This window comes from Streptococcus sanguinis (assembly GCF_003943735.1).
Taxonomy (GTDB): domain Bacteria; phylum Bacillota; class Bacilli; order Lactobacillales; family Streptococcaceae; genus Streptococcus; species Streptococcus sanguinis_E.
On record NZ_RJMV01000003.1, the window covers coordinates 1 to 115,343 of the forward strand.

Annotated in this window: 120 protein-coding genes, 5 pseudogenes, 1 riboswitch and 1 other annotated feature (1 of these 127 running past the window's edge); of the genes and pseudogenes, 110 read left to right on the top strand and 15 right to left on the bottom strand. The window is 43.0% G+C overall.

Annotation, left to right across the window (positions count from 1 at the left end):
* On the top strand, positions 1-267 hold a 267-nt coding region (locus D8877_RS12335; protein ID WP_514248612.1), incomplete at its 5' end, for a glycosyltransferase-like membrane protein.
* 346 nt (positions 268-613) lie between these two features.
* Positions 614-1,102 (top strand): EbsA family protein, encoded by a 489-nt coding sequence (locus tag D8877_RS04260; RefSeq protein ID WP_125342312.1) that lies wholly within the window; start codon positions 614-616, stop codon positions 1,100-1,102.
* On the opposite strand, the gene D8877_RS04265 is transcribed toward D8877_RS04260, so the two are convergent.
* Entirely contained in the window at positions 1,084-1,296 is a 213-nt protein-coding gene (locus D8877_RS04265) for a ferredoxin (protein ID WP_312023222.1), read from the bottom strand. The two genes, D8877_RS04260 and D8877_RS04265, sit on opposite strands and share 19 nt — an antisense overlap.
* A gap of 45 nt (positions 1,297-1,341) precedes the next feature.
* Here D8877_RS04265 and D8877_RS04270 point away from each other — a divergent pair, with 45 nt between their 5' ends.
* From D8877_RS04270 to D8877_RS04350, 16 genes and pseudogenes are all read left to right on the top strand, one after another.
* On the top strand, positions 1,342-1,779 hold the full coding sequence (locus tag D8877_RS04270; RefSeq protein ID WP_002895035.1) for an SAG1386/EF1546 family surface-associated protein: 438 nt from the start codon (positions 1,342-1,344) through the stop codon (positions 1,777-1,779).
* Between the two features lie 9 nt (positions 1,780-1,788).
* Positions 1,789-2,466 carry a (d)CMP kinase gene (cmk, locus tag D8877_RS04275; protein WP_002909356.1) on the top strand — a complete coding sequence of 226 codons (678 nt, stop codon included), beginning with the start codon at positions 1,789-1,791 and terminating at the stop codon, positions 2,464-2,466.
* A 26-nt stretch (positions 2,467-2,492) separates the two neighbouring features.
* Positions 2,493-2,623 (top strand) — a sequence feature (ribosomal protein L20 leader region).
* A gap of 16 nt (positions 2,624-2,639) precedes the next feature.
* Positions 2,640-3,170 (top strand): translation initiation factor IF-3, encoded by a 531-nt coding sequence (gene infC, locus D8877_RS04280; RefSeq protein ID WP_002895037.1) that lies wholly within the window; start codon positions 2,640-2,642, stop codon positions 3,168-3,170.
* Positions 3,171-3,203: 33 nt separating this feature from the next.
* Positions 3,204-3,404, top strand: coding sequence for a 50S ribosomal protein L35 (gene rpmI, locus D8877_RS04285; protein ID WP_002895038.1), 201 nt, complete (start codon positions 3,204-3,206; stop codon positions 3,402-3,404).
* 44 nt (positions 3,405-3,448) lie between these two features.
* Positions 3,449-3,808, top strand: a complete 360-nt coding sequence (rplT, locus tag D8877_RS04290) for a 50S ribosomal protein L20 (protein WP_000124830.1) — start codon at positions 3,449-3,451, stop codon at positions 3,806-3,808.
* Positions 3,809-4,024: 216 nt separating this feature from the next.
* Positions 4,025-4,492, top strand: coding sequence for a deoxycytidylate deaminase (locus D8877_RS04295; RefSeq protein ID WP_002895042.1), 468 nt, complete (start codon positions 4,025-4,027; stop codon positions 4,490-4,492).
* 33 nt (positions 4,493-4,525) lie between these two features.
* Positions 4,526-5,140 (top strand): tetratricopeptide repeat protein, encoded by a 615-nt coding sequence (locus D8877_RS04300; RefSeq protein WP_002909357.1) that lies wholly within the window; start codon positions 4,526-4,528, stop codon positions 5,138-5,140.
* A gap of 341 nt (positions 5,141-5,481) precedes the next feature.
* Positions 5,482-6,672: a methionine adenosyltransferase gene (gene metK / locus D8877_RS04310; protein WP_125340897.1), complete on the top strand. Its 1,191-nt coding sequence runs from the start codon at positions 5,482-5,484 to the stop codon at positions 6,670-6,672.
* A 268-nt stretch (positions 6,673-6,940) separates the two neighbouring features.
* The gene (murA, locus tag D8877_RS04315; protein ID WP_125340895.1) at positions 6,941-8,200 is read left to right on the top strand and encodes a UDP-N-acetylglucosamine 1-carboxyvinyltransferase; all 1,260 of its coding nucleotides are present in this window, start codon (positions 6,941-6,943) and stop codon (positions 8,198-8,200) included.
* A gap of 33 nt (positions 8,201-8,233) precedes the next feature.
* Entirely contained in the window at positions 8,234-8,785 is a 552-nt protein-coding gene (locus D8877_RS04320) for a GNAT family N-acetyltransferase (protein ID WP_124765933.1), read from the top strand.
* Positions 8,778-10,055 carry a CBS-HotDog domain-containing transcription factor SpxR gene (gene spxR / locus D8877_RS04325; RefSeq protein WP_185760160.1) on the top strand — a complete coding sequence of 426 codons (1,278 nt, stop codon included), beginning with the start codon at positions 8,778-8,780 and terminating at the stop codon, positions 10,053-10,055. The genes D8877_RS04320 and spxR overlap by 8 nt, the downstream gene beginning before the upstream one ends.
* A gap of 21 nt (positions 10,056-10,076) precedes the next feature.
* The gene (locus tag D8877_RS04330; protein ID WP_125352527.1) at positions 10,077-10,934 is read left to right on the top strand and encodes a methionyl aminopeptidase; all 858 of its coding nucleotides are present in this window, start codon (positions 10,077-10,079) and stop codon (positions 10,932-10,934) included.
* A gap of 32 nt (positions 10,935-10,966) precedes the next feature.
* Positions 10,967-11,893, top strand: a complete 927-nt coding sequence (locus D8877_RS04335) for a YihY/virulence factor BrkB family protein (protein ID WP_185760172.1) — start codon at positions 10,967-10,969, stop codon at positions 11,891-11,893.
* A gap of 32 nt (positions 11,894-11,925) precedes the next feature.
* On the top strand, positions 11,926-12,933 hold the full coding sequence (locus D8877_RS04340) for a hypothetical protein (protein WP_125352531.1): 1,008 nt from the start codon (positions 11,926-11,928) through the stop codon (positions 12,931-12,933).
* A gap of 129 nt (positions 12,934-13,062) precedes the next feature.
* A complete protein-coding gene (locus tag D8877_RS04345; protein ID WP_125352533.1) occupies positions 13,063-13,512 on the top strand; it encodes a MarR family winged helix-turn-helix transcriptional regulator in 450 nt (149 codons plus the stop codon).
* A gap of 17 nt (positions 13,513-13,529) precedes the next feature.
* Positions 13,530-14,237 (top strand): annotated as a pseudogene (locus D8877_RS04350) (B3/B4 domain-containing protein).
* A 70-nt stretch (positions 14,238-14,307) separates the two neighbouring features.
* Here D8877_RS04350 and D8877_RS04355 read toward each other — a convergent pair.
* Positions 14,308-14,748, bottom strand: a complete 441-nt coding sequence (locus D8877_RS04355; RefSeq protein WP_125340880.1) for a GtrA family protein — start codon at positions 14,746-14,748, stop codon at positions 14,308-14,310.
* Positions 14,749-14,776: 28 nt separating this feature from the next.
* A riboswitch (PreQ1 riboswitch) is annotated at positions 14,777-14,913 on the top strand.
* Between D8877_RS04355 and D8877_RS04360 the strand changes: the two genes are divergently transcribed.
* The 4 genes from D8877_RS04360 (at position 14,911) to pulA (ending at position 20,772) form a co-directional block, all read left to right on the top strand.
* The gene (locus D8877_RS04360) at positions 14,911-15,426 is read left to right on the top strand and encodes a QueT transporter family protein (protein ID WP_048774197.1); all 516 of its coding nucleotides are present in this window, start codon (positions 14,911-14,913) and stop codon (positions 15,424-15,426) included. (Overlaps the previous riboswitch by 3 nt.)
* A 105-nt stretch (positions 15,427-15,531) precedes the next feature.
* Positions 15,532-17,490: an NAD-dependent DNA ligase LigA gene (ligA, locus tag D8877_RS04365; protein ID WP_125340878.1), complete on the top strand. Its 1,959-nt coding sequence runs from the start codon at positions 15,532-15,534 to the stop codon at positions 17,488-17,490.
* Between the two features lie 9 nt (positions 17,491-17,499).
* A complete protein-coding gene (locus D8877_RS04370; RefSeq protein ID WP_002895076.1) occupies positions 17,500-18,450 on the top strand; it encodes a diacylglycerol kinase family lipid kinase in 951 nt (316 codons plus the stop codon).
* A 24-nt stretch (positions 18,451-18,474) separates the two neighbouring features.
* Complete coding sequence (pulA, locus tag D8877_RS04375; protein WP_125340876.1) at positions 18,475-20,772, top strand: type I pullulanase; 2,298 nt, start codon at positions 18,475-18,477, stop codon at positions 20,770-20,772.
* A gap of 53 nt (positions 20,773-20,825) precedes the next feature.
* Here the strand turns inward: pulA and D8877_RS04380 are convergent, their stop codons facing one another.
* Positions 20,826-23,021, bottom strand: coding sequence for an LTA synthase family protein (locus tag D8877_RS04380; protein ID WP_125340874.1), 2,196 nt, complete (start codon positions 23,019-23,021; stop codon positions 20,826-20,828).
* Positions 23,022-23,271: 250 nt separating this feature from the next.
* Here D8877_RS04380 and D8877_RS04385 point away from each other — a divergent pair, with 250 nt between their 5' ends.
* The 13 genes from D8877_RS04385 (at position 23,272) to rlmD (ending at position 36,341) form a co-directional block, all read left to right on the top strand.
* Positions 23,272-24,435 carry a class I SAM-dependent rRNA methyltransferase gene (locus D8877_RS04385; protein WP_125352535.1) on the top strand — a complete coding sequence of 388 codons (1,164 nt, stop codon included), beginning with the start codon at positions 23,272-23,274 and terminating at the stop codon, positions 24,433-24,435.
* On the top strand, positions 24,432-25,109 hold the full coding sequence (gene aroD, locus D8877_RS04390; protein ID WP_048771456.1) for a type I 3-dehydroquinate dehydratase: 678 nt from the start codon (positions 24,432-24,434) through the stop codon (positions 25,107-25,109). Before D8877_RS04385 ends, aroD begins: the two co-directional genes overlap by 4 nt.
* Positions 25,099-25,956 (top strand): shikimate dehydrogenase, encoded by an 858-nt coding sequence (locus D8877_RS04395; RefSeq protein WP_125340869.1) that lies wholly within the window; start codon positions 25,099-25,101, stop codon positions 25,954-25,956. The genes aroD and D8877_RS04395 overlap by 11 nt, the downstream gene beginning before the upstream one ends.
* Positions 25,957-25,975: 19 nt before the next feature.
* Positions 25,976-26,584 carry a hypothetical protein gene (locus tag D8877_RS04400; RefSeq protein WP_125340867.1) on the top strand — a complete coding sequence of 203 codons (609 nt, stop codon included), beginning with the start codon at positions 25,976-25,978 and terminating at the stop codon, positions 26,582-26,584.
* Between the two features lie 414 nt (positions 26,585-26,998).
* On the top strand, positions 26,999-28,066 hold the full coding sequence (gene aroB, locus D8877_RS04405; protein WP_125340865.1) for a 3-dehydroquinate synthase: 1,068 nt from the start codon (positions 26,999-27,001) through the stop codon (positions 28,064-28,066).
* Between the two features lie 91 nt (positions 28,067-28,157).
* On the top strand, positions 28,158-29,324 hold the full coding sequence (gene aroC / locus D8877_RS04410) for a chorismate synthase (protein ID WP_125352537.1): 1,167 nt from the start codon (positions 28,158-28,160) through the stop codon (positions 29,322-29,324).
* 16 nt (positions 29,325-29,340) lie between these two features.
* Positions 29,341-30,447 carry a prephenate dehydrogenase gene (locus tag D8877_RS04415; RefSeq protein WP_125352539.1) on the top strand — a complete coding sequence of 369 codons (1,107 nt, stop codon included), beginning with the start codon at positions 29,341-29,343 and terminating at the stop codon, positions 30,445-30,447.
* 18 nt (positions 30,448-30,465) lie between these two features.
* Positions 30,466-30,804, top strand: coding sequence for a YlbF/YmcA family competence regulator (locus D8877_RS04420; protein ID WP_125352541.1), 339 nt, complete (start codon positions 30,466-30,468; stop codon positions 30,802-30,804).
* Between the two features lie 131 nt (positions 30,805-30,935).
* Positions 30,936-32,219: a 3-phosphoshikimate 1-carboxyvinyltransferase gene (gene aroA, locus D8877_RS04430; protein ID WP_125352543.1), complete on the top strand. Its 1,284-nt coding sequence runs from the start codon at positions 30,936-30,938 to the stop codon at positions 32,217-32,219.
* The gene (locus tag D8877_RS04435) at positions 32,212-32,688 is read left to right on the top strand and encodes a shikimate kinase (protein WP_125352545.1); all 477 of its coding nucleotides are present in this window, start codon (positions 32,212-32,214) and stop codon (positions 32,686-32,688) included. The genes aroA and D8877_RS04435 overlap by 8 nt, the downstream gene beginning before the upstream one ends.
* On the top strand, positions 32,685-33,518 hold the full coding sequence (pheA, locus tag D8877_RS04440) for a prephenate dehydratase (protein ID WP_125352547.1): 834 nt from the start codon (positions 32,685-32,687) through the stop codon (positions 33,516-33,518). Before D8877_RS04435 ends, pheA begins: the two co-directional genes overlap by 4 nt.
* An 18-nt stretch (positions 33,519-33,536) precedes the next feature.
* Entirely contained in the window at positions 33,537-34,886 is a 1,350-nt protein-coding gene (locus D8877_RS04445) for an LCP family protein (RefSeq protein ID WP_125352549.1), read from the top strand.
* Between the two features lie 84 nt (positions 34,887-34,970).
* Positions 34,971-36,341, top strand: a complete 1,371-nt coding sequence (gene rlmD / locus D8877_RS04450) for a 23S rRNA (uracil(1939)-C(5))-methyltransferase RlmD (protein WP_125352551.1) — start codon at positions 34,971-34,973, stop codon at positions 36,339-36,341.
* Between the two features lie 344 nt (positions 36,342-36,685).
* Here rlmD and D8877_RS04455 read toward each other — a convergent pair whose 3' ends face one another.
* From D8877_RS04455 to D8877_RS04480, 6 genes are all read right to left on the bottom strand, one after another.
* Positions 36,686-37,864, bottom strand: a complete 1,179-nt coding sequence (locus D8877_RS04455) for an MFS transporter (RefSeq protein ID WP_004186382.1) — start codon at positions 37,862-37,864, stop codon at positions 36,686-36,688.
* Positions 37,848-38,963 (bottom strand): ATP-grasp domain-containing protein, encoded by a 1,116-nt coding sequence (locus D8877_RS04460; RefSeq protein WP_004186384.1) that lies wholly within the window; start codon positions 38,961-38,963, stop codon positions 37,848-37,850. Before D8877_RS04460 ends, D8877_RS04455 begins: the two co-directional genes overlap by 17 nt.
* Entirely contained in the window at positions 38,963-40,165 is a 1,203-nt protein-coding gene (locus tag D8877_RS04465) for an ATP-grasp domain-containing protein (RefSeq protein ID WP_004186385.1), read from the bottom strand. Before D8877_RS04465 ends, D8877_RS04460 begins: the two co-directional genes overlap by 1 nt.
* Complete coding sequence (locus D8877_RS04470) at positions 40,165-41,250, bottom strand: hypothetical protein (RefSeq protein WP_125336920.1); 1,086 nt, start codon at positions 41,248-41,250, stop codon at positions 40,165-40,167. Before D8877_RS04470 ends, D8877_RS04465 begins: the two co-directional genes overlap by 1 nt.
* Positions 41,231-42,115: a GSCFA domain-containing protein gene (locus D8877_RS04475; RefSeq protein WP_125352553.1), complete on the bottom strand. Its 885-nt coding sequence runs from the start codon at positions 42,113-42,115 to the stop codon at positions 41,231-41,233. The genes D8877_RS04470 and D8877_RS04475 overlap by 20 nt, the downstream gene beginning before the upstream one ends.
* A complete protein-coding gene (locus D8877_RS04480) occupies positions 42,102-43,673 on the bottom strand; it encodes a carboxyvinyltransferase (RefSeq protein ID WP_124765557.1) in 1,572 nt (523 codons plus the stop codon). Before D8877_RS04480 ends, D8877_RS04475 begins: the two co-directional genes overlap by 14 nt.
* 338 nt (positions 43,674-44,011) lie before the next feature.
* Between D8877_RS04480 and D8877_RS04485 the strand changes: the two genes are divergently transcribed.
* The 25 genes from D8877_RS04485 (at position 44,012) to D8877_RS04605 (ending at position 67,689) form a co-directional block, all read left to right on the top strand.
* A complete protein-coding gene (locus tag D8877_RS04485) occupies positions 44,012-45,757 on the top strand; it encodes a glycoside hydrolase family 13 protein (RefSeq protein WP_185755715.1) in 1,746 nt (581 codons plus the stop codon).
* A 135-nt stretch (positions 45,758-45,892) separates the two neighbouring features.
* A complete protein-coding gene (locus tag D8877_RS04490) occupies positions 45,893-46,129 on the top strand; it encodes an AbrB/MazE/SpoVT family DNA-binding domain-containing protein (RefSeq protein ID WP_002897305.1) in 237 nt (78 codons plus the stop codon).
* Positions 46,126-46,530, top strand: a complete 405-nt coding sequence (locus tag D8877_RS04495; RefSeq protein WP_002906281.1) for a type II toxin-antitoxin system death-on-curing family toxin — start codon at positions 46,126-46,128, stop codon at positions 46,528-46,530. Before D8877_RS04490 ends, D8877_RS04495 begins: the two co-directional genes overlap by 4 nt.
* Before the next feature lie 28 nt (positions 46,531-46,558).
* The gene (locus D8877_RS04500) at positions 46,559-47,107 is read left to right on the top strand and encodes a ClbS/DfsB family four-helix bundle protein (RefSeq protein ID WP_125347199.1); all 549 of its coding nucleotides are present in this window, start codon (positions 46,559-46,561) and stop codon (positions 47,105-47,107) included.
* 26 nt (positions 47,108-47,133) lie between these two features.
* On the top strand, positions 47,134-47,979 hold the full coding sequence (locus tag D8877_RS04505; RefSeq protein ID WP_125352555.1) for a DUF4300 family protein: 846 nt from the start codon (positions 47,134-47,136) through the stop codon (positions 47,977-47,979).
* Between the two features lie 46 nt (positions 47,980-48,025).
* On the top strand, positions 48,026-48,337 hold the full coding sequence (locus D8877_RS04510) for a hypothetical protein (RefSeq protein WP_125347197.1): 312 nt from the start codon (positions 48,026-48,028) through the stop codon (positions 48,335-48,337).
* A gap of 200 nt (positions 48,338-48,537) precedes the next feature.
* Positions 48,538-51,819: an ATP-dependent nuclease subunit B gene (gene rexB, locus D8877_RS04515; RefSeq protein WP_125352557.1), complete on the top strand. Its 3,282-nt coding sequence runs from the start codon at positions 48,538-48,540 to the stop codon at positions 51,817-51,819.
* Positions 51,816-55,490 (top strand): helicase-exonuclease AddAB subunit AddA, encoded by a 3,675-nt coding sequence (addA, locus tag D8877_RS04520; protein ID WP_125352559.1) that lies wholly within the window; start codon positions 51,816-51,818, stop codon positions 55,488-55,490. The genes rexB and addA overlap by 4 nt, the downstream gene beginning before the upstream one ends.
* A gap of 33 nt (positions 55,491-55,523) precedes the next feature.
* Entirely contained in the window at positions 55,524-55,829 is a 306-nt protein-coding gene (locus D8877_RS04525; RefSeq protein ID WP_125352561.1) for a DUF4298 domain-containing protein, read from the top strand.
* A gap of 465 nt (positions 55,830-56,294) precedes the next feature.
* Complete coding sequence (gene hisC, locus D8877_RS04530; protein WP_125352563.1) at positions 56,295-57,353, top strand: histidinol-phosphate transaminase; 1,059 nt, start codon at positions 56,295-56,297, stop codon at positions 57,351-57,353.
* Between the two features lie 55 nt (positions 57,354-57,408).
* Positions 57,409-58,398, top strand: a complete 990-nt coding sequence (locus D8877_RS04535; protein WP_125352565.1) for an ATP phosphoribosyltransferase regulatory subunit — start codon at positions 57,409-57,411, stop codon at positions 58,396-58,398.
* On the top strand, positions 58,395-59,039 hold the full coding sequence (hisG, locus tag D8877_RS04540; RefSeq protein ID WP_125340838.1) for an ATP phosphoribosyltransferase: 645 nt from the start codon (positions 58,395-58,397) through the stop codon (positions 59,037-59,039). The genes D8877_RS04535 and hisG overlap by 4 nt, the downstream gene beginning before the upstream one ends.
* Positions 59,036-60,328, top strand: coding sequence for a histidinol dehydrogenase (hisD, locus tag D8877_RS04545; RefSeq protein WP_125340835.1), 1,293 nt, complete (start codon positions 59,036-59,038; stop codon positions 60,326-60,328). Before hisG ends, hisD begins: the two co-directional genes overlap by 4 nt.
* Before the next feature lie 11 nt (positions 60,329-60,339).
* Positions 60,340-60,924, top strand: coding sequence for an imidazoleglycerol-phosphate dehydratase HisB (hisB, locus tag D8877_RS04550; RefSeq protein WP_125340833.1), 585 nt, complete (start codon positions 60,340-60,342; stop codon positions 60,922-60,924).
* Positions 60,925-60,958: 34 nt separating this feature from the next.
* Complete coding sequence (hisH, locus tag D8877_RS04555) at positions 60,959-61,615, top strand: imidazole glycerol phosphate synthase subunit HisH (protein WP_125340831.1); 657 nt, start codon at positions 60,959-60,961, stop codon at positions 61,613-61,615.
* The gene (hisA, locus tag D8877_RS04560) at positions 61,560-62,282 is read left to right on the top strand and encodes a 1-(5-phosphoribosyl)-5-[(5-phosphoribosylamino)methylideneamino]imidazole-4-carboxamide isomerase (protein WP_185760173.1); all 723 of its coding nucleotides are present in this window, start codon (positions 61,560-61,562) and stop codon (positions 62,280-62,282) included. Before hisH ends, hisA begins: the two co-directional genes overlap by 56 nt.
* 2 nt (positions 62,283-62,284) lie before the next feature.
* On the top strand, positions 62,285-63,043 hold the full coding sequence (gene hisF, locus D8877_RS04565) for an imidazole glycerol phosphate synthase subunit HisF (protein ID WP_125340826.1): 759 nt from the start codon (positions 62,285-62,287) through the stop codon (positions 63,041-63,043).
* A complete protein-coding gene (gene hisI / locus D8877_RS04570) occupies positions 63,043-63,369 on the top strand; it encodes a phosphoribosyl-AMP cyclohydrolase (RefSeq protein ID WP_125340824.1) in 327 nt (108 codons plus the stop codon). The genes hisF and hisI overlap by 1 nt, the downstream gene beginning before the upstream one ends.
* Positions 63,370-63,393: 24 nt before the next feature.
* Positions 63,394-64,275 (top strand): hypothetical protein, encoded by an 882-nt coding sequence (locus D8877_RS04575; RefSeq protein ID WP_125352566.1) that lies wholly within the window; start codon positions 63,394-63,396, stop codon positions 64,273-64,275.
* 1 nt (position 64,276) lies between these two features.
* Positions 64,277-64,591, top strand: coding sequence for a phosphoribosyl-ATP diphosphatase (gene hisE, locus D8877_RS04580; protein WP_002924252.1), 315 nt, complete (start codon positions 64,277-64,279; stop codon positions 64,589-64,591).
* A gap of 33 nt (positions 64,592-64,624) precedes the next feature.
* Positions 64,625-65,374, top strand: a complete 750-nt coding sequence (locus D8877_RS04585) for a PHP domain-containing protein (RefSeq protein WP_002924255.1) — start codon at positions 64,625-64,627, stop codon at positions 65,372-65,374.
* An 11-nt stretch (positions 65,375-65,385) separates the two neighbouring features.
* Positions 65,386-65,700, top strand: a complete 315-nt coding sequence (locus D8877_RS04590; protein ID WP_002924257.1) for a GNAT family N-acetyltransferase — start codon at positions 65,386-65,388, stop codon at positions 65,698-65,700.
* 16 nt (positions 65,701-65,716) lie between these two features.
* Entirely contained in the window at positions 65,717-66,643 is a 927-nt protein-coding gene (locus D8877_RS04595) for a helix-turn-helix transcriptional regulator (protein ID WP_002924259.1), read from the top strand.
* Entirely contained in the window at positions 66,630-67,094 is a 465-nt protein-coding gene (locus D8877_RS04600; RefSeq protein ID WP_002924260.1) for a nuclear transport factor 2 family protein, read from the top strand. The genes D8877_RS04595 and D8877_RS04600 overlap by 14 nt, the downstream gene beginning before the upstream one ends.
* A 196-nt stretch (positions 67,095-67,290) precedes the next feature.
* A complete protein-coding gene (locus tag D8877_RS04605; RefSeq protein WP_002924261.1) occupies positions 67,291-67,689 on the top strand; it encodes a hypothetical protein in 399 nt (132 codons plus the stop codon).
* Positions 67,690-67,781: 92 nt separating this feature from the next.
* On the opposite strand, the gene D8877_RS04610 is transcribed toward D8877_RS04605, so the two are convergent.
* Positions 67,782-67,952 carry a DUF3042 family protein gene (locus tag D8877_RS04610; RefSeq protein WP_002895160.1) on the bottom strand — a complete coding sequence of 57 codons (171 nt, stop codon included), beginning with the start codon at positions 67,950-67,952 and terminating at the stop codon, positions 67,782-67,784.
* 82 nt (positions 67,953-68,034) lie between these two features.
* Here D8877_RS04610 and miaA point away from each other — a divergent pair, with 82 nt between their 5' ends.
* The 28 genes and pseudogenes from miaA to D8877_RS04755 all read left to right on the top strand — a co-directional run bounded on the left by miaA (position 68,035) and on the right by D8877_RS04755 (position 94,212).
* The gene (miaA, locus tag D8877_RS04615) at positions 68,035-68,919 is read left to right on the top strand and encodes a tRNA (adenosine(37)-N6)-dimethylallyltransferase MiaA (protein ID WP_125347193.1); all 885 of its coding nucleotides are present in this window, start codon (positions 68,035-68,037) and stop codon (positions 68,917-68,919) included.
* Between the two features lie 31 nt (positions 68,920-68,950).
* Positions 68,951-70,189 carry a GTPase HflX gene (gene hflX / locus D8877_RS04620; protein ID WP_125352568.1) on the top strand — a complete coding sequence of 413 codons (1,239 nt, stop codon included), beginning with the start codon at positions 68,951-68,953 and terminating at the stop codon, positions 70,187-70,189.
* Complete coding sequence (locus tag D8877_RS04625; protein WP_185760162.1) at positions 70,182-70,805, top strand: cystathionine beta-lyase; 624 nt, start codon at positions 70,182-70,184, stop codon at positions 70,803-70,805. The genes hflX and D8877_RS04625 overlap by 8 nt, the downstream gene beginning before the upstream one ends.
* A gap of 10 nt (positions 70,806-70,815) precedes the next feature.
* The gene (rnz, locus tag D8877_RS04630) at positions 70,816-71,745 is read left to right on the top strand and encodes a ribonuclease Z (protein ID WP_125352571.1); all 930 of its coding nucleotides are present in this window, start codon (positions 70,816-70,818) and stop codon (positions 71,743-71,745) included.
* On the top strand, positions 71,742-72,497 hold the full coding sequence (locus tag D8877_RS04635; RefSeq protein ID WP_125352573.1) for an SDR family NAD(P)-dependent oxidoreductase: 756 nt from the start codon (positions 71,742-71,744) through the stop codon (positions 72,495-72,497). Before rnz ends, D8877_RS04635 begins: the two co-directional genes overlap by 4 nt.
* A gap of 6 nt (positions 72,498-72,503) precedes the next feature.
* Positions 72,504-73,214 (top strand): class I SAM-dependent methyltransferase, encoded by a 711-nt coding sequence (locus D8877_RS04640; RefSeq protein WP_125352576.1) that lies wholly within the window; start codon positions 72,504-72,506, stop codon positions 73,212-73,214.
* A gap of 108 nt (positions 73,215-73,322) precedes the next feature.
* On the top strand, positions 73,323-74,315 hold the full coding sequence (locus D8877_RS04645; RefSeq protein ID WP_125352578.1) for an acyltransferase family protein: 993 nt from the start codon (positions 73,323-73,325) through the stop codon (positions 74,313-74,315).
* Positions 74,316-74,411: 96 nt separating this feature from the next.
* Positions 74,412-75,002: an HD domain-containing protein gene (locus tag D8877_RS04650; RefSeq protein WP_125352580.1), complete on the top strand. Its 591-nt coding sequence runs from the start codon at positions 74,412-74,414 to the stop codon at positions 75,000-75,002.
* Positions 75,003-75,107: 105 nt separating this feature from the next.
* Entirely contained in the window at positions 75,108-77,327 is a 2,220-nt protein-coding gene (recJ, locus tag D8877_RS04655) for a single-stranded-DNA-specific exonuclease RecJ (protein ID WP_125352582.1), read from the top strand.
* Positions 77,328-77,373: 46 nt separating this feature from the next.
* Complete coding sequence (locus tag D8877_RS04660; protein ID WP_125352584.1) at positions 77,374-77,901, top strand: ASCH domain-containing protein; 528 nt, start codon at positions 77,374-77,376, stop codon at positions 77,899-77,901.
* Between the two features lie 197 nt (positions 77,902-78,098).
* Positions 78,099-78,611 (top strand): adenine phosphoribosyltransferase, encoded by a 513-nt coding sequence (locus D8877_RS04665; RefSeq protein WP_002897341.1) that lies wholly within the window; start codon positions 78,099-78,101, stop codon positions 78,609-78,611.
* 147 nt (positions 78,612-78,758) lie between these two features.
* A complete protein-coding gene (gene metA / locus D8877_RS04670) occupies positions 78,759-79,700 on the top strand; it encodes a homoserine O-acetyltransferase MetA (RefSeq protein ID WP_125352586.1) in 942 nt (313 codons plus the stop codon).
* Between the two features lie 8 nt (positions 79,701-79,708).
* The gene (locus tag D8877_RS04675) at positions 79,709-80,389 is read left to right on the top strand and encodes a DnaD domain-containing protein (protein WP_125352588.1); all 681 of its coding nucleotides are present in this window, start codon (positions 79,709-79,711) and stop codon (positions 80,387-80,389) included.
* Between the two features lie 67 nt (positions 80,390-80,456).
* Positions 80,457-81,245 (top strand): glutathione-dependent disulfide-bond oxidoreductase, encoded by a 789-nt coding sequence (gene yghU, locus D8877_RS04680; protein WP_125352590.1) that lies wholly within the window; start codon positions 80,457-80,459, stop codon positions 81,243-81,245.
* A gap of 141 nt (positions 81,246-81,386) precedes the next feature.
* Positions 81,387-82,076: a tRNA (adenine(22)-N(1))-methyltransferase gene (locus tag D8877_RS04685; protein ID WP_125341369.1), complete on the top strand. Its 690-nt coding sequence runs from the start codon at positions 81,387-81,389 to the stop codon at positions 82,074-82,076.
* Positions 82,063-82,860 carry a Nif3-like dinuclear metal center hexameric protein gene (locus tag D8877_RS04690; protein ID WP_125341370.1) on the top strand — a complete coding sequence of 266 codons (798 nt, stop codon included), beginning with the start codon at positions 82,063-82,065 and terminating at the stop codon, positions 82,858-82,860. The genes D8877_RS04685 and D8877_RS04690 overlap by 14 nt, the downstream gene beginning before the upstream one ends.
* Before the next feature lie 11 nt (positions 82,861-82,871).
* Positions 82,872-83,966, top strand: coding sequence for an NAD(P)/FAD-dependent oxidoreductase (locus D8877_RS04695; RefSeq protein ID WP_125341371.1), 1,095 nt, complete (start codon positions 82,872-82,874; stop codon positions 83,964-83,966).
* A gap of 1 nt (position 83,967) precedes the next feature.
* Positions 83,968-84,499 (top strand): annotated as a pseudogene (locus tag D8877_RS04700) (NUDIX domain-containing protein).
* 22 nt (positions 84,500-84,521) lie between these two features.
* Positions 84,522-85,346, top strand: a pseudogene (tmpA, locus tag D8877_RS04705) (ZIP family manganese transporter TmpA).
* Between the two features lie 134 nt (positions 85,347-85,480).
* Positions 85,481-86,350 (top strand): glucose-1-phosphate thymidylyltransferase RfbA, encoded by an 870-nt coding sequence (rfbA, locus tag D8877_RS04715; protein WP_002897349.1) that lies wholly within the window; start codon positions 85,481-85,483, stop codon positions 86,348-86,350.
* A gap of 4 nt (positions 86,351-86,354) precedes the next feature.
* Positions 86,355-86,948, top strand: a complete 594-nt coding sequence (locus D8877_RS04720) for a dTDP-4-dehydrorhamnose 3,5-epimerase family protein (protein ID WP_125341372.1) — start codon at positions 86,355-86,357, stop codon at positions 86,946-86,948.
* 241 nt (positions 86,949-87,189) lie between these two features.
* A complete protein-coding gene (rfbB, locus tag D8877_RS04725; RefSeq protein WP_002909476.1) occupies positions 87,190-88,236 on the top strand; it encodes a dTDP-glucose 4,6-dehydratase in 1,047 nt (348 codons plus the stop codon).
* Between the two features lie 203 nt (positions 88,237-88,439).
* On the top strand, positions 88,440-89,039 hold the full coding sequence (locus D8877_RS04730; RefSeq protein ID WP_125341373.1) for a hypothetical protein: 600 nt from the start codon (positions 88,440-88,442) through the stop codon (positions 89,037-89,039).
* A 94-nt stretch (positions 89,040-89,133) separates the two neighbouring features.
* A pseudogene (locus tag D8877_RS04735) lies at positions 89,134-89,223 on the top strand (GNAT family N-acetyltransferase); the annotation flags it as partial.
* A gap of 64 nt (positions 89,224-89,287) precedes the next feature.
* Positions 89,288-89,920, top strand: coding sequence for a copper homeostasis protein CutC (locus D8877_RS04740; protein WP_185760163.1), 633 nt, complete (start codon positions 89,288-89,290; stop codon positions 89,918-89,920).
* A gap of 34 nt (positions 89,921-89,954) precedes the next feature.
* Positions 89,955-90,626, top strand: a complete 672-nt coding sequence (locus D8877_RS04745) for an MmcQ/YjbR family DNA-binding protein (protein ID WP_125341375.1) — start codon at positions 89,955-89,957, stop codon at positions 90,624-90,626.
* Positions 90,627-90,713: 87 nt separating this feature from the next.
* On the top strand, positions 90,714-92,456 hold the full coding sequence (locus D8877_RS04750) for an ABC transporter ATP-binding protein (protein ID WP_125341376.1): 1,743 nt from the start codon (positions 90,714-90,716) through the stop codon (positions 92,454-92,456).
* A gap of 1 nt (position 92,457) precedes the next feature.
* Positions 92,458-94,212, top strand: coding sequence for an ABC transporter ATP-binding protein (locus D8877_RS04755; RefSeq protein ID WP_125352592.1), 1,755 nt, complete (start codon positions 92,458-92,460; stop codon positions 94,210-94,212).
* A gap of 34 nt (positions 94,213-94,246) precedes the next feature.
* On the opposite strand, the gene D8877_RS04760 is transcribed toward D8877_RS04755, so the two are convergent.
* The gene (locus D8877_RS04760) at positions 94,247-95,566 is read right to left on the bottom strand and encodes an aminotransferase-like domain-containing protein (RefSeq protein WP_125352594.1); all 1,320 of its coding nucleotides are present in this window, start codon (positions 95,564-95,566) and stop codon (positions 94,247-94,249) included.
* Between the two features lie 39 nt (positions 95,567-95,605).
* On the opposite strand from D8877_RS04760, the gene D8877_RS04765 reads away from it, so the two are divergent.
* Together D8877_RS04765 and D8877_RS04770 are read left to right on the top strand one after the other, a co-directional pair.
* Positions 95,606-96,472 carry a pyridoxamine kinase gene (locus tag D8877_RS04765; protein WP_125341379.1) on the top strand — a complete coding sequence of 289 codons (867 nt, stop codon included), beginning with the start codon at positions 95,606-95,608 and terminating at the stop codon, positions 96,470-96,472.
* Positions 96,453-97,052, top strand: coding sequence for an ECF transporter S component (locus tag D8877_RS04770; protein ID WP_125341380.1), 600 nt, complete (start codon positions 96,453-96,455; stop codon positions 97,050-97,052). Before D8877_RS04765 ends, D8877_RS04770 begins: the two co-directional genes overlap by 20 nt.
* Before the next feature lie 30 nt (positions 97,053-97,082).
* Here the strand turns inward: D8877_RS04770 and trhA are convergent, their stop codons facing one another.
* Together trhA and D8877_RS04780 are read right to left on the bottom strand one after the other, a co-directional pair.
* Complete coding sequence (gene trhA, locus D8877_RS04775; protein ID WP_002900134.1) at positions 97,083-97,730, bottom strand: PAQR family membrane homeostasis protein TrhA; 648 nt, start codon at positions 97,728-97,730, stop codon at positions 97,083-97,085.
* Positions 97,714-98,175, bottom strand: a complete 462-nt coding sequence (locus D8877_RS04780) for a DUF1836 domain-containing protein (protein WP_125341381.1) — start codon at positions 98,173-98,175, stop codon at positions 97,714-97,716. Before D8877_RS04780 ends, trhA begins: the two co-directional genes overlap by 17 nt.
* 129 nt (positions 98,176-98,304) lie before the next feature.
* Between D8877_RS04780 and D8877_RS04785 the strand changes: the two genes are divergently transcribed.
* The 10 genes and pseudogenes from D8877_RS04785 to D8877_RS04835 all read left to right on the top strand — a co-directional run bounded on the left by D8877_RS04785 (position 98,305) and on the right by D8877_RS04835 (position 105,305).
* Positions 98,305-98,889, top strand: a complete 585-nt coding sequence (locus tag D8877_RS04785) for a VanZ family protein (RefSeq protein WP_111675670.1) — start codon at positions 98,305-98,307, stop codon at positions 98,887-98,889.
* Positions 98,890-98,905: 16 nt separating this feature from the next.
* Positions 98,906-99,634: a peroxide stress protein YaaA gene (gene yaaA, locus D8877_RS04790; RefSeq protein WP_111675671.1), complete on the top strand. Its 729-nt coding sequence runs from the start codon at positions 98,906-98,908 to the stop codon at positions 99,632-99,634.
* A gap of 64 nt (positions 99,635-99,698) precedes the next feature.
* Positions 99,699-99,998 (top strand): TIGR04197 family type VII secretion effector, encoded by a 300-nt coding sequence (locus D8877_RS04795; protein ID WP_172454722.1) that lies wholly within the window; start codon positions 99,699-99,701, stop codon positions 99,996-99,998.
* Positions 99,998-100,357, top strand: coding sequence for a hypothetical protein (locus D8877_RS04800; RefSeq protein ID WP_111675672.1), 360 nt, complete (start codon positions 99,998-100,000; stop codon positions 100,355-100,357). The genes D8877_RS04795 and D8877_RS04800 overlap by 1 nt, the downstream gene beginning before the upstream one ends.
* Positions 100,348-101,979, top strand: coding sequence for an ATP-binding protein (locus D8877_RS04805; RefSeq protein WP_111675673.1), 1,632 nt, complete (start codon positions 100,348-100,350; stop codon positions 101,977-101,979). Before D8877_RS04800 ends, D8877_RS04805 begins: the two co-directional genes overlap by 10 nt.
* Before the next feature lies 1 nt (position 101,980).
* A complete protein-coding gene (locus D8877_RS04810) occupies positions 101,981-102,613 on the top strand; it encodes a hypothetical protein (protein WP_111675674.1) in 633 nt (210 codons plus the stop codon).
* A gap of 39 nt (positions 102,614-102,652) precedes the next feature.
* Positions 102,653-103,175: pseudogene (locus D8877_RS04815) on the top strand (hypothetical protein).
* A 714-nt stretch (positions 103,176-103,889) separates the two neighbouring features.
* The gene (locus D8877_RS04825) at positions 103,890-104,432 is read left to right on the top strand and encodes a hypothetical protein (protein ID WP_125352598.1); all 543 of its coding nucleotides are present in this window, start codon (positions 103,890-103,892) and stop codon (positions 104,430-104,432) included.
* Positions 104,429-104,974, top strand: a complete 546-nt coding sequence (locus tag D8877_RS04830) for a hypothetical protein (protein ID WP_111675676.1) — start codon at positions 104,429-104,431, stop codon at positions 104,972-104,974. The genes D8877_RS04825 and D8877_RS04830 overlap by 4 nt, the downstream gene beginning before the upstream one ends.
* Positions 104,975-105,005: 31 nt before the next feature.
* The gene (locus D8877_RS04835; RefSeq protein ID WP_111675677.1) at positions 105,006-105,305 is read left to right on the top strand and encodes a DUF4176 domain-containing protein; all 300 of its coding nucleotides are present in this window, start codon (positions 105,006-105,008) and stop codon (positions 105,303-105,305) included.
* A 98-nt stretch (positions 105,306-105,403) separates the two neighbouring features.
* On the opposite strand, the gene D8877_RS04840 is transcribed toward D8877_RS04835, so the two are convergent.
* Complete coding sequence (locus D8877_RS04840) at positions 105,404-105,952, bottom strand: NADPH-dependent FMN reductase (RefSeq protein WP_002895223.1); 549 nt, start codon at positions 105,950-105,952, stop codon at positions 105,404-105,406.
* 85 nt (positions 105,953-106,037) lie between these two features.
* The gene (locus D8877_RS04845) at positions 106,038-106,484 is read right to left on the bottom strand and encodes a MarR family winged helix-turn-helix transcriptional regulator (RefSeq protein WP_111675678.1); all 447 of its coding nucleotides are present in this window, start codon (positions 106,482-106,484) and stop codon (positions 106,038-106,040) included.
* A 114-nt stretch (positions 106,485-106,598) separates the two neighbouring features.
* On the opposite strand from D8877_RS04845, the gene D8877_RS04850 reads away from it, so the two are divergent.
* The 10 genes from D8877_RS04850 to D8877_RS04895 all read left to right on the top strand — a co-directional run.
* The gene (locus tag D8877_RS04850) at positions 106,599-107,087 is read left to right on the top strand and encodes a cell wall elongation regulator TseB-like domain-containing protein (protein WP_111675679.1); all 489 of its coding nucleotides are present in this window, start codon (positions 106,599-106,601) and stop codon (positions 107,085-107,087) included.
* A complete protein-coding gene (locus D8877_RS04855) occupies positions 107,084-108,265 on the top strand; it encodes a pyridoxal phosphate-dependent aminotransferase (protein ID WP_111675680.1) in 1,182 nt (393 codons plus the stop codon). Before D8877_RS04850 ends, D8877_RS04855 begins: the two co-directional genes overlap by 4 nt.
* A gap of 266 nt (positions 108,266-108,531) precedes the next feature.
* A complete protein-coding gene (locus tag D8877_RS04860) occupies positions 108,532-109,008 on the top strand; it encodes a hypothetical protein (protein WP_125341383.1) in 477 nt (158 codons plus the stop codon).
* A 232-nt stretch (positions 109,009-109,240) separates the two neighbouring features.
* Positions 109,241-109,660, top strand: coding sequence for a hypothetical protein (locus D8877_RS04865; RefSeq protein WP_125341384.1), 420 nt, complete (start codon positions 109,241-109,243; stop codon positions 109,658-109,660).
* Between the two features lie 14 nt (positions 109,661-109,674).
* Complete coding sequence (locus D8877_RS04870; protein ID WP_125341385.1) at positions 109,675-110,268, top strand: hypothetical protein; 594 nt, start codon at positions 109,675-109,677, stop codon at positions 110,266-110,268.
* Between the two features lie 9 nt (positions 110,269-110,277).
* The gene (locus tag D8877_RS04875) at positions 110,278-110,628 is read left to right on the top strand and encodes a hypothetical protein (protein ID WP_125341386.1); all 351 of its coding nucleotides are present in this window, start codon (positions 110,278-110,280) and stop codon (positions 110,626-110,628) included.
* 179 nt (positions 110,629-110,807) lie between these two features.
* Positions 110,808-111,173, top strand: coding sequence for a VOC family protein (locus D8877_RS04880; protein ID WP_002906354.1), 366 nt, complete (start codon positions 110,808-110,810; stop codon positions 111,171-111,173).
* Positions 111,174-111,194: 21 nt separating this feature from the next.
* Positions 111,195-112,541, top strand: a complete 1,347-nt coding sequence (asnS, locus tag D8877_RS04885; RefSeq protein WP_125341387.1) for an asparagine--tRNA ligase — start codon at positions 111,195-111,197, stop codon at positions 112,539-112,541.
* 155 nt (positions 112,542-112,696) lie between these two features.
* Positions 112,697-113,884, top strand: coding sequence for an MFS transporter (locus tag D8877_RS04890; RefSeq protein ID WP_125341388.1), 1,188 nt, complete (start codon positions 112,697-112,699; stop codon positions 113,882-113,884).
* Between the two features lie 96 nt (positions 113,885-113,980).
* Positions 113,981-115,343, top strand: the 5' portion of a protein-coding gene (locus tag D8877_RS04895; protein ID WP_125341389.1) for an ABC transporter ATP-binding protein. Its footprint extends 380 nt past the window's final position; the window shows 1,363 of its 1,743 coding nt (coding positions 1-1,363); it begins with the start codon at positions 113,981-113,983; its stop codon lies beyond the right edge, outside the window.

Here is a 115,343-nt window from a genome sequence, read left to right on the forward strand (position 1 = left end):
TACTATGCTCTTTTTATACAGATACTCTGGGTTATAATGGTAATAGGTTTGATATTTTATTCAAAGTTATTTGTTACGAATAATTACTATCTACTTTGGATGCAAATCTCAATTTTTGGTGCATTAATGTTTCTATTTATCTTTGAAGCTGGAAGGACAAGATACCTAATTCAATTTTTACCGGCTATCATAACCATTTCTGCCACAGGATGGTCTTCTATAATTGATTATTTTAAAACAAAACATCAAAAATCCAATATAAAGTAATTATAACGAATTCTGTTATTTGGCGGTTCTTGATGTGAAAAGTTCAGATAATAAAGTTAAATTATTAAGACAACTTCTACTGAATTTAATAAGGCAGTTTCGTCTGCTAAAAAATTTAAAAAGTTGCAAAATTATCTTCCAACAAACTTTCTGCTTGGAAGCAAAGTAAAACTTGTTTTGGGAAATTAGTATAACAGAAAACTAACATGAAAAATGAGGACTTTGTCAACTATCAGTTATTTTACCTGCTAATAGAAATTATAGAGACTAAAAAAATAGAATGGGCAAGTCTACCTGTTCTATTTTTTCTTAATTTATGCTAAACTAGTAGTATGGGGGTGTGAGCATGATAAAGATTTTCGGTAAGGTTCGCTATCACTGGCAGCCAGATGTAGCTATCCTGATAATATATTGGTCTTTATCGGTCATTCCGATTTTTGTTGGCCTGGCTTTGATGTATGAAAGCTCACGAGTGCCGACTCTTGTTCTGTTTTCTTTCTTCTTGTTCATGGTTTTGCTGGGAATGGGAGTTCATCGTTATTTTACCATTTATGATGATGGAACCTTGCGAATTATCACAGCCAATCCCTTTACTCCGATAAAGGTCAAGATTTCAGATATTGAAAAAGTCGAAGTGACTAAGACGTCTATTACCTTATATTTTAAAGGGCAGAGCCGCAGCCGGAGTTTTTGTATGCGCAAGTGGCCTAAGAAATATTTTGTCAATGCCCTGGCCCTTAATGAGTATTTTAAGGGTGAGGTAGAATTAGTAGATAATTTTACCCATATTGACTATTTTGAAGCTTACTATGGCAGTCAGTCCAAAAAATCGTAGTCTTTCAAAAGAGCTCGGGTTGGGCAGTTTTTGATGGCTTCCACGACATCGGGATCCTCAGCGATTTCCTTTTCTAGGAGCTGGTCGTCCTGGTAAAATTTGACGATGCCATTGTCATGATAGTCAAAGAGATCTGAGTAGGTTTGACAAAGCCCGCAGGCAATGCACCGTTCGGGAATGAGTGTTACTTTCATACCCATATTGTAATAAGATTTTAAGAAAAACTCAAGGAGGAAGTCATGGAAAAAGAACCATGGGAAGAAGATGTATACGATAACGGAGAAGATAAGTTGAAACGAACTAAGAAGTTTAGCGCCTTGAATGCAGACCGCTTGTTGACCATATTAACCATTATTTTCTGTATTTTAGTGGTTGCAGTGGTGTGCTTCCTGACCTATCTGTCTACTGGAGGAAGTAATAGACAGACCCAAATGGAAGGTTTCTACGGCACTTCAGCAGCAAGTTCTAGCAGTGAAGCGTCTTCTACAGCAGAGCAGACAGCGGCAAATACGACAGAATCATCTGAAGGAACTCTGACTGTCCAGCCTGGCGAAGGAGAAGCAGCCATTGCAGCGCGTGCAGGTATTTCTATTGCCAAGCTTGAACAGCTGAACCCTTCTCATATGTCCACTGGTTCTTGGTATGCCAATCCAGGTGATGTTGTGAAGATTGAGTAGGAGCCAGCCATGAAACAGATTCAAATTGCGATTGACGGTCCTGCTTCCAGTGGAAAATCGACTGTCGCCAAGATTATTGCCAAGGACTTTGGCTATACTTATTTAGATACAGGAGCCATGTACCGGGCTGCAACCTATCTGGCCTTGCGGCATCATCTGACAGAAGCAGACGCCACTGAAATTGTAGACTTGCTCAATAATCATTCGGTCAGTTTTGGTCGAGCAGAAGATGGTGAGCAGCTAGTCTTTGTCGGCGACGTTGATGTGACTCACCCTATTCGGGAAAATGAAGTTACCAATAATGTTTCCTGGGTATCTGCCATTCCTCAAGTCCGTGAGAAACTGGTGGCCTTGCAGCAGCAAATTGCAGCTCAGGGAGGGATTGTCATGGATGGCCGTGATATTGGAACGGTTGTCTTGCCTCAGGCTGAGCTCAAGATTTATCTGGTAGCCTCGGTTGATGAAAGAGCTGAGCGCCGATATAAGGAAAATCTATCAAAAGGAATTCCAGCTGATTTGGAGAAACTGAAAGAAGAAATTGCCGAGCGGGATTATAAGGATAGTCACCGTGAGGTTTCGCCATTGAGACCGGCAGACGATGCCATTCATTTTGATACCACGGGTGTTGGCATTTCTGAAGTTGTTGCATTTATCGAAGAAAAAGCGAAAAAAATCATTGACAAATAAAATGAAACTTGGTATGATAGTAGAGTTGAGAAAAGCAGAAGTGAGAGCTTCTCGCCTTGCGACTAACGTTGTCTGGCTCTACAGGATTTAGTTTCAGTGATGAAATACTATCATGTAGTGCGGGTTTGCGTTAGCAGGTCCGCACTTGTTTTTCTCTAAAAATAAAAAAAGAGGTGAAAACCATAGCAAAACAAGACTTATTCATCAATGATGAAATTCGTGTGCGTGAAGTTCGCTTGATCGGTCTTGACGGCGAACAATTAGGTATTAAACCACTGAGCGAAGCGCAGTCTCTTGCGGATGAAGCAAATGTTGATTTGGTCCTGATTCAGCCACAAGCTAAACCACCTGTTGCAAAAATTATGGACTACGGTAAGTTCAAATTTGAGTACCAGAAAAAACAAAAAGAACAACGCAAGAAACAAAGTGTTGTTACTGTGAAGGAAGTCCGTCTCAGTCCAACCATCGACAAGGGAGACTTTGACACTAAACTTCGCAACGCACGCAAGTTCCTTGAAAAAGGAAATAAAATAAAGGTATCTATCCGCTTCAAAGGCCGGATGATTACCCACAAAGAAATCGGGGCTAAAGTTTTAGCAGATTTTGCTGAAGCGACTCAGGATGTTGCTATCATTGAGCAAAAGCCTAAGATGGATGGACGTCAGATGTTCATGCAGATGGCGCCAATTCCTGACAAAAAATAGATTGTCAGAAAGATAGAAAAAGGAGAAAACATTATGCCAAAACAAAAAACACACCGCGCATCAGCTAAACGTTTCAAACGTACAGGTTCTGGTGGCTTGAAACGTTTCCGTGCTTACACTTCTCACCGTTTCCACGGAAAGACTAAGAAACAACGCCGTCATCTTCGCAAAGCAGGAATGGTGCATGCAGGAGACTTCAAGCGTATCAAAGCAATGCTTACAGGTCTGAAATAAGAGCTACTGTAACAATTATCTAGGAAATATTGGAGGAAATATAAATGGCACGTGTTAAAGGTGGCGTTGTATCACGCAAACGCCGTAAACGTATTTTAAAATTAGCTAAAGGTTACTATGGAGCGAAACATATCTTGTTCCGTACTGCAAAAGAGCAAGTAATGAACTCTTACTACTATGCATACCGTGACCGTCGTCAGAAAAAACGTGACTTCCGCAAACTTTGGATCACTCGTATCAATGCGGCAGCTCGTTTGAACGGACTTTCATACTCACAATTGATGCATGGTTTGAAATTGGCTGAGATTGAAGTTAACCGTAAAATGTTGGCTGACTTGGCTGTTAACGATGCAGCAGCTTTCACAGCTCTTGCAGATGCAGCTAAAGCTAAGCTTGGTAAATAATTAAAACATGAACCGAGGATTTCCTCGGTTCTTTTTTTATAACTCTTAATGAAAAGTCTGAAGAGAGAAATAGCTTACCATGCCACTTATAGTATAGATAAAGGCTTGTTACTGATAAGACAGCTTTCATGGTAAAGCTAGTTAAAAATAGGGAATTGCGATATAATAGAAAAAACAGACATTTATGTAAATAAAAATCAGTAGAATGGAGAAATTATGTCAGAGAATCGTTTGGCTTGGGATCAGTATTTTGCGGCTCAGGCTCTCTTAATCGCTAATCGCTCAACCTGCAAGCGGGCCAAGGTTGGTGCTGTCTTGGTTAAGGATAATAAGGTTATTTCAACTGGTTACAATGGTTCGGTTTCAGGGACTGAGCACTGTATTGACCATGAGTGTTTGGTTATTGATGGTCACTGCGTAAGGACCTTGCACGCTGAGGTCAATGCTATCTTGCAGGGAGCCGAGCGGGGAGTTCCTAAAGGATTTACGGCTTATGTGACCCATTTTCCCTGTCTCAACTGTACCAAGCAACTGCTTCAGGTCGGCTGCAAACGGGTAGTCTATATCAACCAATATCGCATAGATGACTATGCTCAGTATCTCTACAAGGAAAAAGAGGTGGAATTAGTTCATCTGCCACTGGATGATGTCAAGAAGGCTATTGCTCAAACGGATTTAGTTTAGAGGAGAAGTTCTGGAGGTAAAAGGAGAAGGCAGATGAATGATAAATTGGCAGCTGCTTGGCAGCATTTCTTTGAAGGGCAGTTAAATAAGGCCGAAGAACTAGAGCAGCAGCTTGAAAAAGATTCCTTTAGCCGCTGGAATTTGCGAGCTTATCTTGCTGTAGAAAGGCAAGATTATCAGAATGCTTTTGCAAATTTGGAGCTTTATCTGATTCAGGCTCAAAATGATAGTGATATTGAAAATGAGCATATCGCTTATCATCAGCTAGGCTATGTTGCTAGAGCTGCGGGAGATTTTTATCAAGCTTTAGAGTGGATAGAAAAAGAAGCTGCTTTCCTAGCGATGTACTTCCCAGATGACCATTATCGTCAATCAGTTAATCTCTATGAGCTAGGTTATCTAAATCTTAAATTAGGCCGATTGACTCAAGCTCAGGAGTTTATGCGAAAGGCGAATATCTATGCTAAGGAGTCAGATGATGTGATCAATCATGCCTGTAGTTACCGAGGCTTGGGCGAAATTGCTCAAGCTTTGGGAAATCTCCAAGAAGCAAGAATCAACTTCGCGGCTGCTATCAGACTTTTTGACCAAGCTGGTGATGCTATCGGTAAGGCGGAAGTTGAAGAGTTGTTAGCAAGCTGCCCTTAGTTTATCATTGCAATAAAGCTATAGTTTTCGTCTATAGCTTTTTCTATTAAAAAAATTCTGAAGTTTTTAGCGAAAAGTGGTATAATGAAGAAGTTATATAGTCCCGATAAGGTGGTAGGAAACTTCTATCAGTACTTTGTAACTCGCAAACAATGACGGCTCCAAAGTCGCTCGTCATTTTATGGTTGTCGCTATATTGCGGTCACCCTATGCGCCTTACTAGCTCAGAAATAAAAAGGTATCGTTTTTATTTCTTTCGCGTCGTAACTCGTAGGTGACAAGATTTTCATCATTTTGGAGTTTGTTTATTTGTTTAATATTTTTTAAGGGGGGACATTTCTATGTCAGAACGTAAACTTTTCACGTCTGAGTCTGTATCGGAGGGGCATCCTGATAAGATTGCAGACCAAATTTCCGATGCTATTTTGGATGCTGTCTTGAGTCAGGATCCAGATGCCCATGTGGCTGCTGAAACAGCCGTTTATACGGGCTCGGTTCATGTTTTTGGTGAGATTTCGACCACAGCTTATGTGGATATCAATCGTGTGGTTCGTGATACCATTGCAGAAATTGGCTACACCAATACAGAGTATGGCTTTTCAGCAGAGACGGTCGGTGTTCATCCATCTTTGGTGGAGCAGTCGCCAGATATCGCTCAGGGTGTCAACGAAGCTCTGGAAGTTCGTGGGAATGCGGATCAAGATCCATTGGACTTGATTGGTGCTGGAGACCAGGGGCTTATGTTTGGCTTTGCGGTGGATGAAACGCCGGAGCTCATGCCGCTGCCTATCTCGCTCAGTCACAAGCTAGTCCGTCGATTGGCGGAATTGCGCAAATCAGGAGAGATTGCCTATCTGCGACCAGATGCTAAGTCTCAGGTGACCGTTGAGTACGATGAAAATGACCAGCCAGTGCGCGTGGATACGGTAGTTATTTCGACCCAGCATGACCCAGAAGCGACTAATGAAGAGATTCATCGTGATGTGATTGAAAAGGTAATTAAAGCAGTTATCCCAGCCCAATATTTGGATGATAAGACGAAATTCTTCATCAATCCAACCGGTCGCTTTGTAATTGGCGGTCCGCAAGGGGACTCTGGCTTGACAGGACGCAAGATTATTGTGGATACTTACGGCGGTTATGCTCGTCACGGTGGCGGTGCTTTCTCTGGTAAGGATGCAACCAAGGTCGACCGCTCAGCTTCATACGCAGCTCGCTACATCGCTAAAAACATCGTGGCGGCTGGACTGGCCAAGAAAGCAGAAGTACAGTTAGCCTATGCCATTGGTGTGGCTCAGCCGGTTTCTGTACGCATCGATACTTTTGGCACTGGTACTGTTGCAGAAAGCAAGTTGCAGGAAGCGGTTCGTCAGATTTTTGATCTGCGTCCAGCCGGTATCATTCAAATGCTGGATCTGAAACGCCCAATCTATCGTCAGACAGCAGCTTATGGCCACATGGGTAGGACAGACATTGACCTGCCTTGGGAAAAGTTGGATAAGGTAGAGGCTTTGAAAGCAGCAGTGCAGTAAGATGATAGTTCTCAATCGTAATGATTGGGAACTTTTCTATTTTTTAAAAGAAAAAGTCATTTCTATACAGGCAACTTTTAAAAGCCAAGCAGTCTAGACTTGCGATTCTCTCATTTTTGCAATACTGTTTTTTCTGAAAAATTATTGAAAAAGCCATTTTCCCTGTTTCATTTTAATTTCAATTGTCTTATTTATCTAAAAGTATAGGAAATTTCCCGAATCTGTGGTATAATAAATGGCAATACCTTGAAAGAGCTTTAATTTAAACATGAAAAAAATTGTAATACATGGTGGTCGCCCCTTAAAAGGAGAGGTGACTATTAATGGTGCTAAAAACAGTGTCGTTGCCTTGATTCCAGCTGTGATTCTGGCGGATGATATTGTAACGTTGGATGGCGTTCCGGATATTTCGGATGTGGATAGTCTGATTGATATTATGATTGCCATGGGGGCTAGTGTTACTCGCTCTGAGGACAGTTTGACGATTGATCCGCGCGGTATCCAAAACGTCCCTATGCCTTATGGAAAGATCAACAGTCTAAGAGCTTCCTATTATTTCTATGGTAGCTTGCTTGGTCGCTATGGTGAAGCGACGGTGGGCCTGCCTGGTGGTTGTGACTTGGGTCCACGTCCTATTGACTTGCACCTCAAGGCTTTTGAAGCCATGGGGGCTAAGATGACCATGGACGGCAACTACATGAACCTATCTACAGGAGGCCAGCCGCTTAAGGGCACTAGTATTTATATGGATACGGTCAGCGTGGGTGCTACCATCAACACGATGTTGGCTGCTGTCAAGGCCAAAGGTCGGACTATTATTGAAAATGCAGCGCGGGAGCCAGAAATCATTGATGTGGCAACTCTCTTGAACAATATGGGAGCGCACATCCGAGGAGCAGGAACTGATATTATCACGATTGAGGGGGTTCTACACCTCCATGGAACTCGTCATCAAGTAATTCCAGACCGTATCGAGGCAGGAACTTATATCGCCCTTGCTGCAGCTATTGGTCAAGGAATTCAGATTAATAATGTCCTTTATGAACATTTGGAGAGTTTTATTGCCAAGCTTGAGGAAATGGGTGTTCGGATGACGGTTTCTGAAGACAGCATTTTTGTCGAAGAGCAGCAAAATCTGCGTGCTATAAACATTAAGACTTCTCCTTATCCAGGCTTTGCAACTGACCTACAACAGCCCATCACTCCGCTCTTGCTGACAGCTAATGGCCACGGAAAGATTACGGATACCATTTATGAGAAGCGGGTTAACCATGTGGCGGAGCTGGCTAAGATGGCAGGAAAAATTTCGACCAGTAGTGATCAGATTGTCTATGAGGGACCAAATCAACTGCAGGGAGCTCAGGTCAAGGCGACCGATTTACGAGCAGGAGCTGCCTTGGTTATTGCTGGTTTGATGGCTCAAGGAAAGACAGAGATTACTAATATCGAGTTTATCCTGCGCGGCTATTCCAATATTATTGAAAAATTAACAAATCTGGGTGCAGATATCCAGTTGATAAAAGAATAAGCGTTTTTCGCTTATTTTTTGTAGAGGTAGCAGATGAATTTATGGACACATTTAGCAGCCTGTTCATTTATCGAGACAGAGCATGCTTTTTTGCGGCCCATTGTATTTGAAGATGCAGGAGCCCTATATAAGATTGCGTCCAATCCGGAAAATACTCAGTTCATTTTTCCGACAGAAGCAAGCCTAGAGGAAAGTGAATACGTCATTGCCAATTTCTTTATGAAAAATCCTCTGGGGATTTGGGCTATTTGTCACAAGGAAACGCAGGAAATGATTGGCTCTGTCAAGTTTGAAAAGATGGACGAAATTAAGAAAGAAGCTGAGTTAGGCTATTTTCTGCGGCAAGACTACTGGGGCCAAGGGCTGATGACAGAAATTGTTCGAGAAATTGCTTTTCTATCTTTTACCCGCTTTGACTTCAAACGTATTAGCATTATCACTCATGCAGAGAATCTAGCTAGTCAAAAGGTAGCTCAAAAATCTGGCTTCAGTCTCTACCGGCAGTTTAAAGGGAGCGATCGGTACACGAGAAAGATGAGAGATTATTTGGAGTACCGTTATGAGAGAGGAGATTTTAATGAGTAAGCATCAGGAAATTTTAACCTATCTTGAAAATCTTCCAATCGGCAAGAGGGTCAGTGTCCGCAGTATTTCAAACTATCTGGGAGTTAGTGATGGGACGGCCTATCGAGCTATTAAGGAAGCGGAGAACCGCGGTATTGTTGAGACTAGGCCTCGGAGTGGTACGGTTCGGGTCAAGTCCAAGAAAGTTGTCTTGGAGCATTTGACCTATAAGGAAATCGTTGATATTACAGGCTCGGAAGTATTGGCTGGAGAAGATGGTCTAGAAAAAGAGTTTAATAAGTTCTCCATCGGAGCCATGACGGAGCAGAATATCCTGCACTATCTGACAGAGGGTGGTCTCCTGATTGTCGGAGACCGGACGAAAATTCAGCTCTTGGCTCTGGAAAATGAGAATGCGGTGTTGGTTACTGGAGGTTTTGAAGTCAGCTCGGATGTTCTGAAGATGGCTAATCTGCTTAATATACCAGTGCTCAGGACCAAGCACGATACCTACACGGTTGCAACCATGATTAATCGTGCCCTGTCCAATATGCAGATCAAGACCGATATTTTAACAGTGGAGCAGGTCTATCGCTCCAGCCACGAGTACGGCTTCTTGCATGATACTGATACTGTTCGTGACTATCTGGACTTGGTCCGCCGCAATCGCGCCAGCCGGTTTCCGGTTATCAACCAACAGCAGATGCTGGTGGGAGTAGTAACCATGCGGGATGCAGGTGATAAGTCCCCTCTGACAACCTTGGACAAGGTCATGACGAAAAATGTCTTTATGACAGGTTTATCTGCCAATATTGCTAATATCAGCCAGCGCATGATTGCAGAAGATTTTGAAATGATACCAGTAGTTCGCAGCAACCAGACCTTGCTGGGCGTGATTACACGGCGGGACATTATGGAAAAAATGAGCCGTTCTCAGATTTCCAGCTTGCCGACTTTCAGTGAGCAAGTAGGACAGAAGATTAGCCGTCAGGATGATTTGTTCTCCTTTACCGTTGAGCCTTTTATGCTGGAGCAAAATGGTGTGTTGGCTAACGGTGTCCTGACAGAAATTTTGACTCGGATTACCCAGCAGCTCATGGTCAACAGCGGCCGCAGCTTGATAATCGACCAGCTGATGATTTATTTCTTTCAGGCGGTTCAGATTGATGACTTGCTACATATCCAGCCGCGTATTATCCGTCAGACTAGGCGGACAGCCATTATTGACTTTGAGATGTATCTGGAAGCGATGCTGGTTGTCAAAGCCACAATTACAGTGAAAATTAATTAAGAAGAGGAATTTAGAGAAAGAATGATTACTTTAAAATCACAGCGTGAAATTGACTTGATGGACAAGAGTGGAGATTTTCTGGCTTCAGTCCACATTGGTTTGAGAGATTTGATTAAGCCAGGCATTGACATGTGGGACATCGAAGAGTATGTCCGCAAGCGTTGTAAAGAAGACAATGCCTTGCCTCTGCAGATTGGTGTGGAAGGCTCTGTCATGGACTATCCTTATGCAACTTGCTGCTCTCTAAATGACGAAGTCGCCCATGCCTTTCCCCGTCATCAGAAGCTGGTAGAAGGTGATGTCATCAGCGTTGATATGGTGGTTGGCTTGACCGATAAGGCAGAGCTGGATGTGTCCAAGCTAGATTTTGACAATGTGGAACAGATGAAGCAACACACAGATAGTTTTCGGGGCGGTGTAGCAGACTCTTGCTGGACCTATGCTGTAGGGAAGATTAGCCCAGAGGCTCAGCAGCTGATGGATGTGACCAAAGAATGTCTCTACCGTGGAATTGCGGCTGCCAAGGTTGGCAATCGTATCGGTGACATTGGCGCAGCAATTCAGGAATATGCTGAAAGTCATGGCTATGGCGTTGTGCGTGATTTGGTGGGGCACGGTGTTGGCCCAACCATGCATGAGGAGCCTATGGTGCCGCATTACGGTCGAGCAGGACGCGGCTTGCGCTTGCGTGAGGGAATGGTTCTGACTATCGAGCCCATGATCAATACAGGTACCTGGGAAATTGATACGGACTTTGAGACCGGCTGGGCACACAAAACACTGGATGGCGGCCTGTCCTGTCAGTATGAGCATCAGTTTGTCATTACAAAAGATGGCCCTGTCATTCTGACCAGCCAGGGAGAAGAAGGGACTTATTAGAAATCAAAGGCTGGGCATTGTCTCAGCTTTTTTTGAAGGAGAAGAGAGTGAAGAAATTATTTGGCAAGGTTCGTAACAATCAGTTTTTAAGAGCATTTTTCCGTTTTTATAAAGAGGCAGATAGCGAGCTGAGCAGCGTTGCAGTTGCTTATTATTGGCTGATTTCCGTTTTTCCCTTGCTCTTAATCGTGGTGAATATTTTGCCCTATTTTCACATTCCGGTGGCGGATTTTCTGACAGCCATCAAGGACATGCTACCTGAGACTTTATATGATGTTGTAGCAAAAGTCATGCGTGAAGTGCTGACCCAGCCTTCGACTGGCCTGCTGAGCTTCTCAGTCTTGTCAGCTCTTTGGACTTTTTCCAAGTCCATGAATTTCCTGCAGATTGCCTTTAATAAAGCCTATGGGGTGGCTAAGAGTCGAGGGCTGATTTCTCATCGCGTCATGAGTCTATTTGTGAGTCTTGGTCTGCAGATTCTCTTTGCCTTGGCCCTCTTTCTGACCATGTTCGGTCATATGTCGATGGATTTCCTCCGTACCTATTGGCAGCTGGATAGCCAGCTCTATCAGCACTTGCAGAATTTTACGGAGCCCCTGATTTACGCCTTACTCTTTGCGGTTTTGGTCATGCTTTATTATTTTCTTCCTAATGTGAAAATCAAGAAAAAACGCTATGTTCTGCCTGGCAGTGCCTTCGTGCTCCTGACCATTCTGGCTTTGCTGAATATCTTTTCCGTCTACATGGATAATTATTTAAATCACCTAGTTGATGTTCGTTTTTTCAGCTCCATCATTATGGTTGTGATGATGTTTTGGTTTATCATAATTGCTAAAATTTTGATTGTTGGTGCAGTACTCAATGCCAGTATCCAGAGCTGCTGTGAGTCAGGGTTTCAAGTTGAAAGCACTGGACGCTTTACTTTCAAGAAGAAAGAGCAGGATGAAGAAGAGGACTGATGTTGTTTTAGAGTGGAGAAGGATAAATAAGTATGAAAAGTAAAAAAATAACTAAATGGAAGAGTATTGTGGTCGCTCTAGTCTTGATTCTAGGAGCTGCAACGTATTTTATATGGAGCAAGGAAGAGGCAAAGAAATTCCAAGAAGAGTATGGGCAGTTTACATATTATGTTCCAGAGTATGAACCACGGTTTAAAATTTTTGAAAATGGCAATGCACTTGCTTACCATTGGTCAGTAATTCATTCTGAAGAACAGGAGCAAATGTCAAAAGTAAAGTCCTATGCTTCTGTGAAATTTGATGTGATAATGTATTTTGAGAACGGATATTTTGCAAATAGTTTTATGAAACTGAAGGATAATCCATCCCGAGAAAATGTCGAAAAATTTAATCGTAACATACCAGAGAAAGGGGAATATTGGAGATTAGCCATTTATAAGCTTAATGGCCAGAAATTAGATAAAAAAGAGCTAGATATCTTTAAATTGGTTCGTTCCTATAATAAAGACTTAATTCCCTCCGAGCTGAATTCGAAGGTGGTCTTACTAGACTATTCAACTCAGAAAAAATACATTCCGATTCTCCTCCACCATCGTATAGAAAAAACTAATCGGGTTTATTATATTGATTTGAAAGAAGATAAAGTTGTTCATGCTGATGAAGTTCATATTCAAAAGATGACAGACAATAATAATTTCGTTTATCAGACGAATCTATCAGATAATCTTGAGAGAAAAGGCATAACTTTGTTTTCGAAAGGGTTGTATTTAGGTGAAACTTACTTAAAGAAAAATTTAGGTAAAACACTACTAGCACAAAAGTATCCTGAAATATACAAAATCATGCAAGGTGAGGATGCTCGTGTTACTTTCTTAAATAGAGAAACCGATGTTGAATTAGTAAAAAACGTAACTGAACTCTTCTTTCCGCTAGGGACTAATGTATTTGAGAATGTGACCATCCCAGCTAAATATTCAGTAGATGGGCAGGAACATGTCATTAATTCAGCGGAAGAATTACAAAAATACTATAAGGAATGAGAAAACTAGAAAAAGATATTTTTGCCAATTTTAAAGAGGATTTTCCTCTTTTTTCTTTTTATTTAATTTTATTGCATTTGCAACAAAATATGATATAATAGTTTTAATTAAAATTTTAAAGGAGGGGATATGTCAGTATTGCGGGAAATTGGGATTATTGCCCGGGCTTTGGATTCCATTGCTAATATTGAGTTCCGCGACATAGAGCTGGCGCGGGGGCAATATCTTTATCTGGTACGAATCGCGGAGAATCCGGGGATTATCCAAGAGGAACTGTCGGAGCTGCTCAAGGTGGATCGCTCAACGGTTGCCCGATCTGTTAAGAAGCTAGAGGCCAAGGGCTTGGTCCAGCAGAAGGCAGCCAAAGACAACAAGAAGAACAAGGAATGGTTTGTGACGGAAAAAGGGGAAAAACTCTATCCTTTTATCCTAGCTGAGAATGCCTATTCTGAAGAGGCATCCCTGCAGGGCTTTTCTCAGGCGGAAGTTCAAGCCTTGGAGAAAATGCTGGTACGAGTGCGTGCAAACATCACAGGTGACTGGGAAGCAGTCAAAAAAGGTCAAAAAAGAAAGTATTAAGATTAAAGAGGTGCATCATGAAAGTAACAGTTGAAAATGAATTTTGGCAAGTATTTCCGAAAGCTCAGATTAGTATTTTAGTGGTCAAGGAGCTAGATAATAGTGTAGATGAAAGTAAGGACCCATATTTCAAATCCCTGCTGGATAAGGGATCAAAGCGAGCTGAGGACTTTATCCCAGACGAGAACTTCACTCAAAATGAAGTCATTTAGGAGTGGCGGCAGGCATTCAGCAAATTCAAGACCAAGAAAGGAGCACGATCCTCTATCGAAGCCCTGCTCAAGCGGGTTAGTCAGGGTCGGGAATTTCATCCAATCAATCCTTTGGTCGATATCTACAACAGTGTCTCGCTGTCTTATGCGGTTCCATGTGGCGGTGAGGATTTGGATAAGATTGTCGGAGGTCTTCATCTAGGAAAAGCCAAAGGTGGCGAAGCCTTTTTCCCGTTGGGAGCTGAGAGTGACGCACCGGCTCTGCCAGAAGAAATCATCTACTATGATGAAGAGGGGGCTGTCTGCCGTTGCCTTAACTGGCGAGAAGCCCAGCGAACTATGCTGACCGAGGAGACCAAGAATGCCATCTTGGTTATCGAGTCCATCAACGAAGAGCAGGCCGTGCGTGCTCAAGCAGCTATGATAGAGCTTCAGACTCTGATTGAGGACTATTTTGGTGTCAAAGGTGAAATCACCCATCTGACGCTTGATAATCCAAGCTTGGAAATCTGAGACTAAAAAAATCTGGATCAGAATTATCTGGTCCAGATTTGATATTTTAAGGTTGAAGTATCATAGTCAATTAGTTTTTCTTGTTTTCAAAGATAAAGACTTTACTGAAAACATAGTTGAGGACAATAATAAGCACTTGAGAGAAAAGGGACTCTATCGAGTTGATAAGGTTGCGTTCATTGTTGACAAATTGCCCGATAATATTAGGGTAAGTATCTACTAATAATTTTGCAAGAACGATGTCTAGCAAAAGAGTGCCAGAACGCGCCAGAGCAAATTTAAAAAGTCGCTTTTGCCAACCTTTGCGCTGCTGTTTAAAGACAATGGTATCATTTGTGATAAAGGCGAAAAGTACTGCTGTGACATTAGCAGTAATGGTCGCAAATAATGTCTGTCCTGTAAGAGCGAAGATAAGGAGACGAGTAGTCATATAAACAAGGGTAGCTGCCACACCAAAGAAAAGATAGGACAGAACCTCATTGTCAAAGAATTTTTTGATTAAAGATTTCATAAAGATAGTCTATCATATTTCTAGGATTTATGCTATACTAGTTGGGTTGCCAAATCTGTGGAGGAATCATCTAATGATGCTCCTCTCATGTGACGCAACCCTTGGCGCTTAGCTTCTTTCGCCAAGCATATTACACGCGGTAAAGCCGCTAAAGGAGAAAACATGAAACAAGAAAAACTGAGAGTTCGTGATTTGGCTCAGATTGCCATTGTCGCTGCTATTTATGTAGCCCTTACGATTACGCCCCCTTTAAATGCTATAAGCTATGGTGCTTACCAGTTCAGAATTTCTGAAATGATGAACTTTATGGCCTTTTATAATCGGAAATATATTATGGGCGTGACCATTGGCTGTATGATTGCCAATCTCTATAGTTTTGGAATCGTTGATGTCTTTGTTGGCGGTGGGTCCACCTTGGTCTTCCTGTCACTGGGTGTCTACCTTTTTGGTCGCTATAAGAATCAATATCTGATTAAAGGCTTGATTCGTTTGGATCATTTCTATTTTGCAGTTTTATTCTCTATTTCGATGGTGACCATTGCTGCAGAGTTACATTTCTTGCAAGGCCTGCCATTCTTCCTGACTTGGTTTACAACGGCCATTGGAGAATTTGCTTCCTTGATTGCTGGAGCTATCATTATTAACCAGATTGCAAAAAATATTGATTTGACAAAATAAGACAGCAGAGAGCGGAATTTCCGCTCTTTTTGTCTCCTTTTCTTTTTTAGGAAGAATTCGGGACAAATAGAGGAAGATTTTGTGTATTTGTGATAAAATAGAAGTATGAAAGAAAGAATGTCAGAATTAGTAGAATTGCTCAACCGATATGCTCATGAATATTATACGGCAGATAGGCCAAGCGTATCGGACAGCGAGTATGACAGACTCTATCGTGAGTTAGCGGAGTTAGAAGAAAAGTACCCAACCGATATCCTGCCTGACAGTCCGACGCATCGGGTGGGCGGGAAGATTTTAGAAGGATTTGAAAAATATCCACACCAGTATCCTCTCTTTAGTTTGCAGGATGCTTTTTCACGTGAAGAATTACTAGCCTTTGACCAGCGGGTTCGCAAGGAATTTCCACAAGTTTCTTATCTTTGTGAACTCAAGATTGATGGGCTCTCTATTTCCCTGACCTATGAAAATGGAATCTTGGTAGCAGGAGCGACTCGGGGGGATGGTTCTGTTGGTGAAAACATTACTGAAAATCTCAAGCGAGTCAAGGATATTCCACTGACTTTGAAAGAACCGCTGGACATTACGGTTCGCGGAGAGTGCTATATGCCCAAGGCATCCTTTGATGCGGTCAATCAGCTGCGACAGGAAAATGGTGAGCCTGAGTTTGCCAATCCACGTAATGCAGCAGCGGGAACCTTGCGCCAGCTGGACACAGCAGTTGTGGCTAAGCGCAATCTAGCGACTTTCCTATACCAAGAAGCCAGTCCTACTCAGGTTGGCAGCCAAGAAGAGGTCTTAAACAAGCTGGCAGATTTGGACTTCTCAGTCAATCCTACTCATATTCTGGCGGACTCTATTGAATCAGTTTGGGAGTTTATCGAAAAGATCGCTGAGGAGCGGGATAGCCTGCCTTATGAAATTGACGGTATTGTCATCAAGGTTAATGACTTGGCGGTGCAAGAGGAGCTTGGCTTTACTGTCAAGGCACCTAAGTGGGCTATCGCCTATAAGTTTCCAGCTGAGGAAAAGGAAGCCCAGCTTCTATCTGTTGACTGGACAGTGGGTCGGACGGGAGTTGTGACTCCGACAGCTAATCTGACGCCAGTGCAGCTAGCGGGAACGACAGTTAGTCGAGCAACCTTGCACAATGTGGACTATATTGCAGAGAAGGATATTCGTCAGAAAGATACCGTTATCGTCTATAAGGCGGGAGATATTATTCCTGCTGTCTTGCGAGTGGTGGAGTCCAAACGAGTCTCAGAGGAGCCTCTGGAAATACCAAGTCACTGTCCGAGCTGTGAGAGTGAGCTGGTACACTTTGAAGACGAAGTCGCTCTGCGCTGCATTAACCCTCTATGTCCGGCCCAGATTAAGGAAGGGCTGATTCATTTTGCCAGCCGGGATGCCATGAACATTACTGGCCTGGGTCCAGCAGTGGTAGAGAAGCTCTTTGCTCAAAATCTAGTCAAAGATGTGGCTGGAATCTATCGGCTGACGGTAGAAAATTTACTAGAATTAGAGAACTTTAAGGAAAAATCAGCAAATAAATTGTATACTGCTATTCAAGCTTCCAAGGAGAACTCGGCTGAACGCCTCTTGTTCGGCTTGGGGATTCGCCATGTGGGAAGCAAGGCCAGTCGGATTTTGCTGGAGAAATTTCATGATATTCCTAAGCTGTCTCAGGCCAGCCAAGAAGAGATTGCGGCTATTGACAGCCTTGGAACTGTGATTGCCCAAAGCCTGCATACCTATTTTGAGCAGGAAGGCTCCCATATTCTTTTGGCGGAATTACAGGAAGCAGGTGTGAATCTAGACTATCTAGGGCAAAAGGCAGCGGCTGATGCAGCCCTATCTGGTATGACGGTTGTCTTGACTGGTAAATTACAAAAATTGACCCGCAATCAAGCTAAAGAAAAATTGCAGAGTCTGGGTGCTAATGTTTCCGGATCTGTTTCTAAAAAAACGGATCTGGTAGTGGCTGGCCAAGATGCCGGCAGCAAGCTGGCCAAGGCTCAGGAGTTAGGAATTGAAATTCGGGATGAAGATTGGCTTGATAGCTTATGAGGCTGAAGTATGAAGGATAAGATTAAACGAGCACGATTGATTTATAACCCGACTTCGGGACAGGAAATTATTAAGAAAAATATTGCGGAAGTTTTGGATGTTTTGGAGGATGTGGGCTATGAAACCAGCGCCTACCAAACCACTCCAGCGCCTCTTTCTGCTCAAAAAGAAGCTGAAAGAGCAGCAAAAGCAGGATTTGATTTGATTATTGCGGCAGGCGGCGACGGTACCATCAATGAGGTAGTTAATGGCGTGGCGAATCTGGATGAACGGCCTAAATTGGCCTTTATTCCAACTGGTACAACCAACGATTATGCGCGTGCTCTGAAGATTCCCATGGGAGATCCAGTAGCGGCAGCCCGCATTATCGAAAAAAATCAGACCATTAAAATGGATATTGGCCGGGCATATGGCAGCAAGTATTTTATTAATATTGCAGCAGCTGGAACCCTGACAGAGCTAACTTACAGCGTTCCTAGCGAGGTCAAATCCCGCCTAGGCTACTTTGCCTATGTTGCAGAAGGAGCAAAAAAACTCCCTCGCTCTAAGTTCCGCAAGGTCCGTATCAAGCACGACCACGGTGTCTTTGAAGGAAAGATTTCGCTCATGTTTGCGGCTCTGACCAATTCTATCGGTGGTTTTGAAAAGCTAGCGCCAGACACTAAATTAGACGATGGGAATTTTACCTTGATTTTGGTCAAGACAGCCAATCTCTTTGATATGCTAAGCCTGATGATGCAGGCTATCAATGGCGGTCAGCACGTTGGCGATATCAATGTAGAATACCTTAAAACAAGCAAGCTGCAGCTGGAAGTTTTAGATAAAAAAGGTCCATTTATGCTGAATTTGGATGGAGAATACGGTGGCGATACGCCTGTTGAACTGGAAGTGCTGCACGGACATTTGGAATTTTTTGCCAATATTGATGAAATCAGTCAGACAGCCCTTTCAATAGAATAATTTTAGATAAAGAGATGAAAGAACATGCTAGACTATAAAGTCTTAGTCCATTATCACAATCCTACTGGAGATTATTTCTCCTATGATATGTGGCAGTGGCAAATAAACCAATGGGGACAGGAAGTAGCCTTTTCCAAACTTGATTATTTTGGTATTCAGGGGGAATTATCATTTCAAACCTGGGAGCCCTTAGATCACGCTCATGTGATTATCAAACGTTCAGACTGGTCTAGCCAGTCCTGTGACTATCATATTGATCTGTTACCTCCCCATCTGGTGACGGAAATTTGGCTGATTGAGGGAGATACGCAGGTTTATTATTCTTTGCAGGCTGCAACGACGAGTCACCAGTATTCACGCCGGCGTCCGCATAACTTTGATGTGGCCCTGAGAACAGACTACTTTGATGAATGTTGGGGCTATCAAGGCTGTTTGGGACACCGTCAGATGGACGGCGCACATATTTTCAAAGTTTGGGCACCGACAGCTAGGAAGGTAGAGTTGGTAGTCTATGAATCGGCTGACAATCGAGCTCCTGTTTATAAAATCTTCCCAATGCAAAAAGGTGACCGATATTCTCACGACCATAAGGAAAACACCATAGGTGTCTGGTCAACTGAAATAGCAGAAGACTTGACCGGTAAAACCTATCACTACCATGTTAGCTTTGAATACCGCAATTTCTATACTCGAGATCTCTATACCATTGCGACCAGTCCAGATGGTAAGCGCTCAGCGATTCTTGGAGCGGATGAGACAGAAGTAGCTGGTTTTGAGGTTCGACAGGGCAAAGAAGCCGTCTGGCGCTTGGACAATCCAAATCAAGCGGTGATTTATGAGATGCACATTCGAGATTTGACCAAGTCGGAGACTTCAGGCGTGGATAGTCAGCTGCGCGGGACCTTCTTGGGAGCCTGTCAAAAAGGCACTACCAATCATCTAGGGCAAAAGACAGGCTTTGACTATATCAGTGATTTAGGCGTTAATGTCGTCCAACTTCAGCCCGTCTCTGATCGTCACAAGGACTATGATGAAAATGGAGAGCTAATCTACAACTGGGGCTATGACCCGCAGAATTATCATGCTCCAGAGACTAGCTTTTCCAGCAATCCTGCTGACCCAGCGCAGGCCATCCGTGATTTGAAAACGATGATTCAGGCCTACCATGATGCGGGAATTTCTGTGACACTGGATGTTGTCTATAATCACATCTACTCGACCTATGATTCTGCTTTTCAGGCTATAGTACCGGATTATTACTATCGGATGAATCCTAACGGCTCTTTCCAAAACGGAACAGGAGTGGGCAGTGAGACAGCTAGTGAGCACGAGATGTTCCGCAAGTTTATGATTGACTCTCTGCTGTACTGGGTAGAGGAGTTTAATGTAGATGGCTTCCGCTTCGACCTAATGGGCATTCATGATGTAAAAACGATGAATGCCATCCGTCAGGCCATGGATGAGGTGGATCCACGAATCCTGCTGTATGGAGAAGGTTGGGATATGGGAACGGGCCTGAGACCAGAAGACAAGGCCAAAAAGGACAATGCTTATCAGTTGCCGCGGATTGGATTTTTCAATGATACAGAGCGGGATGCGGTCAAGGGAGCCGAGGTTTACGGCGGCATCAAGGCTGGTTTTGTCAGTGGTCAGGCGACGGAGGATATCGTCGCTAAGTCTATCCTTGGCAGCAGTGAGCTAGGCAGCTATCGCAGTCCTGATCAAGTCCTTAACTACGTCGAGGCTCACGATAATTTCAACCTGCATGATTTGCTTGCAGAGCTGCATCCCGACGATGATGTTCTGACTCGCACCAAGCGGATTGAGTTGGCAACTGCTATGAACCTGCTCATGCAAGGCATGGCTTTCATGGAGCTGGGACAGGAATTCTCCCGTACTAAGCTCGTAGCTACGGGAGAGGACGGCCAAGTCCTGCATAGCGATCGTGAAAGGGCTATGAACAGCTACAATGCGCCAGATGCAGTCAATCAGGTGAATTGGAATCTATTGCAGGACCATCAGGAGAGTATTGATTTTATCAAGGACATCATTCGTCTCAAGACAAGCTGCAAATCCTTTTCTTATCAGACCTATGAAGATATTTATAAGCATGTCTTTGTTCAATCAGCAGAGCAGGGCAGTGGTTTGATTATCTTTGAGATTAAGGACGACAAGCATTATCAGGTTATTTTTAATGCTAGTGGCCTGCCCTATTATCTGCCTAATGCAGACAAGCTGCGTCTCATAGTGGGCAATAGCCGTCATAAGAAGCCTTTCTATGTTGAAAATCTGACGGTTTCTGTTTTTGAAGTTATTCAATAAGTTATTAGCTGCAAGAAAAGCCTTAAGTCCAATGGACTTAAGGCTTTTGCTATCTATGGATTGGCTGTGGAACTAGAGCTGGAAGAGCTTGAGTCTTCTTGACTGCTGTCTTCGTCGCTGCTGCTAGTTTGGAACTGCTCTGGATGCAGTGCCCGATAGCTTGGCGAGTTAAATAGGTCCACAGTGGAGACATTGCCTCGCTTGGAGTAAAGACTGGTTGATTGGTCGCCTTTTTCCTTTTCAATAGCCAACAAGGCTTTCATTGAATTAAGATAAGAGTAATCTTTAGGGTTGACCTTGCCTAAGTCATTCCCCTTGTAGAAACGAATCAAGTCGCCGGTCTGAATAGCGTCACTCATCTTCAGCTGAGTATTGGCAGCATTGCGAATCTCATCCAGCTCCTTCTTGATGGTTTCGTCAGGATTAGTAATTTCCTCACCGGTCTGGGTGTAGTAGGTCCGTCCATTGAAGCTAGTGTATTTTGGAGTGACAAAGTTATTGCTGGAGCGGAAGGCTGTGATTTGCTGATGCTGAGATGACAGTAGGTCTTGTCCAACTTGAAGGTAGTTCTTAGAGTCAATGCCCAGTAAATGCTCTAATGTTGGCAGCATATCTACTTGACCACCGTATGTATCAATTATCTTTCCTTTGTCCATGCCAGGCACCACTACCATGTATGGCACGCGCTGCATCATGGCATTGTCGTAGTTGGACCAAGTCTCAGAGGTCTTTCCTACAAGAGGGGCCAAGTTAGGATTACGGGTTTGGGAAATTCCAAAATGGTCTCCATAGAGAACGATAATAGAGTTGTCATAGAGGCCAGATTCTTTAAGATAATCAAACAAGGCCTTGACAGAAGAATCTAGATAGTTGGCAGTGGCAAAGTAACCGTTGATGGTTTCATCCTTGGTCTTAGCCAGCGGGAAGCCGATCTCGTCACCAATCAAGCTAGTCGTGTAAGGATAGTGATTGGAAACCGTGATATACTTAGCATAGAAAGGCTGCTGCAGGTGTTCCAGATATTTGATGGAATCTTTCAGCATAATCTTGTCATTCAAACCATACTGGAAGGAGTTGGTGTCGTCCTGCTTGGTAAAGTAAGACGCATCGAAGAAATAGTTATAACCCCATTGCTTGTAAGCTGTATTGCGGTTCCAGAAGCTTCCAGTATTTCCATGGAAAACAGCAGAAGTATAGTCGCCGTTTTTGGAAAGAATAAAAGGTGCTGCTTGCTGGGTATTGGTACCACCGTAATTGACCATGAAGGAGCCTTGATTGAGACCAAAGAGCCCAGTTTCAATCATGGTTTCAGCATCAGAAGTCTTACCAGCCTTGACCTGGTTGAAGACATTAGAGAAAGCCAGAGTCGAATTGGAGTGGTAGAGGGAATTGAGGAAAGGTGTCACCTCGTACTCTTTCCCATCTGCCTGCAGCTTATAGTCAATCAGGAACTGCTGGAAGCTTTCCAGATGGACGTAGATGACATTTCGTCCTTTGGCAATCCCGTAATATTCTGGATTAGGTTCCGCATAGTGGGATTGAATGTATTCTGTTACTGGTTCCAAGTCTTTTTCAGAAGCTTTGGAACGCTCACGATTAGCGGTATATGTCTGGTTGGCACTGTAACCTAGAAAGGCTGGCAAGCCCAGAGCCCGAACGACATAATAGTTGGAAAATCCACGTGACAAGAGCTCAGGCCGGTCAATTTCAGCCAAGAAAAGGTTGGCTGAGAAAAGCATGGCGGACAGGGAGGTCACAGCAAAGCTAGCGCGTTTATTGAAAGGGCGGTCATCCATTCGGATGTATTTCTTAAAGAATAAGAAGGCCAAAATCGGAAAATCAATCAGATAAAGAATATCCCAAGGGCGGAAGAGCTCCAGTGCTGCTTCCCCAAGTCCAGCTGAAACGCTGCTAGAAGCCAGCATAGTATTGACTGTAACAAAGTCACTGAACTCGCGGTAGTAAATGGAGTTAGATACCAGCCAAGCAAAGAGGAGCAGATAGATTCCGAAGGCTAGGCTGTAGAATAATTTGGTTCGTTTTACATAAAGTGCTAGTCCTAGCAGCAAGAGACTGATAGGGAAAGGGTTGATAATAGCTAAAAATACTTGATAGGCACCTTGAATATCGAGGTTGAAATCAATCGTGTAGGCCCACATGGTTTTTATCCAATAGAGGACCAATAAAATCAAGACAAAACCTAGTCTCGTACTCATGAAATTGAGTAAATTCTTGGTTATTTTTTTCACAAAAAGTTACTTCCTTGTCTTATTTCCTAAAAATTTTCTCCTCTAAGTATAACATAATTTCTCCAGTTAAGGAAAATTTGAGCCGCATTTGAGATATTTTAAATCGGCGAAATTGTAATATTTCTATAAAAGCCTTATCCCCTCTATGGAGAGGTTTATAGTCGTTTTGCACTCGTTTGTGAAATCTTTTATTAACTCAAATGTAAAATATGTTTTGAGAATTTTCACAATCTTTGGTATAATATAATTTATGAATAAACTTACTGTTAGTCAAGAGGCAGAAGAAAAACTGAGAAAGGGCATTCTTTTATTAGATAAAAAGGATTTTGGCGCTCTTTCGCTTCAGAATCAATGTGTGGAGCTGCAAAACCGTCAGGGCAAGTTTTTAGGCACAGCGTATCTCTCTCCGCAGAATAAGGGAGTAGGCTGGCTGATTTCCCAGAAGAAGGTAGAGCTGAACTCGGATTTTTTTCAAGGCCTCTTTGAGCAGGCTAAGAGCAGACGTTCTACTTATTTCCATTCGTCTGACACGACAGCCTTCCGACTCTTTAATCAAGAGGGGGATGGCTTCGGTGGCTTCACGGTAGATTTCTACAATGACTTTGCGCTTTTTTCTTGGTACAATGACTTTGTCTTTGCTATCAAGGATCAGATTCTGACAGCCTTCGCTAAGGTTTTCCCAGAGATTCAGGGAGCTTATGAAAAGATTCGTTTCAAGGGTTTGAACTACGAATCGGATCATCTCTATGGAGCGGAAGCACCAGAAACTTTCACAGTCTTGGAGAACAGTGTTCGCTATCAGGTTTTTCTGAATGATGGTCTCATGACCGGTATCTTTCTGGATCAGCATGATGTACGGGCTAGTCTGGTAGATGGTCTGGCTGCTGGTAAAAGTTTACTCAATATGTTTTCCTACACAGCTGCTTTTTCAGTAGCAGCAGCTATGGGCGGTGCCAGTCAGACAGTATCTGTTGATTTGGCCAAGCGCAGCCGTGAGCTGTCAGAGGCTCATTTTCTGGCCAATGGTCTGACACTGGATCAGCATCGCTTTCAGGTGATGGATGTCTTTGATTATTTCAAGTACGCTAAGCGTCACAATCTAAGCTTTGATGTCATTGTGATAGATCCGCCTAGCTTTGCTAGAAATAAAAAGCGGACATTCTCGGTTGCTAAAGATTATCATCGTTTGGTTGCACAAGCTTTGGAAATCCTGAATCCTCAGGGAATCATGATTTTAAGTACCAATGCAGCCAATCTTTCCAAAAGTAAGTTTAAACAAGAAATTGAAAAAGGTCTTGCCGGCAGAAAGCACCGCTATCTTGCGGAGTATGACTTGCCAGCAGACTTTGTCTATAATAAAAAAGACGGGAGCAGTAATTACCTCAAGGTATTTACAATAAAGGTGGACCAATGAAGTTAGTCGTTTCTGTAATGCCCAAGAGTTTAGAAGAAGCTCAAGAAATTGATGTATCACGCTACGAAGATGCGGATATTATTGAATGGCGGGCAGATTTTCTGGCCAAGGATGACATTTTAAATGTTGCGCCAGCTATTTTTGAAAAATTTGCCGGACGTGAATTGATTTTCACCTTGCGGACCCGTCAAGAAGGCGGAGAAATTGAACTGTCCGATGATGAATATGTAGCTCTCATCAAGGAAGTAGCCGGTTTTTACCAGCCTGACTATATTGACTTTGAATACTTCTCTCACAAGGGGAAATTTGAAGAAATGCTGGAGTTTCCTAATCTGGTGCTGAGCTACCACAACTTCGAGGAAACACCGGAAAATATGATGGAAATCCTGTCTGAGCTGACTTCTCTGACCCCTAAGGTGGTCAAGGTTTCTGTCATGGCTCATAATGAGCAGGATGTGCTGGACTTGATGAACTATACTCGCGGTTTCAAGACTTTGAATCCTGAGCAAGATTTTGTCACCATTTCCATGGGAAAAGTCGGCAAGATTTCACGCATTGCGGCTGATTTGACAGGTTCCAGCTGGTCATTTGCTAGTCAGGAGATAGCGTCAGCACCCGGTCAGATTTCTCTGAGCAATATGAAGAAAATCCAGGAGATTTTGAATGAGAATTAATGGCCACACCCGCATGGCTGCTGTGGTTGCCAAGCCAATTAAACACAGTATTTCTCCTCTTATTCACAATATGGCTTTTGAAAAGACTGGTGTCAATGGTGTCTATCTAGCTTGGGAAGTAGAAGCGAAGGATCTGCAGGCCTGTATAGAAAATATCCGCAGATACGATATGTTTGGTGTCAATCTTTCCATGCCCTACAAGCAGGAAGTGATAACTTATTTGGATGAGCTGGATGTCAGCGCCCGCCTTATCGGGGCGGTCAATACGGTTGTGAATAAAAATGGAATTTTAGTTGGTTATAACACAGATGGCAAGGGATTTTTTAAGAGCTTGCCTTCTTTTGCTATTCGGGGCAAAAAAATGACGATTTTGGGAGCAGGTGGAGCTGCGACAGCTATTATTGCTCAAGCAGCTTTGGACCAAGCAGAGGAAATTTTCGTCTTTACTCGGCAAGCCTCCTATGAGAAGACTGTCAGAAAGATAGCAGCTATCAGCCACCAAACCAAGAGTCGTATCCAGGTACTAACCTTGGAAGATGTGGATAGCTTGCAGGATAAAATCAACCAATCAGACCTTCTGGTAAATGGGACTAGTTTAGGAATGGATGGTATCAGCATACCCCTGCCTGAACAGCTTGAGCTGCCTTGCCAGATTTTAGTTGCAGATGTTATCTACCAACCTTTCGAAACGCCCTTCCTCAAATGGGTCAGAAATCAAAATGTCACAGCGGTCAATGGACTTGGTATGCTGCTTTATCAAGGAGCAGAAGCCTTTGAGCTTTGGACCGGCAAGACCATGCCCAGTCAGGAAATTTGGCAGTGTTTAGAAGAATTGTATAACAATTGAATAAAAGGAGAACAAGATATTGAGAAAAAAATTGGTGATATCTATCATTATTTTGCTTATTAGTACTTTAGGAGTATTCATTTTTGTAAAACAAGTAGAACATGCTAGATTTGAAGCGAGGAGAGACAAGCTGATTAAGCATTCTTTCTCTCTTTTTGAAGAACAGACAGCTCTTTATATTAAGGAAAAGTATACTGGTATTAGTAAAATTGAATTTTCTCCTATCTTTTTTGAAGAAGGAGGACCTAATGATTACTTATCTATTCAAGTTGTGCCAGTCATTTATGATCAAGAAGGAAATAAGGCCTATTTGGGACGGGAAGTAGGAAAAACATCTTTCCTCAGTTATGGTCTGCATTTTGGTGTTGAATTTGATTTTGGGATTGATAATGAAGAGATTATTGTTTTAGAGAATTCGAAAGTTGGTGGAGATATTGATGTATCTGACGCTAAGACTCTCCCTGAGAATGCAAAAATGTCTAAAGGATATGGAATTGATGATAATATAAGTGCATTAGTAAAAGATGGTCAGTTGAAAAATGTCAAGAAAAAGGAGGGTGGTAGCTCTCAAGTCGAAATTGTCTATAACCTAGAAATTCGGAAAGAAGATTATCGAAAATGGCGTTAACAGATAAAGAAATTCAAAAATCTATGGGTTAACAGAAAGAAATCATTTAACAACATGAAGACGCGTTTTCTATTATAGACATAAATTAAAATCGACGATATTGTACTATCATCAAGATAAAAAGAAAACTTTTAAGGAATTGCTTTTGTTCTATTTAAAGCAGAAAAATGCTTTTTATATTATAGCAAAACCAATGTCGTTTATTAAAGAACTTCTATTGAACTGTAGAGTGTTTGGGCAATTCTGATGAATCCAAATTAGAATAAGACAACAGACTTCACTTGGGGAGGAACTTACAGATGGCTTCTTTTAACTTTAAAAATGAATGGTAAATAGCTACTGAAATATTTGACGTAATTTGATATACTAGGAAGCAAGTATAATTTTTTTGATTGACTTGGAATGGAGGCGCTTATGAAACTGAATGTGAATCTCCCGCATCATCCCTATGATATTCTCATCGAAAAGGGGTCTTTATCTCAGGCTGGAAGTTGGCTGTGTCAGCTTTGGCAGCCTCAGAAGGTGGTTATCGTCACGGACAATCGAGTGGCTCGACTCTATGCGGAAAAGGCCAAGCTGAGCTTGGAAGCGGCTGGGTTTAAGACTTTTGTCTTTGACTTTTTGGAGGGTGAAGCCAGCAAGAACTTAAAGACAGTCAACAAAGTCTATGAGTTTTTGGTCAAGGTTGGTCTGACTCGCAGTGATGGTATTGTGGCATTGGGAGGTGGCGTTGTTGGTGATTTGGCAGGATTTGTTGCATCGACCTACATGCGGGGCATTCATTTCGTGCAGATTCCGACCAGTCTGACAGCTCAAGTAGACTCCTCTATCGGTGGTAAGACAGGTGTCAATACGCCTTGGGCCAAGAATATGGTCGGGACCTTTACCCAGCCTGACGGAGTTCTGATTGACCCAGAAGTCTTGCATACTTTGGGCCAGCGGGAGCTGATCGAAGGTATGGGTGAGGTAGTAAAATACGGCTTGATTGAGGATAAGGAACTCTGGGATGAGCTTTCGGAAATGGATGGCAGTCCGAAGTCAATTTTGGAGCATGCCGAAAGCATCATTTACCATTCCTGTGATGTCAAGCGTAAGATTGTGGTCGAGGACGAGCTGGATAATGGTGTTCGCCTTTACCTGAACTTCGGCCATACTATTGGGCACGCTATTGAAGCGACAGCGGGCTATGGAAAAGTCATGCACGGTGAAGCCGTGGCGATTGGCATGGTACAGGTTTCCCGCGTCGCTGAAAAGAAAGGCCTCATGCCAGCCGGAATTACAGAAGACATCGTCCGTATGTGTCAGAAATTTGGCTTGCCGGTGGATTACCAGCCATGGAATGAGAATGCTCTTTATCAGGCCTTGACCCATGATAAGAAGGCACGAGGCAACTCTATCAAGCTAGTACTGGTGCCTGAGCTGGGTTCGGCTAGTATTCACCAGATTCCTCTGGAAGAGATGAAAGAATTTCTGAAGAAATAAGTGCCAGATGGAGTTTAAGGCGATTGGACAGTTTGGATAAAAAATAGACAGAATGTCCAGTTCTTTCCATCCCAAAAATAGGAGAAAATGTATGAGATACTTAACAGCAGGAGAATCGCACGGACCACGCCTGACAGCTATTATTGAGGGAGTGCCGGCTGGTCTTCCTCTGACCGCTGACTATATCAATGCTGAGCTCAAGCGCCGTCAGGGTGGGTACGGTCGTGGTGCCCGCATGAAGATTGAGAGCGACCAAGTCGAGATTACGTCTGGGGTTCGTCATGGCTTGACCATGGGCGGCCCGATTACCCTCAATGTCACTAATCTAGATCACCAGAAGTGGCTGGAGATTATGAGTGCGGCGGATGTGGATGAAAAGAAAAAAGGGCTGCGCAAGATTACCAAACCACGCCCTGGCCATGCTGATTTAGTTGGTGGTATGAAATACCGCTTTGACGATTTGCGAAATTCTCTTGAGCGCTCTTCTGCGCGCGAAACGACTATGCGTGTGGCAGTCGGAGCAGTAGCCAAGCGTTTGCTGGAAGAAATTGGTGTAGAGGTGGCTAATCATATCGTAACCTTTGGTGGCATTGGTATTGATGTCCCAAATAATCTGACTGTATCAGAAATCAAGGAAAGAGCTGCCCAGTCGGAGGTTTCCATTGTCAATCCCGAGCGCGAAGAAGAAATCAAGACTTACATTGATCAAATTAAGAAAGACGGGGATACCATCGGTGGTGTCATTGAGATCATCGTTGGCGGTGTTCCAGTTGGTCTGGGCTCCTATGTCCAATGGGACAAGAAGTTGGATGCCAAGATTGCTCAAGGAGTCGTGTCTATCAATGCTTTCAAGGGAGTCGAGTTTGGCGTGGGCTTTGAAGCCGGTCGTCTTAAGGGCAGTCAAGTCATGGATGAAATCCTCTGGTCCGAGGAAGATGGCTTCACTCGCAGGACTAATAATCTAGGCGGCTTTGAGGGCGGTATGACCAATGGTCAGCCAATCGTAGTGCGGGGTGTTATGAAGCCCATTCCANCCCTTTACAAGCCACTAATGAGCGTGGATATTGAGACCCACGAGCCGTATAAGGCGACAGTGGAACGGAGCGATCCTACGGCTCTGCCAGCGGCGGGTGTTGTCATGGAAAGCGTGGTGGCCACAGTTTTAGCCACCGAAGTCTTGGAGAAATTCTCTTCGGACAATCTGGAAGAACTGAAGGATGCGGTAGCTCGCCATCGGGAATTTGTCAAGAACTTTTAGAAGTAAGGAGAAGGGCATGGAGAGAAAAACAGTCTATATCGCAGGTCTGGGACTGATTGGAGCTTCTTTGGCTCTGGGCATCAGGCTAGCTCATCCTGAGATAGAGATTCTTGGCTATAATCGCAGTGAGGAATCACGCAGGGTTGCCTTAGAACGTGGAATGGTAGACCGGGTAACGGATGATTTTGCCGCCTTTGCTCCTTTGGCTGATGTGATTATTCTGGCTGTGCCCATCAAGCAGACCATAGCATTTATCAAGGATCTAGCGGAGCTGAACCTGAAGGAAAATGTTATCATTTCAGATGCTGGATCGACCAAGGCAGAGATTGTGGCAGCTGCAGAAAAGTATCTGCAGAATAAACCCGTCCGCTTTGTCGGTGCTCATCCTATGGCCGGAAGTCATAAGACCGGAGCCAAGGCTGCCCATGTCACTCTCTTTGAAAATGCCTATTATATTTTCACGCCCTCTAATCTGACCAAGCCTGGTACGCTTGAGGAAATGAAAGACTTGCTAAGTGGTCTTCATGCCCGCTTTATCCAGGTGGATGCAGCTGAGCACGACCGAGTGACCAGTCAAATCAGCCATTTTCCACATATACTAGCCTCCAGCCTGATGGAGCAAGCAGCAACTTATAGCCAAGAGCATGAACTGACTCAGTCTTTTGCAGCCGGTGGTTTTCGAGATATGACGCGGATTGCGGAGAGTGAGCCAGGGATGTGGACCTCTATCCTCTTGACCAATCCTCAAGCTATCTTGGAGCGGCTGGAAGATTTTAAAGATCAGTTAGACAAGGTGGCTGCAGCGATTGAGGCCAAGGACGAGACAGCTATCTGGGAATTTTTCGATCGAGGACGGCAGAGCCGTAAGCAGATGGAAATTCATAAACGAGCTGGTGTGGATAGCTTTTATGATCTCTTTATTGAAGTGCCCGATGAAGAAGATGCGATTTTGGGTATTTTGGAACTCCTGCGAGGAATTTCTGTCGTCAACATCCGGATTAACGAGGAAAACCGAGAAGATATCAACGGTATTCTGCAAATCACCTTTAAAAATCACCAAGATTTAGAAAAATCTGCTACAATAGTAAGAGAAAATACGGATTACCTAGTGTCCGAAGACTAATATAGATTGGAGAACTCTATGTCAAATATTTATGATTTAGCCAATGAACTGAGCAGAAATCTGCGTGATTTGCCTGAGTACCAAGCAGTCGCAGAAAGCAAGAAAGCAGTAGATGCTGATAGCGAAGCGAAGGCTATTTTTACAGATTATCTGGCTTTCCAGCAAGAGTTGCAACAGCTGGCTCAGACTGGTCAGGTACCGACTCAGGAGGTGCAGGACAAGATGACTTCCTTTGGCGAGAAGATTCAGGGCAATGCTGTTCTTTCTGAATTTTTCAATAAGCAGCAGCAACTGTCCATCTATCTAGCGGACATTGAGCGTATCATCTTTGATCCAGTGCAGGATTTGCTTAAGTAGGCTATTAAAAAGAAGAATCTGGGATGAATACTCGGATTCTTTTTGCTTTAGCTAGGATTCCAGAAATTTTAAGAATTTCTGGTCTTTTTATGATAAAATAAGAAGCAACAAAGGAAAGTACGAGGTCATCTATGAAATTATCAACTAATATAAGAGGCCTGAAGGGCCGTATCCGCGTACCTGGAGATAAATCTATCAGCCACCGTTCCATTATTTTTGGCAGTTTGGCCAAGGGGGTCACTACTGTTCGCGACATTCTGCGAGGAGAAGATGTGCTGTCAACCATGCAGGTTTTTCGCGACTTAGGCGTGCAGATTGAGGACGATGGAAATCTAGTCAGGATTCATGGCGTAGGATTTGAAGGCCTGCAAGCACCGAAAAATAAGCTGGATATGGGCAATTCTGGAACGTCTATCCGTTTGATTTCTGGTGTTTTGGCCGGTCAGGATTTCAAAGCGGAGATGTTTGGTGACGACAGTCTATCCAAGCGCCCTATGGATCGGGTGACCATTCCTCTGCGGCAGATGGGAGTCGAGATTGCTGGTCGGACTGAGCGTGATTTACCACCGCTCAAGATGAAGGGCAGTAGGGAACTGAAGTCTATTCATTATCAGCTGCCAGTGGCTTCTGCTCAGGTTAAGTCGGCCTTGATTTTTGCTGCTCTGCAGGCTCAGGGAGAGTCGGTTATTATAGAAAAGGAAATCACCCGTAATCATACAGAAGATATGATTGCCCAGTTTGGTGGGCAGATTGAGGTCAAGGGCAAGGAAATTCGCATTCAGGGTGGTCAGGAATTCACTGCTCAGGAAGTGACGGTTCCAGGTGACATTTCCAGTGCGGCTTTCTGGCTGGTGGCTGGATTGATTGTGCCGGACTCTAAGATTGTTTTAGAAAATGTTGGCATCAACGAAACTCGTACAGGTATTCTAGAAGTAATAGAGGCTATGGGCGGACGGATGACGCTGTCAGATGTCGATCCAGTAGCCAAGTCTGCTACCATCACCGTTGAGACGTCTGATCTTAAAGGAACGGAGATTGGCGGCGAGATTATTCCACGCTTGATTGATGAGTTGCCGATTATTGCTCTTCTGGCGACGCAGGCTCAGGGACGGACTGTCATTCGTGATGCAGAGGAGCTCAAGGTCAAGGAAACAGATCGTATCCAGGTAGTAGCAGACGCTCTCAATAGCATGGGCGCAGCTATTACCCCGACGGAAGACGGCATGATTATTGAAGGGAAAACACCTCTTCACGGCGCACAGGTCAACACCTTTGGTGACCATCGCATCGGGATGATGACGGCAATTGCTGCTTTGTTGGCTCAAAGCGGTCAGGTAGAACTTGAGCGGTCTGAAGCTATTAAGACCAGCTATCCAAGCTTCTTCAGCGACTTGGAGGGCTTGATGCATGGCTAAGATATTGCTGGGCTTTATGGGAGCCGGAAAGTCCACAGTGGCCAGAGGCTTAGCCCAAGACTTTGTCGATATGGATGAACTGCTTTGCCAGAGGCTGGGCATGTCTATCAAGGACTATTTTGACCAGCATGGTGAAGCGGCCTTTCGGGCTGCTGAAGCCCAACTCTTAGCTGAGTTGATCGATACGGACTTGGTCGTCTCAACTGGAGGTGGTGTGGTCGTCAGCTCTGAAAATCGCAAATTACTGACTCAGAATGCTGACAATATCTACCTGAAAGCAGATTTTGAAACGCTCTATCAGCGAATTCGGCAGGATGCTGAGCAAGATCGACCTTTGTTCTTAAATCAGAGCAAGTCAGACTTGCAGCAGATTTTTGATCAGCGTCAGACCTGGTATGAGGAAGTGGCGACCCAGATTGTCGATACGAGGCTCAAAAGCCCGCAGGAAATTATTGAGGAAATTCAATGAAAATAGCATTTTTAGGTCCTAGAGGCTCCTTTTCTCACCATGTAGCCCAAGCTGCCTTTCCCAGCCAGAACTTGGTGCCTTATCAGAATATCACCGAGGTCATGAAGGCTTATGAGGCTAGAGAAGTGGATTACTCGGTTGTTCCGGTGGAAAATTCCATTGAGGGCAGTGTCCATGAGACGCTGGACTATCTCTTTCATCAAGCAGATATTCAGGCGGTGGCTGAAATCGTTCAGCCCATCAAGCAGCAGCTTTTGGTGACGGATTTAGAAAAGCCAATTGAGAAGATATTTTCTCATCCGCAGGCTATTGCCCAAGGGAAAAAATACATCCGTCAGCATTATCCGCGGGCTGCTATTGAGGTCACAGCTAGTACAGCCTATGCAGCTCGTTTTGTGGCAGAGCATCCTGAAAAGAATTTTGCGGCTATTGCCCCGCGTACGTCTGCAGCAGAATACGGGCTCAAAGTAGCGGCCAGCGACATTCAGGAAATGGAAGAAAATTATACCCGCTTCTGGATTCTAGGCCATGAGGTGCCAGAGCTTCAACTGACCAAGACAGGAGACAAGCAGACACTGGCTTTGACCTTGCCGGACAATCTGCCAGGTGCCCTCTATAAGGCTTTGTCGACCTTTGCTTGGCGTGGGATTGACCTGACCAAGATTGAGAGCCGGCCTCTAAAAACGGCTTTGGGAGAGTATTTCTTCATTATTGACATTGACAACGAGCAGAAAAAATTGGCGGATTTTGCCTATCAAGAGTTGACAAGTCTTGGAATTACTTATAAAATTTTTGGTAGCTACAGTGTGTTTCTGATTCAGGACAAGTAGCAGTAGATTGGAGAAGAGATGAAGAAACCAGAAAATCTTAGCCATCATGAACAGCTCCGCTTAGATTATCTCTATAAAAATTATTATTATCTAAACGCTAAAGAAAAGAAAGAATTTGACTATCTGCGGCAGAAGTCCAAGGGGATTGGCGGTTCAGCCAGTGCGCCTGACCATGAAGAGCAGCCGCATACAGTTAGTGACGCCTATGAGCAAGAGCCAGTGGAAATGGATTCTTCTGGTCTTTTGCCCAAGTACCCTGAGCGTTCTTCTCGCAGCAGAAAGCAAAAGAAGGCGCCTGAAGCTCTGGCAGGAGCTGGTCTGGGACAAGACAAGCCCAAGAAGCCTCGCAAAAAAATCCGCTTGAAACGGATTCTGCTTTGGGCAGGGATTTTCCTGCTGATGGTCTTGGGGGGCATGATTTTCATGTTTATCAAAGGCTTGACGACAGCTCACACTGGCAATTCTAAACCAGCAGAAACGGAATTCTTTGACGGCAAGGATACTAAGGACGGAGTGAATATCCTCATTCTTGGGACGGACGGCCGAGTTGGTGATGACTCGACTGAGACGCGGACCGACTCTATCATGGTTTTGAATGTTGGTAATAAGGACCACAAGGTGAAATTGGTCAGCTTTATGCGTGATACTCTTATTCACATTGACGGCGTCAGCAATGAGTACACCGATCCGTCGCAGGCAGATTACTATGACCAAAAGCTCAATTCTGCCTATACGATTGGGGAGCAAAATCACAACCGTGGTGCAGATTATGTCCGCCAGATGCTCAAAGATAATTTTGATTTGGACATCAAATATTATGCACTGGTGGATTTCCAGACCTTTGCGACAGCTATTGACACCCTTTTCCCAAATGGCGTCAGCATGAATGCCCAGTTCTCAACCATTGATGGGGAGAAAGTGACAGAAGTTGAAGTGCCGGATGACCTGAATATGAAGGACGGTGTGGTACCTAATCAAACAATCAAGGTCGGTCAGCAGCAGATGGACGGTCGGACCTTGCTCAACTACGCTCGCTTCCGTAAGGATGATGAGGGCGACTTTGGCCGGACCCGCCGCCAGCAGGAAGTCTTGACAGCTGTTTTCCAGCAAGTCAAAGATCCGACCAAGCTCTTTACTGGGTCAGAGGCCCTTGGTAAGGTCTTTGCCTTGACTTCGACCAATGTGCCTTACAGCTTCCTTTTGACCAATGGTCTCTCTATGGCTGGAGATTCCCGCAATGGAGTTGAGCGCCTGACGATTCCAGAAAATGGCGACTGGGTGGACACCTATGACATGTACGGTGGCCAAGGGCTCTTGATTGACTTTGAAGCCTATAAAGAAAGACTGCAGCAAATGGGTCTCAGATAAGATATATGATATAATGAAAGGTAGGACGATGTCCTGCCTTTTCTTTTGGGAAATGGCAGAGCGATAAAGCAGAAAGAGAAAAATATGTTAAAAAAGAATGATGTGATTGAAGTTGAAATCGTGGATCTGAGCCACGAGGGAGCTGGAGTTGCCAAGGCAGAAGGTCTGGTTTTCTTTGTGGAAAATGCCCTGCCGGGTGAACTCATCCGCATGCGTGTGCTCAAGGTCAACAAAAAAATCGGCTTTGGCAAGGTAGAGGAATTTCTCCGTACTTCAAACCAGCGCAATGAAAATCTTGATATGGCTTATCTGCGTACGGGGATTGCCGACTTGGGGCATCTGAACTACCCAGCCCAGCTGGACTTCAAACGCAAGCAGGTCAAGGATAGTCTTTATAAGATTGCTGGTTTGTCTGATGTTGAGGTGCCGCCTACACTTGGTATGGAGCAGCCGCTGGGCTACCGTAATAAGGCTCAAGTGCCTGTCCGCCGTGTCAATGGCCAGCTGGAAACAGGATTTTTCCGGAAAAATTCCCATGACCTCCTGCCGATTGAAGATTTCTATATTCAGGACCCAGTCATTGACCAAGTTATCCTCTTTACACGCGACCTGCTGCGTCGCTTTGACCTCAAACCTTATGATGAGCAGGAAAAGACGGGACTCATTCGCAATCTAGTTGTTCGCCGTGGTCATTATTTAGGGGAAATCATGGTAATTCTGGTCACAACCCGACCTAAAATTTTCCGAGTAGAGCGGCTGATGGAGCACTTGACAGAGGCTTTTCCAGCTATCAAGTCCATCATGCAAAATATTAACGACCAGCCGGGCAATGCGATTTTCGGAAAAGACTGGCGAACGCTTTATGGTCAAGACTATATCACCGACCAGATGCTGGGACATGACTTCCAGATTGCTGCGCCCGCCTTTTACCAGGTCAATACAGAGATGGCAGAAAAGCTCTATCAGACAGCTATTGACTTTTCCGAACTAACCGCTGATGATGTGGTGCTTGATGCATACTCGGGTATCGGGACTATCGGTCTATCAGTTGCCAAGCATGTCAAGCAAGTCTATGGTGTGGAAGTGATCCCAGAAGCGGTCGAAAATAGCCAAAAGAATGCGGCAATCAACGGCATTACCAACGCCAGCTATGTCTGCGCTCCTGCTGAAGAAGCCATCCAAAACTGGCTTAAAGAGGGCATCCAAGCGGATGTCATCGTAGTCGATCCACCACGAAAAGGCCTGACCGAGAGCTTCATCAAAGCCAGCGTTAGCATGGAGCCCAAGAAAATCACTTATATCTCCTGCAATGTCGCCACCATGGCGCGTGATATCAAACTCTATCAAGAATTAGGATATGAGTTGAAGAAAGTACAGCCGGTGGACTTATTTCCTCAAACGCATCATGTTGAGGCGGTATCGCTGCTTGTACGAGCTGAGGCATCAGCGAAGTAGAAGTAGATGCTCCGCCCATGGGATAGGACTCGTAGAATGAGGAGGGAAACCGACGAAATGATACGGTAAGTCCGAACCGCTGAGTGTGTAGCTCTGCTGGTGAAGGAGTGAGAATCTTTTAGCGAAAGGCTTTATGAAGTCACTGATAACAGTGGCTTTTTGGTCTTAGTGGGTAAGTATAAAAGCAACCACTTAAGTTGAGGTGGTTGCTTTTATACTATTTTTTGAAGTAGGTGTAGAAAATTTATTTCCATAGACTGGTGATGGAGATGTAATTACCAAACATAAATAAAGAAAGTTTTAATTGAAGGTAACTCAGCTCTTGTTTTCATTCATTCAACGAATTAAGTATTTGGCTTTTTAATTTGAATGAAAATTATTAGGCAAAGTATATAAATAACAAATTGACCAAGACCAATATATTGGAAAATATTCCAATTCTTCATATCAATCACAGATGCTACAAAACTTCCGAAAGGAACAAATATCCCACTGATAGTAAAAATAATACTAAAAACTCTTCCGAGAAATTCTGAATTAACTGTAATTTGAAGATGGGACATCAAATTAACATTGAAAAGAGTTACACTAGAAGTGAAAATTCCAAATAGAACTAACACTAACAATTGTGAAGAACTAGCAAATCCAATGAGAAATAAAGCTCCTGCACCTGGTAATAGAAGATGGAAAAATTGTTCAGGTTTTAGTGTTTTCTTATATACTCCAGCTATTAAAGCTCCCCCTATACTACCTATAGATTGAGCTATAAGTATGTAGGCGTATATATTTTTATATCCTGAAAAAGAGGATGTGAATGGAAGGTAAAATGAATAAATAGCGTCTAGGAAGTTTAATACAGCACTGGCAACAAGAATAATGAGGAGTGCTTTATCGTTTACCACATATTTGAAACCATCTGCTATTCCCGATAAAAACGAAGTATTATTGGCTTTATTTACTTTTAGGATATGGAAGTAGTGCTCACATATTGCGGAGATAAAGAATGAGATGGAATTAATGAGCATACCATATTTGAAGCCGAATTCCTGAATTACAAATACGGAGAAGATAGGAGCACTTACGGCAACAACTTCTGCAAGTATTTTAGATATTGAATTGTATTTGTGAATTCCTTCGCTAGATAATAAATCTCTAACGATTGCTTTATAGGTTGGACGATTAAAGCTAAATAAAATTGCTAATATGATATTTACAATCACAAATGCCCAGATGTTATCAGGATTATAAAATAGGAATAGCAGAAAAGTTACTGCTCCGGCAATTAGATCTGTCAGGATAAGTATACGTTTTCGATTATTGAAATCAGCAAAATGCCCAGTAAATAAATTAAGAAATAACTGAATAACTGATTCACTGGATAAATAAATCATCATAAAAAATGAAGAGTTTACAGCAAGATTAGCAATAAGTAACTTATTTGCATAATCAAAAATAATATTCCCGAAGTGAGTTGTTTGTCCCCTTATTAATAAAAGGAGAATATTCTTATTTTCTTTGTTCATGTAAGTATCCCTTCAATAGTTCAAAAACATGAGTGAATTCTTGTTGAGATTTTAGAGTAAATGTGATTAGAAATCTTAAGTCATCTAAAGAAGTTGCAGATATAGATTCTTTTTCTGGATATTCTCTATAGTAATCAAATGTAATAGGGAGAGTGGGAGGGAGTTGTTTTTGACCGCTTTGGAATATTGCTAATGTTAAAGCAATAAATTGCGGTTTTTCATTATAATTATTTTTTTCTAAGTTACCATTTATTAACTTCCAATATGTAGCAAGTAAATCAAATTTAAAAGCCTGTTTAACAAGTAGAGGTATATTACCTCCACCAAATCTTTTACCAATCTCACAGAAACTTAGTCGATCTGTATCTGCTTGATAAAAAAATTCAGCATGGAATGGATGAACTTCCTCTGTACCCAAATTATCTAGAACACATTGAGTTTCGTTCTTTAGTCGTTCAATGAACTGCTCATTATTGTAAAATGAATTCGTTCTAATAATATTAAAATAATTTTTTTTAATATCTAAAATATTTCCAATGTATTCATGAGTGAAGAAGTATTCGATTTTTCCATTGACTGCAATCCCATCGCATGTAAACATCGTATCAAATGATTCAACAGTCTCAAGAATATAATCTTTAGTAGAATAATAATCAGGAACTTCAGATACAATATGAATATCTTTGCCCGAAGCTTCGCAGCGTGGTTTAATCATAAATTGGTCTGGCAATTGATCATCATTATCTAGCAGAGCAGGCTGGTTGATTTTCCCTGCTAGAGTTTGCCGCATAATTTTTTTATCTTTATAAGCGTAAGCGATCTTCCAAGCTTGATTATGGTCAGTAAACAAAGATTTTAATATTCCTGTGATGTGCATGAGACCTTCGTCAAGTGTGAAGATGTCGCTGATATCATTTCGACTCTCAAAGAGCTGCAATAGTTCTGGTAAATCAAAGTCTTTGATGGTACTAATATTAGTTGAAGGAAAATTAAGTTCTAAGTAATTATCTTTTAAGCGTTCAGGACATATAACACTTAAATTACTGTCAGCCTTGATTCCTATGGTAGAGGGATTAAAACGGTAGATAAAATATTTCATTATTCATACCTCGTATTTTTAATTAGCCATGTTTCGGCATTTAAAAGAGTGTTTTTTGTAGTGACAAAATCCTTTCCACTAACTGAAATTCCGATTATTGCATCAGCACTATGAAATGCGTCATTTACTGTGTTTCCTACTTTTGTATACTCAATATAATCAAAAATAGAATACTTACGTTTCAACTCATCAGTGAGAGTTGGGAGCTGAGTGATTACACCCTTCCTTTTTGCAGTCAGAAGCCACCCAGTTACAGGAAATTCTGTTGGTAGTGTGGGAAGCTGCTCACCACAGATACCGTAAACTAATAGTTGGAGAGGATTATGTGTCAATTTCAACTCAATGTTTTGTCTGATTCTTGCTCCTCCCATTCGACAAGCAATTTCTAAAAAAGTAATTTCCTTTGAGTTGTAGAATACTTCTAAATGAAATAGAAAAGTCCCGCCGGGGTATAGCTGACTAGCTAATGTAGAAGCATACTCTACTAGTCTAGTGTAATCTAATGAATCATGGTCTAGTGATACAGCTGCAGCAGAGATCCCCTCTTTAATTAATAAAGGATTGTAGATGTATAGAGAAGGTTCACAATATACTACCTTTCCATTGTCAAGAAAGCCATCAATGTGATAAATATTGCTATTGATGTATTCCTGAACTAGCACTTCCTCTCCATTTTTAAGAGCAATGTTGGCAGCTAGTTCGAGTTCAGATTTAGATTTTATATGAAAAGTGTCGACCGATCCAGCTCCACTAAGAGGTTTAAGGATGATGTTTTTGTGAACATTATAAAAATCTTGTAATTCTGCAAAAGTAGAAATTTTTTGAGTTCCTGGAACAGTGTATCCAAGTTCTTTTACTCTTTTCGTCATTAAATTTTTATCACGAAACACCTCAGCTTCAGCTACAGATTGTCCCTCAATGTTGAATTCTTCTCTTAGCTCAGCAGCAGTGGTAATATCAAACTCATCAAGCGCTACAATAGCATCAAATTTTTCTAACTGTAATACTTCTCGAGCTTTTGATTTACAATTATTCTGATAATCAGTCGTAGAGATTATACTTACATTAGCTAGGCGAGATTGTTCAAATGAGCTTAGTTTCGACTCATCAGTGAGAATTGTGAATTGATGAGTCGAAGGAAGCCATTTATAAATTTCCGTATAATTTTCTCGGTACGGGTGTAGAATTAGAATATTTTTCATTATTTATAACTTTCTATTGGGTTTTGATGGATGTTTTTTGAGGCTTCTCTATAGTAGGCAAAATTACTTGGTAACTCAGGAATCTTATAACTATTATCAATTTTAGATTGGTAAAGCTTATAAGGAAGCCCTAGTGTTTCATAGGCATATTTTGCTGATATTTCAACCTTACTCTTTTGAATTTTATTCATTGCTCTGTTAATATTTGATGAATAATCTGAATACATTTTTGTGAGTTCATCTTTCAATTGAGGATATATTTCAAGAAGGGTACTCAAAGGAATATCGTTGCAATCAGACTCAAGAAAAATTTCTCTTGCTAATTTTTTTAGAACGTATCCATGTTTATGGCTACTTGATTTTCCTATTTTATCCATCAATGTAGAAAGAGCATCAAACTGACTTACATAAAAATGTGTTAATTCATGATTCTGTACAATTTCAAATATTTTTTTGTAATACTTGTGATAGTTACTGCTTTCGTAAATAGATTTTACATTCTCTTTAACCATATCTAACCGCAATGGAAAGAAGACGCTATCTAGTTGTGAACTATTTCCTTGGAGATAATTAACTAATACAAAGTTCATCAAAGTTACTAAACCATCATAGTATTTCACACAAATTTTAATATAAAAATGCTCACCGTTCAATGGTATATTACAATGCAGTCTTTGTTTTTCAATCGGTATTATATTATCCGTTATTGTAGAAAACTGTTGTCGAATATCTGGAATATCAGGGATGATGACATAGATATCATTTTTATTGATATACTTACCGAGGAAAGTAGTAATAAATGTATTGATAATTTTTTTAAAATTTGTTTCTTGAAATGAGAAAATACTGATTAAAGGTTGACAAGGAGTGGAAAGGGGATTGATTAAATTTGCTGGATATACTTGCCTAAAGCAAGTTTGCTCTTTATAATAAATCCCCTTAATTTCTTGCTTGAATTTATCCAGTTCATCTTGAATTGGTGAAAAAGTAAACAAATTCTTGTCGCCTCTGATTAGATCCGATTCAGGAAGTACCTGGGCATTAAAAGCAACTAACAATTCATCTTTATAAGTAATCTTTTCCATAGANCTTTCCTCTTGTGTTGACTTTATTGATTGAAAATCTTTCGCTAGGTGTTTTACTCAATAAACTTTTATCAATTTCACGGACAATATGCTTTGAAACGTCCGCAATTAACTCAACAGAAGGGTATCGTTTATCTTGTTGAAAGTTAATTTTATTTTTTTCAATATAGAATTTAAAGAGTTCGTATTCTGGGAAATAGTATTCTGTACCAAGTTCCATAATAGCATTTTTCATTATTCTATAGTTTTCTGTGGTAGCTAGGTGCAGATTAGAAAACTTTTCTGATGCTTTTAGGAGAACATAGGGGATAGAAAATTGAATTGATGAAGACGGATTGATAGAATGAATACATTTAATTATGTCCTGTGCAATAGATACAAGATCTTCTGCTGTTAAATATACGTTTACTATTTCAGTATTATAAAACTGATCTTTTGGAAGTTTATTTAGAACTCGGTTTGACTTTTTCCACATTTCCACAGATCCCAAGGAAACTACAACTAAATCACTGTTCACTATGTTTTTAACAACCTCTTCGTCAATTTGTTTATTTTTTTCAATAACTTCATTGACATTATTAGAAGTATTCCAAAATCTAATTTCATCAGTGAACAATTTTAGTTGACTATCAATAATTACCTTATGTTTTAAACTATGACTCACAATTTCTAAATCTTTTAAGAGGGATGGAGCATTGAATATAGTTTGGTAGGGGGCATATGTTGTAATATTGTAATTCGAAAAATACTCAATTCCGGATGCTAAATTATGAGCGGTACAGGCACCTAGAAAACATATGCTTTTGAATGTAGACTTTAAAAACAGTTCTGATTTTTTCTCTGAATAAAAATTAAGCTTTTCCATGAAGAACTCCTTCGTACCCTAATTCTTTCAATACATCATTAATATTACCAAAGCCCCGAAGGACTTGATCAAAGTTGTATAAAGTTGCTGAACTAATATTGGTTTGATTAATCCCCATAAGAATAGCCATTCCTGCACGAATATCTTTGAGGTCAAATTTATTAGTTTTTTCTAATGGCAGGTTAGTTCGAGGGAGAGTTTTTAAAGCTCCATTATCTAATACTTTAAGGTTGATGCCTAATTTTTTTAGTTCAGATACATGACTAAATCTATTTATAAATACTTCGTCAAATATAATGGACGGAACATTATAAGATGCCAGAAATTCAGAAATAATTGGGCCTAAATCAGTAGTGATAAATGGTGCACCACCTAAACGTAAAAATTCGAAATACTCGTAATCAATTTCAGATTTCTTAGTAAATCTAATCGTGTTGTTGTTTTCTTGAACCGAGAGCCCTAATTTATAGAAAAGATTTAAATAACTTTCTGGAATATCATTTATTGATACATTGTCAAAAATAATATCATTCAGAGAATCCCAGAACAATAAAACATAAGAAACTAACATGCTCATATCTGGTGGAAGAGTCAGTTCAGCACTTGATATTTCAATTGTGTCTACTTTAGAGATGCTAATTTTATTTGGTGTTAGATATTTTACTTTACGATTAGTAGACTTCTTAAGTAAATCAACTAAATAAGAAATAGTTGGATCTGGAGAAATTCCATTAATAGTTATTTCATTTGGGTAAACATAAGCTAGGCTGATGGCATTAAAGAAAGCTCCTACACTCTTACTACCATTTGCATAACAGTTGAAAGAGACATTTTTATTGAGAAAATCATTTTTTTCAGAATAGAATAGCTTACCTATGTTATCGTACTGATAATTTGCTATTATTGATAGTATATCCAAGTGTAAGTCAATAGGACGAAAACAAAAATTATCTCCTCCAGGGAACGTAAATAAAAGCTGGTGAAATTTGTATGTTAGAGACGATATGATTCCAATACTGGCACGACTAATCCTGTTTAGAGTTGTAATGTCATAAGGATTTTTTTGAGGTATCAGTTTAATTGAATCTTTATTAGTAGTGGACTCAACCCACTCATTATTTCCAAACTCATAAAGAATATTAAGGAAATCTAGGGCAGTGGGACAGTTGTTAATTGTAAGTTGTTTTCCGTGAAAGAATAAACTCGTTAACAGAATATGTACTCCAACAACTTTATCCCCTTCTATTTTTATATGCTTAGTAGGTCTAATACGGTTTGTTTTAGAGATTTCCATATTAAAGTGGGTCGGTAGTCTACGCCTAGATGCTTTTGGGGTATCTTGATTACTATTGCCATCTATGCGATTTACATGGACCTCCAAATCTTCGAAGGAAATTTCCAAGATTTTAGCATAGGCTATGAGATCTCTAATATTGATATCGCGAGATCCGTTTTCCCAGTTAGAGATTGCCTGCCTACTTATATTGAGTTGTTTGGCTACAAAGTCTTGAGTTAGTCCCATAGCTAGTCGTTTTTGTTTTAAGAAATTCCCAATCATATAATCCACCTTTCAAGTATATGTCAATGTTTGAATAATATTTTACTAAATATTTTGTTAAATTCAAGAATTTTTATGCAACAATTTGTGTCATATATTTTTCTTATGAAAGATATAAAATAGCCAAAATTGGGTGTTGTAAAATTAGAGGATTTAGATTTAGTTAAGCAATGTAATAGATTGGTCTCTTTTTAATATTCTCTGCTATACCTTTTATTCCCAAACTTGAACAATGGCTTGCAATCCTTTTTTTAAAATAGTATACTAGGGCTAGATTATGGAATCGTTTGCATAGAATTACGATGAATTTAAAAAAAGAAATCTAGGAGTTGAAAAGTATGGAATTAACAGCTATTTATCACAGACCGGAGTCGGAGTATGCCTATCTTTATAAAGAAGGTCAAGTGCATATCAGAATTAGGACTAAGAAAGAGGATATAGAGAAAATCCTTTTGCACTATGGGGATCCCTTTATCTTTCTTGAGGATTCTTATGAAGATACGAAAGAGATGGTCAAGATCATCTCAGATGCTCTATTTGATTATTGGCAAGTAGCAGTGTCGGTTGATTTTGCTCGGCTCCAATATTTCTTTGAGCTGAGAGATAAAGAAGGCCAAAGCGTCTTGTATGGAGATAAAGGTTTCACTGACAATAGTCCAGAAAACCTTGCTTTAGAGGGCAACAGATTTAAACTCCCTTATATTCACGAAATTGATGGTTGCCAGGTTCCTGACTGGGTTTCAAAAACGGTCTGGTATCAGATTTTCCCAGAACGATTTGCCAATGGAAATGCTGAATTTACACCAGAAGGAGCTCTAGATTGGGATCCGTCTATCAGACCTAAAAGCAGTGATTTCTTTGGTGGGGATTTACAAGGGATTATTGATCATCTGGATTATTTGCAAGACTTGGGCATTACAGGGCTTTATCTCTGTCCCATCTTCGAATCGCCAAGCAATCACAAGTACAATACGACAGATTACTTTGAAATTGATCGACACTTTGGGGACAAGGAGATTTTCCGTCAACTGGTGGAGCAAGCTCATCAGCGTGGCATGAAGGTGATGCTGGATGCAGTTTTCAATCATATGGGCGATCAATCTGCTCAATGGCAGGATGTTCTCAAGCATGGTGAAAAGTCAGCTTACAAAGACTGGTTCCACATTCAAGAGTTCCCAGTGACGAATGACAAGCTTGTGAATCCCAAAGAACTCCCTTATCATACCTTTGCCTTTGCCAGCTATATGCCTAAGTTGAATACGGCAAATCCTGAGGTGAAAGACTATCTCTTAAACGTTGCGACCTATTGGATTGAACATTTTGATATTGATGCTTGGCGGCTGGATGTGGCCAATGAAGTTGATCACCAATTCTGGCGAGATTTTCGTAAGGCTGTTTTGGCCAAAAAGCCTGACCTTTATATTCTTGGAGAAGTTTGGCATACATCACAGCCATGGCTAAATGGAGATGAGTTTCACGCAGTCATGAACTATCCTCTATCCGATAGTATCAAGGACTACTTTTTGAGCAGGAGCAAGAAGACCAGTCAATTTATAGCTGAGATTAACTGCCAGTCCATGTACTACAAGCAGCAGATTTCTGAGGTTATGTTTAATCTCTTGGATTCGCACGATACGGAGCGCATTTTGGCGACTGCCAAAGGTGATATCCAGCTTGTCAAATCCGCACTTGCCTTTCTCTTTTTACAAAGGGGAACGCCTTGCATCTATTATGGGACCGAGCTAGAATTGGGCGGAGGTATGGACCCGGATTGTAGACGGGTCATGCCTTGGGACCGGGTTTCTGGTGATAATGTCATGCTTAATTTTATGAAGAACTTGATTCAGCTTCGCAAGGAAACTGCGGATATTATTCAGTATGGGAAATTTACCCTAGAAGAAATCAAGCCGGATGTGCTGGCTTTAGAATGGCAACATGATCATCAAGCAATCCGAGCCGTTTTTAATCAGTCGAATGAGAATTATCTTTTAGACAGAGATTCAGCTGATTTGGTGAGTCAATGCCAAACTGATGACCAGCAAGTTCTCATCTTACCAAAGGGATTTGTAGTTTATTGTGATTAGTCTAACATTTGAGATGTGTTTAGCGAATATCTTAATCCCATGATGTATTCCAAATAAGATAAGAGAAGTCGAAAGATTATTCTATTTTGTAATTACTGTAATTATCTGTTATAATATCCCTAAGGAGGAAGCAAGATGGCAGTAAAAACTAGAAAACAAGGGAATTCTATAACAATAACGATTCCAAGTGAATTTAATATTCCGAGTGGCGTGCATTACGATGCTAAATTGTTACCGAGTGGCGAAATTGTCTTTACTCCAGAAAAGACTGAAAATCAGGTTACTTATATTTCTGACGAATCTTTTGAATTGGATTTAGATAATATTTTTGATGAATACGATGATATTTTTAAAGCTTTGGTGGAAAAATGACAGTCTATTTAACAGAAAAGCAAATTGCAAAGATTAATACTTTAGTTATTCAGCGCTATTCTCCGAAAGAACAAATCAAGACGATTAGTCCATCAGCACTAAATATGATTGTGAACTTACCTGAACAATTTGTTTTTGGGAAACCTCTTTATCCATCAATCTTTGATAAGGCGACAATTTTATTTGTTCAATTGATAAAAAAGCATGTTTTTGCTAGTGCTAATAAACGAACGGCTTTTTATGTTTTAGTAAAATTTTTGCGATTAAACGGTTATCATTTTTCTGTTACACTTGAAGAAGCGGTTGAAATGTGTGTAAGAATAGCGGTTGAATCGCTGTCGGAGCAAAATTTAAAAAGCTACTCAAAATGGGTTTCTGAACATTCGTTTCGTAATGATTAAGCTTTAACTATGCAAGGAGTGCAATCTTATGCCTAGACCGAAAACTAAAGAAGAGTTGATGCTAGCTGCTAAGGAAAACTATGAGAAGTTACAAACTCTCATTTCCAAATTATCTGATCAAGAGTTACATACCCCTTTTGATTTTTCTCGGGATGAAAAGAAGAAAGAGGCCCATTGGAGACGAGATAAAAATGTAAGAGATGTTTTGATTCACCTCTATGAATGGCATCAGCTCTTGTTGGATTGGGTGTATTCCAATCAAAAGGGGCAAGAGCAGCCCTTTCTTCCTGCGCCCTACAACTGGAGGACCTATGGAGAGCTGAATCTGGAATTTTGGAAGAAACATCAGAATACTTCTCTTGAAGAGGCAACTGAGATCTTTCGTCAGTCCCATCAAGATGTTTTGAACTTAGCTAACACATTTACAAATGAAGAATTATTTTCAAAAAATGTCTATAAATGGGTCGGAGGGGCTGTACTAGGTTCCTATTTTGTAAGTGCTACCTCCAGCCATTATGATTGGGCTATGAAGAAATTGAAAGCTCATCAAAAAAATGTAAAGCAAAATAGTCTGTAGAAGACAAGAATTAGAGAGAAATAAGAATGAAAAAATACAGCAAAATAATCATGTCCTGCGCCTGCTTAGCTTTAGCTTTTGGGATGGCAGCATGCGCTAGTTCGCAGAAAAATAAAGAAACAAGTCAAACTACATCGACTTATTCAAATCTAAACAGTAAAAAGAGTGTCGAAGAAGTGAGGAGTTTGTTGGCTGCTGACTTGGATAAAGACAGTGTCGATAACTTTGTCAATCTAGTCAATGACTACAATGGACTTGTCGGCTCTACTGGATTAAGGGGCGATTTCACTAAGTTTACCAAAACTGAATATGACGTAGAAAAAATCAATCCTCTGTGGCAGGCAAAAAAGGGCGATTTTATCGGGACAAATTGTCGGATTAATACTTACACTTTGTTGAAAAATAGCATCGACATCCCTCAAATCGAAAAAGATGACGAACTCTTGTTCATAGATAATGATTCGATTGACAAGGGCAAGCTCTTTGATGCCAAGGATAAGGAAGAATTTAATATCCTGTTTTCAAGAGTCAAGACTGAAGCGACTCAAGATGTAAAAGTCCATGCTAAGAAGATGGAGGAATACTTCAAACAGTTCAAGTTTAGCGAAAAGGCGAGGATGCTTTCTGTCATAGTCCACGACAATCTTGATGGCGACTCTCTCTTTGTAGGGCATGTCGGCGTCTTGGTTCCAGATAAAGATGGCTACTTATTTATCGAAAAGCTGACATTTGAAGAGCCTTATCAGGCAATCAAGTTTGCGACCAAGGAAGATGTCTACAAATACTTGCAGACCAAATATAAAGACTACACAGGGGAAGGTTTGGCCAAGCCCTTTATCATGGACAATGATAAGTGGGTAGAGGGTAAGTAGTGTGCTTCAGTTAGTATTAAGAAAATAGAACTGGGAGATTTAGGGTATGGAATTAAATGATTTTACTGAAAAAGAGCAAGAGCAGATCAATCAAGGGCTTAGCACCGCAGAAATTTCTGATAAGGAAGCTGCCAAAAAGATTCTTGCACTCGTGCCCAAGGAATGGATTAAAAGGATTCCTTTCTTCGTGAGAGGGCATGCGACGACCAAGACGGTTGAGCGAGTTGCCAAGCAATATCCTCAGCTATACGCTGTCGCTAAGCGGCAAGGCGAACTTCCGGACAAGGAAAGAGAAGAATTGCGCGTGATTATGACAAGCATTTTTGAAGAAAAGATGAATAAGCATAAGATTAAATGAGCCCTTACTTTGAAAGAAGTGAGAGCCTTAGGAAGTCACTGAAAGCAGTGGCTTTTTCGTTTTTTGTGGAAATGACGAGGCTAGTTATTAAAGCTCTATTTGGACGTTGAGTTCTAATCGGGCTTTGGGACTATTCTCCATGAGAATTATCGGCAAAAATGGTATAATGTTCCTATATTTTCTAGAGGAAAAGGCAGGCTATGAAATTACTTTATACAGATATTCGCCATTCTTTGACCAAGGTTTTAGTGGCTGAGGCTGAGAGCTTGGTGGCGGCTGGTAAGCGAGTCTTTTATATTGCGCCAAATTCGCTATCTTTTGAGAAGGAGCGGGCGGTTTTGGAGTGCCTGAAAACTCAGGCTTCCTTTGCCATTACGGTGACGCGCTTTGCCCAGATGGCTCGGTATTTTGTCCTCAATGATGTTCGGCAAGGGCAGAGTTTGGACGATATTGGTCTAGGAATGCTGATTTATCGGACCTTGACAGAGCTGGATGATGGAGAGCTTAAGGTCTATGGCCGGATTAAGAAGGATGCCCAGTTTATCCAGCAATTGATGGATCTTTATCATGAACTGCAGACTGCCCAGATGTCCTTTGCGGATCTGGAATTTCTCGAGGAGCCTGAGAAGCGGGAGGATCTGGTCAAGATTTTTACAGCGGTGACTGCTGCTCTGAATAAGGGCGATTTTGATTCGTCTTCTCAGATTGCTGCTTTTGCCCAGCATATTCTGGCTGGTGATACGGATGAGGAGTTGGCAGATTTGGCTCTGGTCATTGATGGCTTTACTCGTTTTTCTGCCGAAGAGGAATACTTAGTCGGTCTTCTGCATCGGAAAGGTGTGGAGATTGTCATTGGGACCTATGCCAGCCAAAAAGCCTATCGAGCAGCCTTTCGTGAGGGCAATCTCTATCAGGCCAGCGTGGATTTTTTGAGAAAGCTGGCCGAGGACTATCAGGTCAAGCCTGACTATATCCCTCATGCGGAAGCAGAAGATGCCTTTGGGCGGATTTCTAAGATTTTGGAGAGTCGTTATGACTTTTCAGAATCAACGGTTAGTCTTAGTGAGTCAGACCGGTCACAGCTTCAGATTTGGGCTACTATGAACCAGAAAGAAGAGCTAGAGTATGTGGCTAAGTCCATCCGGCAGCGGGTTCATGAAGGTGTGCGCTATAAGGATATTCGTCTGCTTTTGGGAGATGTGGAAGCCTACCAGCTTCAGCTCAAGACTATTTTTGACCAATATCAGATTCCCTACTATCTGGGGCGGAGCGAGTCAATGGCCCAGCATCCGCTGGTCCAGTTTGTCGAATCTTTGGAGCGGCTCAAACGCTATAATTTCCAACTGGAAGACCTGCTCAATCTCTTAAAGACGGGGCTCTATGGCGATTTGACTCAAGAAGAGCTGGATCATTTTGAGCAATATCTGCGCTTTGCGGACATTAAGGGGGCAGGCAAGCTAGCCAAGGATTTCACGGCCAATAGCCAAGGGAAATTTGACCTAGACTGTCTCAATCATATTCGTCGCCGAGTCATGACTCCGCTGCAAGACTTTTTCAAATCCCGTAGTCAGACGGCGTCTGGTCTCTTAGCTAAGTTTACGGAGTTCGTCCAAGCAGCCCGTTTGTCTGACAATTTGACGGCTCTACTACAGGGAGAAAGTCAGCAGGAGCAGGAGCGCCATGAGGAAGTCTGGAAGGCTTTCAGTCATGTCTTAGAGCAGTTTGCTCAGGTCTTTGCAGATAGCAAGGTCAAACTGGATGATTTTCTGGCCTTGGTCTTGTCAGGTATGCTTTTGTCTAACTATCGGACGGTACCAGCGACGGTAGATGTGGTCAAGGTCCAGTCTTATGACCTGATAGAGCCTTTAGCAGCTCCTTACGTCTATGCGATTGGACTGACCCAGGAGCGTTTTCCGAAAATCGCACAAAACAAGAGTTTGCTCAGTGATGAAGATCGGGCTCGGCTCAATGACGCAACGGATTCTCAGGCGGAACTCCAGATTGCCAGCTCAGAAAATCTCAAGAAGAATCGCTATACGGCTCTGTCGCTGATGAATTCTGCTACCAAAGAGCTGGTCTTGTCTGCGCCAGCCTTGGTCAATGAAGTAGAGGACAGCATGTCGACCTATCTGCTGGAATTGACTGCAGCACCGATTTCCTTGCCCATCATTGTCAAAAAGCCTCAGGCTTCCAGTGATGATATTGGCAGCTACCGAGCTTTGCTTTCTCAAATCATCGAGCTCCACCAAGAGGAGATTGACCGAGAGTGGACAGCAGAGGAGCAGACTTTTTGGGCGGTGGCTGTGCGGGTTCTCCGCAAGAAATTGGCAGCAGAAGGCATCAGCATTCCGCAAATCAGCAAGGAACTGAAAACGGAGACTCTGCAGTCGGAAACTTTGCAAGCTCTCTACCCTCAGGAGCAGCCCCTCCGACTTTCAGCCTCTGCTCTCAATGAATATTTCCGGCATCAGTATGCTTATTTTCTCAAGTATGTTCTACGCCTGCAGGAAGAGTGGACCATTCATCCAGATGCTCGCAGTCATGGGATTTTCCTCCATCGGATCTTTGAAAAGGTCCTGCAGGATGATTCGTCTGCCGATTTTGACCGGCGTTTAGCGCAGGCCATGGAAGAGACCAGCCGAGAGGCCGAGTTTGAGAGCATCTACAGCGAGTCAGGTCAGACCCGTTTTGAGCGCCAGCTCTTACTAGATACGGCGCGGGCGACCGGTCGTGTGCTGGCTCATCCAAGCGGGATTGAGACTATTGGCGAGGAGACTGGCTTTGGCTCAGCTTCTACGCCTTTCCTGACCTTGGAAAATGGCAGAGCAGTAACCGTGAGCGGTAAAGTGGATCGGATTGACCGTCTGACCAAGACCGAGAGTTTGGGAGTGGTGGACTATAAGTCTGGCGATATTAAGTTCAGCTTTGAAAAGTTCTTTAATGGACTGAATTCTCAGCTGCCGACCTATCTGGCAGCGATTGAGGAGTTAGCAGACTATCAAGAGGATAAGGGAACTTTTGGCGCCATGTATTTGCAGATGACCGATCCGATTGTGGCGCTTAAAGATACCAAGACCTTGGCTGATGCAGTCAATCAGTCTATGAAACCACTGCAGTACAAGGGACTTTTTGTGGCAGATGCTGTCAAGGAGCTTGGTCCGCTCTATGAAAAAAATAAGACCAACTTGCTGAGCCAGGAAGACTTGGACTTGCTGCTGGCCTACAATGCTTATCTCTATAAAAAAGCTGCAGAAGGCATTCTATCAGGTCACTTTGCAGTCAATCCTTATACAGAGAATGGACGAAGCATTGCTCCTTATGTAGAGCAGTTTAAGGCCATTACTGGCTTTGAAGCCAATCTCCATCTGGGACAGGCACGGCAGCTAGAAAAGCTAGATGCAAGCAAATTTGATAGGCGGCCGACTGGTGAGAAGTTGCGCCAGGCCTGGCTAGAAAAGATGAGGGAGGAGATGGAAAAATGAAGAGACTTCCTTTTTTAACTGCAGAAGAGATTGCTCTTAAGCAAGCCCAAGAAGCTGCTTCGGACAAGCCACAGAAAAAGACGGCAGAGCAGATTGAGGCCATCTACTCCTCTGGCCAGAATATTCTGGTCTCCGCTTCGGCCGGCTCGGGTAAGACTTTTGTCATGGTCCAGCGGATTATTGACCAGATTCTTAGAGGTGTTGCGGTCAGCCAGCTCTTTATCTCGACCTTCACTGTCAAGGCGGCAGGCGAGCTAAAAGAGAGGCTGGAGAAGGAACTGGGACAGGCCTTGAAAGAGGCCGAGAGTCATGAACTCAAGCAACATCTAGCCCAGCAATTAGCTGACCTGCCCAATGCCGATATTGGCACTATGGACGCCTTTACCCAGAAAGTGCTGAGTCGCTATGGTTACTTGCTTGGATTGGCGCCGAATTTTCGGATTCTCCAGTCAGCAAGCGAGCAGCTGATTCTGCAAAATGAAGTCTTTAGCCAAGTGTTTGACCATTACTATGAGAGCGAGCGTCAGGCTTTGTTTAGCCGTTTGGTAAAGAACTTTACTGGTAAGCGCAAGGATTTATCAGGCTTCCGGGATCAAGTTTATCGGATTTACAGTTTTCTGCAGTCAACCAGCAGTCCTCAGCGCTGGCTAGAGGAAACCTTCCTCTATGGTTATGAGCACAGCGACTTTGCAGCAGAGAGAGAGCGGATATTCGGTCAAATCAAATCAGCCCTTTGGGAGCTGGAAGCTTTCTTTTCTGCCCATCTAGAGCATGAGGGAAGAGAGTTTGCGGGCGCCAAGTATCAGGAAAATGTCCAAGATGCTCTGACCCTCTTAGCAGGCCTGAATGAACTGTCACCGATAGAGCAAACAGCTCAGATTCTCAAACAGATTGTGGCACTTTCTCAACTGTCCAATGGCCAGGCCTTTACAGCTCGGGTTGGCAAGAATGCAGACGAGCTCAAAAAAGAAATGGCCAAGGACTACAATGAAGCCAGGAAGCCTATGATTGAGCGGCTGCGCAGCTTTGACCAGCAGCTTTATCAACTGGACTTTATCGAGCAGCATCAGGATGAATGCCTACCTCTGGTTGAGCTTCTGCGGGACTTTGTTGCGGACTTTGCGCAAGCTTATTTGGAGCGTAAGAAGGCAGAAAATGCCTTTGAATTTGGTGATATCAGCCATTTTGCTATTGAGATTTTAGAGACATTCCCAGAGGTGCGTCGCTTTTATCAGGAACGTTACCACGAGGTCATGGTGGATGAGTATCAGGATACCAACCACACGCAGGAGCGCATGCTGGACTTGCTTTCCAGAGGGCAAAATCGCTTTATGGTAGGTGATATCAAGCAGTCTATCTACCGCTTCCGTCAAGCGGATCCGCAGATTTTCAGTGATAAGTTTAAGGCTTATCAAGAGGATAGCAGTCAGGGCAAGCTAATCGTCCTTAAGGAAAATTTCCGTAGTCATCTTGAGGTGCTGGAAGCGACCAATGATGTTTTCAAACGCCTGATGGATGAAGAAGTCGGGGAAATTGACTATAATGAAACCCACTATCTGGTGGCTGGAAATCCAGCTAAACGTGAGCCTAATCCAGCTAACCGCGCTTCCTTCTTAATCTATGAAGGCTCCAAGGAGAGTCCGGAAGAGGAGGCTGATGAAGGCTTGCCACAGGTAGTATCAGCTGGGGAAGTGGACCTAGTCATCAAGGAAATCATCCGCCTGCACAATGAAGAAGGAGTGGCTTTTAAAGATATCACGCTGCTGACGGCTTCCAGAACCCGCAATGATTTGATTTTAGCTGCCTTTGAGCAGCACCAGATTCCGCTGGTACCAGATGATGGCGCCGCAAACTATCTGCAGTCAGTAGAGGTATTGGTTATGCTAGATACCCTGCGGACCATCAATAATCCGCTGAATGACTATGCTCTGACCGCCCTTCTCAAGTCTCCTATGTTTGACTTTGGTGAGGACGAGCTGGCTCGGCTGTCCCTACAGGCCAGTCAAGAGCATTCTCAGGAAAATCTTTATGAAAAATTGCTCAATGCCCTTGAAGGTAGAGGTTTGAACCCTGCTTTAGTCACTCAGGAACTGCAGAAAAAGCTGCAGCATTTCCATGAGACCCTGCAAGGCTGGCGGACTTATTCCAAGACGCATTCGCTGTATGATTTGATTTGGAAGATTTATCAGGATCGTTTCTACTATGACATGGTGGGAACTCTGGCCAATGGTGCCCAGAGACAGGCCAATCTCTATGCCCTCTCTTTGCGGGCTAATGAGTATGAAAAGTCTAGCTTTAAAGGCCTGTCTCGCTTTATCGGGATGATAGACCGTATCTTGGAAAACCAGCACGATCTAGCCAGTGTGCCAGTGGCGGCGCCTAAGGATGCTGTTCGTCTCATGACCATTCATAAGAGTAAGGGGCTGGAGTTCAAATATGTCTTCCTGCTCAATATGGACAAGGCCTTCAACCGTCAGGATAGCAGCTCTGCTATTATCCTTAGTCGGACCAAGGGAATCGGCATCAAGTATGTAGCGGATGTATCGGTGTCTGTGGAAGATCCTTATGCGCCGAATCAGCTGCGCATTTCCATGGATACGCTGCCTTATCAGCAGAATCTTGCAGAGCTGCAGTTGGCTAGTCTGTCTGAGCAGATGCGCTTGCTTTATGTTGCCATGACGCGGGCTGAAACCAAGCTCTATCTGGTCGGCAAGGGCAGTCAAGAGGCCTTGGATAAGCGTCAGTGGGGCAAGAGCCAACAAGGGCGTTTGTCTGCCAGTCTGCGCAGCCAGCTCAACAATTTCCAAGACTGGCTCTATGCCATTCAGGCTGTTTTTTCTGATGAGAATCTTGCCTACGAGACCCGTTTTGTCACTGATGAGGAGCTAACTGCTGAAGAGATAGGGCGAATTAATGAGCCTGTGCTCTTTCCAGCGGATGATTTGGCAGATAATCGTCAGTCGGATGATATTCGTCGGGCTCTGGATATTTTAGAAAGCGTGGATCGACTGAATAGCCAGTATCGCTCTGCCATTGAGCTGCCAAGTGTGCGAACTCCAAGCCAGATTAAGAAGTTTTATGAGCCAATCATGGATATGGATGGTCTGGATATCATGGATGAGCGAGCAGCTTTTCGGCCGCAGCCCAGCTTTGAGTTGCCTGATTTTGGCAAGAAAGCCAAAGTGACTGGGGCTCAAGTCGGCAGTGCCGTTCATGAACTCATGCAGCGGATTCCTTTGGATAGTCGTCCCAGCATGGCTGTACTTCGTTCTGCCTTGGCTCAGGTTCAGGCCGATGAAGTGGTCAAAAAGCAGATTCAGCTGCCTAAGATTGCATCGTTTTTCGAGACGGATTTGGGGCGACTCTTGATTGAGAACAGTGACAGAGTTCGTCGAGAAGCACCATTTGCCATGCTCAAGAGGGATGACGCTAGCGGTCAGAACTTTGTTTTGCGGGGGATTTTGGATGGCTATCTGCTTTTTGAGGACCGAATCATTCTCTTTGACTACAAGACGGATAAATACAAAGAGCCATCTGAGTTAATTGCTCGCTATCGTAGCCAGCTAGACTTATATGCTCAAGCTCTCAGCTGCTCTTACGGCATTTCGCAGATTGAAAAATATTTGATTCTGCTGGGCGGGGAGCAGCTGCAGGTGGTTAAGGTTGACTGATTAGCTTATCGTATTCAGAAAGGAAGGAAGCCTGTGGAACAATTAGAACGCATTCAAAAAATGGAAAAGCATCTGAATAAATATTCTCAGGTATTGGCAAGAGCCCAGGAAGCTTTAGCTGAGTTGGAGCGCTGCCAGTCAGATTATATCCAGTTGAGAGACTACTATACTGGTCAGGGATTTTTTGATGATTTAGAGTTCTCGAATGGACCAGATTTCCCTGAAAATATAGCTTGCAGCGTCTTAAGTGAAGATGCCGTCTATGATCTGATGGGGGAGCATTTTGAAACAGCGATTAATCTGTTGGATTTGTCTAGCTCTATGCTGAAAGAACGTTAATTTATTTAGAAAGAAAAAAATAATTAATTTTTTTCAATTTTCCTCTTGCTTTTTAATAAAAATTCATGTAGAATATTCAACAATAAATTGAAAGCGATGAGAGAAAAAGTCTAAAACAAGAAACAGAGAGTGCCTAATGGTGAGACGGCATGCAATCCTTAGACGACACATTCTTGAGTGCGGATGCGAAATCAGTCAGCAGTCTGAGACTAGTGTCCGACGGCTGATTGCCGTTATCAATCTGGAGTCTCGTACTCCTAGAGGGTCCTCAGGCGACTGAGGTCCGAATAAAGGTGGAACCACGTGTCAACGTCCTTGCAAAGTTTTTTGCGAGGGCTTTTTATTATATTTAAACTAGAAGATTCCCCTATTTTCCTTTACTAAAGCGGTAAATTTCGTCTTTCATTTATTAGAAGTCCAAAAGTAAGTGTCAGATAATGGCTAGTGTGAAAGAGAGGTGGCAAGATGGTTAAGCTAAAAGGTCTCAGGCAGATCAATCCCTATGTAGCGGGGCAGCAGCCCAATAAGCCAGACATGATTAAGCTTAATACCAATGAAAATGCTTATGGTCCTAGTCCAAAGGTGGCAGAGGCGCTGAAGGCATTTAATGCGCAGGATCTGCGTAAGTATTCAAGCCTAAATCAGGCAGAACTCTGTCAGGCTTTGGCAGCAAACTTGGGTGTATCACCCGACCAGCTCATTATCGGTAACGGCAGTGACGACATCTTGTCCATGGCTTTCCTGGCCTTCTTTAACAGCGGCGAGTCGGTCTTATTTCCGGATTTGACCTATGGTTTTTACAAGGTCTGGGCGGACCTCTACCACGTGCCTTTTCGAGAAATCCCACTGACAGATGATTTTGAGGTCCATCCCTCCGACTATTTTGGAGACAATGGCGGCATTATCCTAGCCAATCCCAATGCTCCGACGGGGATTTATCTGCCGCTGGATCAGTTGGAGGAAATTCTGGCGTCCAATCAGGATGTGGTAGTGGTGGTGGATGAGGCTTACATTCACTTTGGTGGTCAATCTGCCCTGTCTCTGCTGGAAACCTATCCCAACCTCTTTATCACACGGACCTTTTCCAAGGATGCGGCCTTGGCTGGTCTGCGGGTAGGCTACGGCATCGGCCATCCAGACTTAATAGCTGTCATGAAAGCTGTTAAGGACTCCATCAATCCTTACTCAGTGGATATGTTATCAGAGCGATTAGCTCTTGCGGCAGTCGAAGATTGGGATTATTATTTGGAGACCGGTAGAGCCATTCAAGAGATCCGAGATTGGTTTGCTGGAGAATTGGTTGCGCTGGATTTTCAAGTCCTGCCTAGTCAGACCAACTTTGTCCTAGCCCAGCCTAGTGGAATCTCTGCAGCTGAGCTTTTCCAGCAGCTAGAAGAGCGTCGGATTTATGTGCGGTATTTTCCAAAGGCAGAACGAATCAAAGACTTTCTGCGCATCTCTATCGGACAGCGAGAGGAGATGGAAACAGTCCTGGCAGCTATCAAAGAAATTTGCAGCAGCTGAGAGTTTGACTCAAAGCTAGCCGGTGTAAGAATAGAGCAAGAAAGGAAAGCAGCCTATGAATAAAATCACCCTTCCGATTGGCATGCATGACAAGCTTTTCAAGAGGGCGCGTGTGACCTACGAGATTGAGCGGGACATCAGTGATTTCCTGATGGCTCAGGGTTTCAATCGGATTGACACGCCGACTTTGGAGCACTTCGAGGTCTTCAGTGACCATGTGGAGCCCCATCATTATCATCTTTTCGATAAAAAAGGCGAGCTATTGGTGCTGCGGCCAGATGTGACCAGCCAGATTGGTCGGGTTATTGCTTCGACCAGGGTGCATACGCCGACCAAGTTTTCCTATTCGGGCAAGGTCTTTCACTATCAAGAAGAGCTTCGCGGTCTTGCAAATGAGCTCAGCCAAGCTGGTATTGAGATTATCGGCTATCCAGCTCGCGAGGCGGTGCTTGAGGCTATCAAGACAGCCAAGCAGTCGCTAGATTTGGCACAGGTTAAATCTTATCAGTTCGAGTTTTCCCATGCAGCAATCCTGCAGACAATTCTAGAGAGTCTGGCCTTGGATTCGCAGGAGGAGGCCCAGCTGCTAGATTATATTCGCAAGAAAAATAGGACGGGACTCTTTGAATTTACCCAGACCAGATCGAGTGAATTTGATGATTTTTTGCAGGAGCTACCCTATTTGTTTGGTCCTAGCCAACAGGTTTTAGCTAGGGCTAGAGAGATAGTTGACAACGAGCGTATATTGACGGCTTTAGATGATGTGGAGCAAGTTTTGCAGAGCCTATCAGGCTTGCTGGATCAGACAACTATGGACTTGGGACAGGTGGCGGCCATGCCTTACTATACCGGCCTGACCTTCAAGGTCTTTGGCGACCGAGTACCAGATGCCTTTCTATCTGGTGGGCGCTATGACCAGCTTTTCAAGCGCTTCGGGGCAGCAGAGCTGACAGCTATCGGCTGGTCCCTAGACATTGACAGTGTCTATCAAGCCATTCATGATGACCTACCGGGCGAGGGCGGAAAGGAAGGTGACAACAGATGAGTCAAATTACCATTGCCCTGACCAAGGGGCGGATTGAGGAAGATACGGTCAAGCTCCTGACCCAGGCTGGCTTTGATATGTCCTTCATGGCAGACAAGGGGCGCAGCTTGATTTTTGAAAGTCCAGACGGTCGCTTTCGCTTTCTCTTGGTCAAAGGGCCTGATGTGACGACCTATGTGCGCCATGGAGTTGCTGATCTAGGTATTGTCGGCAAGGACATTCTCTTTGAGCATCCGACCGGCTATTTGGAGCTGCTGGATCTGAACTTTGGCCTTTGTAAATTCTCACTGGCCTCGGTGCCTAGCTACGACCCTCATGATCACAAGCGTAAACGGATTGCGACCAAGTACCCGACGGTGGCGACTGACTATTTTAATCAAAAAGGGGAAGATGTGGAAATCATCTCCATCCAAGGTAGCGTGGAGATTTCACCGGTGCTGGGTCTGGCGGATGCCATTGTTGATATTGTGGAGACGGGGCATACCCTGTCAGCTAACGGCCTGCAGGTTTTTGAGGACATATGTCGGGTGTCGGCCCGGCTCATTGCTAATCAGGCTTCCCTGAAAAATAACCCGGATATCATGCCTTTTGTGGCAAGGATTGAATCCCTAGTAGGAAGAAGAGAGGTGGCTTTTAAATGACAATTATCAAGCGTTTAAGCGGAAGTAACGAAGAAATTTCACGGATTTTATACGAAGAGCAGCTGCAGCTCAGTCAGCAGAACTTAGATGTGGAAGAAGCAGTGGCTGAGATTATTGAAACGGTCAAACAAGACGGTGACCAAGCTTTAAGAGACTATACCATGCTTTTTGACAAGGTTGAGGTGACAGATTTTGAGATTGGGCAGGAGCTAATTGACAAGGCCTTTGAGGAGATTGACCAAGAGGTCTTGGCCGCCCTGAAAAATGCCCAAGCTAATATTGAATCCTACCACCGCCAGCAGTTGGAGACTGGTTTTGAGGATAGTCCCAGTGAGGGTGTTATCCGTGGTCAGTTGATTCGGCCGATTGAGCGGATCGGCACCTATGTACCTGGTGGTACCGCAGCCTATCCGTCCTCCGTCCTCATGAATGTTATTCCAGCCAAGATTGCTGGTGTCAAAGAAATCATCATGATTACACCACCTCAGGAGCATTTTACTCCAGCGATTTTGGTCGCTGCCAAGCTGGCTGGTGTGGATCGGATTTTCCAAATTGGTGGAGCCCAAGGTGTAGCAGCTCTGGCTTATGGTACTGAGACCATTCCCAAGGTAGATAAGATAACTGGACCGGGCAATATCTTTGTGGCTACAGCCAAGAAGATGGTTTATGGCGTCGTGGGAATTGATATGATTGCTGGGCCTTCGGAGATTGGAGTCATTGCAGATCGTTCAGCCAGTCCAGTCTATGTGGCAGCCGACCTCTTGTCGCAAGCTGAGCACGACAAGCTGGCTCGGGCTATTCTGGTAACCGACTCGGAATTGTTGGCGGACCAAGTCGAAGCAGAGCTGGGCAGACAGCTGAAAGAGCTACCGCGGGAGGAAATCGCGCGTGCTTCGATTGAGAACAACGGCCGTATCATCCTTGCGCCTTCCAAGGAAGCTATGTTTGAGCTTATGAATCAGGTGGCACCTGAGCATTTGGAAATTGCCATGGATGATGCTTACAGCTATCTGGATCAGGTTGAAAATGCTGGCTCTGTCTTTCTGGGGCATTATACTAGCGAGCCAATCGGTGACTACTATGCGGGAGCCAACCACGTTTTACCGACAACCAGCACCAGTCGTTTTTCATCAGCTCTGGGTGTCTATGACTTCATCAAGCGCATCCAGTACACCCAGTACATCCGCGCTGCTGTAGGGGCGGCTGACAAGGATATTACCAGTCTGGCCTATGCAGAAGGCCTGCAGGGACATGCTAAGGCCATCGAAGCCCGCAGACAGGAAAAATAGAAGGAGTTGCCATGAGACAAGCTGAAATCAAGCGTAAAACACAGGAGACCGATATTGAACTGGCTGTCAATCTTGACCAACAGGAGCCAGTAGCTATCGAGACCGGTGTCGGATTCTTTGACCACATGCTGACCCTTTTTGCCCGCCACAGTCGGATTTCTCTGACGGTCAAGGTTGAAGGCGACCTTTGGGTGGACAGCCACCATACGGTTGAGGATGTGGGCATCGTGTTAGGACAGGCTCTGCGTCAGGCTTTGGGAGACAAGGCAGGTATCAACCGTTACGGCACTAGCTTTGTGCCCATGGATGAAACGCTGGGTATGGCCAGTCTGGACCTATCCGGTCGCTCCTATCTGGTTTTTGAGGCTGATTTTGACAATCCCAAGCTTGGAAATTTTGACACCGAGCTGGTGGAGGAATTTTTCCAAGCCCTAGCCTTTAATCTGCAGATGAATCTGCATCTGAAAATCCTTCATGGCAAGAACAGCCACCACAAGGCGGAAAGCCTCTTTAAAGCGACTGGCCGAGCTCTGCGGGAGGCTATTACCATAAATCCAGAGATTCATGGAGTCAACTCCACCAAGGGCTTGCTCTAGCTTGACCTTCTGAGTGAAAGGAGTTGATGTAGAGATGATGATTGTTATTGATTATGACGCGGGAAATACTGCCAATGTTCTCCGTGCTCTAGCTCAGGTCGGAGTAGAAGCACGTCTGTCAGCTAATCCGCAGGAAATTTTAGCATCCGACGGTTTGATTTTACCAGGTGTCGGTGCTTTTCCTACTGCCATGCAGGAGTTGGAAAAGCGAGGGCTGGTGTCAGTTATTCAGGAGGCTGTGGCTGATGGCAAGCCTCTCTTGGGGATTTGCTTAGGGATGCAGCTCCTGCTGGAGTCTGGATTGGAGAATGGTCAAAACTCTGGACTGGGCTTGATTCCAGGTGTTTGCCGCCGGATTCCGGACCAGGCTGGTCTGCCTGTGCCTCACATGGGCTGGAACGACTTACAAATCCAGCAGTCGTCTGCTTTGACAGCCGGTCTTGAGGGCCAGTCAGTCTATTTTGTCCATAGCTACTACACAGATGTTCCGAAGGAGTACTTGGACGTGACGGCTGATTATGGGCTGCCTATCCCAGCCATGATTCACCGAGGATCGGTCTTTGGCTGCCAGTTTCACCCAGAAAAGTCTGGTGCTGTTGGTCTCGGTATCCTAGAGAAGTTTAAGGAGTATGTCTATGAAAATACTGCCCGCTATCGATATCAAAGACGGCCAGGCCGTCCGCCTTTTTAAAGGGGATTTTAGTCAGAAGACGGTGGTCAATCCCGATGTTTTGGAGCAAGCTCGAGTTTTCAAAGAAGCTGGGGTTACCATGATTCATGTGGTTGACTTGGACGGGGCCTTAGAAGGTCGGGCGGCCAATCGAGATCTGATTGCCCAGATTAAAGCGGAAACTGGTCTAGCTATCCAAGTCGGGGGCGGCATCCGCAGTCTGGAGCAGATTGAAGATTACCTGGCGGTTGGCATTGACCGTGTCATTATTGGCTCTATGGCTGTTAAGAATCCTGAATTTGTTGAGGCTGCGCTGGAGCGCTTTGGAAGCAGCAAAATCGTGATTGCCATTGATGCGAAAGAGGGGCTGGTTGCGACTGAGGGTTGGCTGGAAACCAGCAGTCAGGACTATATAAGCCTGGCGCTGGCCATGGAAAAAATCGGCGTCCGTCTCTTTGTCTATACAGATGTGGACCGAGACGGTACTCTGACTGGCCCCAATATCCAGCATTATCAAAAATTGCTGGCAGCTCTCAAGCAAGCTCAAGTCATTGCTTCTGGTGGTATCCAGTCAGCGGATGACTTAGATGAACTGAAAAAACTGGGCTTGGCTGGTGCCATTGTTGGTAAGGCCTACTATAGTGGACGAATTAGCCTAGAGCAGATCAAGGAAGTAGAAAGGGGCTAGCCATGCTGAAAAAACGAATCATTCCCTGTCTGGATGTCAAGGACGGCCGGGTGGTCAAGGGCATCAACTTTGTCAATCTAACTGATGTGGGAGATCCAGTTGATGCAGCCAAGGCTTACTATGAAGCTGGCTGCGATGAGTTGGTCTTTCTGGACATCACCGCCACCCATGAGGAGCGGGACACGACGGTCGATATGGTCGGGCGCGTGGCGGAGCAGGTTTTCATTCCCTTTACCGTCGGGGGCGGCATTCGCACGGTTGAGGACATGAAGCGGATGCTGCAGGCTGGTGCGGATAAGGTTGCAGTTAATTCCTCAGCACTGGCAAATCCTCAGCTTTTAGCTGACTGCGCTGAGAAATTCGGCAGCCAATGTGTGGTGCTGGCAGTGGATGCTAAGAAAGAAGCGGATGGCAGCTGGCATGTCTATCTGGCTGGCGGCCGCAAGGACAGCGGTCGCGACCTGTTAGACTGGGTCCAGGAAGCTGTCAGTTTTGGAGCGGGGGAAATTCTTCTGACCAGTATGGACAAGGACGGAACCAAGTCCGGTTTTGACTTGCCAATGCTGGAAGCCGTCTCCCAAGTGGTTTCCGTTCCCATCATCGCATCTGGTGGTGCTGGCAGTAGCCAGCATATCCTAGAAGTTTTTGAAAAGACTGCAGCGACAGGTGCCTTGGCCGCTTCAATTTTCCATTATGGTCAGGTCTCCATCGCAGAGACCAAAAAAGCCATGCTGGAAGCTGGATTGGAGTTGCGCATCTGATGACAGAAGTAAAGTTAGATTTTCAAAAGCAAGGCGGTCTCATACCTGCCATTATCCTAGACCACACCAGCAAAGAAGTACTCATGCTGGCCTATCTCAATGAAGAAGCCTACCAGCTGACCCGCACTAGTGGCCAGATGTGGTACTGGAGCCGGTCACGTCAGGAACTTTGGCATAAGGGGGCCACCAGCGGCCACTATCAAACCGTCAAAAAAATCACAGCTGATTGCGACCAAGATACCTTGCTGATCGAGGTAGACCAGCTGGGAGCAGCCTGCCACACCGGTGCTAAATCCTGCTTTTTTCATACAATCTGGGATGAGTAGAATAGCAAAATATATGGAGAAATTATGACTAATTTTAATAATCGGACATATGAGAAAATTGTTACAGATGTAATTTCAATGTTTTTATATATTGAAAATCAACCAAATAGTGGTAAAAGAATGGCAATAAGAAGATATGCTGAAGTAGTTGTAAGACGATTATTAGATATTCCTTCTAATAAGGGAGTAACGTTAGGAAATAAAAAAATTACAAAATCGGAATTTTATAACAATAATATTCTTTTTTCAGAATCTGTAGATTATATACAAAAATATGGAAGCGAATCTATTCATACCAATTTTCTTGGAGAAGAAACGGATGAAAAAGTAAAAGATTTAATGGATAAATTACTTGATTTACTTGCATGTTTGTTTATTCAATATTTTGAAAACTATTCTTTTCCTCCTAATGAGGAAGTTCTTGGTTATTTTTCAATTTTACCTCCAATCATTCGAGTAAAAGTTTTACAGTATTTATTCACTCAAAAAGAAAATCAAAGTAATATTAATTTAATCGATAAATTGAATCTAGCTATTTTAAAAGATAAAGGAAAAGATAAAGCGATAAAATGGGTAGAGGATCATAAAGATTTACTATCAAGTCTTTCGAGTATGAGTGAAGAAGTTGAGGAAATGATTGAGCAACAATTTGGTCAACAAATATTACTTTTGATGAGAAAAACAATGTATGATTCATGTTATGAAAAAATAAATAAAGTTGGGGAGCAAATTGAACGAAACGGTCATTTATATAAAGAATTTGAAGAATCTAAGTATATTTTTGAAACAGAAGTAAATTTCCAGAGTGAATCGAAAGAAACTCAAGAATTTTTATCAATAATGAAATTTATATATTTAGGTAGACGTAATACTCCTAGTAAAAACGTAAAGAATTGGAGGAAATAACATGCTAGAAACCCTCTATCAAGAAGCCCTCAAACGTAAAAAAGAGCCTAAGGAAGGCTCCTATACCAGCTATCTCTATGACAAGGGGCTGGACAAGATTCTCAAAAAAGTCGGTGAAGAAGCGACTGAAGTAGTCATTGCGGCCAAAAACGCTGATAAGAACGAGATGGCCAATGAGACAGCTGATCTGCTCTACCATCTGGCGGTCGCTCTCGTTGAGACTGGCGTCAGTCTGGAAGAGGTAGAGGCCGTCCTCCAGGCCCGTCAGGGCAAGCAGAGCCGGATTCATGATCGACCTGAAATCGACCAATACTAAACGGATATAAGATTTGCAGAAAGGCGGCCCAGCATGCGCGACAACCATCTTCATACCTATTTTTCCTATGATTCTGAGGCGGATTTCTGTGACTATCTGGACCATTATGAGGGCGAGATTGTCACTACTGAGCACTATGATTTGTCCAATCCCTACCCTTACGAAGCTGCCTCGCCCCACGATGATGTGCCTGACTATGAGGCCTATTCAGCAAAAATAGCAGAGCTGAACCAGCAGTATGGCAACCGCATCAAAAAGGGCATTGAAATTGGCTATTACGCTCCGCGTAAAGACGATATTCTAGCTTTCCTAGCGGACAAGGATTATGACCTCAAGCTCCTGTCTGTCCACCACAATGGCAGCTTTGACTATCTGGAAGAGCCAGTCCTACAGCTGGATAAGATGGAGCTGATTCCCTCCTACCTTAGAGAGTTAGAAGAGGCTATCGAGGCTGTGCCAGCAGATGTACTAGCTCACTTTGACTATGGTTTCCGGAAATTCGAGCTTACCGTAGAGGAGTTAAAAACTTTTGAACCAGAGCTGCGACAGCTTTTTCAAAAGATGATTGACCATGGTCTGGCCTTTGAGCTTAACTGCAAGTCCATGTATCTATATGGTCACGAGGAACTTTATATCTACGCTCTCTCTCTAGTCAAGGAGCTGGGCGGCCAGCGCTTTTCAGTGGGATCAGACGGCCACAAGCTGGAGCATTTCCGATTGCAGTTTGACCGAGTGGCCAAAATCTTAGCAGAGGCTGGCATAGGCGAGGAGCAGTTGATCTAGAAGGAGAAATCATGACCGAGATTAGGCCTTTAAAACCAGAGGGAATCCCGCTCTTAGAAGAATTTCTTTACCAAGCTATTTTTATTCCCCAAGGTCTAGAGCCGCTGCCCAGAAGTATCTTGAAGGAACCAGATTTAGAGATGTATATCAAGGACTTTGGTCAGCAGTTGATGACGGCCATGCTGGACTTGCTCAAGGTCAAAGGCTACCCAAGTGTCTCCCTCTCCGTTTCCAAAGATAATCCCGCCGCTCACTTTTATAAAAGATTGGGCTTTGTTACGGTTGAAGAGAGGGAAGATGACTATTTGATGCTGTGTCGATTGTAATAAGAAAAGAAAACTCATGAAATTAGAACGATTAATTTATATTTTATTAGCTCTTTTGAATAAAAGGCAGATAACAGCTAAAGAAATTGCTGAACGTTTTGAAATATCTACTCGTACAGTATATCGAGATATGGATACGCTCAGCTTAGCTGGAATCCCTATTTACTCTGAACGTGGGGATAAGGGAGGCTTTTATATACCAGATGACTACAAGATGGACAGCAGCTTTTTCACAGAAGAAGAAAAGCAGTTTATCATCAATATGAGCCAAAATGTTGGCAAAATTGTTGGACATCCTAGTTTTGACAGCATTGAGCATAAGCTTACTTCTCAAGAGGCGACCGATAAGGTCAATCCATTTTACTTTGATCTTACTTCCTGGTCTCTCAATACAAATTATTTACTTGAAATTGAGCAGGCTATACAAACTGGGAAGAAAGTTTCCTTTTCTTATTTTTCTAAAAAACAAGAACGAAGCCAGCGAACGATTCTTCCTTACCGTCTGATTTTTAAACTAAATGCTTGGTATGTTATCGGCTACTGTTTAGAAAAGTTAGATTTTCGTTTTTTCAAACTCAGTAGGATTCGTGATTTGCATCCAGTAGAAGAGGGTATCGAAGCTGGAGATTACCCTCTTTTATCTCAAGAAAAGCTAGATCTTTTTCTAAATCCATCCAAAGATAAAGTTGAGGGCAATAAAGAAGAAGTAGAGCTGATTTTCACAGAGTCTGCGCTCCCAAAGATTTATGACCACTTCACAGAAGAAGAAATCACTGTTGAGCAAACCAGAATAAAGGTCCATGCTTTCAGAGCATTGACACCGGCCTTTTTCGAATTGATTTTAAGTTTTGCTCATCAAGTAAAAGTCATATCACCAAAAAAACTGCAGGATAAATTAATTGATTCTCTTCAAAAAAATCTTCAGCAATATGACAGACTGTAGTCATATTGCTTTTTGTATAATCTTAAATGGCTTGAAAATCTCATTGTTTGAGTGCTTGCCTATATTATTTTTGGAGGTTCAAAATATGGATACAAAAACATTAGCAGAAAGCTATTTTAATGCAGTCAATAAAGGTGGATGGGAAGATTTCGTGGCTGAACATTTTGATTATGGGATGTGTGATAGTCAGGAGATCAGACAAGGACGTGATGTTTATCTGCAAGGTGCAGGTCAATTCTATGCTTTAAGTCAGCATCTTGAAGTGAAGAAGTTATTGGTAGATGGACGAGAAGTAGTGGCTTTAAATCGCTATCGCCTGCAGTCACCACAAGGAAATGAACTAGAGTTGGATGTGGCAGAATTTTTAAAATTTGACGAATCAGATAAATTGATTGCGTCTACTATTTACTTTGATACTCATCGTTTCCAAGAGTTTATGCAAGGGAGATAGGCATGTAGAAAAGTCACCGAATGGTGGCTTTTTTAGTAACCAATGACTTCTACAAATGCTTTATCGTATTATTTGTAAGTTTTCTTGCCAAGTGGTAAAATAAAGCCGAAATAAAATATGTTCTCCTAGAACAATCTAATCGATTAGCAATAATTAATTTGACTTTTCTTCGTAGTCATATAAAGGAGTTGATTTTATGACTAATACTAGGCGAGCAGTGCTAGCACTGAGCTTGGGTGTTTTGTTATTGCTAGCAGTGGGAATTCTACTGCAGGTTCATTTTTGGAGAATGATCATTTTGCTAGGTCTATTCTTTTTTGCGGAAGTATTTATCATCTGGTATTCGGGAAGCAAGTCTAATTCGCAGATTAGTGGCAGGCAAAGCCTTGAACTCTTCTGGTTTTATATCAAACGCTTGAAAATTTTTTATGTCACAATTTTGTGCCTTGCAATTCTTTTCGTTTCTCTATCCTCCAATCCTGCTTTCGATTTGTTTTTTGTGCTTGAGCTGTTAGTATTCTTGCTCTTAAGCAATTATATCTTTAGCTCTCATGGTATTCAACCACCCAAGAAAGAGAGGGCTCTTAGAGTCTAATTGCTTTGTTTGCAGCAGTCGATTTGATTGCTGTTCTTTCAAAAAAATAAAAAGCCTGGATTTTTCCAGGCTTTTTAGTGAAATGTGCAGGCTTAGTGTGCTACACGTTTGCGAGCTGCTTTTTTACGGTTTTCTTCGATGAAAGCCGCTTTTTGTTCTTCAGGTTCGATGACTTTTTTCTTGACTGCATATACTGCGCCTGCCACAGCAGCAACAGTAGCTGCAACTCCTGTAAGAACGCCTTTTCCAAATCCTTTAGCCATGTGTTTTCTCCTTTTCTGAACTTTTATTATTTATGTTATAATTAATAGTAACGAAAAATCAAAATTTTTTCAAGGAAAAAAGATGAAAACCAAGATAATTGTGATAGTGGGGCCTACGGCGGTTGGAAAAACGGCTCTGAGTATCGAGGTAGCCAAGCGCTTCAATGGCCAAATCATCAGCGGTGACAGCCAGCAGGTCTATCGTGGCTTGGATATTGGTACGGCCAAGATTCGTCCTGAAGAGCAGGAAGGCATTCCCCATCATCTGCTGGATGTGCGGGAGGTTGGCGAGAGCTACTCGGCCTATGATTTTGTGACTGAGGCGGCTCAGGCTATTCGTGAGATTGCGGCTCAAGATCAGCTTCCCATCATTTGCGGTGGCACAGGGCTCTATATCCAGAGTTTGCTCGAGGGCTATCATCTGGGCGGCTCCGTTCCTCACGAGGAGATTCTGGCCTATCGGGCGCAGCTGGACAGTTGGTCAGATGAGGATTTGTTTGAAAAAATAGCAGAGCTGGGTATCGAGATTCCACAGATAAATAGACGCAGGGCTATGAGGGCGCTAGAGATTGATCAGTTAGGTGGTCAACTAGAAAACAATCAACCAGACTATGAAGCCCTGCTGATTTGTCTAGATGATGAGCGGGAGCGACTTTATGAGCGAATCAATCAGCGAGTAGACCTGATGATAGAAGCTGGACTTTTGGAAGAAGCCCGCTGGCTGTTTGAGAAAGCTCCTACCAGTCAAGCCAGCAAGGGTATTGGCTACAAGGAACTTTTCCCCTACTTTGAAGGTCAGATGAGCCTGGAAGAGGCGGTGGACAAGCTCAAGCAGAATACCCGTCGTTTCGCCAAGCGCCAGCTGACTTGGTTTCGCAACCGGATGTCCGTGACTTTTTATCAGGTGGGAAATCCAGACTATAAGAATCAGGTCATGGAGGATATCAGGAAGTTTTTGGATAAGTAGCTGGCTGACCAAGTCTTAGTAAGGATATGAGATGATAGAAACAGAGAAAAAAACAGAGCGAGTCTTTCTGGTCGGTGTGGAACTGGCAGACACGGAGAATTTTGACCTATCCATGGAGGAGCTGCAAAGCCTAGCTAAGACTGCAGGGGCTGAGGTAGTTGGCTCCTATAGCCAGAAGCGGGAGAAGTATGACAGCAAGACCTTTGTCGGTTCTGGCAAGTTAGAAGAAATCCGACAGATGGTTGATGCCGAAGAGATTTCGACCGTTATTGTCAATAACCGTCTGACCCCCCGCCAGAATGTCAATCTAGAGGAAAGCTTGGGGGTCAAGGTCATTGACCGTATGCAACTGATTTTGGATATTTTTGCCATGAGAGCTAGGAGTCATGAGGGCAAGCTACAGGTGCATCTGGCCCAGCTTAAGTATCTGCTTCCTCGCTTGGTTGGCCAGGGAATTATGCTCAGCCGTCAGGCAGGTGGAATCGGCTCCCGCGGTCCTGGTGAAAGCCAGCTGGAGCTCAATCGACGCAGTGTACGCAATCAGATTCATGATATTGAGCGCCAGCTCAAGGCAGTGGAGAAAAATCGGGCGACCGTTCGTGAAAAACGGTTGGAATCCAGTATTTTCAAAATCGGCCTCATCGGTTATACCAATGCTGGCAAGTCTACGATCATGAACTGCTTGACTAGTAAGAGTCAGTATGAGGCAGACGAACTCTTTGCGACGCTAGACGCCACGACCAAGAACATCAACCTAAGTGGCCAGCTCAATGTCACTCTGACAGACACAGTTGGCTTCATTCAGGATTTGCCTACAGAGCTAGTATCTAGCTTTAAATCCACACTGGAAGAGAGCAAAAATGTCGATTTGCTGGTCCATGTTATTGACGCCAGCGACCCTCATCATGAGGAGCACGAAAAGACTGTCCTCGACATCATGAATGAGCTGGACATGCTGGATATTCCCCGGCTGACTCTTTATAACAAAGCAGACAAGACGGAGGATTTTACTCCGACCCTGACTCCTTATTCTTTAATTTCGGCTAAGGCGGACAATAGCAGAGCTATTTTGCAGCAAGTCCTACTGGAGCGGATGAAAGAGATTTTCCTGCCTTTTACCATCAAAGTAGCGCCGGCTAAAGCTTACAAGATTCATGATTTAGAGAAAGTCGCGATTATGGGAAATCGAGAATACATAGACGATGTCGAAGTCATTTCAGGCTGGATTGCCGAGAAAAACAAATGGAAACTGGAAGAATTTTATGACTGATTATATTGACTTGGCCTTGAAATACGGCGGTTTTACAAACTTAGACAGGGTTTACTTAGAGCAAGTATTGGATGGCCTGACAGAAGAGCAGAAGCTTAGCTTCATTACACCTCCGCCCAGCGTTATCAATGCTTACTTTGCTGAGCTTTATCAAAAGAAAAGTCCGGAAGCCGCAACAGCCTATTTTCTAGAGATTAGCCAGGCGCTGGACTTGTGGAATCCGGATCCTAGCTTTGTAGAAAGTAAACCTTTTGTCCGTCTTAATCTTTCTGGCAAGTCCTATGGATTTTGCTATGAGAGTGAGGAAGTCGGCTTGGTCTTCCCTGAAAAGCCAGAGCCGGTAACAGCTGACTTGCTCTTTGAAATCGCTCAAATCTTTCCACAGTACTTGGTCTATGAAGAAGCTGGGAGAATAAAAATGGTACCTCTCAAAGCTGAGTCTCAAGTCGTGGACAGTCAGGCTCTGACTGCTTTGACCGATTGGCAGCAGCTGGCGGATGGCAGCCAGAGGGTTCTGGGCTACAATCAAGACGAAGTGAGTCAGCTGGCTCAGTCCTATGCTGGCAGAAAATACTATCACTCGCAGAATCGCTCTGCCATGATTTATATCATTTAGAAAGAACAACATGCAATTACAATTTTTAGGAACAGGAGCTGGTCAGCCCTCCAAGACCCGCAATGTGTCCAGCCTCGTCCTCAAGCTTTTGGAGGAAATCAATGAAGTCTGGATGTTTGACTGCGGTGAAGGTACCCAGCACCAGATCTTGGAGACGACGATTAAACCGCGCAAAATCAGCAAGATTTTCATAACGCATCTGCATGGCGACCATATTTTTGGCTTGCCGGGCTTTCTATCCAGTCGTTCTTTTCAGGCTAATGAAGAGCAGACGGATTTAGAAATTTATGGTCCTAAAGGCATTAAAAACTTTGTCCTGTCTAGCCTGCGCGTGTCTGGTTCTCGCCTGCCTTATCGGATTGATTTTCATGAGTTTGATGAAAACAGTCTGGGCAAGATTCTTGAAACGGATAAGTTCACTGTTTATGCAGATAAGCTGGATCACACGATTTTCTGTATGGGCTATCGGGTGATGCAGAAAGATTTGGAAGGAACGCTGGATGCGGACAAACTACGGGCAGCGGGTGTTCCCTTTGGTCCCCTCTTTGGCAAGGTCAAGAATGGTCAGGATATCGTCCTAGAAGATGGCACCAAAATCATTGCAGCCGACTATATCTCAGCCCCTCGTCCGGGCAAGACCATTGCTATTTTGGGTGATACCCGTAAGACTGCTGCCAGCGTCCGCTTAGCTGTGGCAGCAGATGTACTGGTCCATGAAGCGACCTATGGCAAGGGAGACGAAAAGCTTGCCCGAAATCATGGTCATTCGACCAATATGCAGGCAGCAGAAGTAGCCAAGGAAGCTGGTGCCAAGCGCCTCCTCCTTAATCATATCAGTGCTCGCTTTCTAGCTAAGGACATCAGCCAAATGCGCCGCGATGCAAGTAACGTCTTTGACAACGTCCATGTGGTTAAGGATTTGGAAGAGGTGGAGATATGAGAACTATCATCATCACAGGGGCTAGCGGTGGGCTGGCTCAGGAAATGGTTAAGCTCTTGCCCCATGACCGACTGATTTTGGTTGGACGGAGCAAGGCTAAGCTGGAAAAACTCTATGGAGAAAGGGAAAATCTTGACTTAGTGGAGCTGGATATCACAGATAGCTCAGCTTTGGAAAGATTTGCTGAACGGATTGACAGCCAGTATGGCCACATAGATGTCCTAGTCAATAACGCTGGCTATGGGATTTTTGAAGAATTTGACAAAATCAGCTCCAGCGATATCGAGGCCATGTTTGAAGTCAATACCTTTGCCCTGATGAACCTGTCCCGTATCTTTGGAGCTCGCATGAAGCAGGCAGGTCAAGGACATATCGTCAATATCGTTAGTATGGCCGGCCTCATTGCAAGTAGCAAGTCAAGTCTTTACTCAGCGACCAAGTTTGCAGCTATTGGCTTTTCTAATGCCCTGCGTTTGGAACTCCTGCCTTTTGGGGTTTATGTCATGACAGTTAATCCCGGTCCTATCAAAACAGCCTTTTTTGATCAGGCAGATCCGGATGGTTCCTATGTAAAAGCAGTCGACAAGTATATCCTTGAGCCTGACTTTGTAGCAGGAAAAATCGTCAGTTCCTTTGGCAAAAAGAGGCGGGAAATTAATCTACCTGGGATTCTCAATCTAGCTCACAAGCTTTATACCCTTTTTCCAAGAATTGCCGACAAGATGGCAGCTAATATGTTTAACTATAAGTGAGGTTTCATGACAGCAAATCTACAAGCTTACAAAGCTCATCTGCAGGCGCCTTGGGGCAAGCTTCAGTATGATATTGTTTTTGCCTTTCTAGAGTCGCTGAATGGCCAGAAAATTCTTGATTTCGGTAGCGGTTTTGGGATTGTGGCTGATTTTCTAGCGGAAAACAACCAAGTGACCGCCATCGAGCCGAGTTCAGAAATGATTGCTGAGCGCAAGCAGAACTTTTCCTATGAGCAATTTCAAGGCAGCTTGGACCTTCTGCAAGAATTGCCAGATCAGTCTTTTGATGTCATCATCTGTCATAATGTCTTAGAGTATGTATCTGACCCTGCTCTCTATTTGACAGAATTTTCCCGCCTCTTAAAAAAATACGGCAAAATTTCTCTGGTCAAGCATCACGAGATTGGGCGCATTATTCATACAGTGGTTTTTGAAAATGACCCAGAAAAGGCCCAGCAGCTTTTGGCAGGTGAGGAATATCAAACCCACAGCATGGGGGCTGCTAAGATTTATCAGATCCAAGATGTGATTTCAGGTCTCCCATTAGAAGTTGAAGATTATCAAGGACTACGGATTTTTTACGGGCTGCAATCCAATGACTACAAAACTGCCCCTGACTGGGCTGAAAAGATGCTTAAGATGGAGCTAGCAGTCTGCAACCAATCACCTTATCGAGACATCGCTGCATTTCAGCATGTTTGGCTAGCCAAGTCCTAGGTCAAAGGAAAAAAAGTGCTCATTTACATCTTAAACTAAACCTTATAAGGAGAAAGCTTGATGCAAAGGAGAGAAGTCGTAGAGTCATAGCAGCCAGTCAATTATGCCCTGCTCAGCCTTTTTCAATATATCGCTTCCGTTTTGGTAATTCTGGTTCACTGCCAGAGGATTTTTGAACATGAAGCTCTACATTTTATTCAGAAGAGTATGTTTGGCCGCATGGCGGTCCCTTTCTTTTTAATTTCTTCAGCCTATTTTTTCCGAGTACGCTGGAAGCGAGAGCACGGTTCTACGAAACTGACTCTGTATATTAAAGGCATTTTAAAGGTCTATGGCTTTTGGAGCTTGGTCTATCTCCCCTATGCTTTGACTTACTTCCAATCTCTGCACTTGCCTCTCTACCTAGCTCCGCTGGCTATTCTAGCAGCGCTCTTCTACATCGGAATGAGCTACCAGCTCTGGTATATTCCTGCCTTTCTCTTAGGTTTGCTGCTGGTCCATTTTTTGTATAGGAAGTTGGGTCCCAAGAAAACATTTGCCCTTTTGTTAATTCTCTACGCCTTAGGTGCTATTGAGACTTATCATGCCTATCTGTCGCCTAGTCTGCTGACAGACTGGTATGATGCTTATGCCAAGCTCTTTTTCACTAGCAGGAATGGCCTCTTCTATACGCCCATTTTTATCTATTTAGGCTACTTTCTAGCTGATTACGGGCAGATAGCCTTATTTCAGAAAAAACGCTGGCTGTCTCTTCTGTTGGCAAGTCTTTTCCTGGCAGGTGAAGGAGTGCTGGTTTACATCAGGCAGGGACTGGATAAAAACTTTTTCTTTGCTCTCATTCCCTTTACGCTCTTCTTATTCAATTGGCTGTTAAAAACTCAGTGGAAGCGTGAAAAAAACTGGCGACATTTAAAAGATCTAAGTATCCTTTATTTCTTCCTCCATCCTATCTTTATTGAGTTATCTTTCTTTCTGCTCAAATCCCAGCAGCTGACCAAGTGGGAAAATGGCCGTTGGGCCTTCCTTCTGACGATTATCCTGACCCATCTGACGTCAGAATTAGTGATTCGATGGCGAGGGAAAAAAACAGAAAAGAAATGAAAGCTTAGTTTTTTTGAAGAAGATCATATAGAGCGTTAAGAGTAACTATCAATTTTGAATAGAATTAGCTATAAAAACATTTCAAAGGAGTTCTACATGCTTGAACGTCTACAACAGCAGCTGGCTTTTACCAATGAGCTGGAAAAGCTGAAAGCCACTCATCGTAACAATCGGACCTTGGATGCCTATCGTTTTGAGAATTCTGCTGAGCATAGTTGGCAGGGTGCGCTCATGGCCCTAGTCTTTCGAGAATATATTCCCGAAGAAGTTAATCTGGAAAAGGTCATGTCTATGTTACTGATTCATGATTTGGGCGAAATATATGCTGGCGATACCTTTATCTTTGACGATGTAGGAAAGAGTGATTCTTATGATAAAGAGCTGGACTCCTTGAAAATTAGTTTAGACAAGTTGCCGTCAGATCAGCAGGATTCCTTTTTAGAGCTTTGGCAGGAATTTGAAACCGGCATTAGCGTAGAGGCTAAATATGCTCGAGTACTGGATGCTCTGGTTCCTCTACTCAATCACTTGGAAGTCGCTCAGCCCCACGACAACCCTCATGGCCTGACTAAGTCGCAGGTCATCGCTAAGAAATCCTTTATCCAAGAAATCTCTGAAACTCTTTGGGAATTGGCTCAGGAAGTTATTGATAAAAGTGTTGCTAAGGGACTTTACCTGGATGAATGAGGCTGAGGAACTTGCTCGCAGATAGAAAGTTTGAGACTGGTTGAACCAGTCTTTTCATGTTATAATATTCAGACAAGATTGAACGGAGAAAGTGTTTTACTTATCATGATTAGCTCAAAATACGACTGGCAGTTTGCCACTAATTTTACAGACGAAAAATTTTTAAAAAAGGCTAAGAAAGCTAGATTAGAACCTGCGGCTGCCAGTCTTCTTTACCAAAGAGGTGTGCAGACTGAAGAGGCTTTACAGGAATTTTTGGAGCCTAGTTTAGACCAGCTTCACGACCCTTATAATCTGCATGATATGGAGCGGGCAGTGGAGCGCATTCGCGCAGCGATTGAGAATTATGAGCAGATTTTGATCTATGGCGATTACGATGCTGATGGGATGACCTCGGCATCTATTGTCAAGGAGGCCTTGGAGCAGCTGGGGGCTGAGTGTCAGATTTATCTTCCCAATCGCTTTACGGATGGCTATGGACCTAATAGCAGTGTTTACAAGTATTTTATTGAAAATCATGGGATCTCGCTCATTGTTACAGTGGATAATGGAGTAGCAGGCCTTGAAGCTATCGAGTTGGCCCAGTCTCTCGGCGTGGATGTCATCGTGACGGATCACCACTCCATTCCTGAAGAGCTGCCAAACGCCTATGCGATCGTCCATCCGGAACATAGCGGAGCGAATTACCCTTTCAAGCATCTAGCTGGTTGTGGGGTGGCTTTTAAGCTGGCAACAGCCCTGTTGGAAGAAGTACAAGTCGAACTTTTGGACTTAGTTGCTATTGGTACCATTGCTGATATGGTCAGTCTGACGGGAGAAAATCGGATTTTGGTCAAATACGGCCTTTCCGTCCTCAAAAATACCCAGCGAATAGGACTTCAGGAACTCTTCAAAATCGCTGGCATTCAGCCTGACGAACTGGACGAAGAAACAGTTGGCTTCCAGCTTGCCCCCCGACTCAATGCCTTGGGACGACTGGATGACCCCAATCCAGCGGTTGAGCTTTTGACAGGCTTTGACGACGAAGAAGCTCGTGACATTGCGCTTATGATCAACCAGAAAAATGATGAGCGCAAGGAAATTGTCCAGCAGATTTATGAAGAAGCACAAACCATGTTGGATCCTAAGAGACCAGTACAGGTGCTGGCCAAGGAAGGCTGGAATCCTGGTGTGCTAGGGATTGTCGCTGGGCGCTTGCTGGAAGAGCTGCACCAGCCAGTCATAGTGCTTAATATCGAGGATGGCATCGCTAAGGGCAGCGCCCGTAGTATTGAAGCGGTCAACATCTTTGAGGCCTTGGACAGTCATCGTGATCTATTTGTAGCTTTTGGTGGCCATGCTGGAGCAGCTGGTATGACCCTTGAAGCAGACAAGCTGGTGGAGCTTGCAGATATCCTGACAGCTTACATCTTAGACAATGATTTGGATTTGACTGGCAAAACAGCCCTGTATTTAGATGAGGAGTTGTACTTGCCAGAACTAACCCTGGATACACTCAAAAGCTTTGAAAAACTGGCGCCTTTTGGTATGGACAATAAGAAGCCGCTTTTTTACCTCAAGGATTTTAAAGTGGACAATGCTCGGACTATGGGGGCTAGCAATATCCATCTCAAGCTGAAAATTTCCCAGGAAGATGCTACTTTTGAAGTAGTAGCTTTTGGGCAAGGAAACCTGGCGACAGAGTTTGCCCAGACCAAGAATCTGGAGCTGGCTGTCAGCCTCTCTGTCAATAAATGGAATGGACAGACCAGCCTCCAGCTCATGCTGGTAGATGCCCGTGTGGACGGTGTTCAGCTTTTCAATATCCGCAGCAAAAATGCGACTTTGCCTGACAAAGTTCCTGTCTTGCGTTTCACAGAGGAATTGCCAGATTTGACAAATAGCAGAGCAGTTGTGGTTTATGACCTTCCCGATGATTTGCAGGACTTGAAGAAGATTCTTCAATCACAGGATTTCGAAGCGATTTACTTTAAGAATGAGATTGCCAAGCCATACTATCTTACAGGCTATGGTAACCGTGAGCAGTTTGCCAAACTTTACAAGACAATCTATCAGTTCCCCGAGTTTGACGTTCGCTATAAGCTCAAGGATCTAGCAGCTTACCTGAAAATTGATTCTATTCTCTTGGTCAAAATGATTCAGATTTTTGAAGAACTGGGCTTTGTAAGCATCACGGAAGGCGTCATGACGGTCAATAAAGAAGCAGAAAAGAAAGAAATTGACAGCAGTCACATTTACCAAGACCTCAAGCGCCTAGTCAAAGAACAAGAACTCATGGCACTGGGCACTGTACAGGAGATTTATGATTATTTGATGGAGAGATGAGATGGTACCAGACTAAGCCAAAGCCTTGCAAAGGAGAACATTTTAGATGAATGAAATTATCCTGAGCTTTAAACCAGAATTTTTTAAAGCTTTGCTAACAGGAAAAAAGCATTTTGAATATCGTTCAAGGATTCCTGAAAAAGAAACGGTAGCTTATTTATATCTTTCTTCACCCGTTAAGATGATTGTTGGGAAAATCGTTTTAGGTCAGCGTAATAATATCCAACACTTTTTAGAAAATTCAGATTTAGCAAATAGTAGTCGTTCATATTTGGAAAAACATTTGCAAGAAGGTGCTAAGTATTTTTCTCCAATTTACTCCCTATCTCTTCTTGACTCGCCTATATCATTGAAACAAGCTAAAGAATTATCACCGAGATTTAACGCTCCTCAAGGCTATAGTTATATGTCGAATTATAAAGAATTGAATGATTTTCTTGAAAAATCTGTATTTTCAATATTTGAGATTAATCCATCTAATGATTTGGACTTATTAGGCTTATTTACGAAGGATATTGTAAAAAATTATGAACAAGAAATAGCAACACCACTTTATTTAGAGCAATACATTTAATTTTGACTTGCCTAGAAAAAACGATTATAAAGGTTAACCAACTCAATCCCAGCCTCAATAAGGTGGTCTATAAATGAATGAAACATACTCTTTTAAATTAAATAATCTATCCCCTTAAAAAATAACTTTTCTATTACCATTTGGATGAAAAAGTGATATAATAGAGAGTAAAAAATTTTTTTGAAAGAAAGTATATCATGAATTTAAAAGACTACATTGCAACAATCGAAAATTATCCAAAGGAAGGCGTGACATTCCGTGATATCAGCCCATTGATGGCAGATGGAAATGCTTATAGCTACGCTGTTCGTGAGATTGTTCAATATGCGACAGACAAGAAGATTGACATGATTGTTGGACCGGAAGCTCGTGGCTTTATCGTGGGCTGTCCAGTTGCCTTTGAGTTAGGAATCGGCTTTGCTCCAGTCCGCAAGCCTGGCAAGCTTCCTCGTGAGGTTATCTCAGCTGACTATGAAAAAGAGTATGGTGTTGATACCCTGACCATGCATGCCGATGCTATCAAGCCTGGTCAGCGCGTTCTGATTGTAGATGATCTTCTTGCGACTGGTGGAACAGTGAAGGCAACAATTGAGATGATCGAGCGCCTTGGTGGTGTAGTAGCTGGCTGTGCCTTCCTTATTGAGCTGGATGAGCTCAAGGGTCGCGAAGTTATCGGCGATTACGACTACAAGGTTCTGATGCACTATTAATACATAGTTTCTAGCTATATCTAGTTAGAGAAAAAGTATAATTGAAAACTATATCTCCTTTCAGTATAATGAAAGTACATTGGATAAACGAAGAATAGGCTGGAAAAGTATTTCCAAGCCTTTCTAATGATTGAAGGAGATATTTTCATGCCAATTAAGATTGATAAGAAACTGCCAGCTGTTGACATTTTAAGTTCTGAGAATATCTTTGTCATGGATGACGATAGGGCGGACCATCAGGATATCCGCCCTCTGAATATTCTGGTACTCAATCTCATGCCCCAGAAAATGGTGACGGAGACTCAGATACTGCGCCACTTGGCTAATACTCCGCTGCAGTTGACTATTGACTTCCTCTACATGAGCTCTCACCAGTCTAAAACGACACGTGCAGAGCATATGGAGACTTTCTATAAGACTTTCGATGAGGTTAAAAATCGCTATTTTGATGGCTTGATTATCACTGGTGCGCCAGTAGAGCATCTGCCTTTTGAAGCGGTGGACTACTGGGAAGAGTTCCAGCAGGTGATTGAATGGTCCAAGACCCATGTCTTTTCGACTCTGCATATCTGTTGGGGAGCTCAGGCTGGACTTTACGCTCGCTACGGCGTGGACAAACACCAGATGACGCGCAAATTATCGGGTGTTTATAGCCAGTCAGCTGACAGCAGCAATCTGCTTTTCCGTGGCTTTGACGATGAGTTTAATGCGCCGCATTCCCGTCATACTGAAGTTCTGAAGGAAGATATTGTCAATCTGACCAATCTGGAAATTCTCTCATATGGAGAGGATACGGGCCTCTCTGTGTTGGCTAGCCGAGACTTGCGAGAAGTATATAGCTTCGGTCACATGGAATACGACCGTGATACTTTATCCAAGGAGTATTTCCGCGATTTGAAGGCAGGGAAGAATCCACATATTCCAGAGAATTATTTCAAAAACGATGATGTCCATGCGATACCGGCCTTGTGTTGGAGTTCGGCCGCGGCACTCTTTTTCAGCAATTGGGTCAATTATGCTGTCTATCAGGAGACACCTTTCGACTGGGAGAGCCCTGAAAATGATGTATCGTTTTTTGCTTATCTATAAGAGGTGACATGACTTATTTATCAGCTTTTAAATCGGGTAATCTAGTAATCCCGAGTGCCCTTCTTTTACATTTTAAGGACATCTTTGATTCCAGCGATGATTTTTTGGTCTGGCAGTTTTTCTATCTGCAAAATACGACTTCTCTGGAAGAGCTGGCGCCTAGTCAGATTGCCGAGCATATTGGTAAGACTCTGTCAGAAGTCAATCGCTCCATGTCCCATCTGACGGAGAAAGGTCTCCTGCAGTATAAGACCATTGAGCTGAATGGAGAGACAGAGGTTATCTTTGATGCTTCACCGGCTTTAGAAAAGCTGGATGAACTGCTGGCAAAAAAAAGCGGTCATCAGATTGTAGCAAAGGCACCTCAGAATGTTTTGAAAGATTTGGTTGAGACCTTTCAGCAGGAGTTGGGCCGTCTCTTGACACCCTTTGAAATTGAGGACTTGACCAAGACTGTCCAAGACGATAAAACCAATCCTGACTTGGTCAAGGCTGCCCTTCGTGAGGCTGTGTTTAATGGCAAGGCCAACTGGAAGTATATTCAGGCTATCTTGCGCAATTGGCGCAAGGAAGGCATCACTACGCTTGCTCAAGTAGAAGCGAAGCGGGAAGAACGTGAAGCAGCTAATCCTCAAAATGTGACAGTTTCAGATGATTTCCTCAATGCCATGAATTTGTGGAAGGACTGACTTTATTTGATTTACAGTGGCCTGTTTGATATGACAGGCCCTTGGTTTTATAAAAAAGGAGAAAAGTATGACCTATCAATTGCCAAAAGTCTGGTCTGCTGCGGACAGCGACCAAGGAAAATTTTCAGGTATCAATCAGCCTACTGCTGGCGCACGCTTTGAGCAGAAGCTTCCTGTCGGTAAAGAGTCTTTTCAGCTTTATTCACTTGGGACTCCAAATGGGGTCAAGGTGACGATTATGCTGGAGGAACTACTGGCAGCGGGTGTGACAGAGGCAACCTATGACCTTTATAAGATTAGCATTATGGACGGCGACCAGTTTGGCTCAGATTTTGTGAAAATCAATCCCAACTCTAAGATTCCGGCCTTGTTGGACCAGTCAGGTCATAAGCCGATTCCTGTCTTCGAGTCTGCGAATATCCTACTCTATCTAGCAGAGAAGTTTGGAAAGCTGATTCCGTCAGATTTGGCCGGTCGGACTGAGGTGCTCAACTGGCTCTTCTGGCAGACAGGAGCGGCGCCTTTCTTGGGGGGTGGATTTGGTCATTTCTTTAACTATGCTCCAGAAAAGCTAGAATATCCTATCAACCGCTTTACCATGGAAGCCAAGCGACAGCTGGATTTATTGGACAAAGAATTAGCCAAGAAAGCTTATATCGCTGGAGATGACTACAGTATTGCTGATATTGCTATCTGGTCTTGGTATGGGCAGTTAGTGCAGGATAAGCTCTATCCAGGCGCAGCTGAGTTCTTGGATGCCACCTCCTACAAACATCTATCTGCTTGGGCGGAGAAGATTGCAGCTCGTCCGGCGGTTCAGCGCGGTTTAGCTGCCGAGTATCAGGAAATTAAATAAATAAGTGTCGGGTGGGAACATCCCATCACCAAGTGGCGAGACAAAATCAGTTTATCAATAGGCTGATTTTTCTTTCGCTGCTTTTTTTATACCCTTAAAAATGATATACTGAGTAGAAGAATGTTTAGAAAAGAGTAAGTAATGCAAAAAAAGACTATTTCCCAACGCTTGGAGCGAGTAGCTGCTTTTGTGCCGGATGGGGCAAAGTTGCTGGATGTTGGGAGCGATCACGCCTATCTGCCTATTTATTTGATTCAGCAAGGACGGATTGAGAAGGCTCTGGCCGGAGAAGTGGTAGAGGGGCCTTTTCAGTCTGCTCAGAAGAATGTGGCAGAGCATGGGCTGACGGAGCAGATTGAGGTTCGTTTGGCCAATGGTCTGGCGGCTTTTGAAGCGGAAGATCAGATTGATACCATCGTTATCGCTGGCATGGGTGGTCGCTTGATTTCAGAGATTTTGGAAAATGGCAGAGCCAAGCTTAGAGCTATTTCCCGCTTGATTTTGCAGCCTAATAACCGCGAGGATGAGCTCCGCAGCTGGCTTGTATCTAACGGCTTTCGCTTGCTGGCTGAGGATATCTTAGAAGAGGCTGGTAAGTTTTATGAAATCCTGGTAGCAGAAGCTGGCCAGCAAACTTTGACAGAACAAGAAAAGCGTTTTGGGCCTTTTCTAATGAAGCAACAGTCACCTGCTTTTCAGCTAAGATGGCAGAAAGAACTGAAGAAACTAGAAGGAGCACTAGCCCATATCCCAGAAAAGAATGAGCTGGAACGCTCTGCTATGTCTCAAAAAATCGAAAGTATCAAGGAGGTGCTCCATGTTAGCAAGTGAAATCATCAACCGATATGAAGCCTATTGCCCGCAAGAACTGTCCATGGAGGGCGACATTTCAGGTCTGCAAATCGGGACTTTGGATAAGGAAGTGGACAAGGTTCTAGTGGCGCTGGATATTCGTGAGCAGACGGTGGCGGAGGCTATTGAGGCAAATGCTGGACTGATTATCGTTAAGCATGCGCCTATCTTTCGCCCGCTCAAAGACCTAGTGGCAGATAAGGCACAAAATCAAATCATTTTAGATCTTATCAAGCATGATATTGCTGTCTATGTCAGCCATACCAATATTGATGTCGTGGAGGACGGGCTTAATGATTGGTTCTGCCAGCTTTTAGAGATTGAGGAGACAAGTTATCTTAGTCAGACGGGGCCAGATTACGGTATTGGACGTGTGGGGAAGATTGCTCCTCAGACCTTTGGGGACTTTGCGGCTAAGGTCAAGGCAAGTTTTGGACTAGATAGTTTGCGTATGGTCACTTATGAAGAAGCAGACCTCGAACGCGTCATTGAGCGTGTGGCTATCTGTGGTGGCAGCGGTCAGTCCTTTTATCCGGAGGCCATTGCCAAGGGAGCGCAGGTCTACATTACAGGTGATATTTACTATCATACTGCTCAGGAAATGCTGACAGAAGGTCTTTTGGCGCTGGATCCTGGACATCATATTGAGGTTCTTTTTACGGAAAAATTGAAAGAAAAATTTGATCTTTGGAAGGCAGAAGAGGGATGGGAGATTGAGATTCTGGCTAGTCAGTCTTCTACCAATCCTTTCCGACATATTTGAGAGGGAGCGACATGAAAAAAGTAGCAGTGATTGGAGCTGGGATTGTCGGATCAACAGCCGCTTACTATCTGTCCAAATCTCCAGGTGTGGAAATAACTGTCTTTGATGATGGCAAGGGGCAGGCAACCAAGGCAGCCGCTGGCATTATAAGTCCTTGGTTTTCCAAACGTCGCAATAAGGCTTGGTACAGGATGGCGCGTTTGGGCGCTGATTTTTATCAGAACTTGATTGCGGATCTGAAAGCGGCTGGTATCCAGACAGACTTTTACCAACAGACAGGTGTTTATCTGCTGAAAAAGGATGAGAGCAAGCTGCAGGAACTTTATGATTTGGCTGCAAATCGCCGGGAAGAGTCGCCCTTAATAGGGGACTTGAGTCTTCTCGGCCGTCAGGAAGCTCAGGAGAAATTTCCAGGCTTGCAAGGCTTTGATCAACTTCTTTATGCTTCCGGCGGTGCCCGTGTGGAGGGGGCACTCTTGACGGAGACGCTTCTGAAAGCCAGCAAGGCAGAACTGGTTGAGAAAAAGGTAAGCCTGGCAGTAGAAGGAGAGCAACTTCTTGTGGACGGACGCAGCTTTGACTGTGTCATCTTAGCTGTGGGTGCTTGGCTAGGAGAAATCTTGCAGCCACTGGGCTATGAGACGGATGTTCGGCCACAAAAGGGACAGCTACGAGATTTCAAGCTGGCTGACCAGACAGATGACTACCCTGTGGTTATGCCTGAGGGAGAGCTGGATATCATTCCTTTTCTAGCAGGCAAGGTCAGTGTCGGTGCCAGTCATGAAAATGATCAGGGCTTTGATTTGACAGTTGATAAGACGGTATTGAATCAGTTGCAGAAAGAAGCAGAAACTTACTTGCCGAGGTTGGATACTGCAGAGATTTTAGGTGAGCGCGTAGGAACACGGGCTTATACCAGCGACTTTGCACCTTTCTTTGGAGCTGTGCCAGACTTACCGCATGTCTACGCTGCCAGCGGATTAGGCTCTTCTGGTCTGACAACTGGCCCGCTCATCGGATGCCAATTGGCTCAGATGGCTATGGGAGAAGCGGGACTGCTGAATACAGCTGACTATCCTATTGAACAGTATGTGAAGAAGGTTTGATATGACAGAAACTATTTTGAATTGGGTCAATATTTGTGTAAAAAAAGATGAAGAAATCCTACTGCTTAATCGCCAGCATGATAACTTTAAAGGGTGGATACAACCAGGCGGCTTCACCAGTCTGGGGATAGACTGGTGAAGGTTGGGGATGGAAAAAGCTTAGCTTTTTACCTTCGTAAGAGTTTCCAGAATCTTTTTTTGAAGCTGCAAGGCGCGAATTAAAAGAAGAAACAGGGCTGACTGCTCTAAACATGGAATTGAAGGGGATTTCAGGCTTCACCAATCCGAGTAAAAAAGAACGGTATGTGTATTACGATTTTCTTTGTACTACCTTTGAGGGGCAAGTCAGGGGAAACGATCATGAAGGGGAGCCCAAATGGTGGAAGATTTCCGAACTTGGCCAAATAGATATGCAGGACGACATACGTGAACGTTTGCCTCTCTACTGGCGGAAAGGCTCTTTCGAGCGGATTCATTACTGGAATGAGGAAAAACACTGTATAGGGGAAACCAAGACGATTTTGTATGATTGATTTCAGAGGATAAGGAGAAGTTATGGACTGGTTACGATCGCAGCCTGTGGTTATGCAGGCTTTATTAGCGGGGCTTTTTACATGGGGATGTACCATTGTGGGCTCGGCTGTTGTATTTTTCTTTAAATAAGTCAGTCGCAAGTTGCTGGATATTATGATGGGCTTTGCGGCAGGCGTCATGATTGCGGCTTCCTTTTGTTCGCTTCTGGCACCGTCGATTGAGTATGCGCAAAGTTCTTATGGCAAGCTGTCCTGGCTGCCGGCAGCGATTGGTTTTTTAGTGGGAGGTTTTTTCCTGCGGCTGATTGATGCAGTAGTGCCTCACTTGCACTTGAGCAAGGACATTTCGGAGGCAGAGAGTGTTCCTGAGCATAGCCGCAAGAAGCTGTCCAAGACAGCCCTGCTCTTTTTAGCCATTACCATTCACAATTTTCCAGAAGGTTTGGCAGTCGGAGTAGCCTTTGGTGCTTTGGCCGCCAATCCTAGTCCGGAAGCCTTTGTAGGTGCGATTGGCCTAGCTTTGGGAATTGGCCTGCAAAACGTCCCAGAAGGAGCGGCTCTGTCCATTCCGATTCGGACGGACGGCAAGTCTCGCCTTAAAGCCTTTTACTGGGGCTCCATGTCTGCTATTGTAGAGCCAATTGGGGCAGTACTTGGGGCAGTTGCTGTTATGGCTATGACGGCTATTCTGCCCTATGCCCTCTCCTTTGCGGCAGGAGCTATGATTTTCGTGGTGGTAGAGGAGCTGATACTGGATTCGCAGACCAATGGCAATACAGATGTGGCGACTTTAGGTCTCATGGTGGGCTTTGTTCTCATGATGGTCTTGGATGTGGCTTTGGGTTGATACCAACTTAAAATCAAAGAGCGGAAGAAAGCGGAATTTCCGCTCTTTTTCTTTTATTTAAGGGTAGTGAAAAGGATGACATCCGCTTTCAAAAATGGTAGAATAAGGAGAATACATTAAGAGAGGAAACTCATATGAAAGGTATTATTCTTGCAGGTGGTTCTGGTACACGTTTGTACCCATTGACCCGTGCTGCGTCAAAACAGCTCATGCCGGTTTATGACAAACCCATGATTTATTATCCACTGTCAACTCTTATGCTGGCTGGTATCAAGGACATCTTGATTATCTCTACTCCGACGGATCTGCCTCGTTTTGAGGATCTGCTGGGAGATGGCTCTGAGTTTGGTATCAAGCTCTCTTATGCAGAGCAACCAAGTCCAGACGGGCTGGCACAAGCCTTTATCATTGGCGCTGATTTTATTGGAGATGACCGCGTGGCGCTGATTCTTGGGGATAATATTTACCATGGACCAGGTCTGAGTAAAATGCTCCAAAATGCTGCTGCTAAGGAAAAAGGAGCAACTGTCTTTGGCTACCATGTCAAGGATCCAGAACGCTTTGGTGTAGTAGAATTTGATGAGAATATGAATGCTATCTCCATCGAAGAAAAACCGGAACAGCCGCGCTCTAACTATGCAGTGACAGGACTGTATTTCTATGATAACGATGTTGTAGAAATTGCCAAGAACATCAAACCAAGTCCTCGCGGAGAACTGGAAATCACAGATGTCAACAAGGCATACTTGGATCGTGGTGATTTGTCTGTTGAGCTCATGGGACGTGGTTTTGCCTGGTTGGATACAGGAACTCACGAAAGTCTCTTAGAAGCCGCTCAATATATCGAAACAGTTCAGCGGATGCAGAACGTTCAGGTGGCAAATCTAGAAGAAATTGCCTATCGTATGGGCTATATCACTAAAGAGCAAGTGCATGAATTGGCGCAGCCATTGAAAAAGAATGAGTATGGCCACTATCTCTTGCGCTTGATTGGAGAAGAATAAGAAGATGACGGAACAATTTTTTGATAAGGAATTAGCAGCGCGTGAGGTTCCTGGAATTCCTGGAATGTTGGAGTTTGATATCCCTGTTCGTGGGGACAATCGAGGCTGGTTTAAGGAGAATTTCCAAAAGGAAAAAATGCTGCCGCTAGGCTTCCCTGAAAGCTTCTTTGTAGAAGGAAAACTGCAAAATAATGTCAGCTTTTCTCGCAAAAATGTCCTGCGTGGTCTTCATGCTGAACCATGGGACAAGTACATCTCTGTTGCAGATGACGGCAAGGTGCTGGGAGCTTGGGTAGACCTGCGTGAGGGTGAGACCTTTGGCAACACCTACCAGACAGTAATTGATGCCAGCAAGGGGATTTTTGTGCCACGTGGTGTAGCAAACGGCTTCCAAGTCCTTTCTGACACGGTTTCCTATAGCTATCTGGTGAATGACTACTGGGCTTTGGAGCTCAAACCTAAGTATGCCTTTGTCAACTATGCAGACTCAGCTTTAGGTATCAAGTGGGAAAACCTAGAAGCAGCAGAAGTCTCAGAAGCAGACAAGAACCATCCATTACTTAAGGATGTCAAACCTCTAAGAAAAGAAGATTTGTAAAAAAGAATTCTTTTCTGATTCATTAATTGATACTGAAATATATGATTTAGCTCAGCTCTTATCCGAGCGAAGCGAGTGGAAGAAATGATTGCCGCTGTGGTGTAAGTCATGTAACAAATTATTTAGTTTGTTACATGACAGGGGATTTTTGAGACATGAGGCTCAAAAATAAGTAATGAAACCGGAGGTTTGCTTGCGTCCCCACCACTTAAGGCAATTATAAAAAAGTTAAGGAATAAAAATGACTGAATACAAAAAAATTATCGTGACAGGCGGAGCTGGTTTTATCGGTTCTAACTTTGTCCACTATGTTTACAATAACTTTCCAGATGTCCATGTGACAGTGCTGGACAAGCTGACTTACGCGGGTAATCGTGCCAATATTGAAGAAATTTTAGGTGACCGCGTTGAGCTAGTTGTTGGAGATATTGCTGATGCAGCCTTGGTAGATAAGCTGGCAGCTGAAGCTGATGCTATCGTTCACTATGCGGCAGAAAGTCACAATGATAACTCGCTCAATGACCCGAGTCCATTTATCCACACCAACTTCATCGGAACTTACACACTCTTGGAAGCAGCTCGTAAGTACGATATTCGTTTCCACCATGTATCGACTGATGAAGTCTATGGAGATCTCCCTCTTCGTGAAGATTTGCCAGGTCATGGAGAAGGTCCAGGTGAGAAATTTACGGCTGAAACCAAGTACAATCCAAGCTCGCCTTACTCATCAACCAAGGCAGCTTCAGATTTGATTGTCAAAGCTTGGGTGCGCTCATTTGGCGTGAAAGCGACTATTTCTAACTGCTCAAACAACTATGGTCCTTACCAGCACATCGAGAAGTTTATTCCGCGCCAGATTACCAATATTCTGAGCGGTATCAAGCCAAAACTTTATGGCGAAGGTAAAAACGTTCGTGACTGGATTCATACTAATGACCATTCATCAGGTGTTTGGACGATTCTGACCAAGGGTCAAATCGGTGAAACTTACTTGATCGGTGCTGACGGTGAGAAGAACAACAAGGAAGTTCTGGAGCTGATTCTCAAGGAAATGGGACAGCCAGCTGATGCTTATGACCATGTGACAGATCGTGCCGGCCACGACCTCCGCTATGCCATTGATGCCAGCAAGCTCCGCGATGAGCTAGGATGGAAACCAGAGTTTACTAACTTTGAAGCAGGTCTCAAAGAGACCATCAAGTGGTACACGGACAACCAAGACTGGTGGAAATCTGAAAAAGAAGCAGTTGAAGCCAACTATGCTAAGACCCAAGAAGTGATTAAATAAGAATTGGCTATCTATGATGAGCCTTGTAAAACTAGCGCTATGTGATTGAGAGGCTGGGATTATCTGTCCCAGCCTTTTCTCACAGGATTGTTAGCTTTTTAATATGTTTGTTACAGAAAATTATGCAAAAATAGTGTAAAATAAGATAAATCCTTGCTGTGTTTTTAGCTAAAGGGATTTTCTCAAATTAAAGGAATACAAACATGAAAATGGTAAAAAGAGTAGTGGGAATTGCTTTGGTGCTGTTGCTTGCAGCGGTGCTATTTCTGGTTCCTGCATCTGTTAATCAAAGTGAACAATTAAAGAATGTTCAAGGCAGTGCTTCCTGGATGAGTATTATTGAGCCAGCTTTGAGCAATGCCAATGTGACGGCACAGGGAGTCAGCACGGAAGTTTCTCTCAATAGCGTCCAACTTAATCAGGTGCTCAAGTCTTCTCTGACTGACTCTGAGAATCAGGAGCTGCTGAACAGTGTTTACAGTATTGAAGGCAATAAGCTGCGCATCCAGTATCCAGTCAAACTGCTCTTTATTGACAGTAAGCTGGACCTAGAGGTGGATGTGACGGTGAGAGATAATGTCTTGCACATCACAGTCGATAGTGCCAAGCTGGGCTCTCTTCCTATCCCTAAATCTTGGGTGACAGGCATGCTGAAGCAACAAATGCAGGCCTTTAATTCATCTATCACGACGGAGGGAGATAGTTTCCTTCTCGCTCTGCCGCAGAGTCAATTCAGCATTAACAAAATCAGCTTCCAGAACGGAGCTGCTAAAATCCAGTTCAGCATGGGTTATGGAATCTAAAAAAGAAAACTTCATTTGAGGAAGAAGTCTTCCGAATCAAATGGAGTTTTTATACTATTATTTGAGCAATAGCATTGTGAGGGTGAAAAGATGCCTACAGAACCGCATCTTGTCCAAGGAAGACTATCAGACTAATTGGCTTGATTGGTGTAAGAGAGAAGCTAGAAAATTTGATAAGAGCTGATATCGCGAAGCTCTTGTGTTATAATAGATAGAGGGAGTCAATATATTAAATCAGAGGTGAGATGATGCTTTATGAATTTTGTGCGGAAAATGTAACCTTGTTAGAAAAGGCTATGAAGGCGGGAGCCCAGCGGATTGAGCTCTGTGATAACCTGGCTGTCGGTGGTACGACGCCCAGCTATGGCGTGATTCAAGCAGCAGTTGACTTAGCCAAGCTTTATGGTGCGACTGTGATGACCATGATTCGGCCACGGGGCGGTGATTTTGTTTACACTGATCTTGAAATTGAGATTATGCTGGCAGATATCCAAAAAGCCAAGGAAGCCGGCAGTCAGGGAGTGGTTTTTGGTGTCTTGACGGAGAAGAACGAAATAGATGTTTCGAAGATGCAGCGCCTGCTAGAGGCTTGCAAGGGACTGGAAGTAGTCTTCCACATGGCTTTTGACTCAATCCCAGCTGAATACCAGTTTGGTGAAATGGACTGGCTGATTGAAAACGGTGTCCAGCGAATTTTGACCCACGGAGGACCTGCTAATGAGCCGATTGAGGAGCATTTTGCTTGGCTAGATGAATTAATCGAGCATGCTGCTGATCGGATTGATATCATGCCGGGAGGTGGCATTCATCTAGGCAATCGTCAGCAAATTATAGATAGTCTGGCAGTAGACCAGCTGCATGGAACTAAAATTGTATTTTAAGGAGGAGTAAGCTGCGCTAGCAGCGGCTAAGTAGATGTTGGAACTATTTGAAAAATACAAGGCTAATCCAGACAAGCTTCAGACTTACGGTTTTAAGGAGTCTGATGGAGCCTACCATTTCTCGCAGAAGATGATGAAGGGTGACTTTCGCTTGGAAGTGACTATCAGAGATGGGAAGCTGGACTATCAGGTCTTTGACTGTGATACTGATGACGCCTATCTGCAGGTCAAGATGGAACAGGTGACGGGGGAGTTTGTCGGTCAGGTTCGCGAAGCTTGTCAGGCAGGACTGCTAGCTATCCGTCAGCACTGTTTTGATGAGGTTGGCTTTCTCTATGAGCAGAGTAAGCGACTGAGGGATCATGCGGCTGAGGTTTATCAGGGGCAAATAGAGTACCTCTGGGAGAAGTCGTCCAGAAAGAGCTCGACCAAGGCTGGAGTTTTCCGCCACCAGGACAGTAAAAAATGGTATGGGGCTTTTCTGACCACAGACTGGTCTAAGTTTGAAGCAGAGCGAAGCGGCGCTATTGAGGTGCTAAATGTTAAGAATGACCATGTGGCGGAGCTGATTCAGAAAAAGGGGATTTACCCGGCCTTTCACATGAATAAGAAATATTGGCTCAGTCTGCCCTTGAATGATAGCCTGAGCGATCAGGAAATCTTTGATTTACTGGCTGTTAGTTACCAGCTGACCAGTAAAAAATAGAATCGAAGCACAGCGCTCCAATCCGCTGTGTTTCATTTTTCCTCAAAAAACAGTATAATAAAAAGACTAGTAAGAATAGGAGAAATTATGAACCTCATTAGAAAATTAGCCTGGTTTTTTAAGTTGGAAAAGCGGCGCTATATCATCGGTATCTTGGCCTTATCCTTGGTCAGCGTCTTCAATCTGATACCGCCTAGAGTCATCGGTCAGGTTATTGACCGAATTGCTAGCAAACATCTGACTTCTCAAGAGCTGCTATTTAATTTGCTGTTGCTGATTGCTTCAGCTTTTATCATGTATGGCCTGCGCTATGTCTGGCGCCTTTATATCTTAGGAACGTCCAATAATCTAGGACGGATTCTGCGCTCTCGATTGTTTGAGCACTTTACTCACATGTCTCCCTCTTTTTATCAGAAATATCGGACAGGGGACTTGATGGCTCATGCGACTAACGATATCAATGCGGTTGTCAGTTTGGCTGGTGGTGGAGTCATGTCAGCTGTGGATGCTTCTATTACAGCTCTGGTGACCCTGCTGACTATGTTTTTCGTTTTGGACTGGCGGCTGACTTTGATTGCCATTGTGCCCATGCCTTTCTTGTCGTGGGGCACGGGCTTGATTGGTCGAAAAAATCATGAAAGTTTTAAGGCTGCTCAAGAGGCATTTTCTGATTTGAATAATAAGGTTCAGGAGAGTGTTTCAGGGATTCGAGTGACCAAGTCCTTTGGTTATCAGGAAGCTGAGACTCAGTCTTTTGCCAAGACCAATCAGGAAGTCTACGAAAAGAACGTTTTGGCTGCCAAGTACGATTCTCTTTTTGACCCCTTGGTTTTGCTTTTTATCGGTCTTTCTTATGTTTTGACCTTGATTTTCGGTGGGATTTTTATCTCCCAAGGGCAATTCACCATAGGAGAGTTGGTTACCTTTATCACCTATCTGGATATGCTGGTTTGGCCGCTGCAAGCTACAGGCTATCTTTTTAACATCGGCCAGCGAGGGGCTGTTTCTTATGAGCGGATTGAGAAACTGCTGGCTCAGGAGTCAGATGTCAAGGAAGCTGAACAGCCTCTTTCTCATGCGGAAAATGGTCGATTGGATTATGACATTCAGAAATTTGCTTATGCAGAGGAGACTAGTTTATCGGATATTCATTTTTCCATTGAGCAGGGACAGACACTGGGAATTGTCGGTCAGACGGGCTCAGGGAAGACCACTCTTCTGCGCTTGCTGCTGCGGGAGCAGGATATTCAGGAGGGGGCTATCTATCTGAATGGACATGATATCCGGGAGTACCGCCTCAAAGACTTGCGCCGTCTTATCGGCTATGTACCACAGGAACAGATGCTCTTTGCTCTGTCCATTCGGGACAATATCCGCTTTGCTAATCCCCAGCTGACAGATAGTCAAGTTTTAGCTGCCGCTCAACTATGCGGTGTGTATGAGGATATTCAGGCTATGCCAGAGGGGCTGGATACAGTTGTTGGTGAGCGGGGCTTGTCCTTATCTGGCGGACAGAAGCAGCGCTTAGCGATGAGTCGGGCTATTATTACCAATCCTGAAATCCTGATTTTGGATGATTCCCTATCGGCTGTCGATGCTAAGACGGAGCACCTGATTTTGGAAAATCTAAAGTCAGAGCGTGCTGGCAAGACAACCATCATCACAGCTCATCGGCTGTCGGCCTTGGTGCATGCAGACTTGATTTTGGTCATGGAAGAGGGGCGTATCAAAGAGCGGGGCACCCACCAAGAGCTATTAGAGCAAAAGGGCTGGTATGCTCAGACATACCATAATCAGCAGCTGGCAGAAAGCTTGAAGGAGGAGGATTAATATGAAAAAGAAAGCAACTTTTCATCGCCTCCTAGGCTATATGTGGCGCTATAGGATAGTAAGCAGCATGGCCTTGACCTTCATCCTGCTGACGACTCTGGTCACAACAGCATTGCCGCTCTTGGCTCGCTATTTTATTGATCAGTTTATCGGCCGTAATCAAGCTTGGGCAGGTCTGCCTTTGCTGGCTCTTTACTATGGTCTTTTCCTCTTGCGGGTAATTTTTACTTTCTTGGGAAAGTATTTCTTTGCGCGTGTGGCTCAAAGTGTGGTTCGGGACTTGCGACAGGAAAGCTTTGCCAATATCCAGCGTCTGGAAATGGCTTATTTTGACAGGACGCCAGCTGGTGCTATCGTTTCCCGTCTGACTAATGATACTCAGGCAGTCGCAGATATGTTCAGTGAGATTTTTTCTAATTTTTTGAGCTCCTTGCTGATTCTAGTTGTTACTTTGAGCGCTATGTTTGCCCTCAACTGGCAATTGACCCTGATGATTGCTCTCTTTTTGCCTCTGATGGTAGCCTCTATCTTGCTCTATCAGCATTTATCCAATCGGCAGCTCAAGCAGGTCCGGAATAAACTCAGCGATTTGAATGTCAAGCTATCTGAGAGTATTGAAGGGATGCGGATTATTCAGGCTTTTGGGCAAGAGAAGCGTTTGCTGCGGGAATTTGAAGAAATTAACGGTCAGCATTTAGGCTTTACTAATCGCTACCTCAATATCAACAGTCTCTTTCTGAGACCGGCTATGTCCCTGCTGAAAATCTTGGCTTATGGGGTTATTCTGACATACTTTGGCTTGACTTGGCAAGTGGCGGGTATTACGGCAGGTATTATGTATGCCTTTATCCAGTATGTTAATCAGCTTTTTAATCCCTTGATAGATGTCATGCAGAATTACTCTGTTTTACAGACCTCTATGGTTGCTGCGGAGCGGGTTTTTGAAATCATGGACCGCACTGACTACGAGCCTGAGCAGGCTAATCTAGACTTGCAAATTCAGGATGGCAGTATTGAATTCAAGCATGTTTCCTTTTCCTATGATGGAAAGCGTGATGTTTTACAGGATATCTCCTTTTCCGTCAAAAAAGGCCAGACGATTGCCTTTGTTGGCTCGACTGGCTCTGGCAAGTCCTCTATTATCAATCTTTTCCTGCGTTTTTATGAGTTTGAGCGGGGGCAAATTTTGATTGATGGCCGTGATATTAAAGACTATAGTCAGGCGGAGCTGCGGCGAAAGATTGGACTTGTTTTGCAGGATCCCTTCCTTTATCACGGTACCGTTGCTTCCAATATCCAGCTTTACCAAGAGCAGCTGACACGAGAAGAAATTATAGAAGCGGCTAAGTTTGTAGATGCTCATGGCTTTATCAGTCAGCTCCCTCAAGGCTATGATTCCCCTGTGACTGAGCGGGGAGCGACTTTTTCCAGTGGTCAGCGGCAGCTTCTAGCCTTTGCCAGAACCATCGCCACCAAGCCTAAAATCTTGATTTTGGATGAGGCGACAGCCAATATTGATTCGGAGACAGAGGAGTTGATTCAAGCCTCACTGAGAAAAATGCGGCGGGGTCGGACAACCATTGCCATTGCCCACCGTCTGTCTACTATTCAGGATGCTGATTGCATCTATGTCTTAGATAAGGGCCGCATTATCGAATCCGGCAGCCACGAAGAATTGTTAGCACAGGATGGCACCTATAAGAAAATGTACCAACTTCAGGCTGGGATGATGGGGTCTCGAAAAGCCTGTTTATAAATAAAAGGTGTAGAATTCATTTGGAATTCTACACCTATTTTAAATAGTCTTTTAGTTTCTCTACATTTTCTTCTAAGTTTTCATAAGGAAGCTTAGCATACTGGTAAGGGCAGCTAGCAAGGTAGCTCTGTTCAAAGAAGTCAAGCGGCAGGCTGCTGTGTTTGAGAGCACTGACGGAAGGAAGTGACCTTAAGTCTAGTAGAATACCGTCCTTGGTCAGATAGCTGGCTAGCGGCAGCTGAGCTTGCTCCAGTAGTATCTGGGCTTTTCTTGCTTCCTCTTCTTGCAGCTGCAGCAGCGCCAGCCTATTTTTTTCAAACATGAGACTGTCGATATAGAGCGATAGAGCCTTCTGCATGATGAGGTTGCTGTCGTAGTCCACGGCACTTTTGTAAGCGATAAAGGTCTTTTGAATCTGGGGCGGAAGGAGCAGGGCAGTAATCCTCAAGGCTGGGAAAAGGCTGGTTGAAAAGGACTTGATGTAGATGACTCGCTGGCTATTGTCTAGATAATGAAAGGTTAGCTCCCGCCGGCTATCAAAGTCTGATAGATAGTCATCTTCTACGATATAGACATCATAGAGCTGGGCTAGTCGAAGAATCTCTTCCTTGTCCTGCCGACTGTAGGAGTGTCCCAAGGGATAGTGAAAACGCGGAATAGTGTAGAAAAACTTGATCTTTTCGCTTTGAAAAATCCTCTCAAGTTCTTGCAAATTAATACCTTGTGGAGTTCTTTCAATGGTTTCATAAGGAAGTTTTTGTGCTAGCAGAAGATCATTAATCCGATGGTAGGTCGGCTGCTCCACCAGTATATGCTCTTTTTGGTTGGGAAATTCAATCTGTGAAAGGATATAGAGAGCCTGCTGGGTGCCGGAAGTCAGTACCAACTGATCCCTAGAAGCATAGACAGCAGAGTCCAGCATTAGCTTTTGCACAGAGCGACGTAAATCCTCCAGTCCTTCCTGCTGAGGGTAATAGTTGAAGAGATAATTTTCCCGGCCAATCAGAGTTTCATTTACACAGAGGCGGAAATCCTCGTAGGCTTGGTGGCGGTCATCCCTCACAGGTAGCTCCAAATCCTGCTTTTCTTCCTGAGCATTCTCCAGTACATAGTAGCCGCTTTTGGGAACGGCATAGATGTACTTCTGATATTTGAGCTCAATCAGAGCCTTCTGCGCAGTATCCTTACTGCAGTGATAACGCTCTGCCAGCTTGCGGACAGAAGGGATTTTCTGACCAGTAGCCAGTTTTCCCTCTTTAATATCCTTAGTAATCTTATCAACGATGCGTTGGTATTTTGCTTTAACCATAAAACTGTCCCCATACAGATTTGATTTTTTCATATTGTAACTCATTTTGAGATATTTTACAATAGAGAGCAAGTAGGAGGAGTCATGAAAACAAAAACAGTCATTCTGGCCACAGATATTTCTGGCTTAGGTAAGGTTGCCGCAACAGCTGCCTTGCCGCTCTTTGCAATTTGCCAGCTAGAAGTCGCCCTGTTGCCAACCATGATTTTGTCGTCCCATACAGGCGGTTTTTCAAACATCCATATAGATGATTACACGCATGGGATGCTTGCTTTTTTAAAACAATGGCAGAGCTTGGAGTTCGACTTTTCAGCTCTGATAACTGGATATTTGAAGTCTGATGTTCAGGTGGAAAATTTGCTGCGCTTTAAAGAGGAAAAAAGCTTGCCCCTTATCGTGGATCCTATCATGGGGGACAAGGGAACTTTTTATCAGGGATTTTCAGATGCCCATCTAGGCCATATGCGTCGCCTCTGCCAACATGCCGATTTGGTTCTGCCTAATTTGACGGAAGCTTGTTTGTTATTGGAAGAACCCTACGAAGAGAGTTTATCAGAAGATAGATGGGAGAACTACTGCAAACGTTTGGCTGAGTTAGGACCGAGCAAGGTCTTGCTGACTGGCTTGCCCATGAAAGAGAATCAGATTGGTGTGGCCTATTTTGATGCGGCAACAGAGGAGTTTAACCTCTTTTCTAGTCCAGCTCTGTCCCAGCAATTTTTTGGAACGGGTGATATATTGACGACACTTGTAGCTGCGGCTTTTGTTCAGGGGGTCGACATCAAGCAAGCCCTGCCGGTGATTTTGAAGTTTATTGAAAAGAGCTTGGTACTTAGCTTTAAAGAGCAAATAGATCCAAAGAAGGGCGTTTTTTACCAGCCCTACCTAGGAGAGCTTTTCGCTGATTTTCAAGCCTTAATGGAGGAAAAAGATGAAGAAACCAACACTTGATTTGCAAACCTTAACCATGATTAGTTTATTTGCTGCTTTGATATTTTTGAGCATTCAGTTTTTTAAAATTCCTGTCGGAGCTCAGTTTATTCACTTTGGAAATGCACTGGTGGTAGTGGGCTGTCTGATTTTTGGCAGTAAACTAGGTTTTTTAGCGGCTGCTATTGGACTGGGAATATTTGACTTGCTGAATGGTTACGCCGCGGAAATCCCAATCATCTTGTTAGAAGCACTTGCGGTGGCCGTGGTAATTCATTTTATGTATGAAGAACTTTTTCAGAGAAAGGATAAGCTAAGAAATATTCTTGTGACAGCAGTAGCCGCAGCTTTGGTGAAGATTGTGCTTAATATCCTCAAGTACACTCTGACAGGAACACTGTTTGGCGGGAGTAGTTTACCAGCAGCCTTTTTGCTGGCAGTAGCTAAGATTACTGGTACATTTGGCTCCAGTCTAGCCACAGTTATCGCCGTCCCAATCTTATATCCAATCTTTCAGCAAGTCAGAAAAGCTCACAAGCACAGAGGGCCACTGAAAAGCAAGGATAAATCAATAAATAGCATAAAAAAAGAAACTGTCTGAAAATCCTCAGACGGTTTTTGTGTATTTGTCTTACATAAAGTATACGATAGCCAGATACTGCAGAGCAGAGGCTGCTAGAATGAAAAGATGCCAAATCATGTGGAAGTAGGGCTTCTTTTGAGCATAGAAGCCAGCTCCTACAGTATAGCAGAGGCCACCAGCCAGCATGAGTCCCCAGAAGACTGGTCCGGTCTGACCGATAATCTGCGGAATGATAAAGACCACCAGCCAGCCCATAATCAAATAGAGAGCTAAGCTGAATTTTTCATTGACCTTCTTAGCGAAAATCTTATATAGAATGCCAAAGATGGTCGTGCCCCACTGGATAGCAATGATGAGATAGCCAAACCAGTTATTCATCAGCGACAGCACGACTGGCGTGTAGCTGCCAGCGATGGCGATGTAAATCATGGAGTGGTCAATAATGCGCAAGATATACTTGTGGGTCGAGCCATAGGACATAGAATGGTAGACTGTTGAGGAGAGGAACATGAGAAAGAGGCTGATAACAAAGATAGAAGTTCCGACAGCAGCCACCAAGCCGTGCCCTTCATAGCTATAAATGGCTGAGATAGGCAGCAGAATCAGCATCAGAACAGCTCCTACCGCATGGGTAACAGCGTTGGCGATTTCCTCTCCGAAGGATAGTTTTTTACTGAGTTTAAGCGCGTAGTTCAAGATTTTCTTCCTCCTCATTTGGTACTTGGATTAGGGATAAGGTCTTTTGATAGAGTTTGACTGTCTGGCAGGCAGTGGAAATGATGGGTGCCACCTCTAGCTTGCTTCCGTTCATATAGTCTACAAAGTCGTCATAGAGTTCTCGCGAATCTGCTTCTTTATGCAGCATATTTAAAGTAGCTGAAATTTCCTGGATAGAAAAGACCGTTTTTAAGGTCGTAATGGCAATCAAGCGTGCTACCTGACGACGTTGATATTTTTTTTTGACCGGTTTAGCAATATAGCCATGCTTGACATAGTTGTTAATCATAGAAGCGGTCAGTCCCTTGTCAGCAGCTGAAATAGAAGAGCCACAGACATTGTTTACATAGAGCAGGACCTGGTCCAAATATAGCTCCAGATCTGGTAATTCGTCCCACTTGGGAAAAACTTGTTGAGTGTTCAAATCTTTATCACTTTCTTATCTAGTCCTTATAACTAGATGATAACATCTCTGTAAATCAAAGTCAAGCAAAAAATAGAATGTCCCATTGAAATTTGATATAATCTTAAAAAGAAGAAAGGGAGGTTTCAGATGAAAAAACAAATAATCTTTGATATGGCAGCCTTCCTAGGCAGTCTGATTTTTTGGTCTTGGCTCTATATGCGCTTTTTTTATGCCTATGTAGCCGTCGTCTTTTACAAGAATCAGCCAGAGTGGAACCTGCTGATACCAGCTTCTATCATCCTGACTCTGACAGCTATTAGCTCGCTTTTTATTCGCGGCCTCTATAGTCGGCACATTCCTCGTTGGCTGGTACTAGCCAGTTACACCCTCTATTTTCTCATTCTATTCTATGCCCTCTTTTTGAAAAATATCGGCAGGCAGGGCTTCAGTCTGGACCTGCAGTCTTTTACCTATAATTGGATTTATGGAGATAAGCTGGTACCCACCATGAATATCATTATGTTCATTCCGCTGGGCTTTCTCTGCAAGCTGTCATGGAAACATTTAGCTTATTTTACCTTGGCTATCAGTCTGGTTGAGGGGAGCCAGTATCTCTTTCATCTTGGCATTTTTGACTTGGGTGATATCCTGACTAATCTGCTAGGATTCATTATCGGCACCTATCTACTAGAGACAGCCTTGGGTAAATGGGTTGTCCGTCATATTCACTAAATGAAAGAAGGAAACTATGAAAATTCTTATCCCAACTGCCAAAGAGTTGAATCTAACTGCTCCATCTGCAATCCCTAATCCATTTTCAGCACAAACTCAGGCTGTGTTGGATGAGTTGGCAACCATGTCAGTAGCTGACTTGGCATCATTTTATAAAATCTCCCCAGAAAGAGCGGAGGTAGAGTGGCAAGCCATTCAGGCTTTGCGAGAAGGAACTGCGCAGCATGCTCCAGCACTTTATCTTTTTGATGGCCTCATGTACCGCCATATCAAGAGGCAGGACCATACCAAGGAGGAAAGTCAGTATATCGAGAAGCATCTTGCTATCACAACGGCGCTTTACGGTGTTATCCCAGCCCTGGAGCCCATAGCGCCCCATCGCTTGGACTTTATGATGCCACTCAAGCTAGATGGGAAGAGTCTCAAGGCATTTTGGAAAGAAGCTTATGACCAAGCTCTGGCAGAAGATGAGATGATTTTCTCCCTCCTGTCCAGCGAGTTTGAAACAGTCTTTTCCAAGGAAATTCGCCAGCGCATGATAGGCTTCAAGTTTCTGGAAAACCGAGGCGGCAAGCTAAAAGTCCATTCGACCATTTCTAAAAAAGCGCGTGGTGAGTTTTTAACAACTCTAATAACTAACCAAGTAACAGAAGTCGAACAGATGAAGAAATTAAGCTTTGCTGGCTTTACTTACCGACCTGACCTGTCCAGTGACCAAGAGTTGGTTTATATCAAGGAAGTATGAAAAGGAAGAATCGGCTTTTGTAATATCTACGTAATATTCTCGTTATAAAATTGTTATAAAATAAATGACGTTTCTAAGGAGTTTCAGAACTATGGGAAAAATCAAGTCGGATACTATTTCCGCTCAGAATGCTATCAGTGAATTGGTTGGGGTAGATACAAGCGACAAGCAAAATCAGCAGGTGGAGTTTAGCTATACTACTGAGATTGCTGGGATGGAAGCAGGCCGTCAGGCATGCAATCAAATGCTGCAGGCTGTCAGTGACTTTAGCGCAGCTGTTTTGGCTCAGGCTAATAAATTTCCTGATATAGCTTATAAAATTGAAAAGCGTGATGTAGAGCAGGCACAACGTTGGAGCAACTGATGATAAAAGATAAAAATCAAGAAAAACGTGAACGATTACATAAGCAGATTATTCACCTTGAGAATCAAGAAGAAGATCTTTTAGTTCTCAAAAAGCGTTATGAAGAGAAGGTAATGGATTTTCGTACAGATATTTGGACGATGAATGCCCAAATAGAAAATTTGATAGATCCCGTATCAGAGACTAGTTCTACCAATCGTAAAATATGGGAAGAAAACCAAGCATTGCAACAAGCAATTGACAGCTATGTAGAGCAGGAGTTGGACAATGTTTCCAAACAAACAAGGAAAGTTCAGCAAAAATTAGATGAAAATCGAGAAAAATTGACGAAAGAAAGGAACTCTTTACCATGGGAGTAAAGTACAGTGCGTCAGAGTCTTCACAGCTGATGGAGGCCATGTCTAGTAATATTCAAGTGGCCAATGAGGTGACAGACCGATTATCTCAGGGCTGTGACCACCTAATAGCTACCCTAGACTCAGGAGAACTCATGGGAGCAGCCTATACAGCAGGGAAAGGCCTCTTTTCAGAGATTATCATTCCTGCCATTAAGAAGCTACAGGCTGCAGTGGACGACATTCAAACGGAGTTAAATTCATATAGGACTGCTGATGCTCAGGTAGCTGAGTATGGAAACCTCGATCTAGATCAGCTGAAGAAGACAAAAGAATTGAGAGAGCAGCAGCTAGCCTCTGTCAAAAAGGCTATTGAAGCAAAAGAATCATTCTTAGAGCGCATGAAGTCTATTGCTACATTTAATATCGTTTCTCACATGCAGTCTCTGGTGATTCTTTCTAGTGCAGAATCGCAAATTGAATCACAAATCAAAGAATTGGAAGAGAAGATTGAAAAGTTGGAGTTCTTTGTCGCTCAAGTCTCCCAATATTTCAGCGATAGTCTAGAAGTTCTTCGTCTAGCTATCCAAGGAGCCAGCCAGCTAAGCCAAGTCCTGGTAGATAGTGATGGAAATTACTCAGTTGATGGTGTAGATATGAGCTGGGCTATTAAAATGAAGGGACAGAAGATTGAGACATACATACCAATAACTAAAAAAGAGAAATTTATTCAAACTATTAGACAACAGTATGGATTTAGTCGAACTGAATCAGAGATATTACTAAATTTATATCAAAAGCTAGAAAAGGAATATGGATCCAAGAAAGCAAATATAGAATTCTTTAAAATAGTTGCATCTTACTCTTATGGTGATAAATCTTATGGAGCTTGGCAAGTGGTCGGTGGATTATATAGCCCGAATGGGGTAAACGGTATAAATGTTGGTATTAATTATAGAATGAAATCTGTTTTGAGAAAATATGGCTTAAAAGATGATGAAATTGATACGATTCAGAAAGCTATTCAGAATCAGCATAATTTTACGGGATTGGAAAAGATTGAAGAGGGAGATACAAATGATGAGATAAAAGGGAAACTGAATTTAGCTTCTGAGAAAGCATATGGTCAAGTAAATTATAATAAATTAGACGAGAAGCAGAAAGCAAGAGTTAGAGAGTTACTGTCTCAATTTGGAGGAACCATAGACTATTCCCATATGGCTGCAACTATTTCTGCACATTATACAGGTAATCATTTTATTGAAAATGAAGACGATTTAGCGGGATGGCAAGGTGATGTAGCAGGTACTATGGGACTTCCGCCGAGTCTTGGTAATGATGACTATCGTTCAGATTTAGATGCTGTTAATGTTTATCACAAAATTAAGGATGGGAATAGCCTGGTTGATGTTACAAACTCATACTACGATAGCGTTGAGAGAACATCTGGCTATAGAACTTATGAATTTGTTCAAAATATTGGAGAAGGAGATTACACGAAAGGAATGAAGAAATTAGAAGAAACTTATAAATTATACGTTTCTTCTCATTCTAGTGAACAATCATCAACCTTCGAAAATTTCATGAATGCTATCCAACATTTCCAAAAGGATTTAGATAAACCCAATCCCTCTATTGGAGAGTAAAATGTTAAAAAAAATGAAAAAATATTATAAAAACAAACCAACTCAAGCTTTATTAACGCTCATTGTACTTGTTTGGTCAATATATGAGATTGGTGCGACCAGTCTGGCTAGCAATTCGGCCTTGACCAAGGAATTCATGCATAGTCGGTATGTTATGGTTTGGCCAATGGTAGATAAGAAGGCAACTCTTTATCACTATGCGGAAGAATGGACTAGTGACGTATTAAATGGAATTATGCATCTAGATTATGAAAATACTAGGATAACTAGTTTTCCTAGAAAATGGGATAGTGAAGTTGAAATATACTATGCTCTGTCTGAAGATAAGTATGCTGATAGAGTATATTTTTTCTTAGATGAACCAATATCCAGAGCCTATACCACTAGTTTAGAGCAAAATTATTATTTGATTTCAAAGAATGCAGCTGTTATTAAAGAGGAAACAGGCAAAACGGTTGAACAGTTAGGTCAAGAAGTGGGACATTCAAGGGAGGAGTTTTTGTCTGCTCTGGGTAAGATGAAAATACTTCGTTTGGTCTATTTGATTCTTCGTATGATAGTATTGTTGCTATGTATCAGGTGGTCGGGTCAGCAGAGAAAACGGAAAGAAGATGAAATCTTGCAGAATGGATAGAGTCTTGAAACGATACGGAATCTATAAGGAAAATAAAGAATGATAACTTCAGTAATTTTTATTGCTTCTCTATTTTTACTTTTGCGCCGTTTTAAAAGCCGGCCGTTCAAGGATTGTTATTGGCGTGCTGTATAGTCTGTTTGTTGTCTGGTACGTTCAGGAAATTTTAAACTACGGCAAATATACTCTGCAATCAGGTCAAAGCGTTGAATTAAGAGTGTCTCCAAATACGGATCAGTTAGAGTATAGTTCAGAATTAATATTAAAAAAATTAAATGATGCTAAAATAAAATTATCAGGTACAAATGTTTGGTCTGAAAAATTTGGGGATGTATTATTTGGGGTAAGTGAAAAGAAAATTATTAAGATAGGCAGTACCGAGGGAGACAAGAATGAGCTTCCTAATAATCAAAAAGATATACATTTAGTAGAAGATGGGATTGTTGTTAGTTATAAAGGAGAAAAAGTTTTTGATGTAACTAACAACAAATCTTACTCCATCACCATAACCAATGTAGACAATAAACCGGTTAAATTTGAAGCTCAGGTGGTGGACAGGTAAAGTTTAGGAAGGATTTGATTCCTCTCAGTTCTAGTTTTTTATTAATATGATGGTATTGAAAATGAAGAAAACGAAATCTATGGTTATCATAGGCGGCTTTCAAGGTCGAAACATCTTTTATGATGTGAAAAGAAAAAAAGTATATTCTAATAAAGTCAATGAGAGAGTTTTTCCTAATCTCAGGTGGTTAGTAATATCCTTTGGAATTCTAGGAAATGCTTTTCTCATTCAAGTAAACAATATAAAATTTGAATCCCCTATTTTCAAAGTAATTGTTTTGTGCGCGACTCTTATTCTTATATCTTTGGTCTGTCACTTTGGATTTAAAGATGAGTATTTAGGGCAAAACGTTGAAGTATTTAATCCCAAATTATATGAACATGTTGGTTGGTTGAATTTTTTAGAAGAAGAGAGAAACCGATTATACATTCTTCTTATTACATTTTCAGTGAGTTCTTTCTTAACTGTTTTTCAAATGAGAGAATATTTGAACGCTCCTACCATGNCAAACTTAATAGAAGTTATTGCCTTTTATTTTATATTTTATATGGTAACAGCAAAAAGCAATTTTATGAAAAGAATGATAGCAATAAAGGAATTGATGAAACAATAAACTAAGAGTTTTAGCTTATAAACCATGGTTTAAGGTAATGTATGACCAATTATTGAATGGAAGTGCTATGATTATGAACCGTTGTTACTTGGAAGAAATCAATGAATAAGAATGTATTTTGGTTAGGTAATTTCAGAGATAAAAATATTTTTTATGATAGAAAAACTGGACAACTATACTCTATAGATAAGAAAGAAGAGCAAGCTCCTAATCTCACTTGGGCTATTCTGCCTGCTTCCTTTCTTTTACGAAACATTTATTCAGAAGCAACAGCACCTCAGGTTGCCAGTGTGCCTATCAGAATATTTATTTTGTGTTCGACTGTTCTCTGCGTTTTAGTTTTGATAATATTTGTTCTAAGAAATATTAGAAAAGGAACTANGAAAAATTTTAATCAGAAACTTTATTTTGACTGGCCTAATTTTCTTTATAACCAACAAACACAATGTAAAGGAATATTGTTTTTTGGGACTCTACTATTTTTTACGTCAATTAAATTTATAATTGATTATTATTTTTCAGGAAGCTTTATTTCTTTTATAGCTATCATTGGTTTTCTCCCAGTATCTGGGCTCTTATTATTTGGAAATAGGCCATTAGAGAAATTGATTATCCTTAAAAGATTGGAAAAGCAATTAAAATGAAGAAAAAAGAATATTTAATCTATCTCTTGACTTTTCAGGGGAGAAACTATTATATGAACCTAAAAACGAATAAAATTTATGCAAATGTTCATAGTCCACAATTCCATCTGGATCTCACGAAATATGTTCCCGCAGCTAGCATTATGCTGCTACATGGATTTACTTCTGTTTCGAATAGCCGCTTGTCCTTCCTATGGAAAATAATCTTGTTAGTTTTGGGTTATGTTATTGTTGGGTATCTAGTAGAATTGCTTGCAAGGACAAGGAAAGAGCCGTCATTTAAAGAGTTTCATTTTGAAACACTACCTATAAAAGATGAGTTTTTATATATTTTTAGTCGAAATATATATGGGAAGTTTGGAATTGGCTTGATTTTTGCTGTTTTTGCCATCTATCAATCTGTTGAGTATTTAAGCAAAGGCAGCTATTTGTCTTATTTGCTAAGTGACATGGGTTTCTTTCTTGCTTATTTTAGTCTCATAAGGTCCGATTTATTCAAACAGATAAAAGTTCTGAAAAGATTAAAAAAGAAGAATACTTAGAATTCGAGAAGATTTTTAAAGGAGGTTTCTAATGACTGAGCTACTACCGATAGGGAGTGTTGTCCAACTTAAAAATGGACAAGTGAAAATTATGATTATTAACCGTTATCCTCTTTATGATAATAAAGGTGAAATTGGTTATTTAGACTATTCCGGCTGTGTATATCCTTTTGGTATGACGGATAATCAAGCTTGCTTTTTTAACCAAGAAGATATTGAAAAAATTTGGTTTGAGGGGTATATAGATGACTCAGAAGAGAAAATGCTAGCAAAAATAGAAGAAAAATTATCTCAAATTCCTTATCCTAAATATTCTTTAGCTGATTTATAATATCTGTTCCTGTCAGTAAAGTATTCTAAAACCCCTCGCAATTTTTGCGAGGGGTTAATGTCTTATAAGTTTTCTTTTCTTTTTATAATCTTCTCTTTTTAGTTAAGGGCTGCTAAAAGAGCATCAGCCTGTGCTGAGAGTTCAGCAAGTTTGTCTTCTGCGACAGTCAGTTGACCAGTTCCCCATGCTTCTGGGTTGATACCAACACCTGTGAATGGTTCTACCACATTCATACGAATGAATGGCAGCAGGCTACGGTAGTGCTTGAATACTTCATCTGGTGATGTGCCGTTAGCTACAGATGAAACAGTAACAACCTTAGCATTCAGAGCAGATGGGCCAGTTGGGTCTGACAGATCCAGAGCGCGTGAAGCCCAGTCCAAGAGGTTTTTCACTACTCCTGGAATAGCCCAGTTGTAGACAGGTGAGAAAATCCAGATGGCATCAGCGGCCAAAATTTCTTCACGAACCTTAGCGACAGCAGCTGGAGCAGGACTTTCGATGTCTTGGTTGAAGAATGGTACATCTTTGTAATCAAGATATGAAACTTCTGCCTTACCAGCCAAAGCTTTTTCAGCTTGCTCAGCCAATTGGTGGTTGAAAGAACCTTGACGAAGCGAGCCGACGATGAATAATACTTTAGACATTGCATTGTCTCCTTTTTTATAAAATAAAGAGAAATTTCTCTTGTTACAATATATGTTACAACATTAATCACTAGTTAGCAATTATTTAGCTCATTTTTTTGAAATTTTTTAGAATGCGAATCAAATCTTGTTTATCGTCTTCTTCGAGAATGGACAGAGCTTGCTGGATATTTTTGATATGATCAGGCAGGGCAGTTTCAATTTTAGCTCTGCCTTGTTCCGTCAGACCAATCAAAAAAGCCCGGCGGTCATTTGGGTCGCAGGTGCGGACAATCCAGCCGTCGCGTTCCATATTTTTGATGACGACAGTCATGTTGCCAGAAGTAGCCAATATGCGGTCAATCAGATCCTGAATACGCAGTTCTCCTTTGCTGTACAAGGTTTCTAAGACGGAAAACTGAGTAGGAGTCAAATCATGCTTTTTAAAAATCTGGGCTTCAATGGCACGGATGGTTCTTGCTGCCTTATGAAAGACAATCATGGTTTTCAAATCAAGCAGAGTTTCTTTGCTTAAATCGTCTGTAATCTTCATAACAATATTTTACCAATAAATAGTATCATATGCAAGGATATTGCTTTAGAATTTTGAGAATATTCTCATCAAAAAAAGATAGAAAAATAGGAGTATTTGTAGTATAATGACGGAGTGAAATATAAAAATAGAAATAAAGCCAGTTTTCCAATTTGGCAGTACCTTATCGGTATTTTTATCGTTCTCAGTGTTCTTGTATTTTCATTTTTTGCAGTTTTGCAAGTATCTATGCAGCCGATACAGTCGGCTAAGGAAGTAAGCAGACGCTTGGCCAAGGAATACGCAGATCTTGAAAAAGTGGACTCTTTTGCTATCTACAATGGGCAGGAATCCTACTACAGTCTGCTTGGCAAGACAAGTAAGGGTATCGAAAAAGCTGTTTTGATTGCAAAAGATTCCAATGAGATTCGGGTCTATCGACTGGACCAAGGTGTCAGTCAGGCAGATGCGGAGAGCATTGCCAAGGAAAATGGAGCAGGAACTATTGATAAGGTGACCATGGGCTATTTTAAAGATCAGCCCATCTGGGAAGTCAAGTCGGGAGGCACCTACTACCTGATTGGTTTTGAAAGCGGACAGTTGGTCAGCAAGGAGGGACTATGAAATTATCAAATCGTGTCTTAAAAATGGAAGAAAGCGTGACCTTGGCAACAGCAGCGCGTGCTAAGGCTTTGAAAGCGCAGGGGCGGGATATTCTGTCTCTGACTCTGGGAGAGCCGGATTTTCCGACGCCTAAGAATATCCGAGATGCGGCTGTAGCAGCTATTGAGGATGGGCGTGCTAGCTTTTATACAGTGACTAGCGGTCTGCCAGAGCTAAAAGAAGCAGTGGTAGAGTATTTTGCTAACTATTATGGCTACACAATCCAGCCGAATCAAGTGACGGTGGCAACCGGAGCTAAGTTCTCCCTCTACACCTTCTTTATGAGTGTGCTCAACCCAGGTGATGAAGCTATCATTCCGACGCCTTATTGGGTAAGCTACGGCGACCAAATTAAGATGGCCGAGGGGATTCCTGTTTTTGTTCAAACCACTGAGGAAAATAATTTCAAGGTTACGGTGGAACAGTTGGAAGCTGCTCGGACTGATAAGACCAAGGTCTTGGTTTTGAACTCGCCGTCCAATCCGACTGGTATGATTTATACAGCGGATGAGCTAAGGGCGATTGGAAACTGGGCTGTGGAGCATGATATTCTGATTTTGGCAGATGACATCTATGGACGTCTGGTTTATAACGGTAATAAATTTACACCAATTTCCAGTCTGTCCGAGGAGATTCGCAAGCAGACGGTGGTCATCAATGGTGTCTCTAAGAGCTACTCCATGACAGGCTGGCGGATTGGCTATGCAGTTGGTGAGCCGGAGATTATTGCGGCCATGAGTAAGATTGCAGGTCAGACGACTTCTAACCCGACAGCAGCGGCTCAATATGCAGCAATCGAGGCCTTGACTGGCAGTCAGGAAACGGTTGAAACCATGCGCCAGGCCTTTGAAGAACGTCTTAATACCATCTATCCACTCTTGGCTCAGGTGCCAGGATTTGAAGTGGTCAAGCCGCAAGGGGCCTTCTATCTCTTTCCAAATGTCAAGAAAGCCATGGAAATGAAAGGCTACACAGATGTGACCGAGTTTACGACAGCAATTTTAGAAGAAGTTGGCGTGGCTCTGGTGACTGGAGCAGGATTCGGTGCTCCAGAAAATGTCCGTCTTAGCTATGCGACAGATTTGGACACGCTCAAAGAAGCCGTTCAGCGCTTGCAGCAATTTATGGAGAGTAAATAGACCTCACAATCCGGGATTGCTTGCTAAAGATAATCTACAAAAATTTATAAACAATAGATAAGGACGGACTCAGAGTTCGTCCTTTTCAATTCCCCTCAACTGCATTGGCAAATAGTTTGACAAAATGGTAAAATAATATAGAACATCATAAAATCGCTTTCATATTTTCTGGTCGAATTAAGAAGATTTTGGGCGACAAAGTAAAAGCTGGGAGCAGTTATAATTTAGCTGCTAGGTCTTGTAAACAGGAGTGAAAGGAGAAGGATTTGAAACGACATTTGATTTTCTTATTCATGGGAGTCAGTTTGGTTTTATTGGCCGCTTGTTCTGTTGTTGATTCAGAGAAAGGGTGGACCACAATTTCCCAGTCTAAGACGGATGAACCAAGCTACAGCTTACAAGCAAAAGATAATCACTATCGTATCCACTATTATGAGAATTCTTCGGCCCGTAAGGATTGGTACTTGAATAATTACCAGCCAGCTTTAAATTTAAAGATGCGAACTTTGAATAGTGAGCAATTAAAAAATACTGAAGGAGGATCTGCAAAGCAGGAACTTTCTGGGACGGGCTATGCGGATTTTACGATGGTTTATGAGACTCGCTATAATCCTCAGATTGAGCGAACCTATTTTAAGGTCCGTATTGTAGTTAATGATAAGGGAGGTGTAGACACTAAGAAGAGCAGTATGACCTACTGGAAGACAGAAGAAGAGGTAAAGAATGATCCGCCTATTGATTAAATAGCAGCTATCAATGCTAGATTAAGTTAGTTGAAGTAACTTTCTGATAGAAATCACCACACGACTTATAAATTTGAGGAGTATTTAGTTGAAGATGATGGTGTTTCGGTGTATAATAAAAGAAGTCCATTTGGTCTAGCCCTGCATTCTATTGACTTGCAGTGTGTTCCTCATGGTCTTTTTACTTAAGTAATAATAGGGATGAAGATTATTTTGTACAAAAGGAGATAAAATGGGTTTTATCAGAAAGGAAATAGGGGAAAGAGAGAAGAAGCTTCTCGAGGACTTTTCTATTGAAGAAAAAGAACTGGCTCTGCCATTTTTACTAGAGGATGAGAAGAGAGGAATTTTTCTCTGCGTCAAGCAATTTCGTATTGGGGAAGGGAAATATCAGGTCTTAGCCATGATTCTCGGGGGACACTTGCTTGAATTTCGTCTAGAAGAAGAGCGGGCCGATAGATATCCAGTTTGCAATGAGGAAAATCAAAGTGTAAAAGGTCTATCGACAGAAACAATCTCCCAGCTTGTGATTCCCAAGGTTTTAAAAGGACGAGAGGATAAGATCGTAACAGTGATTCAACATGCCCTGTCGCAAATTAACCCTTATTATGATACAAAGATAAGGGAAGTAAACCACGTGGAGTACAGATAAAGAGGAGATAGGATATGGGATTATTAGAAAAGTGTCTGGATTTTTTACCGACTAGACGGGCGGTCAGTGATATAGAAGAGGAGATGACTTGGGAGGAGGAATTTACCCCTAAAAGAGTTCATCATAAAGCAGTCAGTAGTAGCCCTCAGAAGGAGACTGAGGGAACAGCAACTCTTCCCCAAGAAGGAAGTTGGAAGTTCGTGCACGAGATGATTTCTGAAGAAGGGATTGAGCTTTTAAAGGAAGCTGGTATTGATGACGAGCTAGTCTTTGAGACGGGCGATTGGGTTGCAGATCATGATTTGGGGATTTATCTGGTCCTTTATCGGTTTGGTGGAAGAACCAACTGGAAGAAGACTTATAAGCTAATCTTGCAAGGACAGGTGATTGAATTTAAGACCAAGACCATTTTTCATCAGCAGGATTTTTCTTATGAAGATGGGGAATTCACTAAGGGAGTGATTGTCAAAAATGTCTCCGATATGCTCCTGCCTTTAGCTTTTGAAGGTCAACAGCAGCGCGTGCTCCATATCATTCAAGCGGCTCTGTCAGCAGCTAGCCCGAGCTATGATACGGTCATTTACAGGGCGAACTTTGATTTGGTTTAGGAGGGGAAAATGATATATATTACAAAAGAAGATGTTTTGACTTGGCTGGACAAACATGAGCCAGTGGCCAATCGTCAGAAGGACATTGCGGCTTTTCATAAAGAACTGTCGTTTCGTCTGCAAAGAATGGACTTTCGACCGTCTACCAGTTCAAAAGATCCTCGGAGAGATGTTTGTGAAGATCCTGACCAAGAGCTGACTGTAGCCTTTACTCAGGATTGGGAGGGGAATTATGCGACGATCGATCAGAGTCCAGGAGGTCATATTCTCAGCGATCAGCGCTTTAAGATGGCTTTGAAAAAAGTCTTGAACTATGATGATGACATGGTTGATCGACTGCTATATGGAACAAAAAATTAGTCCTCTTATTCAAAGAGAGTTATCCGCCAGCCTTTAGGAGGCTGGTTTTTTAATTTTTCTGATATTTAGACTCTTCAAGGATAGCTATTGCAATCGCTTTATGGTAAAATATAGAACAGATGTCCAAAAGATTTGTCTTGAAATAAAGTGACATTTAGCAACCAATCTAGGAGGCAGATATGATTGATCATTTTGAGATAAAGGTCAGGAATCTACAAATTTCAAAAGACTTTTATACAAGTTTTCTTTCTCCTCTAGGCTACAAATTGGCTTTTAGAAGTAGTTCTCTACTCAGTTTTGTTGCTCCCAACAGCCCACATCCTGGTGGAGATTTTTGGTTGGGGGAGGGAGAGCAGTCTCCGATTCACTTTGCTTTTTTGGCAGAAAACCATGAGCAGGTTCAAGCTTGTTATGAGGCTGGTTTAAAGGCAGGGGGAAAAGACAACGGTGCGCCAAATTATCGGGGGAACCTTTCATCTTATTATGCAGCCTTTGTTTTAGATCCAGATGGTAATAATGTCGAGGCAGTTTGTCATAAAGAATAAAAAATAGAAAAGAGAAAAAACGTGTCAAAGAAAATCGTAACAATTATTGATGTGAAAAATTATGTTGGTCAAGAAGTGACCATCGGTGCTTGGGTTGCCAATAAGTCAGGTAAGGGTAAGATTGCTTTCTTGCAGCTGCGTGATGGTTCTGCCTTTTTCCAAGGGGTGGCCTTCAAGCCTAACTTTATCGAAAAATTTGGCGAAGAAGAAGGATTGGCGAAGTTTGATACGATTAAAAAGCTTAGCCAAGAAACTTCTGTTTATGTGACAGGGATTGTCAAGGAAGACGAGCGTTCAAAATTTGGCTACGAGCTGGACATTACAGACATCGAAATCATCGGTGAGTCAAATGACTATCCAATCACGCCTAAAGAACATGGGACTGACTTCCTCATGGACAACCGTCACTTGTGGCTGCGTTCTCGTAAGCAAGTGGCTATGATGCAAATCCGCAATGCCATTATCTACGCTACCTATGAATTCTTTGACAAGAATGGCTTTATGAAGTTTGACAGCCCAATCTTATCAGGAAATGCAGCAGAAGACTCAACTGAGCTCTTTGAAACAGACTTCTTCGGAACTCCAGCATACTTGAGTCAGTCAGGTCAGCTTTATCTGGAAGCAGGTGCTATGGCTCTTGGTCGTGTCTTTGACTTTGGTCCTGTATTCCGTGCCGAAAAATCAAAAACCCGTCGTCATTTGACTGAGTTCTGGATGATGGATGCAGAGTATTCATACTTGACGCATGATGAGTCACTTGACTTGCAAGAAGCTTATGTTAAAGCCTTGATTCAAGGTGTTCTTGACCGTGCTCCTCAAGCTTTGGAAACGCTGGAACGTGATGTAGAACTTTTGAAACGCTATATTGCAGAGCCTTTCAAGCGTGTTAGCTATGATGAAGCGATTGACCTCTTGCAAGCCCATGAAAATGATGAGGATGCGGACTATGAGCATCTGGAACATGGTGATGACTTCGGTTCACCACATGAAACATGGATTTCAAACCACTTTGGGGTACCTACTTTTGTTGTGAACTACCCAGCAGCCATCAAGGCTTTCTACATGAAACCTGTTCCTGGAAATCCAGATCGTGTCCTTTGTGCAGACCTACTTGCACCAGAAGGCTACGGTGAAATCATCGGAGGTTCTATGCGTGAGGAGGATTATGACGCTTTGGTTGCTAAGATGGAAGAGCTTGGTATGGATACATCAGAATATGAATTCTACTTGGATCTTCGTAAGTATGGATCTGTTCCACATGGAGGCTTTGGTATCGGTATCGAGCGTATGGTAACCTTTGTAGCAGGGACTAAGCATATCCGTGAAGCCATTCCATTCCCACGTATGCTACACCGTATTAAACCGTAAAACGAATCAAACGCCCATGTGGCGTTTTTTCAACAGTAAACTATGAAATAATCCAAATACAGAATTTTAGAGAAAGAAGAGGTAGGAGTCATGTAAACAGCAGATCAACAAGTGATAAAGGATGAAATTAAAAAACACTTGTTAAAGGAGAAAATATGTTTAAAAGAAGTTATCGGAAAAATATCGGCCTTATGGCCGGAGTTGAATTTTTTGCCTTTCTAGGCATTACTAGTTTTTGGATTTTATTTCTAAGTCAAAACGGTATGTCCCTTTGGCAGATTGGGCTTTTGGAAAGTATTTTTCATGCGACTAGCGTTATTTGTGAAATTCCTTCTGGGATGTTGGCGGATCGCTTTTCCTACAAGACTAATCTGTATCTGAGTCGGATAGCTGGGATTGTGTCTTCTGTTCTCATGTTAGTTGGGCAGGGGAACTTCTGGGTTTATGCGTTGGCTATGGTGATTAGTGCTTGGTCCTATAATTTTGATTCGGGGACAAGCGCAGCCATGGTCTATGATTCATCTGTGGAGGCCGGACTCAAGGAACGTTACTTATCCATCTCCAGCTTTATGTCTGGAGTGGCCGAAGCGACCCGGTCTTTGGGAACGGTCTGGGCTGGATTTTTTGTCCATGGCCAACTGCATCTTACCTACTATATCATGATTGGGACCTCTATCATCGTTCTTTTCTTGACTTGGATGTTGAAGGAGCCAAGTGTCAAAACAGAGAAAGCAGAATGTCTGACCATGAAAAAGATTATCTGGGCTGTCAAAGAGGAGTTGCAAAGAAATCCCAGCCTTTTTATCTGGATGATTCTTTCCCAAATCATCGGAACACTCATGTGTATGTTTTATTTTTACTATCAAAATCAATTGCCTGACTTAAAAGATTGGCAGATTTCGGTAGTTATGCTGATTGGCAGTGCTTTGAATATCTTAGCGGTCTATCTGGCGAGTATGATTGGAAAGAAATATTCTGCCTTAAAACTCTTTCCTTCAGTAGTTCTTTTAACTGGAGTAAGCTACCTGCTGTCCTATTTTGGAACGCCAATCATCTATATTTTGATTTATCTAATCAGCAACGCCTTGTATGCTCTTTTCCAGCCGATTTTTGACAACGATTTACAAAAGAAGCTGCCAAGTGAAGTACGGGCGACCATGCTTAGTGTCTATTCTATGATGTTCAGCCTGAGTATGATTGTCATCTTCCCTGTAACGGGCTGGTTGATCGATTGCTTTGGCTTCGACTGGACTTTTATAGCTTTAGGCGGCTTCTTATTAGCCGTAACGCCACTTTTGTATATGAGTCTAAAGAAAATAAGCCAGAACTTACAAGAAGTCTAATATTCATGTTCTCTTTCTGCTGGTCAGAAGGAGAATATTTTTTACCCTTTGAAAATTATGGTAAAATAAATACAGTTTAATGGAGAAGTAGGCGGTATGAAAGATTTATTGAAATATTTCAAGGGCTATATCAGGGAGTCTTTGCTGGGGCCCTTGTTCAAGCTTTTGGAAGCCAGTTTTGAACTCTTGGTTCCGCTTTTGATTGCGGGGATTGTGGATGAGACCATCCCTAGACACGACAGCTCCCATCTCTACTGGATGGTTTTTCTTTTGATGGGCTTGGCTGCTCTGGGCGTGGTGGTAGCAGTGGTGGCCCAGTATTATTCGTCAAAGGCGGCAGTGGGCTTTACTCGTCAGATGACAAGCGATCTATACCAGAAGATTCTGCGCTTGCCCAAGGCTAGTCGGGATGAGTTGACGACTTCTAGCTTGGTGACTCGACTGACGAGTGACACCTACCAGATTCAGACAGGAATCAATCAATTTCTTCGTCTCTTTCTGCGGGCGCCTATCATCGTTTTTGGCTCCATCATCATGGCCTTTACTATCAGTCCGGTCATTACCTTGTGGTTCTTGCTCATGGTGGCAATTTTAACGGCTATTATCGTCTTCATGTCTCGTCTGATGAATCCTCTCTATGCCAAAATTCGTCAGCTGACTGATCAGCTGGTCAATTTGACTCGTGAGCAGCTACAGGGCATGCGGGTTATACGAGCTTTCGGTCAGACCCAGCGTGAGGTTCAAACCTTTCGAAATCGCAATGAGCTCTATAAAACTTGGCAAATCAGGACGGGAGCTCTGGCTAGTCTGATTAGCCCCCTGACCTTTCTTACGGTCAATGGTACCTTGATTGCTGTGATTTGCCAGGGGAATAGCTTTATCGGCAAGGGCTTACTGACCCAGGGGATGCTAGTGGCCTTGGTCAATTATTTATTGCAAATTTTGGTGGAATTGCTCAAGCTAGCTATGTTGGTCAATTCGCTCAATCAAAGCTATATCAGTGCTGGTCGTATCAGTCAGGTATTCGAGCAAGCGGAAGAAGATGTCCTGCAGGAATTAGTGCAGGAAACAGCTCTGCCAAATCAAGCCATTAAAGTCCAGCAGGTCAGCTTTTCTTATCCAAATGCAGCTAGCCCAGCCTTGACTGGTCTGACTTTTGATTTGAAAAGAGGTCAGACTTTGGGAGTTATTGGTGGAACAGGTTCAGGGAAGTCGACCCTAGTCCAGCTGCTGGCTCATCTTTATCCTGTGGCTGCTGGTCAGTTGACCATCTTTTTCCAAGGACGCAGTCCTAAAAATCTCATAGAATGGCGGTCTTGGATCAGTCTGGTGCCTCAGAAGGCGGAGCTTTTTCAAGGAACTGTTCGCTCCAATCTGACCTTGGGCATGTCAACCAAGCCAACAGACGCAGACCTATGGCAGGCTTTAGAGATTGCTCAGGCAGCGGACTTTGTCTCTC

Bases quoted from the DNA above. Each gene is read 5' to 3' on its own strand.
- D8877_RS04795 (WP_172454722.1), top strand. From the start codon at position 99,699: ATGACGTTTCTAAGGAGTTTCAGAACTATGGGAAAAATCAAGTCGGAT.
- hisI (WP_125340824.1), top strand. From the start codon at position 63,043: ATGACAGAAGTAAAGTTAGATTTTCAAAAGCAAGGCGGTCTCATACCT.
- D8877_RS04415 (WP_125352539.1), top strand. From the start codon at position 29,341: ATGGAGAGAAAAACAGTCTATATCGCAGGTCTGGGACTGATTGGAGCT.
- D8877_RS04585 (WP_002924255.1), top strand. From the start codon at position 64,625: ATGCGCGACAACCATCTTCATACCTATTTTTCCTATGATTCTGAGGCG.
- yghU (WP_125352590.1), top strand. From the start codon at position 80,457: ATGACCTATCAATTGCCAAAAGTCTGGTCTGCTGCGGACAGCGACCAA.
- D8877_RS04650 (WP_125352580.1), top strand. From the start codon at position 74,412: ATGCTTGAACGTCTACAACAGCAGCTGGCTTTTACCAATGAGCTGGAA.
- D8877_RS04720 (WP_125341372.1), top strand. From the start codon at position 86,355: ATGACGGAACAATTTTTTGATAAGGAATTAGCAGCGCGTGAGGTTCCT.
- D8877_RS04295 (WP_002895042.1), top strand. From the start codon at position 4,025: ATGTCAGAGAATCGTTTGGCTTGGGATCAGTATTTTGCGGCTCAGGCT.
- hisG (WP_125340838.1), top strand. From the start codon at position 58,395: ATGAGTCAAATTACCATTGCCCTGACCAAGGGGCGGATTGAGGAAGAT.
- D8877_RS04510 (WP_125347197.1), top strand. From the start codon at position 48,026: ATGGAATTAAATGATTTTACTGAAAAAGAGCAAGAGCAGATCAATCAA.
- D8877_RS04865 (WP_125341384.1), top strand. From the start codon at position 109,241: ATGGGTTTTATCAGAAAGGAAATAGGGGAAAGAGAGAAGAAGCTTCTC.
- D8877_RS04740 (WP_185760163.1), top strand. From the start codon at position 89,288: ATGCTTTATGAATTTTGTGCGGAAAATGTAACCTTGTTAGAAAAGGCT.
- D8877_RS04610 (WP_002895160.1), bottom strand. From the start codon at position 67,952: ATGGCTAAAGGATTTGGAAAAGGCGTTCTTACAGGAGTTGCAGCTACT.
- spxR (WP_185760160.1), top strand. From the start codon at position 8,778: ATGAGTAAGCATCAGGAAATTTTAACCTATCTTGAAAATCTTCCAATC.
- D8877_RS04470 (WP_125336920.1), bottom strand. From the start codon at position 41,250: ATGGAAAAGATTACTTATAAAGATGAATTGTTAGTTGCTTTTAATGCC.
- D8877_RS04270 (WP_002895035.1), top strand. From the start codon at position 1,342: ATGGAAAAAGAACCATGGGAAGAAGATGTATACGATAACGGAGAAGAT.
- rpmI (WP_002895038.1), top strand. From the start codon at position 3,204: ATGCCAAAACAAAAAACACACCGCGCATCAGCTAAACGTTTCAAACGT.
- hflX (WP_125352568.1), top strand. From the start codon at position 68,951: ATGATAGAAACAGAGAAAAAAACAGAGCGAGTCTTTCTGGTCGGTGTG.
- D8877_RS04855 (WP_111675680.1), top strand. From the start codon at position 107,084: ATGAAATTATCAAATCGTGTCTTAAAAATGGAAGAAAGCGTGACCTTG.
- D8877_RS04505 (WP_125352555.1), top strand. From the start codon at position 47,134: ATGAAAAAATACAGCAAAATAATCATGTCCTGCGCCTGCTTAGCTTTA.
- D8877_RS04770 (WP_125341380.1), top strand. From the start codon at position 96,453: ATGAAGAAACCAACACTTGATTTGCAAACCTTAACCATGATTAGTTTA.
- D8877_RS04660 (WP_125352584.1), top strand. From the start codon at position 77,374: ATGAATGAAATTATCCTGAGCTTTAAACCAGAATTTTTTAAAGCTTTG.
- D8877_RS04835 (WP_111675677.1), top strand. From the start codon at position 105,006: ATGACTGAGCTACTACCGATAGGGAGTGTTGTCCAACTTAAAAATGGA.
- D8877_RS04785 (WP_111675670.1), top strand. From the start codon at position 98,305: ATGAAAAAACAAATAATCTTTGATATGGCAGCCTTCCTAGGCAGTCTG.
- D8877_RS04730 (WP_125341373.1), top strand. From the start codon at position 88,440: ATGAAAATGGTAAAAAGAGTAGTGGGAATTGCTTTGGTGCTGTTGCTT.
- D8877_RS04685 (WP_125341369.1), top strand. From the start codon at position 81,387: ATGCAAAAAAAGACTATTTCCCAACGCTTGGAGCGAGTAGCTGCTTTT.
- aroA (WP_125352543.1), top strand. From the start codon at position 30,936: ATGAAATTATCAACTAATATAAGAGGCCTGAAGGGCCGTATCCGCGTA.
- hisC (WP_125352563.1), top strand. From the start codon at position 56,295: ATGGTTAAGCTAAAAGGTCTCAGGCAGATCAATCCCTATGTAGCGGGG.
- pheA (WP_125352547.1), top strand. From the start codon at position 32,685: ATGAAAATAGCATTTTTAGGTCCTAGAGGCTCCTTTTCTCACCATGTA.
- D8877_RS04435 (WP_125352545.1), top strand. From the start codon at position 32,212: ATGGCTAAGATATTGCTGGGCTTTATGGGAGCCGGAAAGTCCACAGTG.
- D8877_RS04460 (WP_004186384.1), bottom strand. From the start codon at position 38,963: ATGAAATATTTTATCTACCGTTTTAATCCCTCTACCATAGGAATCAAG.
- D8877_RS04800 (WP_111675672.1), top strand. From the start codon at position 99,998: ATGATAAAAGATAAAAATCAAGAAAAACGTGAACGATTACATAAGCAG.
- D8877_RS04495 (WP_002906281.1), top strand. From the start codon at position 46,126: ATGACAGTCTATTTAACAGAAAAGCAAATTGCAAAGATTAATACTTTA.
- D8877_RS04830 (WP_111675676.1), top strand. From the start codon at position 104,429: ATGAAGAAAAAAGAATATTTAATCTATCTCTTGACTTTTCAGGGGAGA.
- D8877_RS04845 (WP_111675678.1), bottom strand. From the start codon at position 106,484: ATGAAGATTACAGACGATTTAAGCAAAGAAACTCTGCTTGATTTGAAA.
- D8877_RS04805 (WP_111675673.1), top strand. From the start codon at position 100,348: ATGGGAGTAAAGTACAGTGCGTCAGAGTCTTCACAGCTGATGGAGGCC.
- D8877_RS04755 (WP_125352592.1), top strand. From the start codon at position 92,458: ATGAAAAAGAAAGCAACTTTTCATCGCCTCCTAGGCTATATGTGGCGC.
- murA (WP_125340895.1), top strand. From the start codon at position 6,941: ATGAAAAAAATTGTAATACATGGTGGTCGCCCCTTAAAAGGAGAGGTG.
- D8877_RS04260 (WP_125342312.1), top strand. From the start codon at position 614: ATGATAAAGATTTTCGGTAAGGTTCGCTATCACTGGCAGCCAGATGTA.
- D8877_RS04465 (WP_004186385.1), bottom strand. From the start codon at position 40,165: ATGAAAAATATTCTAATTCTACACCCGTACCGAGAAAATTATACGGAA.
- D8877_RS04635 (WP_125352573.1), top strand. From the start codon at position 71,742: ATGAGAACTATCATCATCACAGGGGCTAGCGGTGGGCTGGCTCAGGAA.
- metK (WP_125340897.1), top strand. From the start codon at position 5,482: ATGTCAGAACGTAAACTTTTCACGTCTGAGTCTGTATCGGAGGGGCAT.
- D8877_RS04370 (WP_002895076.1), top strand. From the start codon at position 17,500: ATGAAGGATAAGATTAAACGAGCACGATTGATTTATAACCCGACTTCG.
- D8877_RS04760 (WP_125352594.1), bottom strand. From the start codon at position 95,566: ATGAGTTACAATATGAAAAAATCAAATCTGTATGGGGACAGTTTTATG.
- hisA (WP_185760173.1), top strand. From the start codon at position 61,560: ATGAAAATACTGCCCGCTATCGATATCAAAGACGGCCAGGCCGTCCGC.
- D8877_RS04330 (WP_125352527.1), top strand. From the start codon at position 10,077: ATGATTACTTTAAAATCACAGCGTGAAATTGACTTGATGGACAAGAGT.
- D8877_RS04445 (WP_125352549.1), top strand. From the start codon at position 33,537: ATGAAGAAACCAGAAAATCTTAGCCATCATGAACAGCTCCGCTTAGAT.
- D8877_RS04605 (WP_002924261.1), top strand. From the start codon at position 67,291: ATGACTAATACTAGGCGAGCAGTGCTAGCACTGAGCTTGGGTGTTTTG.
- D8877_RS04535 (WP_125352565.1), top strand. From the start codon at position 57,409: ATGAATAAAATCACCCTTCCGATTGGCATGCATGACAAGCTTTTCAAG.
- D8877_RS04500 (WP_125347199.1), top strand. From the start codon at position 46,559: ATGCCTAGACCGAAAACTAAAGAAGAGTTGATGCTAGCTGCTAAGGAA.
- D8877_RS04810 (WP_111675674.1), top strand. From the start codon at position 101,981: ATGTTAAAAAAAATGAAAAAATATTATAAAAACAAACCAACTCAAGCT.
- miaA (WP_125347193.1), top strand. From the start codon at position 68,035: ATGAAAACCAAGATAATTGTGATAGTGGGGCCTACGGCGGTTGGAAAA.
- hisF (WP_125340826.1), top strand. From the start codon at position 62,285: ATGCTGAAAAAACGAATCATTCCCTGTCTGGATGTCAAGGACGGCCGG.
- D8877_RS04385 (WP_125352535.1), top strand. From the start codon at position 23,272: ATGAATAAACTTACTGTTAGTCAAGAGGCAGAAGAAAAACTGAGAAAG.
- D8877_RS04595 (WP_002924259.1), top strand. From the start codon at position 65,717: ATGAAATTAGAACGATTAATTTATATTTTATTAGCTCTTTTGAATAAA.
- D8877_RS04345 (WP_125352533.1), top strand. From the start codon at position 13,063: ATGTCAGTATTGCGGGAAATTGGGATTATTGCCCGGGCTTTGGATTCC.
- cmk (WP_002909356.1), top strand. From the start codon at position 1,789: ATGAAACAGATTCAAATTGCGATTGACGGTCCTGCTTCCAGTGGAAAA.
- D8877_RS04320 (WP_124765933.1), top strand. From the start codon at position 8,234: ATGAATTTATGGACACATTTAGCAGCCTGTTCATTTATCGAGACAGAG.
- hisH (WP_125340831.1), top strand. From the start codon at position 60,959: ATGATGATTGTTATTGATTATGACGCGGGAAATACTGCCAATGTTCTC.
- aroB (WP_125340865.1), top strand. From the start codon at position 26,999: ATGAAACTGAATGTGAATCTCCCGCATCATCCCTATGATATTCTCATC.
- rexB (WP_125352557.1), top strand. From the start codon at position 48,538: ATGAAATTACTTTATACAGATATTCGCCATTCTTTGACCAAGGTTTTA.
- D8877_RS04575 (WP_125352566.1), top strand. From the start codon at position 63,394: ATGACTAATTTTAATAATCGGACATATGAGAAAATTGTTACAGATGTA.
- D8877_RS04360 (WP_048774197.1), top strand. From the start codon at position 14,911: ATGAAACAAGAAAAACTGAGAGTTCGTGATTTGGCTCAGATTGCCATT.
- D8877_RS04875 (WP_125341386.1), top strand. From the start codon at position 110,278: ATGATATATATTACAAAAGAAGATGTTTTGACTTGGCTGGACAAACAT.
- D8877_RS04695 (WP_125341371.1), top strand. From the start codon at position 82,872: ATGAAAAAAGTAGCAGTGATTGGAGCTGGGATTGTCGGATCAACAGCC.
- D8877_RS04675 (WP_125352588.1), top strand. From the start codon at position 79,709: ATGACTTATTTATCAGCTTTTAAATCGGGTAATCTAGTAATCCCGAGT.
- D8877_RS04340 (WP_125352531.1), top strand. From the start codon at position 11,926: ATGAAAAGTAAAAAAATAACTAAATGGAAGAGTATTGTGGTCGCTCTA.
- pulA (WP_125340876.1), top strand. From the start codon at position 18,475: ATGCTAGACTATAAAGTCTTAGTCCATTATCACAATCCTACTGGAGAT.
- rnz (WP_125352571.1), top strand. From the start codon at position 70,816: ATGCAATTACAATTTTTAGGAACAGGAGCTGGTCAGCCCTCCAAGACC.
- rfbA (WP_002897349.1), top strand. From the start codon at position 85,481: ATGAAAGGTATTATTCTTGCAGGTGGTTCTGGTACACGTTTGTACCCA.
- D8877_RS04870 (WP_125341385.1), top strand. From the start codon at position 109,675: ATGGGATTATTAGAAAAGTGTCTGGATTTTTTACCGACTAGACGGGCG.
- D8877_RS04590 (WP_002924257.1), top strand. From the start codon at position 65,386: ATGACCGAGATTAGGCCTTTAAAACCAGAGGGAATCCCGCTCTTAGAA.
- D8877_RS04745 (WP_125341375.1), top strand. From the start codon at position 89,955: ATGTTGGAACTATTTGAAAAATACAAGGCTAATCCAGACAAGCTTCAG.
- D8877_RS04840 (WP_002895223.1), bottom strand. From the start codon at position 105,952: ATGTCTAAAGTATTATTCATCGTCGGCTCGCTTCGTCAAGGTTCTTTC.
- aroD (WP_048771456.1), top strand. From the start codon at position 24,432: ATGAAGTTAGTCGTTTCTGTAATGCCCAAGAGTTTAGAAGAAGCTCAA.
- metA (WP_125352586.1), top strand. From the start codon at position 78,759: ATGCCAATTAAGATTGATAAGAAACTGCCAGCTGTTGACATTTTAAGT.
- D8877_RS04765 (WP_125341379.1), top strand. From the start codon at position 95,606: ATGAAAACAAAAACAGTCATTCTGGCCACAGATATTTCTGGCTTAGGT.
- ligA (WP_125340878.1), top strand. From the start codon at position 15,532: ATGAAAGAAAGAATGTCAGAATTAGTAGAATTGCTCAACCGATATGCT.
- D8877_RS04690 (WP_125341370.1), top strand. From the start codon at position 82,063: ATGTTAGCAAGTGAAATCATCAACCGATATGAAGCCTATTGCCCGCAA.
- rplT (WP_000124830.1), top strand. From the start codon at position 3,449: ATGGCACGTGTTAAAGGTGGCGTTGTATCACGCAAACGCCGTAAACGT.
- D8877_RS04455 (WP_004186382.1), bottom strand. From the start codon at position 37,864: ATGAACAAAGAAAATAAGAATATTCTCCTTTTATTAATAAGGGGACAA.
- addA (WP_125352559.1), top strand. From the start codon at position 51,816: ATGAAGAGACTTCCTTTTTTAACTGCAGAAGAGATTGCTCTTAAGCAA.
- D8877_RS04890 (WP_125341388.1), top strand. From the start codon at position 112,697: ATGTTTAAAAGAAGTTATCGGAAAAATATCGGCCTTATGGCCGGAGTT.
- D8877_RS04665 (WP_002897341.1), top strand. From the start codon at position 78,099: ATGAATTTAAAAGACTACATTGCAACAATCGAAAATTATCCAAAGGAA.
- hisE (WP_002924252.1), top strand. From the start codon at position 64,277: ATGCTAGAAACCCTCTATCAAGAAGCCCTCAAACGTAAAAAAGAGCCT.
- hisD (WP_125340835.1), top strand. From the start codon at position 59,036: ATGACAATTATCAAGCGTTTAAGCGGAAGTAACGAAGAAATTTCACGG.
- D8877_RS04600 (WP_002924260.1), top strand. From the start codon at position 66,630: ATGACAGACTGTAGTCATATTGCTTTTTGTATAATCTTAAATGGCTTG.
- D8877_RS04485 (WP_185755715.1), top strand. From the start codon at position 44,012: ATGGAATTAACAGCTATTTATCACAGACCGGAGTCGGAGTATGCCTAT.
- D8877_RS04355 (WP_125340880.1), bottom strand. From the start codon at position 14,748: ATGAAATCTTTAATCAAAAAATTCTTTGACAATGAGGTTCTGTCCTAT.
- D8877_RS04490 (WP_002897305.1), top strand. From the start codon at position 45,893: ATGGCAGTAAAAACTAGAAAACAAGGGAATTCTATAACAATAACGATT.
- D8877_RS04480 (WP_124765557.1), bottom strand. From the start codon at position 43,673: ATGATTGGGAATTTCTTAAAACAAAAACGACTAGCTATGGGACTAACT.
- hisB (WP_125340833.1), top strand. From the start codon at position 60,340: ATGAGACAAGCTGAAATCAAGCGTAAAACACAGGAGACCGATATTGAA.
- rfbB (WP_002909476.1), top strand. From the start codon at position 87,190: ATGACTGAATACAAAAAAATTATCGTGACAGGCGGAGCTGGTTTTATC.
- D8877_RS04395 (WP_125340869.1), top strand. From the start codon at position 25,099: ATGAGAATTAATGGCCACACCCGCATGGCTGCTGTGGTTGCCAAGCCA.
- rlmD (WP_125352551.1), top strand. From the start codon at position 34,971: ATGTTAAAAAAGAATGATGTGATTGAAGTTGAAATCGTGGATCTGAGC.
- D8877_RS04750 (WP_125341376.1), top strand. From the start codon at position 90,714: ATGAACCTCATTAGAAAATTAGCCTGGTTTTTTAAGTTGGAAAAGCGG.
- recJ (WP_125352582.1), top strand. From the start codon at position 75,108: ATGATTAGCTCAAAATACGACTGGCAGTTTGCCACTAATTTTACAGAC.
- yaaA (WP_111675671.1), top strand. From the start codon at position 98,906: ATGAAAATTCTTATCCCAACTGCCAAAGAGTTGAATCTAACTGCTCCA.
- D8877_RS04625 (WP_185760162.1), top strand. From the start codon at position 70,182: ATGACTGATTATATTGACTTGGCCTTGAAATACGGCGGTTTTACAAAC.
- D8877_RS04265 (WP_312023222.1), bottom strand. From the start codon at position 1,296: ATGAAAGTAACACTCATTCCCGAACGGTGCATTGCCTGCGGGCTTTGT.
- D8877_RS04640 (WP_125352576.1), top strand. From the start codon at position 72,504: ATGACAGCAAATCTACAAGCTTACAAAGCTCATCTGCAGGCGCCTTGG.
- D8877_RS04300 (WP_002909357.1), top strand. From the start codon at position 4,526: ATGAATGATAAATTGGCAGCTGCTTGGCAGCATTTCTTTGAAGGGCAG.
- D8877_RS04880 (WP_002906354.1), top strand. From the start codon at position 110,808: ATGATTGATCATTTTGAGATAAAGGTCAGGAATCTACAAATTTCAAAA.
- D8877_RS04420 (WP_125352541.1), top strand. From the start codon at position 30,466: ATGTCAAATATTTATGATTTAGCCAATGAACTGAGCAGAAATCTGCGT.